The organism is Synechococcus sp. MIT S9504, from assembly GCF_047497135.1.
Classification (GTDB): Bacteria; Cyanobacteriota; Cyanobacteriia; order PCC-6307; family Cyanobiaceae; genus Synechococcus_C.
In genome coordinates, this window is the sequence record NZ_CP138942.1 from 1 (window position 1) to 114,013 (window position 114,013).

The 114,013-nt window shown below is 55.3% G+C and carries 107 protein-coding genes, 3 tRNA genes and 3 rRNA genes (1 of these 113 cut by a window edge); 61 read left to right on the plus strand and 52 right to left on the minus strand.

Translation table 11 applies throughout. The annotated features are described in order from the left end of the window. The first annotated feature begins 607 nt into the window (after positions 1 to 607). The 7 genes from SIB58_RS00005 to SIB58_RS00035 all read left to right on the plus strand — a co-directional run bounded on the left by SIB58_RS00005 (position 608) and on the right by SIB58_RS00035 (position 7,364). Positions 608 to 2,092: ribosomal RNA gene (locus SIB58_RS00005) — 16S ribosomal RNA — on the plus strand. Positions 2,093 to 2,275: 183 nt separating this feature from the next. Beyond that, positions 2,276 to 2,349, plus strand: a tRNA-Ile gene (locus SIB58_RS00010). Positions 2,350 to 2,358: 9 nt separating this feature from the next. After that, a tRNA-Ala gene (locus tag SIB58_RS00015) sits at positions 2,359 to 2,431 on the plus strand. Between the two features lie 394 nt (positions 2,432 to 2,825). Next, positions 2,826 to 5,691, plus strand: a 23S ribosomal RNA gene (locus SIB58_RS00020). 116 nt (positions 5,692 to 5,807) lie between these two features. Beyond that, positions 5,808 to 5,924 (plus strand): 5S ribosomal RNA (gene rrf, locus SIB58_RS00025). The 16S, 23S and 5S rRNA genes sit together here with 2 tRNA genes alongside, the layout of an rRNA operon. A gap of 104 nt (positions 5,925 to 6,028) precedes the next feature. Beyond that, positions 6,029 to 6,964, plus strand: a complete 936-nt coding sequence (locus SIB58_RS00030; protein WP_066911854.1) for a YihY/virulence factor BrkB family protein — start codon at positions 6,029 to 6,031, stop codon at positions 6,962 to 6,964. Positions 6,965 to 7,013: 49 nt separating this feature from the next. Then, complete coding sequence (locus SIB58_RS00035; RefSeq protein ID WP_066911856.1) at positions 7,014 to 7,364, plus strand: hypothetical protein; 351 nt, start codon at positions 7,014 to 7,016, stop codon at positions 7,362 to 7,364. 24 nt (positions 7,365 to 7,388) lie between these two features. Here the strand turns inward: SIB58_RS00035 and SIB58_RS00040 are convergent, their stop codons facing one another. From SIB58_RS00040 to SIB58_RS00075, 8 genes are all read right to left on the minus strand, one after another. After that, positions 7,389 to 7,757 carry a DUF2834 domain-containing protein gene (locus tag SIB58_RS00040; protein WP_066911860.1) on the minus strand — a complete coding sequence of 123 codons (369 nt, stop codon included), beginning with the start codon at positions 7,755 to 7,757 and terminating at the stop codon, positions 7,389 to 7,391. Beyond that, positions 7,750 to 8,046, minus strand: a complete 297-nt coding sequence (gene xseB / locus SIB58_RS00045) for an exodeoxyribonuclease VII small subunit (protein WP_066911862.1) — start codon at positions 8,044 to 8,046, stop codon at positions 7,750 to 7,752. The genes SIB58_RS00040 and xseB overlap by 8 nt, the downstream gene beginning before the upstream one ends. Before the next feature lie 53 nt (positions 8,047 to 8,099). Further along, the gene (xseA, locus tag SIB58_RS00050; protein WP_066911865.1) at positions 8,100 to 9,251 is read right to left on the minus strand and encodes an exodeoxyribonuclease VII large subunit; all 1,152 of its coding nucleotides are present in this window, start codon (positions 9,249 to 9,251) and stop codon (positions 8,100 to 8,102) included. Beyond that, positions 9,241 to 9,423: a hypothetical protein gene (locus SIB58_RS00055; RefSeq protein WP_066911868.1), complete on the minus strand. Its 183-nt coding sequence runs from the start codon at positions 9,421 to 9,423 to the stop codon at positions 9,241 to 9,243. The genes xseA and SIB58_RS00055 overlap by 11 nt, the downstream gene beginning before the upstream one ends. Before the next feature lie 108 nt (positions 9,424 to 9,531). Next, positions 9,532 to 9,675: a chlorophyll a/b-binding protein gene (locus tag SIB58_RS00060; protein WP_066911871.1), complete on the minus strand. Its 144-nt coding sequence runs from the start codon at positions 9,673 to 9,675 to the stop codon at positions 9,532 to 9,534. A 69-nt stretch (positions 9,676 to 9,744) separates the two neighbouring features. After that, entirely contained in the window at positions 9,745 to 12,282 is a 2,538-nt protein-coding gene (gene hrpB, locus SIB58_RS00065; RefSeq protein ID WP_066911877.1) for an ATP-dependent helicase HrpB, read from the minus strand. Positions 12,283 to 12,528: 246 nt separating this feature from the next. Continuing rightward, on the minus strand, positions 12,529 to 12,912 hold the full coding sequence (locus tag SIB58_RS00070; protein ID WP_066911878.1) for a hypothetical protein: 384 nt from the start codon (positions 12,910 to 12,912) through the stop codon (positions 12,529 to 12,531). 56 nt (positions 12,913 to 12,968) lie between these two features. Next, positions 12,969 to 13,232 (minus strand): DUF2973 domain-containing protein, encoded by a 264-nt coding sequence (locus SIB58_RS00075; RefSeq protein WP_066911928.1) that lies wholly within the window; start codon positions 13,230 to 13,232, stop codon positions 12,969 to 12,971. 268 nt (positions 13,233 to 13,500) lie between these two features. On the opposite strand from SIB58_RS00075, the gene SIB58_RS00080 reads away from it, so the two are divergent. Continuing rightward, on the plus strand, positions 13,501 to 14,604 hold the full coding sequence (locus SIB58_RS00080) for a trypsin-like peptidase domain-containing protein (protein ID WP_369813460.1): 1,104 nt from the start codon (positions 13,501 to 13,503) through the stop codon (positions 14,602 to 14,604). Positions 14,605 to 14,610: 6 nt separating this feature from the next. Here the strand turns inward: SIB58_RS00080 and SIB58_RS00085 are convergent, their stop codons facing one another. Both SIB58_RS00085 and SIB58_RS00090 read right to left on the minus strand, forming a co-directional pair. After that, entirely contained in the window at positions 14,611 to 14,802 is a 192-nt protein-coding gene (locus SIB58_RS00085) for a hypothetical protein (protein WP_066911882.1), read from the minus strand. Between the two features lie 115 nt (positions 14,803 to 14,917). Next, positions 14,918 to 16,642 carry an ABC-F family ATP-binding cassette domain-containing protein gene (locus tag SIB58_RS00090; protein WP_066911883.1) on the minus strand — a complete coding sequence of 575 codons (1,725 nt, stop codon included), beginning with the start codon at positions 16,640 to 16,642 and terminating at the stop codon, positions 14,918 to 14,920. A gap of 77 nt (positions 16,643 to 16,719) precedes the next feature. Between SIB58_RS00090 and SIB58_RS00095 the strand changes: the two genes are divergently transcribed. Further along, the gene (locus tag SIB58_RS00095; RefSeq protein WP_186538845.1) at positions 16,720 to 16,890 is read left to right on the plus strand and encodes a hypothetical protein; all 171 of its coding nucleotides are present in this window, start codon (positions 16,720 to 16,722) and stop codon (positions 16,888 to 16,890) included. Here SIB58_RS00095 and SIB58_RS00100 read toward each other — a convergent pair. Then, positions 16,868 to 17,095, minus strand: a complete 228-nt coding sequence (locus SIB58_RS00100) for a hypothetical protein (protein ID WP_066911884.1) — start codon at positions 17,093 to 17,095, stop codon at positions 16,868 to 16,870. The two genes, SIB58_RS00095 and SIB58_RS00100, sit on opposite strands and share 23 nt — an antisense overlap. Before the next feature lie 65 nt (positions 17,096 to 17,160). Beyond that, entirely contained in the window at positions 17,161 to 17,475 is a 315-nt protein-coding gene (locus SIB58_RS00105; RefSeq protein WP_066911933.1) for a hypothetical protein, read from the minus strand. 138 nt (positions 17,476 to 17,613) lie between these two features. On the opposite strand from SIB58_RS00105, the gene SIB58_RS00110 reads away from it, so the two are divergent. Further along, entirely contained in the window at positions 17,614 to 17,907 is a 294-nt protein-coding gene (locus SIB58_RS00110; RefSeq protein ID WP_066911887.1) for a ribbon-helix-helix domain-containing protein, read from the plus strand. 31 nt (positions 17,908 to 17,938) lie between these two features. Here the strand turns inward: SIB58_RS00110 and SIB58_RS00115 are convergent, their stop codons facing one another. Genes SIB58_RS00115 through SIB58_RS00140 form a run of 6 tightly spaced genes read right to left on the minus strand, consistent with a single transcriptional unit; the run spans position 17,939 to position 25,960 of the window. After that, positions 17,939 to 19,093 (minus strand): anhydro-N-acetylmuramic acid kinase, encoded by a 1,155-nt coding sequence (locus SIB58_RS00115; RefSeq protein WP_066911890.1) that lies wholly within the window; start codon positions 19,091 to 19,093, stop codon positions 17,939 to 17,941. An 8-nt stretch (positions 19,094 to 19,101) separates the two neighbouring features. Further along, the gene (locus SIB58_RS00120; RefSeq protein WP_066911893.1) at positions 19,102 to 19,806 is read right to left on the minus strand and encodes a potassium channel family protein; all 705 of its coding nucleotides are present in this window, start codon (positions 19,804 to 19,806) and stop codon (positions 19,102 to 19,104) included. A gap of 24 nt (positions 19,807 to 19,830) precedes the next feature. Next, positions 19,831 to 21,234, minus strand: a complete 1,404-nt coding sequence (locus SIB58_RS00125) for a TrkH family potassium uptake protein (protein WP_066911936.1) — start codon at positions 21,232 to 21,234, stop codon at positions 19,831 to 19,833. A gap of 4 nt (positions 21,235 to 21,238) precedes the next feature. Then, on the minus strand, positions 21,239 to 23,083 hold the full coding sequence (locus SIB58_RS00130; RefSeq protein WP_067327474.1) for an SLC13 family permease: 1,845 nt from the start codon (positions 23,081 to 23,083) through the stop codon (positions 21,239 to 21,241). After that, positions 23,076 to 24,791, minus strand: a complete 1,716-nt coding sequence (gene hflX / locus SIB58_RS00135; RefSeq protein WP_067327477.1) for a GTPase HflX — start codon at positions 24,789 to 24,791, stop codon at positions 23,076 to 23,078. Before hflX ends, SIB58_RS00130 begins: the two co-directional genes overlap by 8 nt. Continuing rightward, positions 24,788 to 25,960, minus strand: coding sequence for an NAD(P)/FAD-dependent oxidoreductase (locus SIB58_RS00140; RefSeq protein ID WP_067327480.1), 1,173 nt, complete (start codon positions 25,958 to 25,960; stop codon positions 24,788 to 24,790). The genes hflX and SIB58_RS00140 overlap by 4 nt, the downstream gene beginning before the upstream one ends. Positions 25,961 to 26,029: 69 nt before the next feature. On the opposite strand from SIB58_RS00140, the gene SIB58_RS00145 reads away from it, so the two are divergent. Further along, positions 26,030 to 26,803, plus strand: a complete 774-nt coding sequence (locus tag SIB58_RS00145) for a phosphoadenylyl-sulfate reductase (protein WP_082823455.1) — start codon at positions 26,030 to 26,032, stop codon at positions 26,801 to 26,803. Between the two features lie 2 nt (positions 26,804 to 26,805). Beyond that, a complete protein-coding gene (locus SIB58_RS00150; protein WP_067327485.1) occupies positions 26,806 to 27,534 on the plus strand; it encodes a type III pantothenate kinase in 729 nt (242 codons plus the stop codon). Here SIB58_RS00150 and bcp read toward each other — a convergent pair. Further along, on the minus strand, positions 27,482 to 27,949 hold the full coding sequence (gene bcp, locus SIB58_RS00155) for a thioredoxin-dependent thiol peroxidase (RefSeq protein ID WP_066911906.1): 468 nt from the start codon (positions 27,947 to 27,949) through the stop codon (positions 27,482 to 27,484). The two genes, SIB58_RS00150 and bcp, sit on opposite strands and share 53 nt — an antisense overlap. On the opposite strand from bcp, the gene SIB58_RS00160 reads away from it, so the two are divergent. Together SIB58_RS00160 and SIB58_RS00165 are read left to right on the plus strand one after the other, a co-directional pair. Then, on the plus strand, positions 27,948 to 28,616 hold the full coding sequence (locus tag SIB58_RS00160) for a 4'-phosphopantetheinyl transferase family protein (protein WP_067327487.1): 669 nt from the start codon (positions 27,948 to 27,950) through the stop codon (positions 28,614 to 28,616). The two genes, bcp and SIB58_RS00160, sit on opposite strands and share 2 nt — an antisense overlap. Before the next feature lie 231 nt (positions 28,617 to 28,847). Then, positions 28,848 to 29,474, plus strand: coding sequence for an alpha/beta hydrolase (locus SIB58_RS00165; RefSeq protein ID WP_066911912.1), 627 nt, complete (start codon positions 28,848 to 28,850; stop codon positions 29,472 to 29,474). Positions 29,475 to 29,574: 100 nt separating this feature from the next. Here SIB58_RS00165 and SIB58_RS00170 read toward each other — a convergent pair whose 3' ends face one another. After that, the gene (locus tag SIB58_RS00170) at positions 29,575 to 31,779 is read right to left on the minus strand and encodes an AAA family ATPase (RefSeq protein WP_067327497.1); all 2,205 of its coding nucleotides are present in this window, start codon (positions 31,777 to 31,779) and stop codon (positions 29,575 to 29,577) included. A gap of 146 nt (positions 31,780 to 31,925) precedes the next feature. Between SIB58_RS00170 and SIB58_RS00175 the strand changes: the two genes are divergently transcribed. The 3 genes from SIB58_RS00175 to SIB58_RS00185 are packed head-to-tail and all read left to right on the plus strand — an operon-like array spanning position 31,926 to position 36,705. Beyond that, a complete protein-coding gene (locus SIB58_RS00175; RefSeq protein WP_082823457.1) occupies positions 31,926 to 32,987 on the plus strand; it encodes an efflux RND transporter periplasmic adaptor subunit in 1,062 nt (353 codons plus the stop codon). An 11-nt stretch (positions 32,988 to 32,998) separates the two neighbouring features. Further along, positions 32,999 to 36,400 carry an efflux RND transporter permease subunit gene (locus tag SIB58_RS00180; protein WP_066911917.1) on the plus strand — a complete coding sequence of 1,134 codons (3,402 nt, stop codon included), beginning with the start codon at positions 32,999 to 33,001 and terminating at the stop codon, positions 36,398 to 36,400. Continuing rightward, the gene (locus tag SIB58_RS00185) at positions 36,397 to 36,705 is read left to right on the plus strand and encodes a hypothetical protein (RefSeq protein ID WP_066911918.1); all 309 of its coding nucleotides are present in this window, start codon (positions 36,397 to 36,399) and stop codon (positions 36,703 to 36,705) included. The genes SIB58_RS00180 and SIB58_RS00185 overlap by 4 nt, the downstream gene beginning before the upstream one ends. Positions 36,706 to 36,760: 55 nt before the next feature. Here SIB58_RS00185 and SIB58_RS00190 read toward each other — a convergent pair whose 3' ends face one another. Beyond that, complete coding sequence (locus SIB58_RS00190; RefSeq protein WP_067327489.1) at positions 36,761 to 38,419, minus strand: alpha-D-glucose phosphate-specific phosphoglucomutase; 1,659 nt, start codon at positions 38,417 to 38,419, stop codon at positions 36,761 to 36,763. Between the two features lie 110 nt (positions 38,420 to 38,529). On the opposite strand from SIB58_RS00190, the gene SIB58_RS00195 reads away from it, so the two are divergent. Continuing rightward, on the plus strand, positions 38,530 to 38,769 hold the full coding sequence (locus tag SIB58_RS00195) for a hypothetical protein (protein ID WP_067327492.1): 240 nt from the start codon (positions 38,530 to 38,532) through the stop codon (positions 38,767 to 38,769). A gap of 14 nt (positions 38,770 to 38,783) precedes the next feature. Here the strand turns inward: SIB58_RS00195 and SIB58_RS00200 are convergent, their stop codons facing one another. From SIB58_RS00200 to sufB (SIB58_RS00215), 4 genes are all read right to left on the minus strand, one after another. Beyond that, the gene (locus SIB58_RS00200; RefSeq protein ID WP_369813459.1) at positions 38,784 to 39,119 is read right to left on the minus strand and encodes a hypothetical protein; all 336 of its coding nucleotides are present in this window, start codon (positions 39,117 to 39,119) and stop codon (positions 38,784 to 38,786) included. Positions 39,120 to 39,577: 458 nt separating this feature from the next. Further along, complete coding sequence (sufD, locus tag SIB58_RS00205; protein ID WP_414494687.1) at positions 39,578 to 40,765, minus strand: Fe-S cluster assembly protein SufD; 1,188 nt, start codon at positions 40,763 to 40,765, stop codon at positions 39,578 to 39,580. 2 nt (positions 40,766 to 40,767) lie between these two features. After that, positions 40,768 to 41,556, minus strand: a complete 789-nt coding sequence (gene sufC, locus SIB58_RS00210) for a Fe-S cluster assembly ATPase SufC (protein WP_067327676.1) — start codon at positions 41,554 to 41,556, stop codon at positions 40,768 to 40,770. 48 nt (positions 41,557 to 41,604) lie between these two features. Next, the gene (sufB, locus tag SIB58_RS00215; RefSeq protein ID WP_066912452.1) at positions 41,605 to 43,056 is read right to left on the minus strand and encodes a Fe-S cluster assembly protein SufB; all 1,452 of its coding nucleotides are present in this window, start codon (positions 43,054 to 43,056) and stop codon (positions 41,605 to 41,607) included. A gap of 511 nt (positions 43,057 to 43,567) precedes the next feature. On the opposite strand from sufB (SIB58_RS00215), the gene SIB58_RS00220 reads away from it, so the two are divergent. Together SIB58_RS00220 and SIB58_RS00225 are read left to right on the plus strand one after the other, a co-directional pair. Next, positions 43,568 to 44,638: an efflux RND transporter periplasmic adaptor subunit gene (locus tag SIB58_RS00220; RefSeq protein ID WP_197461228.1), complete on the plus strand. Its 1,071-nt coding sequence runs from the start codon at positions 43,568 to 43,570 to the stop codon at positions 44,636 to 44,638. A gap of 12 nt (positions 44,639 to 44,650) precedes the next feature. Then, complete coding sequence (locus tag SIB58_RS00225; protein ID WP_067327673.1) at positions 44,651 to 47,911, plus strand: efflux RND transporter permease subunit; 3,261 nt, start codon at positions 44,651 to 44,653, stop codon at positions 47,909 to 47,911. A gap of 152 nt (positions 47,912 to 48,063) precedes the next feature. Here SIB58_RS00225 and SIB58_RS00230 read toward each other — a convergent pair whose 3' ends face one another. From SIB58_RS00230 to sufR, 7 genes are all read right to left on the minus strand, one after another. Beyond that, on the minus strand, positions 48,064 to 49,425 hold the full coding sequence (locus SIB58_RS00230; protein WP_067327672.1) for a phospholipase D-like domain-containing protein: 1,362 nt from the start codon (positions 49,423 to 49,425) through the stop codon (positions 48,064 to 48,066). Between the two features lie 111 nt (positions 49,426 to 49,536). Then, positions 49,537 to 49,725 (minus strand): hypothetical protein, encoded by a 189-nt coding sequence (locus SIB58_RS00235; protein WP_186541432.1) that lies wholly within the window; start codon positions 49,723 to 49,725, stop codon positions 49,537 to 49,539. 4 nt (positions 49,726 to 49,729) lie between these two features. Further along, positions 49,730 to 50,803 (minus strand): DUF4912 domain-containing protein, encoded by a 1,074-nt coding sequence (locus SIB58_RS00240; RefSeq protein ID WP_067327669.1) that lies wholly within the window; start codon positions 50,801 to 50,803, stop codon positions 49,730 to 49,732. 194 nt (positions 50,804 to 50,997) lie between these two features. Beyond that, entirely contained in the window at positions 50,998 to 51,756 is a 759-nt protein-coding gene (locus SIB58_RS00245; protein WP_066912461.1) for a phycobilisome rod-core linker polypeptide, read from the minus strand. A 93-nt stretch (positions 51,757 to 51,849) separates the two neighbouring features. Continuing rightward, positions 51,850 to 52,440 (minus strand): phycobiliprotein lyase, encoded by a 591-nt coding sequence (locus tag SIB58_RS00250; protein ID WP_067327666.1) that lies wholly within the window; start codon positions 52,438 to 52,440, stop codon positions 51,850 to 51,852. Positions 52,441 to 52,518: 78 nt separating this feature from the next. Further along, the gene (locus SIB58_RS00255) at positions 52,519 to 52,902 is read right to left on the minus strand and encodes a hypothetical protein (RefSeq protein ID WP_231857214.1); all 384 of its coding nucleotides are present in this window, start codon (positions 52,900 to 52,902) and stop codon (positions 52,519 to 52,521) included. Next, positions 52,899 to 53,573 (minus strand): iron-sulfur cluster biosynthesis transcriptional regulator SufR, encoded by a 675-nt coding sequence (gene sufR / locus SIB58_RS00260; protein WP_066912467.1) that lies wholly within the window; start codon positions 53,571 to 53,573, stop codon positions 52,899 to 52,901. The genes SIB58_RS00255 and sufR overlap by 4 nt, the downstream gene beginning before the upstream one ends. Before the next feature lie 472 nt (positions 53,574 to 54,045). Between sufR and SIB58_RS00265 the strand changes: the two genes are divergently transcribed. The 8 genes from SIB58_RS00265 (at position 54,046) to SIB58_RS00300 (ending at position 61,387) form a co-directional block, all read left to right on the plus strand. After that, a complete protein-coding gene (locus SIB58_RS00265) occupies positions 54,046 to 54,414 on the plus strand; it encodes a ferredoxin-thioredoxin reductase catalytic domain-containing protein (RefSeq protein WP_066912468.1) in 369 nt (122 codons plus the stop codon). Next, entirely contained in the window at positions 54,411 to 55,850 is a 1,440-nt protein-coding gene (gene sufB, locus SIB58_RS00270; RefSeq protein ID WP_066912470.1) for a Fe-S cluster assembly protein SufB, read from the plus strand. Before SIB58_RS00265 ends, sufB (SIB58_RS00270) begins: the two co-directional genes overlap by 4 nt. Before the next feature lie 53 nt (positions 55,851 to 55,903). Beyond that, the gene (gene sufC / locus SIB58_RS00275) at positions 55,904 to 56,692 is read left to right on the plus strand and encodes a Fe-S cluster assembly ATPase SufC (RefSeq protein ID WP_066912472.1); all 789 of its coding nucleotides are present in this window, start codon (positions 55,904 to 55,906) and stop codon (positions 56,690 to 56,692) included. A gap of 2 nt (positions 56,693 to 56,694) precedes the next feature. Further along, positions 56,695 to 57,891, plus strand: a complete 1,197-nt coding sequence (locus SIB58_RS00280) for a SufD family Fe-S cluster assembly protein (RefSeq protein ID WP_414494688.1) — start codon at positions 56,695 to 56,697, stop codon at positions 57,889 to 57,891. Beyond that, the gene (locus SIB58_RS00285) at positions 57,888 to 59,156 is read left to right on the plus strand and encodes a SufS family cysteine desulfurase (protein WP_066910896.1); all 1,269 of its coding nucleotides are present in this window, start codon (positions 57,888 to 57,890) and stop codon (positions 59,154 to 59,156) included. Before SIB58_RS00280 ends, SIB58_RS00285 begins: the two co-directional genes overlap by 4 nt. A 24-nt stretch (positions 59,157 to 59,180) precedes the next feature. Continuing rightward, positions 59,181 to 59,468 carry a hypothetical protein gene (locus SIB58_RS00290; protein ID WP_067327067.1) on the plus strand — a complete coding sequence of 96 codons (288 nt, stop codon included), beginning with the start codon at positions 59,181 to 59,183 and terminating at the stop codon, positions 59,466 to 59,468. A gap of 139 nt (positions 59,469 to 59,607) precedes the next feature. After that, the gene (gene mtnA / locus SIB58_RS00295) at positions 59,608 to 60,720 is read left to right on the plus strand and encodes an S-methyl-5-thioribose-1-phosphate isomerase (protein WP_066910938.1); all 1,113 of its coding nucleotides are present in this window, start codon (positions 59,608 to 59,610) and stop codon (positions 60,718 to 60,720) included. After that, positions 60,707 to 61,387 (plus strand): class II aldolase/adducin family protein, encoded by a 681-nt coding sequence (locus SIB58_RS00300; protein WP_066910890.1) that lies wholly within the window; start codon positions 60,707 to 60,709, stop codon positions 61,385 to 61,387. The genes mtnA and SIB58_RS00300 overlap by 14 nt, the downstream gene beginning before the upstream one ends. Here the strand turns inward: SIB58_RS00300 and SIB58_RS00305 are convergent. Further along, a complete protein-coding gene (locus SIB58_RS00305) occupies positions 61,372 to 63,285 on the minus strand; it encodes a prolyl oligopeptidase family serine peptidase (RefSeq protein ID WP_066910941.1) in 1,914 nt (637 codons plus the stop codon). The genes SIB58_RS00300 and SIB58_RS00305 overlap by 16 nt on opposite strands. Before the next feature lie 66 nt (positions 63,286 to 63,351). Here SIB58_RS00305 and def point away from each other — a divergent pair, with 66 nt between their 5' ends. The 5 genes from def to SIB58_RS00330 all read left to right on the plus strand — a co-directional run bounded on the left by def (position 63,352) and on the right by SIB58_RS00330 (position 65,346). Continuing rightward, positions 63,352 to 63,957, plus strand: coding sequence for a peptide deformylase (gene def / locus SIB58_RS00310; protein ID WP_066910935.1), 606 nt, complete (start codon positions 63,352 to 63,354; stop codon positions 63,955 to 63,957). A gap of 4 nt (positions 63,958 to 63,961) precedes the next feature. Then, complete coding sequence (locus SIB58_RS00315) at positions 63,962 to 64,159, plus strand: hypothetical protein (protein ID WP_066910887.1); 198 nt, start codon at positions 63,962 to 63,964, stop codon at positions 64,157 to 64,159. A gap of 57 nt (positions 64,160 to 64,216) precedes the next feature. Then, positions 64,217 to 64,834, plus strand: coding sequence for a DUF3747 domain-containing protein (locus SIB58_RS00320; RefSeq protein ID WP_066910884.1), 618 nt, complete (start codon positions 64,217 to 64,219; stop codon positions 64,832 to 64,834). A 44-nt stretch (positions 64,835 to 64,878) separates the two neighbouring features. Then, entirely contained in the window at positions 64,879 to 65,049 is a 171-nt protein-coding gene (gene rpsU / locus SIB58_RS00325) for a 30S ribosomal protein S21 (RefSeq protein ID WP_006043142.1), read from the plus strand. Between the two features lie 153 nt (positions 65,050 to 65,202). Further along, on the plus strand, positions 65,203 to 65,346 hold the full coding sequence (locus SIB58_RS00330; RefSeq protein ID WP_186538798.1) for a hypothetical protein: 144 nt from the start codon (positions 65,203 to 65,205) through the stop codon (positions 65,344 to 65,346). A gap of 31 nt (positions 65,347 to 65,377) precedes the next feature. Here SIB58_RS00330 and SIB58_RS00335 read toward each other — a convergent pair whose 3' ends face one another. After that, positions 65,378 to 66,928, minus strand: coding sequence for a YifB family Mg chelatase-like AAA ATPase (locus SIB58_RS00335; protein WP_066910881.1), 1,551 nt, complete (start codon positions 66,926 to 66,928; stop codon positions 65,378 to 65,380). Between the two features lie 73 nt (positions 66,929 to 67,001). Between SIB58_RS00335 and SIB58_RS00340 the strand changes: the two genes are divergently transcribed. Genes SIB58_RS00340 through SIB58_RS00350 form a run of 3 tightly spaced genes read left to right on the plus strand, consistent with a single transcriptional unit; the run spans position 67,002 to position 69,590 of the window. Continuing rightward, complete coding sequence (locus SIB58_RS00340) at positions 67,002 to 67,343, plus strand: histidine triad nucleotide-binding protein (RefSeq protein WP_066910878.1); 342 nt, start codon at positions 67,002 to 67,004, stop codon at positions 67,341 to 67,343. A 24-nt stretch (positions 67,344 to 67,367) separates the two neighbouring features. Next, entirely contained in the window at positions 67,368 to 69,374 is a 2,007-nt protein-coding gene (locus SIB58_RS00345) for an ABC transporter ATP-binding protein/permease (RefSeq protein WP_066910875.1), read from the plus strand. A gap of 6 nt (positions 69,375 to 69,380) precedes the next feature. Continuing rightward, complete coding sequence (locus tag SIB58_RS00350) at positions 69,381 to 69,590, plus strand: chlorophyll a/b-binding protein (RefSeq protein ID WP_067327065.1); 210 nt, start codon at positions 69,381 to 69,383, stop codon at positions 69,588 to 69,590. Positions 69,591 to 69,604: 14 nt separating this feature from the next. Here the strand turns inward: SIB58_RS00350 and SIB58_RS00355 are convergent, their stop codons facing one another. The 4 genes from SIB58_RS00355 to psbX form a co-directional block, all read right to left on the minus strand. Further along, positions 69,605 to 70,042, minus strand: a complete 438-nt coding sequence (locus tag SIB58_RS00355) for a TolB family protein (protein WP_369813449.1) — start codon at positions 70,040 to 70,042, stop codon at positions 69,605 to 69,607. 47 nt (positions 70,043 to 70,089) lie between these two features. Continuing rightward, positions 70,090 to 70,578, minus strand: a complete 489-nt coding sequence (locus tag SIB58_RS00360; RefSeq protein ID WP_066910866.1) for a TolB family protein — start codon at positions 70,576 to 70,578, stop codon at positions 70,090 to 70,092. Between the two features lie 35 nt (positions 70,579 to 70,613). Then, a complete protein-coding gene (locus SIB58_RS00365) occupies positions 70,614 to 71,561 on the minus strand; it encodes a Ycf66 family protein (RefSeq protein WP_066910863.1) in 948 nt (315 codons plus the stop codon). Between the two features lie 80 nt (positions 71,562 to 71,641). Next, positions 71,642 to 71,764 (minus strand): photosystem II reaction center X protein, encoded by a 123-nt coding sequence (gene psbX, locus SIB58_RS00370; protein ID WP_066910860.1) that lies wholly within the window; start codon positions 71,762 to 71,764, stop codon positions 71,642 to 71,644. Positions 71,765 to 71,853: 89 nt separating this feature from the next. On the opposite strand from psbX, the gene SIB58_RS00375 reads away from it, so the two are divergent. Continuing rightward, positions 71,854 to 72,183, plus strand: a complete 330-nt coding sequence (locus SIB58_RS00375; RefSeq protein ID WP_074159371.1) for a YggT family protein — start codon at positions 71,854 to 71,856, stop codon at positions 72,181 to 72,183. A 22-nt stretch (positions 72,184 to 72,205) separates the two neighbouring features. On the opposite strand, the gene accC is transcribed toward SIB58_RS00375, so the two are convergent. Beyond that, positions 72,206 to 73,552 carry an acetyl-CoA carboxylase biotin carboxylase subunit gene (gene accC / locus SIB58_RS00380; RefSeq protein ID WP_066910857.1) on the minus strand — a complete coding sequence of 449 codons (1,347 nt, stop codon included), beginning with the start codon at positions 73,550 to 73,552 and terminating at the stop codon, positions 72,206 to 72,208. A gap of 148 nt (positions 73,553 to 73,700) precedes the next feature. Here accC and SIB58_RS00385 point away from each other — a divergent pair. The 3 genes from SIB58_RS00385 to msrB all read left to right on the plus strand — a co-directional run bounded on the left by SIB58_RS00385 (position 73,701) and on the right by msrB (position 75,548). Further along, positions 73,701 to 73,782: transfer RNA gene (locus SIB58_RS00385), tRNA-Leu, on the plus strand. A 27-nt stretch (positions 73,783 to 73,809) separates the two neighbouring features. Further along, positions 73,810 to 75,096: a glycosyl transferase gene (locus SIB58_RS00390; RefSeq protein WP_066910929.1), complete on the plus strand. Its 1,287-nt coding sequence runs from the start codon at positions 73,810 to 73,812 to the stop codon at positions 75,094 to 75,096. A gap of 26 nt (positions 75,097 to 75,122) precedes the next feature. After that, positions 75,123 to 75,548: a peptide-methionine (R)-S-oxide reductase MsrB gene (msrB, locus tag SIB58_RS00395; protein ID WP_156486758.1), complete on the plus strand. Its 426-nt coding sequence runs from the start codon at positions 75,123 to 75,125 to the stop codon at positions 75,546 to 75,548. A gap of 42 nt (positions 75,549 to 75,590) precedes the next feature. Here msrB and SIB58_RS00400 read toward each other — a convergent pair whose 3' ends face one another. The 3 genes from SIB58_RS00400 to SIB58_RS00410 form a co-directional block, all read right to left on the minus strand. Continuing rightward, a complete protein-coding gene (locus tag SIB58_RS00400) occupies positions 75,591 to 76,766 on the minus strand; it encodes a PRC-barrel domain-containing protein (protein ID WP_066910854.1) in 1,176 nt (391 codons plus the stop codon). A 60-nt stretch (positions 76,767 to 76,826) separates the two neighbouring features. Further along, positions 76,827 to 80,378: a chromosome segregation protein SMC gene (smc, locus tag SIB58_RS00405; protein WP_231884205.1), complete on the minus strand. Its 3,552-nt coding sequence runs from the start codon at positions 80,376 to 80,378 to the stop codon at positions 76,827 to 76,829. A 104-nt stretch (positions 80,379 to 80,482) separates the two neighbouring features. Beyond that, the gene (locus tag SIB58_RS00410) at positions 80,483 to 80,893 is read right to left on the minus strand and encodes a hypothetical protein (RefSeq protein ID WP_067327084.1); all 411 of its coding nucleotides are present in this window, start codon (positions 80,891 to 80,893) and stop codon (positions 80,483 to 80,485) included. 64 nt (positions 80,894 to 80,957) lie between these two features. Between SIB58_RS00410 and SIB58_RS00415 the strand changes: the two genes are divergently transcribed. Continuing rightward, positions 80,958 to 81,398, plus strand: coding sequence for a glycine zipper domain-containing protein (locus SIB58_RS00415; RefSeq protein ID WP_067327081.1), 441 nt, complete (start codon positions 80,958 to 80,960; stop codon positions 81,396 to 81,398). Next, the gene (locus SIB58_RS00420) at positions 81,395 to 81,793 is read left to right on the plus strand and encodes a phage holin family protein (protein WP_067327058.1); all 399 of its coding nucleotides are present in this window, start codon (positions 81,395 to 81,397) and stop codon (positions 81,791 to 81,793) included. Before SIB58_RS00415 ends, SIB58_RS00420 begins: the two co-directional genes overlap by 4 nt. An 11-nt stretch (positions 81,794 to 81,804) precedes the next feature. On the opposite strand, the gene SIB58_RS00425 is transcribed toward SIB58_RS00420, so the two are convergent. Further along, positions 81,805 to 82,998 carry a THUMP domain-containing class I SAM-dependent RNA methyltransferase gene (locus tag SIB58_RS00425; RefSeq protein WP_067327079.1) on the minus strand — a complete coding sequence of 398 codons (1,194 nt, stop codon included), beginning with the start codon at positions 82,996 to 82,998 and terminating at the stop codon, positions 81,805 to 81,807. A gap of 420 nt (positions 82,999 to 83,418) precedes the next feature. Between SIB58_RS00425 and SIB58_RS00430 the strand changes: the two genes are divergently transcribed. Then, a complete protein-coding gene (locus SIB58_RS00430; protein ID WP_231857163.1) occupies positions 83,419 to 83,643 on the plus strand; it encodes a hypothetical protein in 225 nt (74 codons plus the stop codon). Between the two features lie 331 nt (positions 83,644 to 83,974). On the opposite strand, the gene SIB58_RS00435 is transcribed toward SIB58_RS00430, so the two are convergent. Further along, positions 83,975 to 84,316 carry a hypothetical protein gene (locus SIB58_RS00435; protein ID WP_066910841.1) on the minus strand — a complete coding sequence of 114 codons (342 nt, stop codon included), beginning with the start codon at positions 84,314 to 84,316 and terminating at the stop codon, positions 83,975 to 83,977. 91 nt (positions 84,317 to 84,407) lie between these two features. Between SIB58_RS00435 and SIB58_RS00440 the strand changes: the two genes are divergently transcribed. From SIB58_RS00440 to SIB58_RS00455, 4 genes are all read left to right on the plus strand, one after another. Then, positions 84,408 to 84,608 carry a hypothetical protein gene (locus tag SIB58_RS00440; RefSeq protein ID WP_156486757.1) on the plus strand — a complete coding sequence of 67 codons (201 nt, stop codon included), beginning with the start codon at positions 84,408 to 84,410 and terminating at the stop codon, positions 84,606 to 84,608. A gap of 858 nt (positions 84,609 to 85,466) precedes the next feature. Then, on the plus strand, positions 85,467 to 85,748 hold the full coding sequence (locus tag SIB58_RS00445; RefSeq protein WP_066910838.1) for a DUF3764 family protein: 282 nt from the start codon (positions 85,467 to 85,469) through the stop codon (positions 85,746 to 85,748). A gap of 200 nt (positions 85,749 to 85,948) precedes the next feature. Then, positions 85,949 to 86,650, plus strand: a complete 702-nt coding sequence (locus SIB58_RS00450) for a hypothetical protein (RefSeq protein WP_066910835.1) — start codon at positions 85,949 to 85,951, stop codon at positions 86,648 to 86,650. Between the two features lie 659 nt (positions 86,651 to 87,309). After that, complete coding sequence (locus tag SIB58_RS00455; RefSeq protein ID WP_067327076.1) at positions 87,310 to 88,281, plus strand: hypothetical protein; 972 nt, start codon at positions 87,310 to 87,312, stop codon at positions 88,279 to 88,281. Between the two features lie 463 nt (positions 88,282 to 88,744). Here SIB58_RS00455 and SIB58_RS00460 read toward each other — a convergent pair whose 3' ends face one another. Further along, positions 88,745 to 89,449, minus strand: coding sequence for a response regulator transcription factor (locus SIB58_RS00460; protein ID WP_066910830.1), 705 nt, complete (start codon positions 89,447 to 89,449; stop codon positions 88,745 to 88,747). 378 nt (positions 89,450 to 89,827) lie between these two features. Between SIB58_RS00460 and SIB58_RS00465 the strand changes: the two genes are divergently transcribed. From SIB58_RS00465 to SIB58_RS00500, 8 genes are all read left to right on the plus strand, one after another. Next, complete coding sequence (locus SIB58_RS00465) at positions 89,828 to 90,274, plus strand: MAPEG family protein (protein WP_067327051.1); 447 nt, start codon at positions 89,828 to 89,830, stop codon at positions 90,272 to 90,274. 882 nt (positions 90,275 to 91,156) lie between these two features. Continuing rightward, positions 91,157 to 91,468 carry a hypothetical protein gene (locus SIB58_RS00470; RefSeq protein ID WP_156486756.1) on the plus strand — a complete coding sequence of 104 codons (312 nt, stop codon included), beginning with the start codon at positions 91,157 to 91,159 and terminating at the stop codon, positions 91,466 to 91,468. A gap of 1,101 nt (positions 91,469 to 92,569) precedes the next feature. Then, positions 92,570 to 92,833 carry a Nif11-like leader peptide family natural product precursor gene (locus tag SIB58_RS00475; protein WP_066910821.1) on the plus strand — a complete coding sequence of 88 codons (264 nt, stop codon included), beginning with the start codon at positions 92,570 to 92,572 and terminating at the stop codon, positions 92,831 to 92,833. A 358-nt stretch (positions 92,834 to 93,191) separates the two neighbouring features. After that, positions 93,192 to 93,620 carry a hypothetical protein gene (locus tag SIB58_RS00480; RefSeq protein ID WP_414494689.1) on the plus strand — a complete coding sequence of 143 codons (429 nt, stop codon included), beginning with the start codon at positions 93,192 to 93,194 and terminating at the stop codon, positions 93,618 to 93,620. Between the two features lie 588 nt (positions 93,621 to 94,208). Continuing rightward, positions 94,209 to 94,481: a DUF3303 domain-containing protein gene (locus SIB58_RS00485; RefSeq protein ID WP_066910815.1), complete on the plus strand. Its 273-nt coding sequence runs from the start codon at positions 94,209 to 94,211 to the stop codon at positions 94,479 to 94,481. Between the two features lie 1,682 nt (positions 94,482 to 96,163). Further along, positions 96,164 to 97,198: a chlorophyll a/b binding light-harvesting protein gene (locus tag SIB58_RS00490; RefSeq protein ID WP_066910812.1), complete on the plus strand. Its 1,035-nt coding sequence runs from the start codon at positions 96,164 to 96,166 to the stop codon at positions 97,196 to 97,198. 702 nt (positions 97,199 to 97,900) lie between these two features. Next, the gene (locus SIB58_RS00495; RefSeq protein ID WP_067327075.1) at positions 97,901 to 98,662 is read left to right on the plus strand and encodes an alpha/beta fold hydrolase; all 762 of its coding nucleotides are present in this window, start codon (positions 97,901 to 97,903) and stop codon (positions 98,660 to 98,662) included. A 2-nt stretch (positions 98,663 to 98,664) separates the two neighbouring features. After that, entirely contained in the window at positions 98,665 to 99,624 is a 960-nt protein-coding gene (locus tag SIB58_RS00500; RefSeq protein ID WP_066910809.1) for an NAD(P)/FAD-dependent oxidoreductase, read from the plus strand. An 83-nt stretch (positions 99,625 to 99,707) separates the two neighbouring features. Here the strand turns inward: SIB58_RS00500 and fldA are convergent, their stop codons facing one another. The 4 genes from fldA to SIB58_RS00520 form a co-directional block, all read right to left on the minus strand. After that, positions 99,708 to 100,214 carry a flavodoxin FldA gene (fldA, locus tag SIB58_RS00505; RefSeq protein ID WP_066910806.1) on the minus strand — a complete coding sequence of 169 codons (507 nt, stop codon included), beginning with the start codon at positions 100,212 to 100,214 and terminating at the stop codon, positions 99,708 to 99,710. Between the two features lie 154 nt (positions 100,215 to 100,368). Beyond that, complete coding sequence (locus tag SIB58_RS00510; RefSeq protein WP_156486754.1) at positions 100,369 to 100,536, minus strand: hypothetical protein; 168 nt, start codon at positions 100,534 to 100,536, stop codon at positions 100,369 to 100,371. 444 nt (positions 100,537 to 100,980) lie between these two features. Further along, positions 100,981 to 102,651 (minus strand): SulP family inorganic anion transporter, encoded by a 1,671-nt coding sequence (locus SIB58_RS00515; protein WP_067327040.1) that lies wholly within the window; start codon positions 102,649 to 102,651, stop codon positions 100,981 to 100,983. A 4-nt stretch (positions 102,652 to 102,655) separates the two neighbouring features. Then, entirely contained in the window at positions 102,656 to 103,024 is a 369-nt protein-coding gene (locus tag SIB58_RS00520; RefSeq protein WP_066910798.1) for a hypothetical protein, read from the minus strand. A gap of 117 nt (positions 103,025 to 103,141) precedes the next feature. On the opposite strand from SIB58_RS00520, the gene SIB58_RS00525 reads away from it, so the two are divergent. From SIB58_RS00525 to SIB58_RS00535, 3 genes are read left to right on the plus strand one after another with little or no spacing between them, the layout of a single operon-like run. Then, entirely contained in the window at positions 103,142 to 104,149 is a 1,008-nt protein-coding gene (locus tag SIB58_RS00525) for a DnaJ C-terminal domain-containing protein (RefSeq protein WP_066910795.1), read from the plus strand. Between the two features lie 52 nt (positions 104,150 to 104,201). Next, positions 104,202 to 105,200, plus strand: a complete 999-nt coding sequence (gene hemB / locus SIB58_RS00530; RefSeq protein WP_066910792.1) for a porphobilinogen synthase — start codon at positions 104,202 to 104,204, stop codon at positions 105,198 to 105,200. Between the two features lie 27 nt (positions 105,201 to 105,227). Then, the gene (locus tag SIB58_RS00535; protein ID WP_067327038.1) at positions 105,228 to 106,868 is read left to right on the plus strand and encodes a TolC family protein; all 1,641 of its coding nucleotides are present in this window, start codon (positions 105,228 to 105,230) and stop codon (positions 106,866 to 106,868) included. On the opposite strand, the gene SIB58_RS00540 is transcribed toward SIB58_RS00535, so the two are convergent. Together SIB58_RS00540 and SIB58_RS00545 are read right to left on the minus strand one after the other, a co-directional pair. Continuing rightward, the gene (locus SIB58_RS00540; protein ID WP_231857162.1) at positions 106,865 to 107,884 is read right to left on the minus strand and encodes an HlyD family secretion protein; all 1,020 of its coding nucleotides are present in this window, start codon (positions 107,882 to 107,884) and stop codon (positions 106,865 to 106,867) included. The two genes, SIB58_RS00535 and SIB58_RS00540, sit on opposite strands and share 4 nt — an antisense overlap. Positions 107,885 to 107,940: 56 nt before the next feature. After that, positions 107,941 to 109,506 carry an MFS transporter gene (locus SIB58_RS00545; protein ID WP_082823424.1) on the minus strand — a complete coding sequence of 522 codons (1,566 nt, stop codon included), beginning with the start codon at positions 109,504 to 109,506 and terminating at the stop codon, positions 107,941 to 107,943. Positions 109,507 to 109,671: 165 nt separating this feature from the next. Between SIB58_RS00545 and SIB58_RS00550 the strand changes: the two genes are divergently transcribed. Next, the gene (locus SIB58_RS00550) at positions 109,672 to 110,070 is read left to right on the plus strand and encodes a VOC family protein (RefSeq protein ID WP_066910783.1); all 399 of its coding nucleotides are present in this window, start codon (positions 109,672 to 109,674) and stop codon (positions 110,068 to 110,070) included. Then, entirely contained in the window at positions 110,070 to 112,445 is a 2,376-nt protein-coding gene (locus tag SIB58_RS00555; RefSeq protein ID WP_067327036.1) for an endonuclease MutS2, read from the plus strand. The genes SIB58_RS00550 and SIB58_RS00555 overlap by 1 nt, the downstream gene beginning before the upstream one ends. 13 nt (positions 112,446 to 112,458) lie before the next feature. Here the strand turns inward: SIB58_RS00555 and SIB58_RS00560 are convergent, their stop codons facing one another. Then, entirely contained in the window at positions 112,459 to 113,691 is a 1,233-nt protein-coding gene (locus SIB58_RS00560) for an ABC transporter ATP-binding protein (protein ID WP_067327033.1), read from the minus strand. Positions 113,692 to 113,751: 60 nt separating this feature from the next. On the opposite strand from SIB58_RS00560, the gene obgE reads away from it, so the two are divergent. Next, a protein-coding gene (obgE, locus tag SIB58_RS00565) for a GTPase ObgE (RefSeq protein ID WP_066910774.1) crosses the window boundary here: on the plus strand, positions 113,752 to 114,013 show its start. It continues 728 nt past the right edge of the window; only the first 262 of its 990 coding nucleotides appear in the window; its start codon is at positions 113,752 to 113,754; the stop codon falls past the right edge of the window.

The following is a 114,013-nucleotide window of genomic DNA, read 5'->3' on the forward strand; positions in this document are numbered from 1 at the left end:
TTCCTGACTGGTCAACCAGTTGCGGATGGGGTTGGTTGTGAGCTATGTTTTTGGACTGCGCGTCAGGCGGAAGCCTGCAGCGCAGCCTTTGAGCATGAAGAGCGCGAGCTTGTAATGTTTGGGGGTGCTTACGAGGCCAGGAGGGAGAGATCCCACGGTGTTGTAAGTTTCACAAGCGGTCGCGAGACCGCACGGCCAACCGTTCCTGAGAGGGGACGCGACGGCAGAACCTGGACAATCGAAAAGTTTAGGAACTGACGCTTTCATCGCGTCGAGTTTCGATTGCTGAGCCGCGAGGTTGAGTAATTGAGCTTGATGAAAATGCGATGTAAGTGTGAGGTCCCGTCAACAATTATTCGTTGCAAAGAAGCAACGTGCTTACAAGGTTGAAAGTTTTCACGAGCTTTTGAGTTTGTCGGTGTGCACGTTGTGGAGCAACAACCGGATCTGAGATCCTGGAAAGTCACGAGGGAGAGATTCTAAGTGCACTCTTAAGAACCCTTCTGTCAGAGGAAGGAGGTTTTAACTGCAATCAGTGCGCCAGTGCTGATGAGTGGGTAAAGCAAATCAAGTTGAAGAGGTGAAAGCCTTTAAGAGGACTTGATCTACAACGGAGAGTTTGATCCTGGCTCAGGATGAACGCTGGCGGCGTGCTTAACACATGCAAGTCGAACGAACCTTCGGGTTAGTGGCGGACGGGTGAGTAACGCGTGGGAATCTGCCCTCAGGAGGGGGATAACGGTTGGAAACGACCGCTAATACCCCATATGCCGAGAGGTGAAATGAATTTCGCCTGAGGATGAGCCCGCGTCTGATTAGCTAGTTGGTGAGGTAAGAGCTCACCAAGGCATCGATCAGTAGCTGGTCTGAGAGGATGATCAGCCACACTGGGACTGAGACACGGCCCAGACTCCTACGGGAGGCAGCAGTGGGGAATTTTCCGCAATGGGCGAAAGCCTGACGGAGCAACGCCGCGTGAGGGATGAAGGCCTCTGGGCTGTAAACCTCTTTTCTCAAGGAAGAAGATCTGACGGTACTTGAGGAATAAGCCACGGCTAATTCCGTGCCAGCAGCCGCGGTAATACGGGAGTGGCAAGCGTTATCCGGAATTATTGGGCGTAAAGCGTCCGCAGGCGGCCTTTCAAGTCTGCTGTTAAAGCGTGGAGCTTAACTCCATCATGGCAGTGGAAACTGTTGGGCTTGAGTGTGGTAGGGGCAGAGGGAATTCCCGGTGTAGCGGTGAAATGCGTAGATATCGGGAAGAACACCAGTGGCGAAGGCGCTCTGCTGGGCCATAACTGACGCTCATGGACGAAAGCCAGGGGAGCGAAAGGGATTAGATACCCCTGTAGTCCTGGCCGTAAACGATGAACACTAGGTGTCGGGGGAATCGACCCCCTCGGTGTCGTAGCCAACGCGTTAAGTGTTCCGCCTGGGGAGTACGCACGCAAGTGTGAAACTCAAAGGAATTGACGGGGGCCCGCACAAGCGGTGGAGTATGTGGTTTAATTCGATGCAACGCGAAGAACCTTACCAGGGTTTGACATCCTGCGAATCTCTTGGAAACGAGAGAGTGCCCTCGGGAACGCAGTGACAGGTGGTGCATGGCTGTCGTCAGCTCGTGTCGTGAGATGTTGGGTTAAGTCCCGCAACGAGCGCAACCCACGTCTTTAGTTGCCAGCATTTAGTTGGGCACTCTAGAGAGACCGCCGGTGATAAACCGGAGGAAGGTGTGGATGACGTCAAGTCATCATGCCCCTTACATCCTGGGCTACACACGTACTACAATGCTACGGACAAAGAGCAGCAAGTTCGCGAGGACAAGCAAATCTCATAAACCGTGGCTCAGTTCAGATCGTAGGCTGCAACTCGCCTACGTGAAGGAGGAATCGCTAGTAATCGCAGGTCAGCATACTGCGGTGAATACGTTCCCGGGCCTTGTACACACCGCCCGTCACACCATGGAAGTTGGCCACGCCCGAAGCCGTTACTCCAACCCTTGTGGAGGAGGACGTCGAAGGTGGGGCTGATGACTGGGGTGAAGTCGTAACAAGGTAGCCGTACCGGAAGGTGCGGCTGGATCACCTCCTAACAGGGAGACAAACAACGATTTTGATGTCTGAGTACTTAATTCTTAGGCCGAAATCCTGTCACCTTAGGTCGATCGGTACCTCAATTTTGAAGTCAAGAATGCATAGCAATGTGAATTGCTTGATGGAGATTTTCAGTTCCTAAACTTTGTCTAGGTCACATCCCACAAGGGTTGAGTCTTCCTGGGCCATTAGCTCAGGTGGTTAGAGCGCACCCCTGATAAGGGTGAGGTCCCTGGTTCAAGTCCAGGATGGCCCATTCGGTGTTGGGGGTTTAGCTCAGTTGGTAGAGCGCCTGCTTTGCAAGCAGGATGTCAGGAGTTCGAGTCTCCTAACCTCCACTGATCGAACTCAATCTCCATCTTCTGAATGATGGAAGATGAACTCGAATGTGATGTGATTTAGATGTGTCCGCTGGCATGATCCCAGCTTCCTGTCATTCCGAAATAACGTGAACCATCACGATTGTTTTGGTTGATAAGATGCTGGGCTCGAACTGATTGATCAGTTTGATGTCTAGCAGAACCTTGACAACTGCATAGGAAAAAGTCTGTAAGAATAAAGCATCTCTCATGGATGCATCATTCTTTTATAGAATGATGTCAATTCTTGAGCAAGAGCCGAGACTCCATAACGTTCTTTTAATTGTGTCGAGCAATTGAGAGTTTGATGATTAATTCAAATTTGAATTAGTCAGAATCTGTTTCAACGACAGCAAGCGTTTTGGAGATGAATGGTCAAGCTACAAAGAGCTCACGGCGGATACCTTGGCACACAGAGGCGATGAAGGACGTGGTTACCTGCGATAAGTCTCGGGGAGCTGGAAACACGCTTTGATCCGGGAATTTCCGAATGGGGCAACCCTTAGAACGGCCAGCTGAATCCATAGGCTGGCACGAGCCAACCCAGCGAACTGAAACATCTTAGTAGCTGGAGGAAAGGAAAGTAAAAACGACTCCCTGAGTAGCGGCGAGCGAACGGGGAAGAGCCTAAACCGATGGTTTCGACTATCGGGGTTGTGGGACAGCAATGTGGAAAAGGGATGTTAGTGGAAGTGTTTGAAAGACACGCCAAAGAAGGTGAAAGCCCCGTACACGAAAACTGAACTGACCTAGCTGTATCCCGAGTAGCACGGAGCACGTGAAATTCCGTGTGAATCCGCGAGGACCACCTCGTAAGGCTAAGTACTACTGTGTGACCGATAGCGAAACAGTACCGCGAGGGAAAGGTGAAAAGAACCCCGGGAGGGGAGTGAAATAGAACATGAAACCGTGAGCTTACAAGCAATGGGAGCCCGACTTATCGGGTGACCGTGTGCCTGTTGAAGAATGAGCCGGCGACTTATAGGCACTGGCGGGTTAAACCGGAAATGGTGGAGCCACAGCGAAAGCGAGTCTGAATAGGGCGTTTGTCAGTGTTTATAGACCCGAACCCGGGTGATCTAACCATGGCCAGGATGAAGCTTGGGTGATACCAAGTGGAGGTCCCAACCAACTGACGTTGAAAAGTCACTGGATGAGCTGTGGTTAGCGGTGAAATGCCAATCGAACCCGGAGCTAGCTGGTTCTCCCCGAAATACGTTGAGGCGTAGCGTCTCGTGCTCCAGCAGGGGGGTAAAGCCACCATTTCGGTGCGGGCTGCGAGAGCGGTACCAAATCGAGATGAACTCTGAATACCCTGTGTGTAGCGAGGCAGTCAGACTGTGGGGGATAAGCTCCATGGTCGAGAGGGAAACAGCCCAGACCGCCAGCTAAGGTCCCCAAATCAACGCTAAGTGATAAAGGAGGTGGGATTGCCCAGACAACCAGGAGGTTTGCCTAGAAGCAGCCATCCTCAAAGGAGTGCGTAATAGCTCACTGGTCGAGCGATCCTGCGCCGAAAATGAACGGGGCTAAGCGTTGTACCGAAGCTGCGGATTTATGGTAGGGGAGCGTTCTATGTGGGGCGAAGCGTTAGCGTGAGCGGGCGTGGACTGCATAGAAGTGAGAATGTCGGCTTGAGTAGCGAAAACATGGGTGAGAATCCCATGCACCGAAACCCTAAGGGTTCCTCCGGCAGGCTCGTCCGCGGAGGGTTAGTCTGGTCCTAAGGTCAGGCCGAAAGGCGTAGTCGATGGATAACAGGTCAACATTCCTGTACCGGTTATGTTTTGGGAAGAGGGACGGAGAAGGCTAGCCAAGCCAGATGTTGGTTACTGGTTCAAGCGTTCGAGGCTATGAGGAGCGGCGAAAACGTTCCGAGCTGAGGCGTGAGTACGAGCTGCTACGGCAGCGAAGTTGGTGATGTCATGCTTCCAAGAAAAGCTCTATACCCGTTAAGGCATAACTGCCAGTACCCGAAACCGACACAGGTGGGGTGGTAGAGAATACCGAGGTGCGCGAGGTAACTCTCTCTAAGGAACTCGGCAAATTAGCCCCGTAACTTCGGGAGAAGGGGTGCCACCGCAAGGTGGTCGCAGTGAAAAGGCCCTGGCGACTGTTTACCAAAAACACAGGTCTCCGCTAAGTCGCAAGACGATGTATGGGGGCTGACGCCTGCCCAGTGCCGGAAGGTTAAGGAAGCCGGTCAGCGTAAGCGAAGCTGGCGACTGAAGCCCCGGTGAACGGCGGCCGTAACTATAACGGTCCTAAGGTAGCGAAATTCCTTGTCGGGTAAGTTCCGACCCGCACGAAAGGCGTAACGATCAGGGCGCTGTCTCGGAGAGAGGCTCGGCGAAATAGAATTGTCTGTGAAGATGCGGACTACATACACCCGGACAGAAAGACCCTATGAAGCTTTACTGTAGCTTGGTATTGTGCCCGGGCTCTGAATGCGCAGGATAGGTGGGAGACGTTGATCTCGTGCTTGTGGGTACGAGGGAGTCAATGGTGAGATACCACTCTTTCAGAGCTAGGGTTCTAACGTTCACCCGTTATCCGGGGAGCGGACAGTATCAGGTGGGCAGTTTGACTGGGGCGGTCGCCTCCTAAAAGGTAACGGAGGCGCGCAAAGGTTTCCTCAGGCTGGTTGGAAATCAGCCGCTGAGTGCAAAAGCAGAAGGAAGCTTGACTGTGAGACCTACAAGTCGAACAGGGACGAAAGTCGGCTTTAGTGATCCGACGGTTCTGAGTGGAAGGGCCGTCGCTCAACGGATAAAAGTTACTCTAGGGATAACAGGCTGATCTCCCCCAAGAGTTCACATCGACGGGGAGGTTTGGCACCTCGATGTCGGCTCATCGCAACCTGGGGCTGAAGTCGGTCCCAAGGGTTGGGCTGTTCGCCCATTAAAGCGGTACGCGAGCTGGGTTCAGAACGTCGTGAGACAGTTCGGTCCATATCCGGTGTATGCGTAGGAATATTGAGAGGATTTCTCCCTAGTACGAGAGGACCGGGAGGAACGCACCTCTGGTGTACCAGTTATCGTGCCAACGGTAAACGCTGGGTAGCCATGTGCGGAGTGGATAACCGCTGAAAGCATCTAAGTGGGAAGCCCACCTCAAGATGAGTATTCCCATGGGGTAACCCAGTAAGGTCACGGGAAGAACACCCGTTGATAGGCTCTACGTCGAAGTCCAGTAATGGATGCAGCGGAGGAGTACTAATAGACCGAGGGCTTGACCATGATTTGGTTCTTGCCTGAGGCGAAGTTTTATTCGATTCAGATGAATGATCAATGATGAAAGTTGTTGATCATGTCCTATGCAGTTCTCAGGGTTCACCCTTGGGAATGTTTTCTATCCTGGTGTCCATAGCGCTGTGGAACCACTCCGATCCATCTCGAACTCGGTTGTGAAACGCAGCAGCGGCGACGATATTTGGGGGGTAGCCCCCTGAGAAAATAGCTCGATGCCAGGTAAAACATTCCAATCACATCGTGATACGAAGAAAGCCACCCCGGAGAGGGTGGCTTTTTTTGTGCCTTGACGCGCTAGTTTGGAACGATAACTTTGTCAGAATTCATGGCGAAGATGCTGTCGATTCGTCAGCTTTGCCGCTCTCTGTGGAGAGCTTATCTGCGTTGGGCGTCTTCTGATTGTGTTGATCTCAGTGCAGCTTTCGCTTACTACACTCTTCAGTCAATCTTTCCGATTTTGATAATTTTATTGTCTTTGACGTCCTGGTTGCTTGGGCGGCAGCAGAGCCTGGATGAACAGATTCTGATCTATGCAAGTGGTGTACTGCCACCTCCTGCGATTGAGATTATTCGCCAGACTCTTCAGAAGCTTGTTTCTCAGGGGTTTGGAGCTGGTCTTCTCGGTGCAGCCGTTCTGTTGGTGACGGCTGGGAATGTTTATTTGACCTTGCAGCGTGGAGCGGATCGTTTATGGCGTGATGTTCTGCAGCCATTGCCTGATGCATTGCCGTTCGGGGCACAGGCTTATCGGTTTGTGCGGGTGAGAATAGAAGCTTTTTTCGTTGTGATTCTGATAGGTCTTCTGATCGTTGTCGATCAAATCAGTGCCAATCTGCGAATGGTGCCTGCGGCTTTTGTTGATGAATTAACCCGCTCTTTGCCATGGTTGACTGATATTTTCCCTGATTTGCCGGTGCTTCAGTTCGGCCGTTTGTTGATTCCTTTTATAGGTTTTTCGGGAATGGCTTTGTTGCTGCAATTCCTGCTTCCCAGCCGAAAAGTCCCTTTCTTGCCTCTGATTCCCGGTTCTTTGTTGATCGGGTTTTTGCTGACAATCCTCAATCTTGCTGTCAGCAGAAGTATTTTTTCGCTGGGAGCTCGATATCAGGCTTATGGAGTCATTGGTGGAGTTCTCGTGCTGACGCTATGGATCTGGATGGTTGGCGTTGTGATTTACTTCGGACAGTGTTGGAGTGTGGAGTTGGCCAATATGCGTATTAAGAAGAGCGGTGATCCGTTCTTTCACGCCGTCCATGACTGACGTGGATCAGTGATCATAGAAATCGATCATTCACTGGGTCTCGGTTGATATGGGTCGACTGCCTCCTCTGGTCTGGCTTGTGGCCCTGTTGCTGTTGCTGCCGACGCCTCTTGGCCGGGCATTGATCGACGTGCTCGGCGGAGTTGCTCTGGTTCTGCTTGCGCTTCCTGTGATTCTTGGTGGTCTGGGTTGGATTGGATGGAAGGTCTTGCAAAGCCGAATGCAGGTTTGCCCCAACTGCGGTTCAGCTTCGTTGCAGACAACCCCAGTTTGTGCTGTCTGTGGGTCTGCGTTCTCAACGGCCGATACAGCTCAGGCTTCCAGATCGCAGACTGAAGTTGATTCAACTCCCGCTAGTTCTGTCACGATTGATGTCACTGCCGAAGATGTTGATAGCTGAGGTTCACTTCAATGGTTTGGTCCTTCAATCGTTTTGCTCGGTCACTGGCGTCTCTTTTTCCAGCTCCAGCAGACGACGTTCGCGTAAATACAGAAAAAATGGTCCTCCGCAGGCAAACGACACGGTGACGCAAAGCACTAAAGAGATCCACCAGCTTCTGACCTGTAATCGGCGCCCTTCAATGGTGATCCAGATGGTGAACGCAGTGGCGCCGATGATCAGATCGCGGCTTAGTGATCGTGATGCTGCATTCAGATTGGCATCTCGGATGAAGCCACTTAGATCGAATCCTGTTCCCGCTCCTGCCTGAATGAACTCCAGATTGGCTTGCCAAGGCAGAACTGCACCCAGCAAAGCCAGAAACAGATAGCTCCATATCAGCACGTTACGCATCGTTCCGCTGCTCATAGGTCTCGCTCTCATACCTCTGGGTGGTCAATGTCTGAGGATCAAGTTGAAGAACACTCTGTTCTGTTTCGCTGAGAAGTTGTTCACATCGACTCAGATAAATCTCCGCCCGTTGATGACTGCTCTGAAGTTCGGATAACGGTAGGGATTCGTCCTGAAGCTTGGCCAAGAGAAGGTCGAGTGCCTGGAGGGCCTCCTCGTAGTTCAGTGCTTCAGCATCCTTTCGCCAGGTCACCTGGGGATCATTCTTGACGGTTGGGGATTTCTTCGGCATCGACGGATAGGGGAGTGGAGTTCCAAGCAGAGGTTTTCCTCTGAAATGAGCAGTTAACCCAAGTTTGTCTGAACGGATTGGACCGTGACACCGATCAGTCCGTCTCGAACATGGATCACCAGATCGTCGTTGGGATTGGCTTGATTCACCGACTCAAGCACCGTTCCGTCCAGTTGGATCACCTTCGCGAATCCCCGGGTCAACCAGCGATCTGGTGAGAGAGCCTTGAGCAGTTGTTGCCGTTGAAGCAACTGTTGGCGGCTGCGCTGCAACACAGTGAGCGGTTGCACACTTTGCAGCAGTTGATGCCTTTGCTGAAGCCGCTCTCTTTCTCGCCTGAAACGCCATTGTTGTTGTTGCATCAACTGCAAACGTTGCTGCCGGGCTGTCTGCAAGGCTGAGACTCGACTCGGACAAAGGCTGACGATTGCTGCGGTGGGTGTGGCAGCACGATGATCAGCCACCAGATCGGCAACGGTGAGATCGTCTTCGTGCCCCAGCCCGGTCACGACCGGACAGCAGAACGCTGCAATGGCACGACAGACCTGTTCATCGTCGAAAACCATCAGATCCTCCCTGCTTCCTCCTCCCCTGGCCAGAACCAGAGCATCCAGTTTCAACTGTGGGTCAGCCTGGTTGAGCTGCTCCAGCACTGCGCAGATCTGTGGAGCGACGGCGCCCTGAACAGGGATTGGAACAACCAGCAGTTCGGCCAGAGGCCATCGCTCACTGGCAGTCCTGAGCATGTCCGCCAAGGCCGAACTGGGCACGCTCGTCAACAGAGCAATTCGCCTGGGGATCAACGGCAGGCGTTTTCGTGCTGCTGGATCAATCAACCCTTCTGAAGTCAGCAGCGCTTTAACAGCTTCAAAGCGTCGCTCAACGGTGGAGAGACTCGGGCGGATGTCGATGGCCTGGACCGCGAGACTGGCCCGGGCTGCCCAGAAATTCAGTTTTCCCACCACCGTGACTCCGTCACCGTCTGCAGGCACGAAATCGAGCTGGTTTAACCGCGATGCCCAGCAGACCACAGTGATGGTTGCCTCCCCATCGGTGAGGTTCATCCAGAGGTGCCCTTTTTTGACCTGGGGGCGGGACGCAATGCCCTGGACCAGAAAACGGGGGGCGAAACCACGTTCGAGCAGTGAGCCGACTGCACTGTTGAGCTCCTTGACGGAGTAGCTGGGGATGGCGTTAGCGGTCAAGGCGGCGATAGGCGAAACCCCAGTAGATGCAGACGGCGCCAGCGATCACACTCAGGATTCGTCCCCATTGATGGTCCAGCTGGGTCAGCCCGATCGACAGAAACACCAGTGCACTGCTCAGCAACCTGGCACCATCGCGGCGGTTGCCGGCGAAGAAACGGGGCAAGGGCACGGGTCAACTCCGCATACTCTCTCGCAGTGAGGGCAGACAATGAAAAACCCCATCGGCTTGGCCAATGGGGTTGGTGAGTGCCAATGGCGCTCAGTGCGGTAGACGAGATCAACCGAGGCCGATCTGGGACAGGATGCCTTGGCCGGTGAGCAGCTCTGTACCCAGGCCGATCACGAAGCCCATCATGGCCAGGCGGCCATTCCAGGTTTCAGCGAAGTTGACGAAGCCGAAGCGGGATGCGTTGTCAGACATGGGTTGTGATCCGTGACTTCAACCAATGTAACAAACAATGGAGTTTTGTTGCCTGTCGTGAATGCGACATTAAGACCACTTCTTCGACCTGCTAGTAGGAACCGCTGTCATCGGTGACTCTGGCCATGGGTGTTTCGGGTAGCGGCCGCGCATCTCGCGACGGACTTCCATGTAGCTCCCGGTCCAGAAGCTTGCAAGGTCCTTGGTGCGCTGCAAAGGTCGGCCGGCTGGCGAGAGCAGTTCAAGGGTCACCGGTAGGGCTCCGTTGAGAAGGATCGGTCCTTGGCTGCAGCCGAACATCTCCTGCAGCTTGACCGACAGCACTGCATCGTCATCGCCATAAGTGACTCTGGCTTCTCTGCCGCTGGGAATCCTCAGTCTCTCGGGAAGCAGTGTTTCCAGCTCCCGTCGCTGTGCCCAGGTGAGGTCGCTCCATAATGCTTCAGTCAGGTCGCCGCTGGCCAGCTCCTGCCAGCTGCTGCAGTTCAGGCTGGCCTCTCTGAGCCAGAGCTCAGGAGCGTTCTGCAGTGTCTGGAAAGTGCGATTCGGCCATGGGCTCCCCAAGTGGCTGTGGGCAATCTGAAGGCGCCGACGCAGCTGTTCGCAGGATTCGTCCCAGGGGAGAAGTTCGAGGCCATGGTCGCGAAGTCGCTGCAGCAACGCATGGCTTACCAGATCGGCTGAAGGGCGGGGCAGTTGCTGTCGCTGCAATTCGATCGCACCGAGGCTCAGGACTCGCTCAGCGCGGATTCCCTGTTGTTTGTCGTTCCAGGCGACGTGTTCACTCCATTCCCCATGCTCTGAGGCCATGTCTTCGAGAAAGTGCCGGCTGATGGGCACCGCCAGGCGAATGCGTGCATCACATTCCTTGAGGTCAAGCCTGGCGATGGCCAGGGCCTCGGCGCTGCTCAAGGGGTCTGATATCAGCAGTTCTGCGCCGCGACCCTGGCGCAGTAGGAATGTCCCTGGTCGTCCAGGTCGTGCCAGGGCGAGCCACTCGGGGAATGCAGTGGCGATCAGCCGCGCGAGAGAGAGATCCTCAGGCTCGTTGAGGGGCAACTGCAACGCTGATGGCTCGAGTGAGCGGAGCTGTCTTTGCCATTGCCTGCTCTGCTGGCGCATGCTGCCGAGACCGTCGTGACGATTGGATCGCGCTGTGTCTCGCAAGCACTGAAGGCGATGGCCTACATCACACCCAACATCACGACTGCCGGGTAGATCCCGTTCACTCAGCAGCGCAGCCAGATCGCAGGCCAGTGCCTCCAGTCCCCAGCGCTTCGCCTGGATCAACATCAGCCCCAACCTTGGGTGCATGCCGAACGCTGCCACCTGTTGCCCAACCGCTGTGATCTGCCCCTGATCCGTGAGCAGTTTGAGCTGCTTCAGTTGCTGCTGCCCTTCCTGGAACAGTGGTTTGGGTGGAGGTTCCAGCCAGTCGAGGTCTTCACCCAGGCCAGCACCCCACTGCGCCAGGTCAAGCACGGTGGGTTGTGGATCTGCCCGTTGCAGCTCCGGAGGGTCTTGCGCTGGCCGTCGTTGCTCGTCAGCAGCTGACCAAAGGCGTACGCAGCGGCCTGGTCCCTGGCGCCCCGCTCGTCCCCGCCTCTGATCCGCGCTGGCAATGCTGGCTTGCACGGTCACCAACTTTTCCATGCCCGTGCCTGGATCAAAACGCGTGTGGCGATTCAGTCCTGCATCCACCACGAGGCGGATGCCATCCAGGGTGAGAGAGCTTTCCGCTATGGATGTCGCCAGGACGATGCGTCCATGCCAGCGTCTGTCGCAGGGCCTGAGTGTTTCGGTCTGCAGTTTGAGAGAGAGCTGGCCATGCAGCGTCAGCACCCGCCAGTTACGCAGACGCTGCACTCCCATGAGCCTTTGTCGGCAGCGTTCAATCTCACGCACACCAGGGAGAAAGACGAGGACCCCAGGAGAGATTTCACCGGTGTGGCTGTTGTGTTCGAGCTCGATCAATTCCTCCTCGAGGACGCGCAGCACATGCGTTTCGAGGCACTCCTTGTTGCGGGGTTGGCAGTGGCGGGTCTGCACCGGGAAGGCTTGTCCCTGACTGGTGAGCGTGTCAGCAGCATCGAACTGGGCACTCAGCGCCTCCAGCTGCAGGGTTGCTGACATCAGCAGCAGCTTCAGGTCAGGCCTCAGCAAGCGTCTTGCTTCCCGCAGAAGTGCCAGGGCAACGTCACTGTCGCGGCGGCGCTCATGGAATTCATCGAAGATCACAATCTCCACCCCAGGCAGGTCGGGCTGGGACTGAAGACGCCGCAGGAACAGCCCGTCAGTGATGGCTTCGATGGTCGTGGCGTCTGAGCGTCTCTGTTCGTTGCGGACGGAGTAACCCACACGCTGGCCCACCGGTTCGCCGATGGACTCAGCCAATCGAGTAGCAGCCGCTTTAGCCGCAAGCCTTCGCGGCTCAATCAGCAGGATGCGACCTGAAGCTCGGGGTGCGTGGACCAGCTCCCCCATTAATGCCAGAGGAACCCGGGTGGTCTTGCCTGCACCCGGTGGTGCCTGAAGGATCAGGGTTCCTGAGCTGTGTAGTCGAAAACAGAGGTCAGTGAGAAGACCATCAATGGGAAAGGAACCCAAGGGCGACGATCGACGTCAGAGTATGAAGTTGAGAATCCCCAGCAGCAGAATGCTGGTCAACGCTCCCATTGCCGTGAGCAATTTGATCAGCGGTGCGCTGCGGTGTTTCAGCGTGGCCATGAAGAAATCCTTAAAGGCCTAAAGAAAGTTTTTTAGCTCCTTGTGGGCCGGCTTGGCTGTATCCGTTGGCACGGCGTTACATGCAGCAAGGTGGCGAACAAGGGCAGGCGCTGCCGTCTCAGGGGCTCAACGCACGTGGCGAGCCCCATCAACCGGGTGGTAATCCTCTCCGGTGAGTTCTTCGTAGACAATCGCAGGCAGTCCGGTTTCGAACATCGTCTGCAGGGCTTCTTTCAGGTAAGGGTTCCAGCCACCGGTGCTCACCTGGCCATGCCTGACCGTCCAGTCCCAGGTGCCCTGAAGATCGCGAGGAATACGCCCTTCGCGGTCGCGTCGGGCAACCAAGTCGAGTGATTCAACCAGCCCCACCTGGATTGGATCTTTGCCATAGGCGGGAGTCAGGCTGAGTTCCAGACGAACGGGGTCTTCCTTGAGCAGACGCAGGCGAAAGCGTGGGGGCAGTTTCACGGATTTGATCACCGCGGCAACGATCCGTGTTCTTTGATCCACCAGGAGGTTCCCCCTACGAGTCCGAGTCGAGCTGCCGCGCAGCTTTCCTACCTAACTTATTCATTAGGTCGCACGCCAGGTTCGCCAGTCTCGTCCTCACCACTGAATCGAACGGTGAGCAGGTCCTCTTCAGTCAATCGGCCATCACCATCGAGCAGTTCAGGGTGAATGGTCACCTTGCCGGTTCGGTCAGCAGGAGTGTTAGTCGCCCCTGGAGAACGCACTGTTGCGCTGAACCCGCGTCCCATCACCCGGAAGGCTTGCCACAGCAGGGCCAGGAAGACCAGTCCGTAAATCAGGGGAAAAAGACTGCTGATCATGGGATGACGGCGGTTGTCGAGCTGGGACACACCCTCTCTTGCCTCCATCATCGCTATTCCTCGCCCAGTTGTGCTCGTTCAGGGCGCACTGTTGGTTGCATCTGGTCATGGAATCAACGGTGATTCCCCCTATCCGCGGTGGATTGCCCTGATTAAGGTCGGTTTCTCGCAATTCGTCGTCGCCCTCTCCATGGCTGTGGCACCGTTCATTTCTGTTAAGGAGCCTGCTCCGGTTACACGTGTCAGTCGCCGGGTCCTGCCTCTTATGATGGGGCTGTCGCTCGTGGCGCCAGTGGGTCTGGTCTTGCCACAGAGGAGTGTTGTGGCGGCAGCTCAGGTCTCAGCCTCAGCCGGTCTGTCGGCTCAATCCTTTGTGGCGGCGGCGGTGGCCAAAAGCGGCCCTGCGGTGGTCACGCTGGAAACGCAGCGAACCGTGCGGACAGCTGGTGGATCAGGCTTACCAGATGGACTGCTGATGGATCCGTTCTTTCAGCGCTTCTTCGGTTTGCGGGGCTCCGCTGCTCCGAGGGCTCGCGTGGAACGTGGTCAGGGCAGTGGTGTGATCTTCGATGACCAGGGACTGGTGCTGACCAACGCCCATGTTGTTGAGAACACAGATCGGGTGATGGTGGGATTGCCTGATGGGAGACGAGTTTCCGGCCAGGTTGTCGGCCAGGACTCGGTGACCGATCTGGCGGTCGTGAAGCTCCAGGGAGGAGATCTCTGGCCAACCGCTCCTCTTGGCGATTCGGATCGACTGCGAGTTGGTGACTGGGCCATTGCGGTGGGTAATCCTTTCGGGCTTGAAAACACCGTCACCCTGGGAATCGTGAGCAACCTCAATAGGAACGTCTCCCAGCTCGGAATCCAGGGCAAACGCCTGGATCTGATTCAGACCGATGCGGCAATCAACCCCGGGAACTCCGGTGGCCCTTTGCTGAATTCCGTCGGTGAGGTGGTGGGGATCAACACATTGGTGCGCTCAGGCCCCGGAGCCGGCCTCGGATTTGCCATCCCGATCAACAGGGCTAGAACGATCGCCTCGCAGCTGGTGAACCAGGGACGAGCGAGTCACCCCATGGTCGGGATTGGTCTCTCGACGATTCCTGCATCAAAGCCTGGCGGAACGGTGCCCCCCGGCGCCGTTGTCCGCTCGGTGATGCCCGGTGGTCCGGGCGCTCTGGCCGGCCTTCAGATCAATGATGTCATCGTGTCAGTGGCCGGCCAGCCGGTGCGCAATCCAGCTGAGGTGGTGACAGCCATTGATCGCAGCGGTGTTGGTCAGCCTCTGGTGCTCAGCGTGCAGCGCCAGGGAAGGCAACTGCCAGTGACGGTGAGGCCCGTTGAAATGAGCGCTCTGAAGATGCCCTGATCTGGGTCAGGTGTCATCTGCATCCTTCAGTTGCTCAACGCAGCGTGTGATGCATTCACCATCATCCAGAGAGCATGTGGTAATGCACTCGAAGTAGGTCTCAACGGCATCCCATGTCTGCTCATGGTCGCCTGCTGGATTGGGGCTGCTCAGATTGACGCTATTGATACCGGCGGACTGAGTTTCATGGTTTCTCATCGAGTGCCGGGATCGGTGATGTCAGCCTATGCACACGTTTCGAGCGGGTAAAGGGAAATAAGTCTTCCTGCCTAACTGTTCGTGAAGTTTCGTCTTGCACGCCACCGTATTGGTTTCAAGCCGCACTTCTCCGTTTCGCGTCCCGTTCTTTCTGTTTCTGGCGCTTGGCCTTTCTCTTCGCGTCCTGTTGCGCCTGGCGGAGTGCGGCTTCGGCGGCCTCCTTCTCTTCGGCTTTCTTTTCGACGTAGTAGGAGTAGTCGCCTCGGTAAAGCACCAGTTCTCCATCCCGCAGTTCAACGATGCGATTGGCGACACGGGAGATGAAATACCGGTCGTGAGAAACAAGCAGTGCCGCTCCCTCGTAGGCGCAGAGAGCGTCTTCCAGCATTTGCTTGGCTGGGATATCAAGATGGTTGGTGGGCTCGTCCAACACCAGGAGATTGCACGGTGTGAGCAGCATCAGGGCCAATGCAAGACGTGCCTTCTCGCCGCCGCTCAGCTTGCCGACCTCTTTGAACACGGTGTCGTTGCTGAAGCAGAAGCTGCCCAGCAGTGAGCGCACCTGGGTCTGCGTCCAGTCCGGTACCGCTTCAAACATCGTGTCAATCACGGTTTTGCCCAGGTCCAGAGCCTCTGCCTGGTTTTGTTCGAAATAACGCGCGATCACATTGTGTTCACCCAGCCGAGCCGAGCCCTCGTCTGGTGACTCCATTCCCATGATCAGTCGCAGAAGCGTGGACTTTCCGGCTCCGTTCGGCCCAACAAAGGCAATGCGATCACCGCGCTCAACCTCCAGTTCCGCTCCCAGGAAGAGGATTTGGTCGCCGTAGCTATGGGTGAGATTCTCCATCAAAGCCACCCGGGCACCGGATCGGGGTGCTTCAGGAAACCGGAAACTCGGTCCGGCAACGCTTTCGATCGGAGCGTTAACCAGTTCCACCTTCTCGAGTTGTTTTTCCCTGCTCTTGGCCTGGGTGCTTCGCGTGGCACTTGCTCTGAATCGATCGATGTAGGCCTGCTGGGTGGCGATCTCCTTCTGCTGACGGTCGAAGGCCGCCTGCGTCGCCTCCTGCTCCAGCTGCTTCTGTTCCAGATGCGCGGTGTAATTGCCGAGATAACTTCTGGAAATCCCCCTTTCGGTGGCAACAATCTGGTTGCAGACGCGATCGAGAAAGGTTCGATCGTGACTGATCACCACAAGGGCTGCTGTCTGCTCCTGCAGGTAGCCCTCGAGCCACTGGATGGTTTCCACATCCAGGTGGTTGGTCGGCTCATCAAGCAGCAGCAGATCAGGTTCCTGAAGAAGAATCTTGCCCAGGGCGATGCGCATCTGCCATCCGCCCGAATAGTCTCCGACCATGCATTCGGCACTCTCCGGCGTGAAGCCGATGGTGGGCAGCAGCTTGTCAATGCGGGCATCCAGTTCGTAGCCATGCAGGGCTTCGAATCGGTTCTGCAGCTGTCCCAACTCGTGAATCAGCTCATCGAGATGATCGGGATCTTCAGCTGCTTGGTCAGAGCCCATCGCCTCTTCGACTTCGCGCTGGCGGTTCAGCACAGTGGCGGCTTCTCCAAAGGCTTGGAAGAGCTCCTGCCGCACCGAGCGGTTGAGGTCCACGTCGAATTCCTGTTGCAGGAATGCGATTCGTGGTTCCCCCTGGCGAACGACCGCGCCGCTGGTCGGCTCTTCATGGCCCGCGATCAAGCGCATCTGAGTCGATTTGCCTGCGCCGTTGACACCGACCAGGCCAATGCGATCGCCGGGTTTGATCTCCCAGGTGACGTCCCGGAGCACTTCCCCAGTGGGATAGATCTTGCTGACGTGCTCAAGTCGCAGCACCGGCGAAGACGCGGAGAAACCCCATCATCTCGTGTCGGGGTGTGGGCAGACTGTGCTCAAAGAGAGAAGCTGCGTTGATGCGAAGGCTGGAGCAAGTCGCCGCCCTTGTGGTGGCAGCAGGGCTGGCTCTGGTGAGTTACTGGTTGTTCTTCAGCTGGGCCGGTGGAGGTGGCAGCAGGGAGCGTCTGCCTGTGCCGGTTTCACCCAGCCAATCCAGCCGGTTGATCAAAGACCGCCCCTCGCTTTGACCAGCCACTGCTTGCTGAGCTCGTCATCAAGGCTGTTGATGAAAGCCTTGACCTCGTCATGGGTCACCGGGAGGTTCATCTGCTCCCCCACCTGACAGATGGCCTGAATGGCTCCTCCAGGATTCTGAAGAGCCTGTCTGAACAGGGCGCGTGTTAATTCTCGATCCTGCTCGATCTTGGTGTAGAGCTCTGCTGCATTGCTCATGGCGCACCACCATCTGCGTCAACCCTATCTGTGGCCATCCTGTGCAGCCATGGGCGCGCTCTCTCTTAAGCGGCCTGGTCCAGGTCGGCTTCCTTGAGGCCTGATGCGGAAGCATCTTCCATGCTGCGTGCATCCGCGCAGAGAACCTTGCGCAGTTGGGCGTAGTTAGCGGCCTGGGACATCCTGCCTTCCTGCACAGCTCCGTATTCAGCTCGCTGCAGCACATGGTGCAGGTGCGTGAGCAGGTAGGAACTGATCACTGCCGAGACCAGTACATCGCTGTTATCAGACGCACGGCGAGATCGTCGTGAACCGGCAGCCCTTCGATTGCGCGGGGCTGACTGGCGAGTGCTGGAGGCCTGGCTGGTTGTACGTGGCATGGCAGTCCTGGCGGAATCGTTGATGTGCAGTCCTGAGGTGATGAGCCGCGTGTCAGGGAACGGGGTGACCACATCATAGTGCTGGATACTACCCTTGCGCATCTCTGTACACTTTTAAGTACCTCTGCCTCATGGTTCGTGGCGACCCGCCAAACCTCATCCAGCGGGAAGCCGAAATCGCCGCGGATTCAGGTGGTTTTGCCTGAAGATCTCTGTCATCGGCTGACAGCCCTTGCTGAACAGGAGTGCCGTACCGTCAGCAACATGGCCAAAGTGTTGATCCAGCAGGGGGTTCAGCGTCTGGAACAGGCCGGTTCCTCAGTGGTGTCAGCTCCCACATCCACAGAGCGAATGCGCTCAGCTCTCGAGGCTCAGCAGCCTCGTCGACTCCGCGGAGCTCCTCGACGGTTGCGGCTGCATCGCCCTGGCTGATCTGAGTGACCTGCGGAGTGGCTGACAGGGTTCAGGCCGGTTCGGCGCGCACCCCCAGAACACAGCTGTGTTCTGCCCCAGTGATGGAAGGTGCATTGCCGGGATGATTGCGGTGATGCCACCAGGCCAGCAGCGCGAACACCAGGGCTTCGCGCGCCTCGCAGGGAAGATTCAGTTCGTCGCTGGGACGCACTCTGAGGCCATGGCAACGCGATTGCAATTCCCGCATCAGCGTTGTGTTGCGGCGGCCTCCTCCGGCCACCACCATCTCCGTCGGCAGGGGAAGGCCGAGATGGCGTACCTGCTGCAGATCCTGAGCCACCACTGCAGCTGTGAAGGCTGTGAGTGTGGCCATCTGGTCCTCGGGGCAGGCCTGTTGCAGCTCGCTGAGCCTCCGTTCCAGATCCTTGCGACCAAACAGTTCGCGTCCGGTCGACTTCGGTGCTCTCTTCAGGAAATAGGGCTCACTCAGCCAGCTCCTCAGCTGCTCATCCATCACCTGTCCGCGTGCAGCCATGCCTCCATCCCTGTCACAGCGCTCCTGCCCATCGCTGAAGGCGGCCATCGCCAGGTCGATCAGGCTGTTGGCTGGACCGCAGTCCCAGCCGAGCACGGGTCGTTGCCGGTCTGGACCGTGTGACGGCGGAATCAGGGTGATGTTGGCGATGCCACCGAGATTCAACAGCGCCCGCCAGCCCTTAATTCTGCCCATCAGAGCCGCATCGGCCATGGGTACCAAGGGGGCGCCCTGCCCACCCAGAGCGAGGTCAGCGGCACGGAAATCGTGAATAACAGGTCGCTGCAGCATGTGTGCGAGCAGCGGCCCCTGAAGCATCTGCCAGCTGCTTCCACGTTGGCGCTTGCCTCTCGCGTCGGCTTCAGGTGGGCGGTGCCAGATCGTTTGGCCATGGCAGCCAATGAGGCTGGCTGAACGATCGGGATCGCAGGCTTCAGCAGCCTTTGCCTGGTATTCAGTGATCGCTTCAGCCAGATCCAGAATGGCCGCTGCAGGGGCAGCTTCTCCCTGGGCCATGGCCAGCATTCCCTTGCGCAGATCTGAGGGATAGGGGCAGGAAGCACTGTGAATCAGGGTCCAGCTTGGACTGCTCGATGACCCACTGAACTCAGCAAGAACGGCATCCACTCCATCGGCACTGGTGCCGCTCATCAGCCCGAGAACGCGCATGATTCCGATCAGGTGCGGGGGAGGTTCTGAAGGTCATCTGTCAAACCCATCACCACCAGAACGTGGCCTTCCATCAGAACGTGTGATGCGGGTGGATTGACCATCAGGTCTGCAGCCGGCCCGGCTGCCAGCACATTGACTCGATAGTTCTTACGCAGATTGAGATCGCGCAGAGAGAGCCCAACAAAGCGTTCCGGCACCTTGATCTCCTCGATCGAGTTGAGCTCGTCCAGCTCCAATCGCTCCATCAGATTGGGGCGCACCAGTTCAAGACCCAGACGCTCGCCCTGCATCCGAGAGGGAAACACCACGCGGTCGGCACCAACGCGCTTCAGCATTTTTTCGTGCAGGTCACTGGTGGCACGTGCAATCACCCGGCGCACGCGAGTGCCCTCGCTGTCCTTGGCGATCAGGGTGGCTGTGATGCTCGCTTCGATCGGTTCGCTGATCGCCACGACCACGGTGTCCATGTCGAGGATGCCTGCTTCCCGCAGTGATTCCTCATCAGTGCAGTCCAGGACCCTGGCTTCGATGGAAGGTTCAAGCTGTCTGAGTTCCTCGATCGCCCTCGAGGAACGATCCACGGCGAGCACGTCAGCGCCGCTTTGCATCAACTGGCGGCACACAGCACTGCCGAAGCGTCCGACGCCCACGATTCCGAAGCTGCGGGGGTCGCTCTCTTCAGCAGGCGACCAGTGCCACCAGTCCCTCATGGCGTCAGCCCCAACGAGTTGCGTTCAGACATAGAGATCCTCGCGGGGATAACCGATCCGATTCTGGCGCTGCAGCTGGTTGCGGTCGAAGCTCTCCCAGATAGCACTCAGCAGCAGCAGGATTCCCAGCCGTCCCACAAACATTCCCACCACCAGAATCAGCTGGCCAAAGCGACCCAGTTGTTCAGTGACGCCCAGATCCATCCCCACGGTGGCAAAGGCGGAGATGCAGGTGAACAGCAGTTCCAGGAAGGTGAGTGGCTCTTCTCCGTTCTGGTTGGTGGTGAGGGCGAGCAGCAGCGCCATCACGAGAACGAACATCAGCGAGGCCATCACGATGCTCACGGCCCTGAGCACCACCTTGTCGGGAATCTGACGGTGCCGGATGACGACGTCATCCTGACCGCGAAGTGTGGATCGGGTGGCGGCCATCAGGGCTGCAACGGTGGTCGTCTTGATGCCGCCTCCCGTCCCTCCGGGACTGGCCCCTATGAACATCAGGGCCATCAGCAGCAACAGTCCTGAGTCGGAAACACTGTGCTCTGACAGCGGAACTGTGGTGAATCCCGCCGTGCGGGCGCTCACGGATTCGAACAGGGCGCTCATCAGCCGTTCTGGCCAGCCCATCGTCGTGAGGATATGCCCCTTGGACAGGGATTCGGTCAGCAGCAGTCCGAAGGTGCCGATCAGGATCAGCAGAATCGACGTTCTCAGCACCAGCCGTGTGTGGAGACTGAGATTGCGGCGCTTCAGTCGTTGTCGATTGCTCCAGAGATCACTGGTGACACGCCAGCCCAGTCCTCCCAGAACGATCAGCAGCATGATCACCGCGTTGACCACCCGATTCGTCCGGTAGCCCTCGAGGCTGTCGTTCCAGAGGCCGAATCCCGCATTGTTGTAGGCCGAGATGCTGTGAAACAAAGATGCCCACAGCCTTTCTCCACCCGCAGGAAGATCTGAAAAGCCGTAGCTGTAGAGCACAAAAGCTCCAATCAAGATCAGTACTGCTGCGGTGAGGGCGATGCTTCTGAACGTGCCGCCGACCCCACCCACGCCGAATTGATCAAGGGCCTGGCCACGGTCCAGGCGACGCTTCAGGGAGGCGCCCCGAACCACGAACCCCTGAAGGAAGGTGGTGATCGCCATCAGGCCGAGGCCTCCCACCAGGATCATGAACGCCAGAACGCCCTGACCGACGACCGTGAGATCCTTGCCGACATCGATCACGGTCAGGCCTGTCACGGTGACCGCGGAGGTCGCCGTGAACAGTGCTTCCCAGAGTCCGACACTTGTGTTTGAGCAAAGTGGGCTGGACAGAAGCAGCGTGCCGATGGTGATCACCAGCAATCCCGTCACGACCGTGAACTGGGGCACGGTGAGGCGCCGGTACCACGCCTGAGTGCGATGAATGGCTCTAGGGAGTGCCATGCGCTCAGCGGCCTCCTGCCTGGACAAGGATCAATCCAGGAACCAGCAAGGTCATCAGCAATGTGAGACCGGCCCCATAGCGAGCTACATCGAAAAAGCGGTAACGCCCTGGTCCGAAAACCATCAGGTTGGTTTGGTATCCCATCGGAGTGAGGAACGACTGGCTGGCTCCGAACAGCACAGTGAGCAATAAAGCCTGGGGGGGAAGGTTCAGAGACGGAGCCAGCTGCGTGGCCACAGGCACCAGCAGTGCCACCGACGCGGCATTGCTCATCACGCTGGTGATCAGGTTGGTGGCGAGAAAAATGACCAGTAACGCCCAGTAAGACGGCCAATTCAGCAGCAGTCTCTCCATGTCGGATGCCATGGCGTTGGCCAGGCCACTGGTCTGCAGAGCGACGCTGAAGCTGGAAAGGGACCCGAGCAGAAGAATCACGTCCAGTCTGATCGACCGCTGCACCTCACCTGTTCTCAGGCATCCCATCAGCACCAGCAGCACAACGGCCAAGAGCACTGCGGCAACCAGGGGGACGGCGGTGATGGTGGGCACCAGCAGCATCAGAGCCGTGATGGTGATGGCCTGAGGCTTGCGTCGAATGGTGGGTAGATCGTTTTCAAGCTGGTCGAGCACCAGCAGATCGTTACTGGCCTGAAGCCCCCGGATTGCATCCAGCGGAGCTTGCAGCAGCAGCACATCACCTTCACGCAGAACGGCCTGGCCAAGTCGCTCTTGAACCGTCTGCTGACCTCGGCGGAGTGCCAGCACCGTTGCGTTGTGTCGTTGTCGAAAACGCAGCTCCCGCAGGCTTGCACCGGCCAGTGTGGATCCAGCTGGAAGCAGCACCTCAACGGTCTTCTGACCGTTTGCACCTTCGCTGAACAAGGCCGGCTCGGTACTGACCATGGCGAGCTGATCAGCGGCAGGACGACTGGCAGAGGCGAGCTGAATCGTGTGGTCCTGTTGGAGGCGTAGCAGATCGGCCCGTGTGACTCTCAGCAGCAAGCGGTCCTCGGCCTCGATGCAGCGGTCGGCCAGGGGTGGAAGGATTCGTTCGCCACCTCTCTGCAGCTCGAGAACATCCACATCGAAGCGACGTTGCAGCCGGCTGTGCCGCAGGGTCTGTCCGACAAGCGAGGAAGATCCTGGGATCCTGACTTCCGTGAAGTATCCAGTGAGCGACTGGTTGGTGCTGAGCTGATCATCAGGCTCACTCCTGTCCGGCAGCAGTGCGCGAGGGGCAATCAGCATGTAGCTCGCTCCGGCGAGCCAGACCGGTACTCCGATGGCGCTGAAACTGAACAGATCCAGGGATCCATAGCCCAGTTGCTGGCTGACGTCACTGGCCAGCAGATTCACGGAACTGCCGAGCAGCGTGAGCGTGCCGCCCAGCAGTGTGGCAAAGGAAAGAGGCAGAAGCACCCTGGAAGGCGCGATCCCTCTCTTCTGGCACCAGCTCTCCAGCACCGGAAGCAGGCTCGCCACAATGGGTGTGTTGGGCACCACGCCGGAGATCGGTGCCACCACCAGGGTCAGCAATCCCACCATGCGTCTGGGAGTCCTGATGCGTTCGGATGCAATCAGTTCTCGGAGTCGATCAAGCGCGCCGCTGCGGAACAGGGCTGCTGAAACGGCGAACAGTCCCATCAGCGTGATCAGAGCAGGGCTGCCGAAGCCGCTCAGGGCCTGCAGAGGGGTCAGCACGCCACCGATCATCAGCAGCGAAACACTGAGCAGGCCCACCAGTTCAGGTGCCATGACTCCGCTGATGAACAGGGCCACCGCGACCAGCAGCACAGCGAGAGTGATCAGAGCGTCTCCGTTCTGCAGAGCGACACTGAGCTCAACCATTGAGGGGTGCGCCTGTTGGCTCCGTGACAGGTGGGCTGACTGTTTCTGGTGTGGACTCCCAGAACGTCTGTTCAAGCCATGTTCGCAGACCCTTCAGGCCTGTTCCCATGGTGGCGGAGAGGTAAAGGGCTTCAGGCTCCAGTTCACGGATCCGCTCTAAGGCTCCTGCATGACATCGGTCGATCTGGTTGGCCAGCACCTTTCTGGGCTGCTCACAGCCAAGCCCGTCGAGAATGGAGTGAACGGCTTTGAGTTGTCCGTGCCAGTCGGGATCTCCGAGATCCACCACCAGCAGCAGCTGGTCTGCATTGCGGGTTTCTTCGAGCGTGGCCATGAAGGCTTGCATCAGAGGAGCCGGCAGTTCACGGATGAACCCCACCGTGTCGGTGATCAACAGCTCCCGGGGAGCGGCTCCAGCCCTCGGCAAGCAGAGCCGACGTGTTGTGGGATCGAGGGTCGCGAACAGGATGTTTTCGGCTTGGACCGGTCCTCCCGGCGCGCGGTCACAGAGCGCATTGAGCAGCGATGACTTGCCGGCATTGGTGTACCCAACCAGCGCGACACCGGGAAGTTCGTGGCGTCGCTCTCTCAGCCGGGCTCGGTGTGCTCCCAGCTGGCGCAATTCCCGGCCCAGGTGTTCGATGCGTCGGCTGATCGCACGTCTGTCTTTTTCAAGCTGGGTTTCTCCTGGACCGCGGGTGCCGATGCCACCCCCCTGCCGAGACAGACTCAATCCGCGTCCTGCAAGCCTTGGCAGTCTGTAGCGAAGCTGGGCCAGTTCGACCTGGAGGCGGCCTGCAGCGCTGGAGGCCCGTTGAGCAAAGATATCGAGGATCAGCTCGCTGCGATCCATCACTGGACTGTCGAGCAGCCGCTCCAGGTTTCTTGCTTGAACAGGCGTGAGCTCTCTGTCAGTGATCACAAGCGTGGCGCCGTGCTTGCGGATGTCCAGTGCTGCCTCCTGCAGCTTGCCTTTACCCCAGAGGGTCTGAGGATTGATCTGTCCCTGACGCTGGCGGCAGACGGCAACTGTTGTGGCACCGGCACTGCGCGTCAACCCCTCGAGTTCGGCCAGTTCACGCTCGCTCCGTGCCGGGTCCGTGCCGGTGAGAGTGAGCAGCAGCACCTGCTCCACTGTTGTTGCGATGTGCTCTTGCGCTGCCCGACACGGATCGCCATGCGGCGCGTCATTCCCTGCATAGGCTTCGCTGCTGCAGAGCATCGTCAGATCGCCTGCTTCCCCGCAACTCCAGCCAGCGTCGGCCTTGGGGTCTGGAAGCCAGAGGGCACCGGAACGGATCCCACTGCGAGCGATCACGGCTTGATACCGCAGCCAGGACTGGGGCTGAACATCCAGGGCGATCACCGCATCGCGACCATCAGGGACCAGGTCCGGAGAACGGCGTCCATGCAGCGCGCTGATCAGACGCCATTGCCTCGAGCTGCGCCTGGATCCGCCCTGAAGATGGCGGTCCAGTCGATCGGATTCTCCGAGTGGGCCAACCCAAAGCAGGCGGCAGACGCCACGGTCGTCGATCAGCAGATGCAGCGTGTCCTCAAGCTGCACAGCGAGTTCGGCAAGCCGTTCCAGCGTGAAGAGGTCACCACCGCAATCATCGGGGTGGCGACGATGGCTGAGGCGTTCCAGCTGCTTGAGCTGTGAAGGACGCAGCCCCCTGGTTCTGCCTGCCAGGTGAGCCTGTTTCAAGGACCAACCAGCCAGGCTCCGGCTGCGCGAAGCCCCAGCGAAAGCCCTGGCAATCGCGTCAGGTAGGTCAGTCGGCGCAGCTTGAAGGCCAGAGGCCCCGAGAGGGTCAGGCCGAGGCCGGTGATTGAGGCATCGCCAATGCCGAGGCTGAGCATTTCGCCGAGGTCCTTGAACACAAACGTGTTTGCATCCCTGCCTTGCAGCTTTGCCTTCAGCTCTTTCGCGGCAAACTGACCCTGCTGAATGGCCGCCTGAGCTGAATGAGGCCAGCCGGAAAGCTCATCTGCTTTGGGATTGACGGCGATATCTCCGAGAGCCAGTACATCCGGGTAGGCCTTCAGACGCAATGATTCGCTGACTGGCAGTCGACCTTGATGGAGCTCCAGCTTGGGAGAGATGTCCGGAATTGTGGGGCGACTGCCTGCCGTCCATATCAATCCATCGTGGTTCTGCTGATACGAGCCCTGCGGTCCGCTCAGCGACACGGACGTTGCTGACACCGAGTCGACTCGGGTGTTGAGGTGAATGGTCACACCACGCTTCTTCAGGGAGATCTCGGCCTGCTCCCTGTTGAAGGCTTTCGATCTGGGCAGGATCTGATCACCGAGCTCAACCACTTGCACCGTGGCGGCACCGTTGAGCAGGTCCATGAGCTTGCATGCCAGTTCAACCCCTGTGGCTCCTGCCCCAGCAATCACGAGGTTGCTTGTGCCTGATGGGCGCCGTCGCAGCTCCTGCAATCGCTCCTGCAGAGGTTGCAGATCAGACAGGGTGTGGAAGTTCAGTGCGTTGTCGCGAACTCCTGGAATGCCGAAATCCTCGGGTTGCGCGCCCGTTGCCAACACCAGCTGGCTGTATTGCAGGGCGCGGCCCGAGGCTGTAGTGACGCTGCGGGCATCAAGGTCGATCGAGCTCGCGCGGTCCTGCAGATGACTGATTCCACGCCCCTGCAGCAAGGATGCGTAGTCGGGGGCAACCTCCCATCCCTTCAGTTCCCCGCTCATCAATTCGTAGAGCAGTGGAACGAAGACAAAGCGATCACGAGGTTCAATCAGCACAACCGGTGGTCGTGGATGCAGGCGGCTGAAGGCAAGCGCCGATGACAATCCGGCGAATCCACCACCGATCACCACGATCGGTTGAACTTGCCCGCTGGCAGGGGGAGTCAAGGCATTCTCTGGAGCGTGTTGAAACCATAGGCAGACCTGTGGTCACCTCGGCATTGGAGGATGGGGTGCATGAGCCAGGGCACCAAAGGCATGATCGGCACCGCTGCTGGTGTGGATTCGGGCACGGCCGCTGCCGGTCTTGACATGCTGCGAGCAGAGCTGGACCCGATGTCGCCGCCGCAACGTCTGCAGTGGGCGTTGAATCGTTTCGGTTCCGGCTTCGCGATGACCACCAGTTTTGGCATCCAGTCGTCAGTGTTGCTGCACATGCTCAGTCGCCTCTCCGGAGCGGAGTCTGTGCCTGTGATCTGGGTGGATACGGGTTATCTGCCTGCGGAGACCTATCGCTACGCCAACACACTCAGTGCACGACTGGGCACCAGACTTGTTGTGACCCAGTCCGCCGTGTCTCCCGCGCGTATGGAAGCAGTCCATGGAAGGCTCTGGGAGAGTGATCGGGAGGAGGATATGGATCTGTATCTGCGCCTCCGCAAGGTGGAGCCTCTGGAGGAAGCGCTGAGTGGGCTGAACGTCAGCTGCTGGGCCAGTGGTGTACGCCGCGGTCAGACAGAGCTGCGCAACACCATGACGGTGCTTGATCCGATCCGTGATCGTTTGTCTCTTCGTCCCTTGCTGGGGTGGACCAAGCGCGATGTCTTCTATTACATGCAGGAGCATGATCTGCCTCAGCACCCGCTGTTCGATCAGGGTTATTCCACCGTGGGAGACTGGCATTCCAGTGCTCCTGACGGTGTTGAGTCCGAGGGCCGCAGCACCCGCTTCGGAGGACAGCGTCAGGAGTGTGGCATCCATGTGCCCGGAGTCATGGGTGATGGCATCTGACCATGCGGTCTGAGCAGCGCTGTCTGCTGATCGGTAACAGTCGCTGGCACTGGGCCGAGCGAATTCGGAGCGGTGCCTGGAGCTACAGCCATTCCCAGCCTCAGCTGTCTCTCTTGGCTTGTGATCCGCCGCTTTGTGCTTGGGCGGCAGTTGGACCTGTGCCTGATCATTCCATGCTCATCCCAGATCGCTGTCTCGGCCTTGATGCGATTCCGCTGCGAAATGTGCCGCCATGGCTTGGCATCGACAGGGCGCTGGCGGGATGGGGAGCCTGGATTCAGTCAGACCAGGTTGGCTCCCTGATGGTTGTTGATGCCGGCACCGTGCTCAGCCTGACGCGGGTCAGCGGAGAGGGTGGATTCAACGGTGGCTGGCTTGCAGCTGGATTGAGGCTGCAGTTGCAGGCCATGGCGGCAGGTACTCAGGCGCTGACAGACCCTGGCGACCAGATGCAGGATCCGAGTGCTGGAACCCCGTTCCCGAGGAAGCCGTGCGAGGCGATGCGCCGGGGAGTGATCGAAAGTCTCGTCGGTCTGATCATCCGAGCCCAGGAACTCGACCCCTCTCCGCTCTGGCTCTGCGGCGGTGATGCTCCGCTGCTGGTGCAGCCTTTGCTGAGCCAGGGGCTTGAAGTGAATCATGCCCCTGATCTTGTGATGCAGTCACTGGTGAAACTGGTCAGCCCAGCCCCAGATCGCTCAGCACTTGATCGGCCATTGAATCGGCTTTGACCTTCCTGTAAATCAATTCAAGCTTGCCTTCAGCATCCACCACAAAGGTGTGACGCATCATGCCCATGAACTCGCGGCCCATGAATTTCTTCAGGCCGTAGCTCTCGTAGCTGCTGGCCACGGCGCATGGTTCCTCGTCGGTGAGCAGGGTGAAGGGAAGTTCCTGCTTGGCGATGAAGCGGGTGTGGGATGCGGCGTTGTCCTTGCTGATTCCCAGCACCCTGATGCCATGGGCCTTGAGGTCGCTCCAGCGGTCCCGGAAGTTGCACGCTTCCTTGGTACAGCCGGGGGTTGCGTCCTTCGGATAGAAATAGATCACCACTCGCTGCCCTTTCAGAGATGAAAGCGTGAGAGGCTCACCATTCTCATCTGGAAGTGTGAAGTCAGGGGCGGGATCGCCGATCTGCAGAGTCATGGATAGCCGGACTGTCGGCGGCAGCGTAACTGCGTTGTGGATGCAGCAGATCGGCCCAGAGGCTTCAGCCGGAGAGCTGGTTGTGAGCGAGCAGGAGCGTGCCTGGGCCGCAGGGCTGACGGCGTCCCGCCGCCAGCAGTACCTGGCTTCGCGTGGTTGGATGCGCAGTTGTCTGGCCGCGCTGCATGCGGCTGACCCTCTGCAGGTGCCGCTAGACGCTCCACCGGGTGCTCCGCCACGGCTGTTGGACGCATGGGGTTATGTGAGCCTCAGCCACTGTGCTGACGCCTGTCTGATGGGTTGGTCTCAGCAGCCCATCGGCGTTGATCTGGAGCGTGCCGACCGAAAGCTCCGTGCGGCAGCCGCATTGATGCGTCGCTTCTTCACTGAGACTGAGCAATGTGAGCTGACGGCACTGGAGGGCGATCAGCTGCGACAGCAGGTACTGGATCGGTGGCTGGTCAAAGAAGCTGCGATCAAGTGGCAGCGAGGCTCTCTGGCACAGGACCTCTGCTGCTGGGAGGTGAGCTCCAGCTTTTGTGGCGCCCTGCACCGTGGGTTGAATCTCAAGGTCGCTGCACAGTTGCGGTCTCAAGGGGACTGGCGTTTTGGAGTTGTCGTTGCTGAGCAGACATTTCTGCAGGATTGTCTGCTTTGCTCAGCGTGAACAATCTTGAGCTCAATGGATGTCAATGTTTTGGGGGATGGATTTCACTCAGCAACCGAATCAACGGCAATGCTTCACCACGAGATCCATGCATCCATTGAGAATCACGAGTCTTGTTCGCTTGGTTCTTGTGAGGTGGATTTGTCCTCATTTGCGCTTTTCATGTGCTGATTCTGTTGGCAACTCTTTTTCCTACCGATAGGATTAAAGAGACGTCTTCTCTCGCCGTCCGTGTTCACCCGTTTTGCAGCCGGCGCTCTCGCCGCCGCTTCCATTTCCACTCTGGCTGTCGCCGCTGAAGCTGGCACCAAGCGCCCTGTGCGCTGGGTGTCCGGTGGTGCTGTCTGGACCACCAAAGCATCAGCTTTCGCCAAGTTCTTCAACGATGGCGAAATCACTGACCGTGCCCTTCAAGCAGGTATCAACAACTCCGGTTGGACTGCTGATGAAATCCAAGAGGGCATGACCAAGAGCTACGACGTAGACCTGGTTGGTGTTTCTCGCTTCCTGTATTCCGCCGATGGCGTGAAGTTCCTGGACGACCAGACCCGCAGCTACTTCCCTTACTGGCAGAAGAAAAAGACCGCTGTGGTCGCTCTTCGCTCCGCCATCATCCTTGACGCTGCCGATGGAGAAATCTCCTCTGCAGGCATCATGCGCCAGCTTCCCGTTGACTTCCGTCTCAACGACAACGGCACTTCTGACGGCGCTCAGAACGTCTGTAAGGAAGGTCTCGACGAGCCCCAGTCCACATCCCTTCTCTCCTGGTATGTGTTCCTGCCCGCATGTGTGCAGGCCAACCAGATCCTTCCCGCTGAGCCCGCACCTGCTGCTGCTCCCGTCCGCGGCCTCTGGTGATTGTCGAGAACCCTCACGGGTTCATCAACGTCATCAACCTTGTTCATCAAGCTCCGGCATCGCCGGGGCTTTTTTGATGAAAGTCTTTGATGGAAGCTGATCAGGTCAGTCGACCTTCGATTCGCCAGTGGCGAAGACTCTGGGGAAGATGTTTGCCGCGTTGCTTCATCAGCTCATGACGCAGCTCAGACAGAGCGTTTTCACTCGCTTCTCCGGTTTTTTCAAGAGCCCTGCGGTAGGGGCGGTTTTCTCCTAGCCATCGTTCGATCAGACTCGTCTCAACGGAGAGCCTCAGCGCTTCCTGCCAGCTGCTCTGGGTCGTCACCCAACCGCTGCGCTCAAGCTGACTCAGCAGCATTTGACGCTGTTCCGACTGACTCAGCCAGTTGGATTCCAGTGCGGCCAGGGTTTGCAGCGGTGACCTCGGTTTGGTTTCCGCCTTTTCGCGCTTGAGCAGTTCCAGCAGCCCCCCTGCCGGTCCGAGTTGGGGTTCACTGAGCAACAACCTCAGCTGAGCACCACTTCTTGAGCGGGCGCTCACCAGGGCCCAGAACCTCTCAAGGTCAGGGGCGTTGAGATCGGCCTGATTCAGTCGCCCGCCCACCACTTCGAACTGGTGGTCAGGGCTCAGCAACTCCAGTTCAGCCGCATCGCTCAGGACGGCCGGTTGATTGAGTGGATCAAGCAACTGCAACTGCGCGTCCAGCCGTAGTTGTTCGCTTGAGGATGAACAGAGAATTGTGAGACCACCTTCGGCCACGGCTCCAAGGGGATCGAGCGACCAGAGCAGCGACCGACCGCCCAGGATCAGCACCCGATCCGTGCGCTGCCATGGGAGGTCTGACCAGAGTCTCTGTCGCAGCTCCTGCAGGCGTTCACCATCCACGGACAGTTGCCGTTGCAGCCAGCGCTCCAGCTGAGGTTGTTCCGGTCCGCTGCTCACCAACAGCGGGTGTTCGTCGACCGCCTCCGCTGAGGCTGCCAGCTGAGCGGCACGACGTTCCAGCATCCGTTCGCGACGTTGTCCTTCCCAGCCCTGACGACTCGGTGACCAGAAGGCTTCACCCTGAAGGGCACTGGGTAAGTACTGCTGTGCCACCCAGTGTTCACGAAAAGCATGGGGGTAGCGATAGCCCTTGCCGTCACCGAAGGCATCGCCATCGCGGTTGGCGTCGCGCAGGTGGGCAGGTACCTCCTGGCGCTGTGCTTCACGAACCTGCCGCAGCGCTTCGAACATGCCGCTGGTGCTGTTGCTTTTTTCGGTGCAGGCCAGATAGAGAGCTGCCTGGGCAAGTGGATACAGTCCCTCTGGAAGTCCGATGCGCTCAAAGGCCGCGGCGCAGGCTTCGACCACCACCACAGCCTGAGGGTCCGCAAGTCCCACGTCTTCCCCGGCCGCGATCAGCATGCGCCGGAAAATGAAGCGTGGGTTTTCACCGGCTTCGATCATCCGTGCCAGCCAGAACAGTGCAGCGTCGGCATCCGAGCCCCTCAGGGATTTGATGAATGCGCTGATCGTGTCGAAGTGCGCATCACCCTGCTTGTCGTAGAGCACGGCGCGCTGCTGGATGGATTCCTCAGCGATGCCCAGGTCGATTTCAATCACACCCAGGTGATTTTCAGGGGTGCTCTCCACGGCGAGCTCGAGCGCATTGAGCAGGCTGCGGGCGTCACCTCCTGCCACATTGACGAGATGGGCAGAGGCCTCAGCGCTGATTTCAACATCGCGGTCGCCATAGCCACGTTCCTTGTCTTGCAGCGCTGTCTGCAGCAAACGACTGAGGTCTTCAGGATCCAGGCTCTGCAGACGAAACAACCTGGACCGACTGACCAGTGCCTTGTTGACTTCGAAAAAGGGGTTTTCGGTGGTGGCACCGATCAGGCTGAGTGTGCCGTTCTCCACCCAGGGCAGCAATGCATCCTGCTGGGCACTGTTGAAGCGATGCACCTCATCGATAAACAGGATGGTGCGGAGCCCATGGCGTTCGAGGCGTTGACGGGCATCGTTCACCTCAGAGCGCAAGTCCTTCACACCGGCAAGCACGGCATTGAGAGAACTGAAATGGGCTCTTGTGTGATTGGCGATAATCCTCGCCAAGGTGGTCTTTCCGACCCCGGGTGGGCCATGCAGAATCAGATTTCCGACACGATCCGCTGAGATGGCTCGGCGCAGCAAGCGGCCCTCCGCAAGGATTGCTCCCTGCCCAACGAATTCATCGAGATTGCGGGGCCGCAGACGATCGGCGAGCGGTGCTTGCCGTAGCCGAGCGGCTTCCCCGTGATGGCTGAACAGATCCTGTTTCAGAGGTCCGCCCAAGGCGTCGATTCCCGGTCAGACGATTCTTGCTCAAGTTGAGCCTTTGAGAGCGAGAACACCGTCATAATGCGCCCGACTGCGTCCTGACTGTGCGTCTCAACCAATCCCTCATCCCTGTGGCACTGACGGCCTTCATGCTGAGTGCCTGCGGTAAGGGTGGCAATGCGCAGAGACCCCTTCCAGAAGTGCAGCAGGCTGCTGTCACCGAGGCTGCCTTCACAGATGATGTCGACACGGTGAGCACGCTGGAGGCCGGCGACCTGGTTCAGCTTGCGGCTCAGGCATCAGGCCGGATCATTGAATTGAAAATCACCCAGGGAGATCGGGTGACCCCGGGGCAGTTGCTCATGACCCTTGATCAGGCTCAGGAGCAGGCCAAGCTGGCCGGGTTAAAAGCCCAAGAGCAAAAGGATCTGCTGGAGCTGAAACGTTATGAATTCCTGGTGCCTCTTGGTGCCGCGGAAGCCTCAGATCGTGATCAGCGGCGTGCGATCTACATCGCCTCGCGAGAAGAGGTCAAAGCTCAGGAGGCCACCCTGGCCTACAGCAACCTGCAGTCACCGATCGCTGGAACAGTGGCAGACGTCTCCGTGCAGGTCGGGGATGTGGTCAGAAACGGCGACCCATTCACCAAATTGATTCGCAACAACACCCTTGAGGCCAGGGTGGAGGTGCCTTCAACCTACGCCGATCGCATCAGGATTGGATTGCCGGTGTTGCTCAGTCTTCCTGGCCGGAACGAGGTGATGGCCAGGAGTTCGGTGATGTCCATTGACCCTGGAATCAACGCCGGAACACAGGCCCTTCTGGTGATGGCGCAGTTCCCCAATCCAGATGGAAAGCTGCGCAACGGTCAGAGGTTGCGCACTCGGGTTCAGCTCGACTCCCGCCAGGAGCCGTCCGTTCCATTTGCTGCCGTAACGCAGACGTCCGGCCAGAGCTTTGTGTTCCGTCTTGGAACACTCCAGGAGCTTGAAGCACAGCCTGGTAAGGCTGACCTGGCCAGGATCAAGCGGGGGATTGATCGTGGCGTGATTCCCTCCTCGACCCTTTTTGCGCTGCAAACGCCGGTCAATCTCGGTCCCCTGCAGAACAACCGCTATCCCGTCACCAGGGGGCTCAGGGTCGGACAGAAGGTGATTACCAGCAATCTGCTCAGCCTGCGCCACGGCGTGCCCGTGAAGGTGAAGAACTGAGCGACTGAGTCATGTCCGCCTCCAATAATTTCATTACCAGACCCGTTCTCACGACGGTCTGCAGCATCTTGATCGTGATCGTGGGATTGATTGCGATTCCGCTTCTTCCGATCGAGAATCTTCCGGACATCGCTCCCCCAACCGTCAAAGTCAGGGCCAATTACACCGGTGCCGATGCCGTCTCTGTTGAGGAGGGCGTCACCAGTGTTCTTGAGCAGCAGATCAACGGTGTGGAGAACATGGACTTCATCAAGTCCAACAGTTCCGCCGATGGAGTCAGTGCCATCGATGTGGCCTTCGCCAGCGGCACCGACGGTGACATCAATCAGGTCAATGTGCAGAACCGTGTGGCTCTGGCAGAACCGCAGCTGCCAGAGGAGGTTCGCAAGGCTGGAGTCAGCGTCAATAAGGCGTCCAACTCGATTCTGCTCGTCTACAACTTCGGCAGTGAGGATCCGGACCAGATCACCTACAGCGCTGAGACGATCAGCGGACTGCTGGATCTGAAGCTCACTGATGCCATCAAGCGGGTGAGCGGCGTCGGCGACCTCACTTACTTCGGTAACCGCAAACTGGCGTTTCGGCTGTGGCTTGATCCAGACAAGCTCACCAGTTTCGGCCTCACGTCGACCGATGTGGTCAACCAGCTCTCCAGCCAGAATCGCCTCGTACCCGCTGGTCAGGTGGGCGGTGAGCCTTCTCCGAAGGGGCAGCAGTTCACGTTCACCGTGCAGCTCCAGGGCCGCCTGCGCAGCGTCGAGGAATTTGAGCAGATGGTGGTGCGAACTGCTGAAGGGGGTGGCCTTGTGCGTCTTGGAGATGTGGGCAATGTTCAGCTCGGTGGTGAGTCGTATGCCGTCAGCGCCACCGATCTCCAGGGTGTTCCGTCCGTGGGGCTGGCTGTTTATCAGCTTTCAGGCAGTAATGCGCTGGAGGTGTCGGACGGCGTGAAGCAGGTCTTAGCCGACTTTGAGACGACCATGCCCGTGGGCATGAAGATGGAAAAGATCTACGACAACACCGACTTCATCAGCGCCTCCATCCAGGGCGTGGTGAATTCCCTGCGGGATGCGGTGGTGCTCGTTGTTCTGATTCTTTTCCTGTTTCTTCAGAACTGGAAGGCCACCCTTGTTCCTGGGATTGCAATCCCCGTGGCGCTGATCGGCACTTTCGGGCTGGTGCTTGGCTTCGGGTTTTCCCTGAATCAGCTCACCTTGTTTGGTCTGGTGCTGGCGACGGGTCTCGTGGTTGACGATGCGATCACCGTGATCGAGGACACCTCCACTAAACAGTCGGAGGGGATGTCGGCCCTGGAGGCAGCGAAAGCCACCATGGACGAGCTGTTCTCAGCGATCATCGCCACCTCGCTGGTGAAGTTTGCTGTGTTCCTGCCGGTTCTGTTTTTCCCTGGTGCGACGGGAACGATCTACAAACAGTTCGCGGCCACGGTGATCTTCTCGATCGCCATCTCCACCTTCAATGCGCTCACCTTCTCACCGATGTTGTCCGCACTGTTGCTGGCGCGCGAATCCAAGGATCCAGGACGGCGGAGCTATGCCATTGCCGGCATGGTGATCGGTTTTGTGTATGGATTGCTGGTGGCCGGTGCCGGAGCGCCCCTGGTGCTGATTCCCCTTGCTGTTGGTGCCTTGATCGGTCTGCTGCTGGGGCGCTTGATCGATCGACAGGTCACCCTGCCTTTCACCATCGGTGGAGCCATTACAGGCTTGATTCTTGTCGGAGTCAGCAGAATCATCCCAGTGACGGTCTATCCAGCCCTGGGCCTGGCTCTTGGTTGGTTTACACCGATCATTTTCGTCAAATTCAACAGTGCTTATGCCGTGATGGAGAGCCGCTACGCCTCCGCTTTGGAGTGGGCTCTCGGTCGTCGTCGACTGGTGATGAGCATCCTTGGCATCGGCATCCTGCTCACGGCCGTTGCTTTCCGGGCCATTCCTGGTGGGTTTGTGCCGATCGAAGATCAGGGTTACGCGATTGGCGTGGTGCAGGCACCGGAGGGCGTCTCCACCCAGGTCACTGAGGCGATCAATCAGCAGGTGGCTGCCGTACTGCGCACAGAAAAGGACATCACGGCGGCGTCGGTGTTCAGCGGGGCAAGTCTGGATGGCAACAGTCCCAACAAGGGCTTGTTCTTCTTCGGCACCAGCAACTGGTCTGAGCGAAAGCAACGGGATCAGACCGTGGGGGCGATCGTGGAGCGGCTCAATCAGAAGCTGGCCCGTTCGGTTGACGGTGCCAGGGTGTTTGTCGTTGAACCTCCGGCCATCCCTGGCTATGGCACTGGCGGTGGATTTGAGTTTCAGCTGCTCGATCAAAGTGGTGGGGCCTACAGCCTCGCTGATTTTTATGGCACGGCAGCACGCCTGATCCAGGCCGGTAATGCTGACCCTGATCTCAACCGTGTCTACACGCTGTTCGCACCTGAATCGCCACAGATCGAGATTCAGGTGGATCGCGATCGCATGGCCGCTGTTGATGTTGACTTCGGTGCTGCCATGCAGACCTTCAGTATCAACTTCGGTGGCCTCTATGTGAACGACACCTTCCAGGAGGGCAAGGTGCGTCGGGTCTATGTTCAGGCCGATGCTCAAAGTCGTGCGACCCCTGAGCGTCTTTCAGCCCTCTACGTCAAGAGCACCAACGGTGATCTGATTTCGCTAGGGGAGTTCTTCAGCGTGCGTGAAACCCTGGGGCCCACGGTGGTTCCTCACTTCAATCTCTACAGAGCCATCAAGATCGAAGGCACGCCCGCGGCAGGGAACAGCTCTGGTCAGGCGATCAAAGCAATGAAGGGGATCTTTGAGACCATCAACCCGCAGGGTCTCAGTTTCGACTGGACCGGAATTTCCCGTGAGGAAGTGAAGGCCGGTGCCCTGGCAGTGGTGATCTTTGCCCTCGGCATCCTGGCGGTGTACCTGGTGCTGTCTGCGCAGTACGAAAGCTACGCCGATCCGCTGATCATTCTGATGACAGTGCCGACAGCCATGTTGGGCGCACTCGCCTTTCTGGCCTTGCGGGGTGAAGTGCTCAATGTTTATGCCCAGGTGGGCCTGGTGATGTTGATCGGCCTTGCCGCTGGCAATGGAATCCTGATCGTGGATATGGCCAATCAGCGGATGCAGGCTGGTGCCAATGCCCTGGAGGCCGCCCGTTTTGCGGCCGGTTCCCGTCTGCGGCCGATTTTGATGACGGCGATCTCCTCGCTGTTCGGTTTCATGCCACTGGTTTTCGCCAGCGGTGCAGGTGCCCGTAGCCAGACGTCTCTCGGGGCTGTGGTGTTCGGTGGTCTGCTGATCGCCACCGTCCTATCGCTGTTCGTCGTGCCGGTTTTTTATGTCGCGCTCAAGTCTCTGCTTGGGCAGGCGGATCGTTCGAGCCCGATCAGCTCATGAGTCGCTCAACAAGGTCTCACTCCCGCAACGCGGCTCCTTCTGGATTCAACGGTTTCAAGGTGCTCTGGGCTGCCTTCACCGGTGCCGGCATCGGCGTCATTCTCACGATTTTTCTCGGCACTTTCATCCGCAATACACCGGCACAGATTCCACGCACCAGATTGGTTTATCTCCATGGTGTCGTGATTGCTTCCGCCGTCCTGTTTGGCTCAGCGATCGAGAGCATGCGTCAGCTCCAGGAGAGTGCCAACGAAGAGGAGTATCGCTCGCACAACAAGACCCTGCGGGGACAGCGGCGACGCTGAGAGACCGTTTTCCTCTCTCTGTTTGGTCCGACTCTTTCAGCTGAGCAAGCGGTAATCAGGTGATCACTGTGGGTCGCGCCATACCCGTCCGCTGCTGAATCTCCGCTAGGGAGTTGATGCTGCTGATCATGTCTGACAAGGCGATCTGAGGATCCTGATGGAGATCACCACTGCTCGGCACATAGCTTTCCAGGTAGACCCGGATGGTGGCCCCCTTGGTGCCGGTGCCGGAGAGGCGCACGACAACGCGGCTGCCGTCCTCCAAAAGGATGCGCAGCCCCTGACCCTGAGTCACCGACTGGTCCACAGTGTCCGTATAACTGAAATTGTCGGCACAACTGACGCTGCGACCGGCGAAGCTCTGACCCATAAGCCCAGGAAGAAGATTTTCAAGCCGGTCGTAGAGGCCATGGGCTGCCTCGCTCGGCACCGCTTCGTAATCGTGACGTGAGTAGTAGTGACGCCCGAATTGATTCCAGTGGTGGCTCATGATCTCCGCCACGCTGCAACGACGTACCGCGAGGATCTGCAACCAGAACAGCACGGCCCAGAGACCGTCTTTTTCGCGCACGTGGTTGCTGCCTGTGCCGAAACTTTCCTCGCCGCAGAGAGTGATGCGGCCGGCATCCAGCAGATTCCCGAAAAACTTCCAGCCTGTGGGTGTCTCGAAGCATTCAATGCCCAGCTGCTTCGCCACCACATCAACAGCGGAGCTGGTCGGCATTGAGCGCGCGACGCCTGCCAGTCCAGCGGCGTAGGCCGGTGCCAGCGTGGCGTTGGCGGTCAGCACGGCCAGGCTGTCGCTCGGATTCACGAAACAGTGATGACCAAGGATCATGTTGCGGTCGCCGTCACCGTCGCAGGCTGCACCAAAGCGGTAGTTGTCTCCCTTGAGGAGTAGATCGGCCAGTTCGTGGGCGTAAGTGAGGTTGGGATCAGGATGGCCGCCGCCGAAATCCTCGAGTGGAATGCCATTGCGCACGCTGCCTGCTGGTGCTCCCAGCAGATCCTCGAAGACACGTTTCGCATAGGGACCTGTGACGGCATGCATGGCGTCAAAGGCCAGTGGGAAATCGCTGCGCAGCAGAGCGTTGATCTGATCGAAATCGAACAGTTGCTGCATCAAGGCCACAAAGTCATCGACCCCATCAATGATTTCGACCTCCATGGCAGCGATGCTGTGCGTTCCTGGAGTGTCGAGATTGAGATCGGCAGCCTCAACCGTGGCGTACTGCTCCAGCGATTTGGTGCACTCGAACACTGCATCGGTGAAGGATCCCGGTGTGGGGCCGCCGTTGGCTCCATTCACCTTCACTCCAAAGTCACCATTGGGGCCGCCTGGATTGTGACTGGCCGAAAGGATGATCCCACCGATGGCCTCTCGCTTGCGGATCAGGTTGGATGCTGCCGGCGTGGAGAGAATGCCATCGGTGGTGATGATCACCTTGCTCAGGCCATGGGCTGCGGCCATGCGCAGGATCACATTGATGGCGCGCAGATTGCCGTAACGGCCGTCGCCTCCGAGCACCAAGGTGCCTCCTCGCACGCCAGGCAGAGTGCGAAACACAGCCTCAACAAAGCTTTCGAGATAGTGCGGTTGCTCAAACTGCGCACTGCTCTTGCGCAATCCAGAGGTGCCCGGCTTCTGGTCGGTGAAAGGGGCGTCGAGCCGCACGAAGGTTGGAGCGGGTTCAGCCAAGGCGGAGGCGGTCATCCCTGACGGGAGCGAATACCGAGAACCTTTACACGCCAGATGCTGATCAGGGTTGTCGGCGCGACCACTTGTCGCAGCTACCTTTTGGATCTAACGGCTTCTGAAGCGTTATGGATATCAATCACCCCAACGCCAGCCCGCTGTCTGAGCAGGAACAGATGGTGTTTGAGCACTTTCAGAAACGTCTGGAATCGATGGTGTCCAGCCATGGACTCACGGAAGGTGATGTGAAAGAGCTGGTCCGTGAACTGCGTTCACATCCGCTGATCTCAAGCCAGCTGTGGCAGGTTGCAGGCACTGAGCTGACGCGGCTGCTGCCTGATCAACGCTTTGACTTCGAATGGGATTGAGTCCTCGCAGAGACTCAAGTCTGGGTTGGGGCAGCAGGTTCTTGCGGCTTGTCCGGTCTGGCACAGACCAGCGTCAGCCGTCGTGCAGGACGGTCGATGCTGTCACGGCGCTGGAAGCTGTTGGTCGTGACCGCTTGTGAGGCCTGAACCAGTTCCCATACGGTGTCTTTGCAGGCAGCCGAAAGTCTGGGGTGGTCCATGAGTGGATCAGCGAGGTTGCGGGTCTTGCTGCAGCTGTCTTGATCATTCGCGCGCGAGCAGCCATAGGCCATCAGTTGGAGTGATCGCAGTTCCTCCCTGGTCGGGAAGGGAACCTTTTTGGGCTTGGCCTGAACTGTTGAAGGCAGCATCAAGGCAAACCCCAAAAGCATCAGTGGCAGTCTCACAGGGATGGCCCTACACGTTGCGGCATTCTGACCTGAGATCACGCATGGCGACGATTTCAGAAACGCAGCGCAAGTGCTCACCCACCGGCAGCAGGCCTGCTTTCATCTGTGGAGGCCCTTGATTGATGTTCGAGTTGGAACGCAAGGTCCTGCCTGTCATGATTCGGTCCGGTCCATGCCTGAGTGGAGTCAGACTCGAACAAACCTCTGAAGCTTGAACTGGATCAGCTGCCCTGTTGATCGGTAAATGACATTAATCGTCGCCAAGTCTTTCCCGAAATCAGAATTGAAATTGTCCCGATTGGTTTTGATGACAGCGATAAGATCAAAGTTTGGTTTTTTACAGCATTTGAAATGGATGCTTGACTTGTTTTTTATGAAAGTAGTGGGTTGATCTGTTTTCAGGATGGAAGGCTGAATGGCTAAGTCGTTGCCATCAGTGCATCGTGCATTCTTTTTGAAAGTTGCCATCGTTCAGCATTTGCCGGTAACTGATCAATCACTTCCTGGCAATATCCATTCAGAAGTAATGCTGTTGCTTCCACTTCAGTGATTCCGCGACTACGCAGATAAAACAGTTCATCCTCCTGCAGCTGGCTGACAGTGGCGCCGTGAGCACACTTCACGTCGTCAGCGATGATTTCAAGCTCTGGCTTGGTATCAACGCGTGCACGGCTCGATAACATTAAATTGCGACTGAGTTGTGCCGCATTGGTTCGTTGTGCTTCTTTGGGCACCTGAATCGAGCCATTGAAAATCGTGTGCGATTTTCCTGAGACAAGACTTTTTTGCAGTTGATCCAGTTCACCCTCGGGGCCGTCAAAACGCATTGCGGAGTGCACGCCGACTTGCTGCTCATCGGCAGCGACAGCCAATCCCTTCAGAGAGGTAAAGGCTTGCCCACTCAGTTGCACGATTCTTGGCTCGATTCGAGCGAACAACGACCCCTGAACGAAGGAGGACAATGCGTAGTGGCTGCGAGGCTCTTGTTGGATGGCCAGCGTTGTCAGCAGTGAACTGCTGCCATCGCCCATGGAGACCAAGCCATGCTGAAGCTGTGACTCTTCCCCGAGCAGGATTTCGCACAGATGGCTATGCGCAACGCCGTCTTTTGACTGGAAGACCTGGAGCAGCTCGAGTTCGGCGTTCGGCTCAAGCACCAGTAGAACACGTGTTGCCAGCATGCCTGAACCACTGGCAGCAATCACGAGTTCCACTGCTGGAGCCTTGCCGCTGATCTGTAAAGCGAGGACCTGACGGCTGCAGGACTTGTTCAGTTCCACTGGCCAGTCCTGCGAGCAGCCACAGTGATCTGTCGCGCGACCGAGAAGGACCTCGATCTCATCACTGTTCAAGGCTTTGATGCCCGTTGGGAGCTCCACTCCTTCCAATGGATGTTGGTCAGACCCAAGCAGCAAGCGGACTCCGCTTTGCGGTGGTTGTGGCCAATCATTCTCGAGATCGGCGTCAATGGGAGGCAGGCCATGAACGGCCTCAAGGCGTTTGAGGTCGGTGAGTCGCCAGGCTTCCTGTTTACGGGTGGGCAATCCCAGACGCTGGAGGGCTTCACGTCCTCGCTGCTGCACCGGTGCCAGCACACTGCTCAGCATGATCAGGCCACTCCCTCTGCGGCGAGCTGCTTATCAACCCAGTCGTAGCCGGTTTTCTCCAGTTCAACAGCCAGATCACGGCCGCCGGTGCGCAGGATGCGGCCGGCGGCCATCACATGCACGTAGTCGGGAGTGATTTCATCGAGCAATCGCTGGTAATGGGTGATCAGGATCGTGGCGTTCTGCGGACCGGAGAGCTGATTCACACCGCCGGCCACAATGCGCAGGGCGTCGATATCGAGGCCGGAATCGGTTTCATCAAGGATCGCCACCACCGGTTCCAGCAATGCCATCTGCAGGATTTCATTGCGCTTCTTCTCGCCACCGGAGAAGCCCTGATTGACGCTGCGCTCCAGGAAGGCCGGATCCATCTGCACAACCTTGAGCTTCTCGCGCACGTGGTCTTCAAAGTCAAAGGTGTCGAGTTCTTCCTGGCCCCGCTTCTCGCGCCGAGCATTGGTGGACACGCGCAGAAATTCCAGATTGCTGACACCGGGAATCTCAACCGGATACTGGAAGCTGAGGAACACACCAAGGCGTGCACGCTCTTCTGCCTCAAGTTCAAACAGGTCTTCACCGCGGTAACGGACACTGCCGCCGGTGACCTGATAGGCGGGATGGCCGGCCAGGACCTTGGAGAGTGTGCTTTTGCCGCTGCCGTTACGGCCCATGATCGCGTGAATTTCACCGGCTCTGATCTGGAGATTCACGCCTTTGAGGATGGGCTGATCCTCAACGGATGCATGCAGATCATTGATGTCGAGGAGAAGCTCTGAATCCGGATTAATCATGGAGAAAATTAAAGAAATACTGCGTTGTTGGGGTGTGGATCAGGGGCTTTACCCCACAGCTCCCTCCAGGCGAAGTGAGAGAAGTTTGTCGGCTTCTGCTGCAAATTCCATCGGTAACTGGTTATAAACGTCCTGACAAAAACCACTCACCATCATCGAAACCGCTTCCTCGAAACCGATACCGCGACTCTGCAGATAGAAGAGCTGGTCTTCTGAAATCCGGCAGGTGCTGGCCTCATGTTCAATTGCAGAATTCATCTGTTGGCAATGGATATAAGGATAGGTATTGGCGCTGGCATTGTCTCCTATGAGCATGGAATCGCACTGGCTGTAGTTTCGAGCTCCTTTGGCGGAAGGGTTGACATGAACAAGTCCTCGATAACTGTTGCTCGATCTGCCTGCACTGATCCCCTTGCTGACAATGGTTGAGCGTGTATGGGGACCGATATGAATCATTTTTGTGCCGGTATCTGCCTGTTGAAGATGATGTGTTAAGGCGACGGAGTAAAATTCACCAACGGAATCTTCGCCGATCAAAACGCAACTGGGATATTTCCAGGTGATCGCTGAACCGGTCTCCACCTGGGTCCAGCTGATGCAGCTTCTGGCACCACGGCACTGTCCACGTTTGGTTACGAAGTTGTAAATGCCGCCAACACCGTTCTCGTCACCTGGATACCAGTTCTGAACAGTGGAGTATTTGATGGAGGCATCGTCAAGTGCAATCAGTTCAACCACGGCGGCATGAAGCTGATTGGTGTCGAACATCGGTGCTGTGCAGCCCTCGAGGTAACTGACGGAAGCGCCTTCCTCCGCCACAATCAGGGTTCGCTCGAACTGTCCGGCATCTCCGGAGTTAATCCGAAAATAGGAGGAAAGCTCCATCGGGCATTCCACGCCCTTGGGGATATAGACGAAAGTGCCGTCGCTAAACACCGATGCATTTAAGGCAGCAAAGAAGTTATCGTTACTGGGAATGACAGTGCCAAGATATTTTTTGACAAGTTCAGGATGCTCTTTTACTGCTTCTGCAAAGCCACAAAATATTACACCATGCTCCGCAAGTTTTTCTTTGAATGTTGTTGCAATCGAAACGCTGTCGAATACAGCATCTACTGCAACATTTCCCAGCCTTTTTTGTTCACTCAGCGGGATTCCTAGTCTGCTGAATGTATCTAGGAGTTCAGGGTCGACTTCTTCGAGGCTCCGCTTTTTCTCTTTTGTTTTAGGTGCCGCATAATAAATAATGTCTTGATAATCGATCTGTGGATATCCTAGCTTTGCCCAGTCAGGTTCATCCTGAGATAGCCAGTGCTGATAGGCTTTGAGGCGGAATTCAAGCATAAAATCCGGCTCATTTTTTTTGGCCGAGATCAAGCGAATCACATCTTCATCAATCCCTTTTGGGATTTTTTCTTCTTCAATCTCTGTGACGAATCCATACTTGTAAGGTTGCTCGACAAGCTCTTCAGCAGAGGATTCACTGGGTGTGTCTTTCATAAATCAATGCCTTGTCCAGGTATTTTTGAATGAGAGTTGAATGAGATTAAGATGAGAGGGTTTGTTCTTTTAATTAAAAAAGCTAACAGCCTTGTGACCGAAAGCAGCATGCAAATTGTGATTCCCTTTTAAACTAATCAGTGACGAGTCAACAGTCAGCCTGCAACTGATACGCGCTTGCGCATCATTCGGGCACTTGCGGTTTGGTTGAGTGGATTCTGCAGAATGAGCTTTTAGCATTGATCATGCAATTCATGAAATTCTCCAGTGTCAGGAGCAGCTACTTAAAAATTATCTAGCCGATGTTTAAATCGAAGAGCTGGTTGATAATAATATTGTTGCTTTTTGTTGGCAAGTCCTAAAGCCGTGAAATACTTGTTGACGAATTACATGAGAGCAGATTTAAGAGCTAGGCTTAGGCAAGTTTAGTGACCCAATTTTGCCTTCGCACGTCCGCTCCAAAATGCGATTAGCAGTTAAGGTTGGCTTTATATGCGGGCTTAGCTGCATAATGGCAGGTTGCCATAATAAAAGTTCAGCTCCTCAAGCTTTTCCGGTCGATGTGACGAGGATTCAAGTCCGTGATTTTGCTGAGGTGATTGAAGCTGAGGGAACTTTGATCAATCCTGGATATATTAAGCTCACGCCACAAGTCAGTGGCCTAATTACAAAAGTACTTGTTAAGGAAGGTGATTCTGTAACGAGTGGCCAGGTTCTGGTTGTGCTGGATAATGCACAAGAAATTGCCGAATTCAAAACTGCGCAGGCCCAATTTAAAGAAGCTGATTTGCATGCAAAGCGTATACAGTGGTTGTTTAAAAAAGGTGCAGAATCAAAGGAATCGGCAGAGGAAGCCAGAGTTGCTGCCATTGGCAAAAAAAGTAATTTAGTTGCAAAACAAGAAGCTCTTGATAAGAGATCAATTCGATCACCGATTAATGGCATTGTCGGAGATTTATCTGGTGTTAACCCTGGTCAATACTTCGAGCAAGGCAAGAGTAACTTTTTTGTAGTTAATAATGAAAATCTCTCCATTGACCTTTCTGTTCCTGCATTGCAAGCAAGCAAAATCAAGTTAGGTCAACAAGTGAAAATGCTTGATGAGTCAAAAAACGATGTTATTGGTGAGGGTGAAATTGCTTTCATCCCTCCCTATTTTGAGTCTGATTCTAGTAACTATCAGCCCTTGAATACTCTTAGGGTTAGAGCAGTGTTTGTTAACGAAAAAGCAGGTCTTCGTCCTATGCAATTAATTCGCTCCAAAATTGTTATTGGGAATCAGCGTCATCCTGGCGTGCCTGCTACAGCAGTGTTGTTTAAAGCTCAACAACCTTATACCTATAAACTCATTCCAATTCAATCTTTTTTGAAGAATTCAGATGTTACTCCTCAACAAAAAAAATCAATGTCTACGCTGCCTTCAACTACCCTAATTGCTGTTAATACACCACTCAAATTAGGTAACTTGCAGGATGATTATTTTCCTGTAGTGTCAGGCTTAACAGTCGGTGATTTGATCCCAATCAGTGGATCAGCGGTGCTTGCTAATGGCACACCTGTATCAATTAGGTCTTCTAAGTAATTTTGATTTATAATGTCTCTATCTGATCGTTTCATTTCAAGACCAGTTCTTACCAGTGTCTGCAGTCTGGTGATCTTTATTCTTGGGTTGATATCACTTGGTAGGTTGCCAATTGATTTTTTGCCCAATATTGCACAGCCTCAAATTGTTGTGACTGCACCCTATCCAGGCGGTAATGCATCATTTGTTGAACTATCTATTACACAGCAGCTTGAGGATATTTTATCGGACACACCCGGCGTAGATTACATCACTTCAACTTCCAATGCTAATTCAACTTCTATCACGCTGCATTTAGATCCTGATACTTCTGCCGATACAGCATCTTTAGATGTTCAGAACCGTGTTCAACAGGCCAAGTCGAATTTACCGAAGGCAACTACAGATCTTGGGGTTACAATTTCGCAGACAACAGATACATCCATTAGTTCTTACTTGATCACATCAACAAAAGGTCAATACAATGCTGCTTACCTTAATTCGATGGCTAAGGATCAATTGAAGAGACAACTTCAATTGATTGATGGAGTTGGTAAGCTAACTTTATATCCAACAAAACCTATCTTTCAAATTTCAATCAATCCAGACTTAGTCCGTTCTTATGGATTAAGCATTGAGGAAGTGGATAGTCAGATTTTCTCTCAGAATTTTCCTGCTTCTGGTGGAACTGTTGGAGCCAGTCGTGTTGGAGATCCCTCCTCATATAGTTATTCAGTCATGATTGAGGATAGTGGCTTCATTCAATCAATAGGAGAATTTGAAGATATTGTGCTTAAGCGATTGAGCACTGGAGCAGTTCTGCGGGTTAAAGATATTGGTGATGTTCAATATATTGCCAGTCCTGAAAATTCTATCCTGTCAAGCAGTGGCTATCCCGGGGTTTTTATTCAAATTAATCTTCAGTCTGGAAGTAATGCTGTTGAGGTCGGCGAGAAGATTGAAAAGCTCATTCAAAAATTTAAATCCACCGCTCCTCCTGGTATTAAAGTCGTGCAATTCCAGGATCGAAAATCTTTTATTTTAGATTCGATTTCAAATGTATTTGATGCGTTGGGATTGGCAATCATCTTAGTTGTTTTAATCCTGTTGTTGTTTTTGCAAAATTGGCGCACCATCCTCATCCCCGGGTTGGCAATACCGATATCGATCGTGGGAACATTTGCCTTTTTACAACTCTTTGGCTTCACGCTGAATTTTCTGACTATGACCGCTTTGGTTTTGGCAACTGGGCTGGTTGTCGATGATGCGATACTTGTTGTTCAGTCGGTAACGGCAAATATTCAAAAGGGAATGTCTTCCCTAGAAGCATCTTTCGCATCCATGAATGAATTGTTTGGCGCGGTTATATCCACGTCATTAGTACTGATTTCTTTGTTCCTCCCCGTAACGTTGGTCAGCGGCCCCATTGGCAATATTTATATCGAGTTCGCAGTTGCGATCATCTGCTCGATTGCTATATCAACGTTTAATGCTCTGACATTTTCGCCGATGATGTCTGCACTATTGCTTCGTCCAGGTCGAATGGAGTCAATGCCATCGTGGACTACAGCAATCTTTGGTGCTGGAGTTGGACTCTTGATGGGTTACTTCACGAAGGCGAGTTTTGGAAACCTTGCTTTGCCGATCAGTGCAGCTCTTTTTGCTTTCATTGGTCTCAAGTTAGAGTCTGTTTTTAATGGTTTTAATCAATATTATTCAAAACTTGAATCCGCTTATGAGAAATTATTGGGTTGGTTTTTGAGAAAAAGAAAACTCGTGGGTGTTTCTCTCGTGCCTTTTGCTTTAGTAACGCTTTATTTATTCAATATCATTCCTGTTGGTTTTATTCCACAAGAAGATATGAGTCTTTTGACGGGTTATTATCAACTTAGCCCAGGAGCATCGATTACAGCCTATGGACCTGTAAGCAGCCAAGCTAGAGACTTCCTAAATAAAGAAAAAGCTAAAAAGTCATCGGGTATTGACGATTTTGTTGCCATCGACACCAGTGATGGCTATGCAATTATATTTCTACAATTGTTGCCTTTGGATCAGCGTCGTCAGTTAAGCCAAAAAATCGAGAAAATATCTTCAAATCTCTCTGTAATCCTTTCAGCATTACCTACAAGATTCCCAATCCAATTGGTTCAGCAACCAATGATTGCTGGATTTGGAGAGGATGCTTCTTTGACTGTTGCTTTGACTGATGAAAGCAACGGTCGTTATTCGATTGATGAGTTTTATGCGTTGACGCAGCAGTTTTTGGCTAAGGCTTCACAGGAGCCTTCAATACAAAGCATTCAAACTCGGTTTTCTCCAGATAATCCATCCTATCAAATCAACATTGATCGGTCGTTACTTGGATCTCTTAACCTTAGTTATAAAGATGTTGTTGATACAATCGGTACTTATGCTGGCAGTAAACGGATTGTGCAAACCTCCCTGGATGGGGGGCCGAAGGATGTTTTTGTTATCAGTCAACCCCAGGAGAGAAGCACGATTGATGACTTGATGAATTATGGCGTTAAAAATTCCAACGGGGATTATGTTAGTGTCAAAGAGATTGCTAGCTATGAACTAGTCACTAGCCCTCAGACGATTGATCACTTTAATTTCAATCGCTCTATTACGTGCCAGGCTGTTCCCAGTCCGGGATACTCAACAGGGCAGGCGATTAAGGCTGTCAAAGATGTCATGGGATCTCTTGGCTATAAAGATATTGGTTACGAATTTACTGGTGTATCAAGGGTTCAGGAAACATCAGGTGGTCAAATCCTTTTCCTGTTTGTGATGGCTGCATTGACTGTTTTCCTGGTGCTGTCCGCTCAATATGAAAGTTATATCATTTCAACTGTGATTATGATTACTGTTCCGATTGCCATTTTAGGTAGTCTTGTGTTCCTCGAATTGCGTTCGATGAATGTCAATATTTTTGTTCAGATAGGCTTCTTGATGCTGATTGGTCTTGCTGCTAAAAACTCTATTCTTGTTGTCGAAGCTGCAGAGCAACGCGTGTCGGCTGGTGCAGAGATTGTTTTCGCCGCTGTAGAGGCAGGAAAAGCAAGGCTTCAGCCCATCTTGATGACTTCAGTCGCCTCTCTCGCTGGCTTTTTCCCCCTTGTCATTGCACAAAATGCCGGAGCCAGTGCTCAGCAAGCCATCGGCACGGTCGTTTTTGGCGGCCTTCTAATGGGCATGACGTTGTCATTGCTGGTTGTACCACCGGTCTATGTGTTGATTAAAAACCTGGAAACTAGGCTCTTTTCGCGAAATGGCAATACCAGTGTTTCTTGACTGCTGAACTTCTACACTCTTCATTGGTTGTACTGAATCATTTTTTTTGCTTTATTGCTTTTGTTGACTCACTACTAAAGACTTGTTGATGGTGTCTTTATCCAATTAATTTTGAATCGTTGCTGGGAAGGTGCCAATCACGCTTCGCCAAATCAACGCCTTTGCAGCCCTCGGCCGCACTTGGCACGTTGTCGTTCCAGTTTGCGCTGGATGTGCGGTGTGATCCCCAGTTCAGCACTGCGCCACATGCGGTTCATTTCACGTGTGAAATGAGCAGCAAGCTTGGCTGAGTGAATCACAAGCAGCGTTTCGTCATTGGTGTGAGCAGCAGCGGGCGACCAATTGAAGGATCCTGTGATCACAGTTTTGTTGTCGATCACGGCGAACTTGTGGTGGAGCTTGTCGCCGCGGGCGAGGCGTGGAGAACCAACGGTTTGTAATGCCGTTTTGAGGGGTTGATTGCCCGCTTCAAGTTTGCAAAAGCGGTCTGGCAGTTCCAATCCGAGCAGATCCAGCACTTCAGAAAAGGAGCGGCTTGCGAAGCCTGGATCCGCCAGCAGTCGGATATCGACACCAGCAGTCATGCGCTTCGCCAGAACGTTGGTCAGTGTTTGGGCTGAAAAAACAAACAGCGCCATATCGATACTTTGCTTTGCTGCAGCCAGCTGTTCTGCGATCAGGTCCAATCCATGAGCCGGGAATTGTTTTGAGTGAGGAGCGAACAGCACGTCGATTTGTATGCCATTGACTTGAACGGCTTGGATTCCTGGGCTGATTTTCCCGCGTCCGAATCGACTGTCGCGTTCGCCTCCCGGACCATCCCCCCACATCCTTGCAAATTCTTCTCGGAACAATCCGGCCAATTCGGGGCTCCTGATGCTGAGCAGATGATTCACATTGCCCCGGCTTCGCGCTGCTCCTGCATCACCATGCATTCCTGAGCTGGTGAAGTTGGCGCTGCCGGTGATCACCAGAGACTGATCCACCACAAGGAACTTGTGATGCATTAGGCCACTGCCTCGGCTCCCGTCTTCTGTGTCATCGATGATTGTGATCCCTGCTTGTTTCAGCAGCGCAACGGCATCGCCAGCCAACCGTTCTTCAGCGGTAAGCCTGCCGTCGCGATTGCTGTCCGCCAGCAGTTGCAGTTGCTGATGGCGCCGCCGGCTGTGAGCTGACAGATCGCTGGGATGCTGTTCCGACCAGGGCCTGCTGTAGTTGTTTTCCAGCACCACCTGAACACGCACTCCCCGCTTCTTGGCGCGAATCAGTGCTTTGGCGATCTGCGGAAGGGTGAGTTCCTGAATGGCCATCAGCACTTCCTGCTTGGCCGCATTGATCTCCCCGGTCAACTGCTCTTCAAGGTTGTCGCCGTTTCGCCACTGGCCTGTCCGGGGACTTTGGTAGCGGCCGGAGTCCCGATGATTGAAGTGGAGTTGGAAGTTCTGCGGCAAGGGCAGCTCAGCATCGGCTGCACCCACGATTTGTCCTGCCTGGCTGCAGCTCAGCAGCATTGGCGTCAGTAGTGGCAGGACGGCAAGTTTTTGAATCTTTTCTCGCAGCCTGTCCAGCACCCACTGCTATTCGGTTGCTGCAAGTGTTCCACCGCCTTGCCGGGCAATCGGTCAGTGAGGCATCTCAGAGGTTTTCAGCATTCCCACAAACCAGAGACTGCTGAGAACGAGTGCCAGGCCAACACCCGCGCCGATCCCGACTTTTGCCATCGTGAGAGGCACAAGCACCGGGAATGCCACTGCCCCTGCAACAGGCGTGATGGCCACAATCCAGCGCAGGGCTTTTCGGTTGACTCCCACAGGATCAGAACCACTCAGCTTTGGCTTCGCTGGCAGGGTTGCTGTTGTCTTCTGGGGTAACGCGCTCGAAGTTGAGCGTGATGTTGCGCTTCTGCTCACCATCCGCCGCGGTCGCTTCAACGGCATACATCTGCTCACCGTCACGGAAGGGAACCTGAATGCGGAAGGTTCCATCGCTGGAGAGAGGTACTTCTTCGCCGCCGATGGTGAGGCGTGCGGAAGGATCAGTGGCTCCATAAACAATCAACTCTGCATCAGCCACCAGCCAGAAGGTGCGTTGGCGAGGGGTCACTCCTCCGAGACCGGACTCGTTGAGGCCGCTGGCCCACAAGCCAACACCGGAATCACTGAGACCACGCTGATCTCCTGAAAATGAGTCCTGTTCATGCAGAACCTCAGATCCCACTCTGCGGCTGCGGAAGTGGGTAGTAGCGCTCTGGTACAGGCGCTCATGCAAGCCGCTGTCGCTGGGCTCAAAGCTGGATGTGCTGACCGGAGCTGGTGAAGGAGTAGCGGTTTCGAGGCTGAAGGGCACGAACTGATCGAGGATCTGGTCGCTGGGGTGCAGGGCAGGAACCCTGGCGACAGACGAGAACGCCAGGGAGATCCACTGGCTGCCGGAGCGGAAGCCAAGTTCAACGCGATAGTCGCGATCGCAGAGGGGCACTGGCAGGTACCACTCGGTGCTGTGACTGTCGACTGGAACTTCCTGGAGAGTGTGCGGATGGGCCGAGCCGTCCTGGAGACCCGTCACATCAGCCAAACGAAGATTCAGGTGGGCAGCGCCTTCACCTTGAGCGCGGCGACGATCGTTGTCTGAAATTTCCCAGAACACATAAGCCCACTGGGGGTCTCTTGGCAGGAACACCACGCGGGTCTCCGACTGGGGGCGCGAGGGAGGATTGAGTTCCGCTTCGATGGCCTTGAGATCACCGCCACGACGCTCCTGTTTTTCGGCAATCGCGGAAACCAGGTCTTCCTTGCTCTTGCGGCTGTAGAGAGTAACGCCGAGATCACTGGCCATCTGACGCAGCTGACGCAGGGTCATGCGGGCGAGGGATGTGATGGCTTGCGTCACGGTCGGGCTACCGGGTTTCTTTGGGATCAGTTTGCTGGAAAGGTCCGGTTTTCAGGGAGCTTGATCGCCCGTGGTCAGCATCTTCTGACTGCATGAGCTGCCCAGACCGTATCCGTTTCAGTTCTGATGCATCACACAAAAAAGCGGAGCCCCACTGGGGACTCCGCTCAAACATCTCGGACTGGGGAAGCGATTCAGCGGCCGATGCTGCGGTAAGGAACTTTCGAGAGATAGTCCATGTCGAGATTGCCCTCGGGAGAGGCTGAGCCTGCGGCAGCGATACCTCTGACCCACGGCAGATAATCCTCGCTGAAACCACCTCGGGAACGGCTGGCACGTGCCGGCAGGCTCTTGGCTTTGCCGGTGTAGATGATCTTGGGGAAACCGAGAATCCCCCGGTAGTACTCGTCGTAGCGCGGGGTGGTGATGTTGAAAGGGGTCTCACCGAGCTCCCTGCCTGGAAGCACGCGATTGCGTTGAAAAGGAACACAGTCGTAGCCGAAGGCTTCGAGATATTCCTCGCTGTCAAGCAGGGCATCCACAATGCCTTCGACACCCTTGGTGGCGATCACGATCGACCAGGAGATTTCTTCAGAACGTCCGTGGGTCTTGCGTCCCAGAATTTTCTGGACGAGGTGACGAACCACCTTGTAGTTCGAATTGAAGCCGTAGAACGTCCTTTTAAAAGTGTCTGATAGACACAACCCTCGGATGAAGTCACGGACAGTGATCTGGCCATCACGCAGTTGTGACTCGAGGAAGCTGTCGCGGTCACTCTTGAACGCGTGAAAGAAGATCTGGCGGTAAGCCGATTCGATCACCGTGTTGATGTTGTCAGCGTCCATCGAGATGTCCATCTGAAGGGAACGCTGGGTCTCTTCAGAAGCAACGCTGAGAGCTGCGACGCGATTGTTCTGTGTCGTCGGTGCGTACTGAAGAAGAGGAATCGCCACTCGAGTCGGAACACACTGGCTGGATCGTATAAGTGGGAGTCAACACACTTCCAAACTGGTTCCGGCCTACTCACAGTCCGTAACAGAGGACACTCACCAGCCGAAGGGTGATACAAGAGCTGTCATCCCTTGGGAGCCGGTGGATGAGCTGTCGTTTTTGAGTCTGGTCTCCACGCAGAAGGACGCGTTGTTGGACAGTCCTTCAACGGTGCTGGAACGAATGCGCACATCCGGGCCGGCAAAACTGAAGCGTTCCCAGACGGTCATCATTTCGTAGCTCGTGCAGAGGATCAGCCCATCCCTGTCGTCCATGGCGAATGTCGAGGTTGCAGGCGCTTTTTCCGCGTAGCCCTGATCCCGGAGCATCGTGCCGGAGCGGGCGGTCTCACTGTCTCCGATCAAAGCGAAGCAGGTTTCACCATCATGGGCATCGCCATCGCGGTCCCAGGCCATCGAGGCGCTCCAGCGCACGTAGCTGCCGCCAATGATCAGGCCAGGATCCTTGTCGTGCTGCTTGGCCATGGCCAGCAAGCGTTCATCGTTGAGTTCGAGGTCCTCCACCACGATCAGCGATCCCCCCGCTTCGCTGCGGCGATGCAGGAGGTGATGCACGCTCCGCTGCGACCGCCAGCTTCCGCAGCTCAGTCGGAAGAATGTCGGCGCGTCGGGGATGTCCAGGGTCATCGGCTTTGGACGGTCTGTTTTGGATGATCGCAGCAGAGCGATCGGTTCGCGATCTTCAACGTGTGTGCAGCGATCTGTTCATTCCGTGTTCGACAAGCGTTCACGGCTGTTGGCTTCGGCGTGTTGGATCAAATCGTTGAGCTTCAGCTCGAGTGGGCTCAGCTTTAGCTGCCTGGCGAGCTCCTCAAGCTGGCTTGCAATCACGGTGAACTGCATCATCAGCTGTTCCCGGAATTCCGCGTCATTGGCCAGCTGAGGCTGGTGATCACACCAGTCCTGCCAGTGATCCCGAGTTGGTAAAGGTCCTTGCTGAAGCGGCATGGCGATTTGCTGAAATGTCGCCAGGCAGTGGGCTTGCAGCCGCAGAAGGTGGCGGTCGACGGCGGGCAGAAGCGTGGCGTCGATGCGTTCGATCTGCTGCCTGTCCAACGGGCCTGAAGCCGGCGATGGATCCACGCTCACGGGCTAAATCCTGGTTTGGATTCTTTGGACGTTGTACTAGTCGGACTGATCTGAAAACCGCAGGAATGTCCTGATTCCAGCCGCCAGTGCACCCTTTCCACCTGACAGTCAGGGAATGTCATTCGGATCAGCTGAAGTTCCTGGTCGCAGACAGCTGGGAATTCCTCCGCGATCCTCTGCACAGAGCAATGAAATTCATTGATGTACCAACCGAGACCATTCTCAGCTGGAACCATTTCGCTGACGTATCCCTCGTGGCTGCGTAGACGCACCAACCTGCGGATGCGCTGTTCGAGCGGTCCATCGCCGAGCTGGTGCCTGTAGTGGTGTGCTTTCTCATGGGCCTGTCGGTCAAGCAGCGTTGCCAGGGTCTCCGGTGGCAGGCTTTTGGCCATCGACTCGAGCAGATTCAGCGCAAAAGTGTCACTGCCATCAGGGAAGTGTTGATGACCTTGCTGAGTGAGTCTCCATTGGTTGGAGGGCCGGCCAGGCCCAGCTGTGATCGGACTCGCTTCCACCAGTCCTTCGTCTTCCAATGTGCGCAGATGACGGCGCATCGCCTGAACTGAGATTCCCAGTTCGCTCGCTAGATCAGCAGCACTGATTTCACCCTGCCGCAGGAGCAGGGTGAGCGTCGCTTCACGAGTGGGAGCCTGAGCTGACGCGCCCATGAGATCGGGTTGATGATTTCACCATGCCACGGGAATGCATCAACTGCCTTGAGCGATGCCCAGTGAGATGTCTAGAACGAACTCGGAACCAGACCTCGTCAGTGCATTGTCCAGCTGAGATGGTTCCTTGTCATCAGTCAGCAGTGAATCCGGTTGGCGAGCTCCTGTGGGGGGCACCACGGCGTGCATGAATTGATGCCAACTCAGGCTCTGGCTGGAAAGTTGCGTGTATCAACTGCCCTTGCAACCAGCCCTGACTGATGAGGTGATTTCAGTTCAATCCGGACGGTCTTGGCGCCTGTCGGGCCAGTGTTGTCGGACGGCGCCGCAACGGCAGGCTTTCCCCGCTAGAACCGACGTTCGTCACAATGGTCACATGGTCGGGTGATGGATCCGTGCTTTAGGCTCCAAATACGAAACCATTTTGTTTCGTATCTCCCTGGCTTCGACACTCTTGCCAACGTTCGCCGCCATGACTGATGCCCTTGCCGGCAATCGAGAGCCGACCTCGGAGAGCCTGGAAGCCATCCGCAAATTTGCCGAAATCTACGCAAAGCGCACCGATACCTACTTCTGCAGTGATCGTGGTGTCACAGCTGTTGTTCTCAAGGGGCTCGCCCGTCACAAGGATGAGCTGGGCGGTGCACTCTGCCCGTGCCGTCACTACGAGGACAAGAAAGCTGAGGCCTCCCAAGCCTTCTGGAATTGCCCATGTGTGCCCATGCGCGAGCGCAAAGAATGCCATTGCATGCTGTTCCTGACTGAAGACAGCCCTTTCCGTGGGGAGCACCAGAGCATCACCACGGAAACCATTCACGCCTTGGCAGGTCGGGCCATATGACATCCGCCTCCACTCAGGATCTCGTCAGCCAGCCGTACAAATACGGCTTCGTCACGGACATTGAGACCGAAAAGATTTCCAAGGGCCTCAGTGAGGAGATCGTTCGACTGATTTCCAGTAAAAAAGAAGAGCCTGAGTTCCTTCTCAAATTTCGACTCAAGGCTTACAGGCACTGGCTCACTCTCGAGGAGCCCGACTGGGCTGAACTGGGCTATGACCCGATCGATTATCAGGACATCGTTTATTACGCAGCTCCTAAGCAGCAGGTCAAAAAAAGCTCGCTCGATGAAGTGGATCCCAAACTTCTCGAAACTTTTGACAAGCTGGGAATTCCACTAAGTGAACAGAAACGCCTGAGCAACGTTGCTGTTGATGCTGTATTCGACAGCGTTTCGATCGCCACCACCTACAAGGAAAAACTCGCCGAGCACGGTGTCGTGTTCTGCTCCTTCAGTGAGGCTGTCAAAGAACATCCTGAACTGATTGAGCGCTACCTCGGTTCTGTCATTCCCAGCAATGACAATTACTTCGCTGCCCTTAACTCGGCGGTTTTCAGTGACGGTTCCTTTGTGTTCATTCCCAAGGGAGTCGAGTGCCCGATGGAACTCTCCACCTATTTCCGGATTAACTCCGGAGACACAGGGCAGTTTGAACGCACCCTGATCGTGGCGGAAGAAGGCGCTTCCGTCAGTTACCTCGAGGGCTGCACTGCCCCGATGTTCGACACCAACCAGCTGCATGCCGCCGTGGTTGAACTGGTGACGCTTGATGACGCCTCCATCAAGTACTCCACTGTTCAGAACTGGTATGCCGGTGATGAGAATGGCGTAGGCGGCATCTACAACTTCGTCACCAAGCGTGGACATTGTCGCGGCGCCCGCAGCCGCATCAGCTGGACCCAGGTGGAGACCGGCTCAGCGCTCACCTGGAAATACCCTAGTTGTCTGCTGCAGGGAGCTGATTCCGTCGGTGAGTTTTATTCCGTGGCTCTCACCAACAACAAACAGCAGGCCGACACCGGCACAAAGATGGTTCACATTGGTGCCCGAACCCGCTCCACGATCGTGAGCAAGGGGATCAGTGCAGGGAATTCCAGCAACAGTTACCGCGGGCTGGTGCAGATCGGACCATCGGCCAAAGGAGCTCGCAATTACAGCCAGTGCGATTCCATGCTGATTGGTGATCAGGCCGCCGCCAATACCTATCCTTATATTCGCTCCCAGCAGCCGGAATCAGCGATCGAGCATGAGGCCAGCACCTGCCGGATTTCAGAAGACCAGCTCTTCTATCTGCAGAGTCGCGGTATCGGTTTTGAGGAAGCGGTTTCGATGATGGTGAGTGGTTTTTGCCGTGATGTGTTCAACCAATTGCCGATGGAGTTCGCCGCAGAGGCAGACAAGCTTCTTGCTCTCAAGCTTGAGGGGTCCGTTGGCTGAACCCACCTCCCAGGCTCAATGTCTGACCATCACTTAACCCTTCCTTCTCGACTGTGATTCGCCCCGACGCAGAGCTTCTCCTCGACATCAATGATCTGCATGCATCCGTTGAGGATCAGCCCATCCTCAAAGGCGTGAATCTCCAGATCAGAGCCGGTGAAATTCACGCGATCATGGGCCGTAACGGCAGCGGCAAAAGCACACTCTCCAAGGTCCTGGCCGGCCATCCCGCCTATCAGGTCACCGGCGGCAGTGTCCGTTACCGCGGTGAAGACCTGTTTGAACTTGAGGCAGAAGAGCGTGCACGCCTTGGTGTGTTCCTCAGCTTCCAGTATCCGGTTGAGATTCCCGGTGTCAGCAATCTGGAATTTCTGCGCGTGTCCACCAATGCTCGGCGCGAGAAGCGCGGCCAGGAAGAACTCGACACCTTTGACTTTGAAGACCACGTGCGCGAGAAGCTCAAGGTTGTGCAGATGGATCCGGCCTTCCTGGAGCGCAGCGTCAATCAGGGCTTCTCCGGTGGCGAGAAGAAGCGCAATGAAATCCTGCAGATGGCATTGCTGGAACCGGTGGTGGCGATCCTTGATGAAACCGATTCCGGCCTCGATATCGACGCCCTGCGCATTGTGGCCGGCGGTGTGAATCAGCTCTCCGGTCCGCAGAACGCCACGATCCTGATCACCCATTACCAGCGATTGCTCGATGAAATCACTCCCGACTACGTGCATGTGATGGCCGCCGGCCGCATCCTGCGCACCGGCGGCCGTGATCTGGCTGTTGAACTGGAGAAAACCGGCTACGACTGGGTTGATAAGCAGCTCGCCGCAGAGGGAGTGGCCTGATCATGCTGAGCAGTGTGCTGGCACCGGTGCAGCAGCGAGGACGTGAAGCCCTCCAGCGTCTGGGATTGCCCACCCGTAGACAGGAAGCCTGGCGACTCACCGACCTCAAACGCCTTGAGGCCGTGGCCACGCTTCCTGAGGTCAGCGAGACCCCGGACCTCAGGATGCCTGCGGCCGTTGATGGGGTGACGCGGCTCGTGTTGGGAGGCCAGACGGATCCACTGAACGGGGTCACTCTTCCGGAAGGGGTGACCTCACTCACCGATGCCGAGCTCACTCATCACCTTGGCCATAGCCTGGACCAATGCGGCTGTGCGGAAGCCTGGCCTGTTCAGTTCAATCACGCTCACAGCCGGCACGTCCTCGCTCTGCGGGTTTGTGGCAAGGTCCCTCCTCTGGAACTTGTGCTCGCCACCGGATTTGGACTGACTGCCACCAGGGTGTTGTTGCTGCTGGAGTCGAGTGCGGAGCTGGAGCTGTTGCAGGTCTTCCCTGCAGAGAGCTCTCCGTCTGATGTTCAGCGAGCTCACAGCCACGTACTGGAAGTGCAGCTCGGACAAGACGCCCGCTTGCGTCACGGTGTTCTCGCCAGTGGTTCCGGCAACGCATCGTTGATGGTGCATCTGGCCATCGAGCAGGAGCCAAGCAGTCACTACGGGCTGACAAGCGTTTGCAGAGGCTGGCGTTTCGGAAGGCTTGAACCGCGTGTGCTGCAACTGGAGGGTCAGGCCACCACAGGAATCCATGGCCTGTCGATGACAACGGCCGATGAACAATTCGCGACGCACAGCAGTATGCGTTTCGGTGGTCCTGAGGGTGAGCTTGATCAGCTGCAGAAAGCCGTTGCGGCTGATCGTTCCCACAGCATTTTCAACGGCGCCATTCAGGTGCCCAGGCCGGCGCAGCGTACGGATGCAGCACAGCTCAGCCGCAGTCTTTTGCTTTCGCGGCGCGCGCGCGTGGACGCCAAGCCTGAGCTGGAAATCATTGCTGATGATGTGAAGTGCGCACACGGCGCCACTGTCAGCCAACTGCAGCAGGAAGAACTTTTTTACCTTCGTAGTCGCGGAGTTGACGGCGACGATGCAGCTGCATTGCTACTGAGGGGTTTCTGCTGCGAAGTGGTGGATCGTCTACCAGCAGCGGCCAAGGCCTGGATGGCCTCCGGAGCGATCGCTGACCCCTCTCGACCCCTATGACCACCCTCTCTCGTGATACCGACGTCTCTCTAGCGGAACGGACCCGTTCAGATTTCCCGATTCTGGATCAGCGATCGTCGCAGGGCGGTCCTCTGCTCTATCTCGACCATGCCGCCACCAGCCAGAAACCTCAGGTGGTGCTTGACGCCTTGCAGGCTTATTACGCCTGTGACAATGCCAACGTTCATCGAGGCGCACATCAGCTCAGCGCCAGGGCGACCGAGGCCTTTGAGGCGGCCCGCTCCATCACCGCCTCCTACGTGGGTGCGGCTGGTCCGCAGGAGATCGTGTTCACCCGCAACGCCACCGAGGGCATCAATCTGGTGGCCCGCAGCTGGGGCAACGCCAATCTGCGTGAAGGTGATGAGATCCTGCTCACGTTGATGGAGCACCACAGCAACCTGGTGCCCTGGCAACTGCTGTCGCAGAGAACAGGTTGTGTGTTGCGTCATGTGGGAATCACCGAAACAGGTGAGCTCGATCTGGATGACTTCCATTCCAAGCTGAGTGATCGCACAAAGCTGGTCAGCCTTGTGCACATCAGCAACACGCTGGGTTGCCGCAATCCTCTTGATCTGGTCATCCCAGCTGCTCATGCTGCCGGTGCCCTGGTGTTGGTGGATGCCTGTCAGAGCCTTGCTCATCACCCCATGTCGGTCAAGACTCTGGATGCTGATTTTCTTGTGGGCTCATCGCACAAGCTCTGCGGTCCCACAGGCATGGGATTCCTGTGGGCCAGGGAAGCCCTGCTGGACTCGATGCCGCCCTTCCTCGGCGGTGGAGAAATGATTCAGGACGTCTATCTGGATCACAGCACCTGGGCCAACCTTCCGTACAAGTTCGAGGCCGGAACGCCCGCCATCGGTGAGGCCGTTGGGATGGGTGCGGCACTCACCTATCTCGAACAGATCGGCCTTGAGAACATTGCCGCCTGGGAGGCGGAACTCACGCTGCATCTGTTCAAGCGCCTGCAGGCGATTGACGGTCTGCGCATTCTCGGACCCACACCTCAGCAACAGCCTGGTCGTGGTGCCCTCGCCACCTTCCTCGTGGATGGAGTCCATGCCAACGACATCGCGGCCATGATTGATCTTGCCGGGATCTGCATTCGTAGTGGACATCACTGTTGCCAACCACTGCACCGCCACTATCAAGTCACCGGTTCCGCCCGCGCCAGCCTCAGCTTCATCACAACGCTGGCGGAGATTGATCGTTTCGCCGATGAGCTTCAGAGTGTGATCGCTTTTTTCCGGGAGAACAGTTAGAGCCCTTTCATCGCCACCTGATCTTTGCTCTCCGCCGACAGCCAGCGGCCTGTCGCTGAGACAGCCATCTCGCTGGGGAGGGGCAATCGCTCTTGGGAGTCATCAGCGCCTGCGCGTTTGACGGCCGAGGTGCAGGCCGAGCAGCAGGGTTGCCAGGGTGAGCAACAGGGCTACAGCGTTGAATCGGGGCAGTCCTCCGCCGAGGAGTGGTTCGAACAGCAGCTGCTTGAAGGAGAACGCCTCCAAGGCACGACTCACGACTGCTTCCGAAGGGATCCGCCATGCGCAACAGCAGCAGTCCTGTTGCTGTGACACCGGTGCCCTGGCCTAAGTCGGAGATGCCTCGTTATGACTGCTTGCCAATTAATGGAACGATGCCATCTCGGTCACGGCTTTGCTCGCGATGTCGATCGGACAGGCAGATTGGCCCAGGTCTATCCAAGCGATCGGGATGAACATTGATGGTCAGGCCTGGCGCACCATCGGACTGGAGCCGGACGGTCTCTCGGTCTGGGTGATTGATCAGACCCAGTTGCCCCATCGCTTTGAGACCCGCACCCTCAGCAGCTGTGGGCAGGCGGCTGCAGCCATCCGCACCATGGTGGTCCGCGGCGCTCCGCTGCTTGGGGTGACCGGCGCCTATGGCTTGATGTTGGCTTTGCAGAATGACTCCAGTGATGCAGCTCTGGCAGCGGCGTTTGAGGAGCTCAATGCCACGCGCCCCACTGCGGTGAATCTGCGCTGGGCCCTGGAGCGTGTGCGTGATCGAGTGCTGCCGCTGCCTCCGGCGGAACGGGCAGCTGCCGCTCGTGAGGAGGCCGGTTTGATCGCTGATGAAGATGTGGCCATGTGCTCCGCCATCGGCGACCACGGGCTGGAGATCTTCAAGAAGCTGGCGGCAGCCAGGCCAGAAGCCCGTCAGAGCAGGCCCTTTCAGGTGTTGACTCACTGCAATGCCGGCTGGCTGGCCACGGTTGACTGGGGGACCGCATTGGCGCCGATCTACAAGGCCCGACGCGCTGGTCTTGATCTGCATGTGTGGGTGGATGAGACCCGACCCCGTAACCAGGGTGCATCGCTCACGGCCTACGAGCTCGGCAGAGAAGGCGTTCCCCACACCGTGATCGTGGACAACGCTGGAGGTCACCTGATGCAGAACGGTGAGGTGGATGCGGTGATTGTGGGAACGGATCGCACCACACGCCGTGGAGATGTCTGCAACAAGATCGGTACTTATCTGAAGGCCCTGGCGGCCCATGACAATGCTGTGCCGTTCTATGTGGCACTCCCCGCATCAACCATCGACTGGAGCCTGGATGACGGGGTGGCGGAGATCCCGATTGAAGCTCGCTCTTCCCAGGAGGTCACGGCGATTCAGGGCCGCCTGCTCGATGGACCAGCCGCAGGGATGCTTGCTCAGGTGCAGCTCACACCCAAGGGCAGTGATGGCTTCAACCCTGCCTTTGATGTGACCCCAGCCCGACTGGTCACTGCGCTGATCACTGATCGAGGTGTTGCTGATGCCAGTGAGGAGGGGCTGAAGAGTCTGTATGGCTGTGGCTGATCGCTTGTTTGATCAGGAGCTGCGCCATCAGCTGGTGACCGTGGCACGCCGCATGAATGGCACAGGCCTCAATCAGGGCACGTCGGGCAACCTCTCGGTACGGATTGAGGAAGGACTTCTGGTGACTCCCAGTTCACTTCCCTATGAACAGATGGAGGTTGATGATCTGGTGGCTCTGGATCTGAGTGGACACCCCCTTAAGGAGAAGCAGCGGCGACCGTCGTCGGAATGGCGCCTGCACGCGGATGTGCTCAGCTGCCGCCCCGAAGCGATGGCTGTGCTGCATTGTCACCCCATTCATGCCACAGCACTGGCCTGCCATGACCGCGGCATCCCAGCCTTTCACTACATGGTTGCGGTGGCCGGCGGTGATGAGATTCAGTGTGCTCCCTACGCCACCTTCGGGACCAAGGAACTTTCCGACAACGTGGTGAATGCCTTAGCCCAACGCAGTGCCTGTCTGCTGGCCAGGCACGGAATGGTCACGCTGGGGAACGATCTGGAGTCCGCATTGCGGGTGGCGGTTGAGGTGGAGACCCTGGCGCGCATGTATTTGCAGGCTCTCCAGCTGGGGGAGCCTCCTGTTCTCTCCGATGAGCAGATGCAAGCGGTGCATGCCCAGTTCAGAGGTCTTCATTACGGACAGGTGGATCAGAGTCCGAGGTGACGACGGAAGAAAGCTTCCGTTGCCTCAAGCACCTGTACCTTCACCGCACTGTCGCGGAAGCCATGACCTTCCTCCGCAAAGGTCTGTACCTCGACAGGAATGCCGTTGTGGCTCAGAGCAGCGGCCATGCGTTCCGTTTGCTCCGGCACCACCACCTTGTCCTGCAGACCCTGGAAAAAGATCACCGGGCAGCCAATGGATTGCGCATGCTGGAGCGGTGAGCGCTGCTCATAGCGTGCTCGCGCCTCAGGCCAGGCCCCCACAAGCGAGTCGAGATATCGGGCCTCAAAGCGGTGCGTCTCCGAAGCCAGAGATGTGAGGTCGCTGACGGCGTAGCGGCATGCTCCTGCCCGGAACACATCGGTGAAGCAGAGGCAGGCCAGGGTGGTGAATCCACCGGCGCTGCCCCCTTCGATGGCGATTCTTTGCGGATCGGCATGGCCGGCCTCGACAAGAGCCATTGCGGCGGCGGCGCAGTCTTTCACGTCCACAACCCCCCAGCTGCCGTCCAGCCTGTCCCGATAAGCCCGCCCGAATCCGGTGGATCCTCCATAGTTCACATCCACCACCCCCCAGCCTCGGGTTGTCCAGAACTGGATGCCAAGGCTGAGGCCGCGGCCAGCCATGGCGGTTGGTCCGCTGTGGCTTTTCACGAGCAAGGGTGTATCGCTGCTGGCTCCACCCAGGGGCGGGTAGTACCAGGCGTGAGTGCGCAGTTTGCCGGCGCCTTCAAACCACAACGGTTCGGCGCTGCTGATGGCTTCGATTGGTAGGGCAGCCTCACCGGCTGGAGTGTGCTGCCAATCACCGGAGCTCAACTCCAGCTCCAGCAGGCCCTGGCCGCTATGGGAGCTGCTGGCGATGACCACGGCCCGTCCTGCATCGGCATGCAGATCGGCCAGATCATCGAAGGGCTGATCGATGCTGCGGATTGTGCCGTCGTCTCTCAGCTGCTTCAGCTCCCAGCGACCTTCGGAGCAAATCGCTGCCAGCAGCTGCTCGCCGTCCCAGGCACTGGTGCTCATGCCAAACACCCACTGGGGCATGGCGGTTTCCGCCTGCATGGGCCATGGACGCTCCCAGTTGTGCTTTCCGCCGGCGGGATCGCCGAGACGCATGAGGTTCCACCAACCACTGCTGTCTTCGGCAACGACCAGGCTGCCGTCGGGTTGCCACAGGGGCTGAAACACGGAGATGGCCTGCTCGGCATCCGGTCGGCTCCCGGCCAGCGTTTGCACCTGCAGCAGCTCCCCTTCCGATGTGAGGGAGGCGCAACGCAGCTCGCTGGCATCCCAGGGCATGGCGGGCTGTCGCCATTCCACCCAGGCCAGCTGTTTCCCATCGGCGCTGAGCGCTGGATAGCCGACGAAATCATCAGCTGCGTGAAGGACCAGAGGTTGTTGTTCGCCCTGATTCAGCCCAACGCTCACCAGGTGGTCACGGCCTTCGCACTCCATCACTCCCAGCCAGCGCTGTCGGTCCTGATCAATCAGGCCTCCCCCCAGGGCCCACGCGCCTGGCGCGCTGATGCGGATCGGCGGCGTCTCCGCTGTGAGGGCTGCACAATGCTCACCACGCAATCCACACCAGGTCTGCTGCCAGAGGCAGCGGTCACAGTCATCGATCCAGGTCATCAGCAGCTTGTCTGCCATCAGGGCCACGGCCATGGCCCCACCGCCGTATTCGTGAATGCGGCAGCGCAGGTTGGCGGGGGCTGCCGTTAGTTCCTTCGCTGGTTGATCGCTCTGAAGCCAGGGGCGGATCATGGCGGTGGTCCGTCCTTTCTCCTGAGGTCGCTGCTCCAGCCAGAGCACCCAGTTGCCCAGAACCCGCGGTGTTTTCAGCACCGGCTGGCGACCGAGGGCGGTCCTCGCGGACAGGGGCTGGGAGCTGCTCATCGCTGCAATCCGATGCAATTGGAAGGACTGCCTAAGATCAGCACAGATTTGATTCAGGTTGAGACCTTGGCCAGGAGCTTCGCCCAGTTGGCACGATCCGCCGAGAAGACCGGTTCTTCAGTGGCTGTGCCGAAGAAGCCTCTGGATTCCCCTCCGCTTCACATCCACAAACTTGGTGACGACGTTCTCAGGGTTGAAGGCCGCCGTGTCGGCAAGGTTGATGAGTTGGTGAGGGATCTGGCCAGGGACATGCTGCGCAGCATGTACACGGCCCGCGGCATCGGTCTGGCAGCTCCCCAGGTGGGGGTGGACAAGCAGTTGCTGGTAATTGATCTCGATCCGGAAACACCGAGCACGCCCCCCCTTGTGTTGATCAATCCTGAGATCGTTTCCGCCAGCGCAGGGCTGGACACCTACGAAGAAGGCTGTCTGAGCATTCCAGGGGTTTACCTGGATGTGGTGAGGCCTACAGCCGTGCAGGTGAGTTTCCGGGATGAGATGGGTCGACCGCGCACGATGAAGGCCGATGGTCTGATGGCTCGCTGTATTCAGCACGAGATAGATCATCTCAATGGTGTGCTGTTCGTCGATCGGGTCACGGACAAAGGCGGACTGCTCAAAGAGCTCAAAGATCACGGTTTCCAGTCCACCGACGTGCGCCCCATCCCCTGATCCCATGCCGATGAAACCCCTCGCAGGGCTGTTCCTTGCCCTTGCCTGTGTGCTCGGGATCGCGGCGACAGGAAGTGTGTTCGAGCTTGCTTACGGAGATCCAGATCTCGGTGTCACACTCACCCGTTGGATCCTCGGGTTGACGCTTCCCGCCACCGTCGGGTCACTTCTGGTTGCGATTCGGCTCAACAAACCGGCCTGATCAGGGCAGCCGAAGCGCCTCGGCACTTTTACGATCCAGACACATTCTTCTGCTTCGATGGCCCGTTTCCGGATCACCGCTGCCGCTCTCTCGGTTTTCGGTGCCACTGTCGCCACAGGACTGATGTCCTCGGTGCGCGCCCAGGGCTCCTTGTTCACCACCACTGAGGTGGATGAAACCAAGTTTGTTCTGGTTGCGGCTCCTATCGGCTCTGGCGAACGATCCCAGCTGAATATCTATGAGCAACGCACGAGTGCTCGTCCCTGCTATGCGGTCAGCGGCAGTGCCCCAGCTGTGGTTGATCCCTTGTTGGCAACCTTTGATTTCACGGGCATCTGTAACCGCTACATCGACGGCAATGGTTATTCGCTGCGGATCGGTGGCGACGACCTGGGTACGCGTTATCGCCTGTCGGTGATCAAGTCAGCGAACGATGTTCAGTTGATGGCGGTTCCAACGCGTAATCCATCGGAGCCCACCCTGCTGGTGGCTCGTGCAGGGGGCTTTGGCAACAATTTCGTCCAGCTGAAGCTCGAGCCGGGCTGGCGGTTGATGCGGCGTCAATATGGAAAGCGCACCCTCGGGCATCTCTATGTGTACCGCGATGGTGTGCAGTCCGATTCAGGGAGCGCGTCTGAGACGGCTGTCCCAAGCGAAACGGAACAGACCCCCTGAGGTCAGTTGCTAGGTTAGTGCGCTGGAAATCTCTTGCTTGTTGAATGACTCAGGTCACGGTCGGCGAAAACGAAGGCATCGAATCGGCGTTGCGTCGTTTCAAGCGTCAGGTCTCCAAAGCTGGAATCTTCGCTGACCTCAAGCGTCTGCGTCATCACGAAACACCGATCGAGAAATACAAGCGCAAGGCACAGCAGCGTCGCCGCCGTCGCTGAATCAGCACCAACCGATGAGTTGTTCAATGGCTCATCGGTTGGATGTGGGTAAAGTTTGAGTTCTTGTTCCACAGCTGAAAAACCCGTATTTCGGCCTGTTGGCTTCCTCCGCAGTCCTGTAGAGACTGAAGGCAGAGATGAGGAATCACCAAGATGGGTCGCTCAATCAACGCATTCCGCTCCTGGATGGCGGAAACACTCACCCATGCCATGGGAAATCCCAGAGAAGAGAAGATGACCGTTCCTCCGGCCATCGGACCACAGCCCTACAGCGATGACCCAAGGTCAGGTCGATGAAGGACTCACCCTGATGTTGCATGGGCCCCGGTCAGCTCCATGGCTCGGCAATGTCAAAAGCTCTGAAGCAAAGAGCAGAGGCCAGATTCTCAATGGTCACCTGCTCATTGGCATGGAGGTCGGCCACAGTCCTGGTTACTCGCAGCAGACGGAGTCCGCTGCGCATGCTCAACCGTCGTGCGCGGATCACGTCCTCCCAGTGGCTGATGGTTTCTGCCCTAAACCGTCCGTGACGCTGCAGGCCTTCGGCGCTGAGTTCCCGATTGGTCACACCCTGGGGATTGCGCTGACGCATCCGCTCCCTGGCATGGCGGATTGAAGCAGCGCTGAACGTCGGATCCTGTTGATGAGAGTTCTCAGCCATGCTTTGGCGCAAACTGTCGGGCTGCGCTGGTTCGAGTTTCAACTGAAGATCCAGCCGGTCAAGCAGCGGTCCTGACAGCCGCCCCCAGTAACGCCGACGTTTCAGCTCACTGCAGATGCAGCGGCGATCTCCTGACCAGCCACATGGACAGGGATTGGCAGCAGCGACCAGGGTCACTCTGCTGGGGAAACGACAGCTCAGCCTTGCTCGACTCAGCCAGATCACGCCCTCCTCGAGGGGTTGGCGCAGCTGGTCGAGCACCGATCTGGGGAATTCGGTCAGTTCATCCAGGAACAGCACTCCACCGTGGGCAAGGCTGAGTTCTCCTGGTCGCGGAATGGCACCTCCTCCAAGCAATGCGGCAACTGTTGCGCTGTGGTGTGGGCTTCGAAAGGGTCGTTGCTGGATCAGTTGGCCTTTCCCACGGATGAGTCCTGCAATCGAATGCAGGCGGGTGATTTCCAGGGCTTCCTGCCTGTCCAGGGGAGGGAGCAGTGACGGCAACTGATGGGCCAGAACGGTTTTGCCACATCCAGGTGGACCTACCAGCAGCAGGTGGTGGCCGCCAGCAGCAGCGATGGCAAGTCCCTGATGGGCGAGATCTTGTCGAGGAAGGCGCAGAAGTTTGTGGGTTGATTCAGGCGCTGGAGCGGTTTGCTGAATGGCGTTCTCTACTGACTGTCTGCAGCGTTGAGGCGCTTCATTTCGGCCACTACGAAGACGTTCCACGAGCTCTCGAAGCGTTGTGGCGCTGCGGATCACCAGGCCCTTCACCAGCGAGGCCTCTGCTGCATCATCTGCCGCCACGGCAAGGGCGCGGGCCTGTTGCTCAGCCGCCTGGCAGGCAATGGCCAGGATTCCGCGGCAGGGCCTGATGCTGCCATCCAGTCCCAGTTCCCCTGCACACCAGAGTCCGTTGAGAACAGGTGCATCGAGCTGTCCACTCGCCACAAGCAAGGCCAGTGCGATGGGGAGGTCGAAGGCGGGACCTTCCTTGCGCAGGTCCGCAGGTGCCAGGTTCACCACCACCCGCACGAGAGGGCCGCGAAATCCACTGTTGCGCAGCGCTGCCCTGACGCGCTCTCGCGACTCCTGGATGGCGGTATCCGGCAAGCCCACCAGCTGCAGGCCTGGCAAGCCTGGAGCTAGATCCACCTCAACGGTCACGGGAATGGCGTCGAATCCGAGCAGGGATGCACTGAGGCAGCGTGCCAGCATTGGAGTGATGAGCGGTGCATGGATCTGATGCCCTGCCTGTCCCATCCACTGCCCCCCCACGAGCCCTAGTGCCATGGCCGAGGACACAATCTTTTCTCGCATCCTGCGGGGTGATATTCCCTGCGACGAGGTCTACAGCGATGAGCATTGCCTCGCCTTTCGCGACATCGCTCCCCAGGCACCAGTTCACGTGCTGGTGATCCCGCGTGAACCGATCCCGAGCCTTCATGACGTCGGCGAGGAGCATGCCGCTCTGCTGGGACATCTGCTGCTGATCGCAGCCAGAGTGGCTAAGCAAGAGGGACTGAAGGACTGGCGAACGGTGATCAACAGTGGTGCCGCTGCAGGCCAGGCAGTGTTTCACCTGCATGTGCATGTGATCGGAGGTCGTGCTCTGGATTGGCCCCCCGGTTGATGCAGATTCAGTGAGAATGACTCCATGACAACCACCCCTCGGCGTCCTGCCCAGGGACTGGGCGCGCAGCTGGGCAAGCTGCAGCGTCTGGCCCAGCCCTATTTCCTCCCTGTGGAGGAAACCCGCACCTGGCAGTTCCTGTTGTTGGTTCTCTCACTGCTGCTTGTAGTGATCGGGGTCACGCTGGCGCTGCTCACAGCTGTTGTGGCCCTGAGCAACCAGCTGATTCCGACACTGCAGGAACGCTTTCTTCCCGGTGTCGAAGAGATTGTCCATTCCATCTGGTCGGGCTGGATCGGCCCTGTGGTGTCGGCGTGCGCTCTGGCCGGTGCGGCCTTCTTCATCGCCTTCCGCAGCAAGCTGCGTCAGGGGCGCTGGCTTCCGTGGCTGCTGCTCGGAGTGATTGCTCTGCTGATCCTGGTGATCAACGGCATCAACGTGGGCATCAGTTTTATCGCCCGCAACATCGAGAACGCACTGGTTGCCTACGACGAGTCCAGTTTCTGGAACATCGTTGCCATCTATGCGTTCTGTCTGGTGCTGGCGCTGCCGATCCGAGCGGTACAGAGTTATCTGATCCCCAAGGTGGGTCTGATGTGGAGGCGCTGGCTCAGCTCACGTCTGCTGGGTCGCTATCTCTCCAATCGGGCCTATTACGTTCTCAATCCCAATGATGAGAACGCTTCCGATATCGACAATCCGGACCAGCGGATTGCTGACGATACCCGCAGTTTCACGATCACCAGCTTGAGTGTGGTGGTGGAGGTGATCACGGCTCTGCTCACCTTCTTCAGTTTCATTCTTGTGTTGTGGGGCATCAATGGCCGTCTTGCCCAGATGCTGATCGTGTACTCCGTGGTTGGAACCACCCTGATCGTCTACGCCAGCCGCAAGCTTGTGGCCTTGAATTATCAGCAGCTCAAGCTGGAAGCCGACTTCCGTTACGGCCTAGTCCATATTCGGGACAACGCCGAGTCGATTGCCTTCTATGGCGGCGAAAAGCAAGAGGGGAAGGAGGCGAATCGTCGACTGGACGGCGCCATCACGAACTACAACCGACTGATCATCTGGGAGGCGCTGATCAGTGTGATCCAGCGTTCCTACGACTACTTCTCCCGTTTTCTCCCCTGGCTGGTGATCGCACCCATCTACTTCGCCAAGGAGGTTGATTTCGGTGTTTTTGGACAGGCCAGCATCGCCTTCTCCCAGGTGCTTTTTTCGGTCAGCTACATCGTCAATAACATTGACCGTCTTGCAGCCTTTTCAGCCAGCATCTCCCGTCTGGAGGGCTTCCAGGGCAGAGTTGATGAGATCACCCACAGCAGTGAAGATGATCAACTCAGCAGCCTGCCCAACGTCCAGCAGGTCGAGGCAAATCGGCTGCTGATCAGTCATGTTGATCTGGTGCCACCTCAGAGCGACCGCGTTCTGATCAAGGACCTCAGCATCAGCCTGGAGGCTGGCCAACGGCTGCTGGTGGTAGGTCCTTCCGGCTGCGGCAAGACCTCATTCCTGCGGCTGGCGAGCGGACTCTGGCCGGTCAGTGGTGACGGTCACCTGGAGCGTCCTCCCGCTGGCGACATGCTCTTCATCCCCCAGAAGCCCTACATGCTGCTGGGTTCGCTCCGTGAGCAGCTGGCCTATCCGCTCCAGCCTGATCGCTTTGATGATGATCAGTTCCGTTCCGTCCTCCAAGAAGTGCGGCTGCCTGATCTGGTCAACCGCTATCCCGATCTGGATGTGAAGCAGGACTGGCCGCGACTGTTGTCCCTTGGCGAGCAGCAGCGTCTTGCCTTTGCCCGCTTGCTGCTCAATGCTCCCCACATGCTGGTTCTTGATGAGGCAACCAGCGCTCTCGACGTCTCCACGGAGCGTCACCTGTATGAACTGCTCTGTCGACGCGAAATCTCATTCATCAGCGTCGGTCACAGACCCACCCTGCGTGAATTCCACGACACGGTTCTCGAACTTGACGGCAAGGGAGGATGGCGTTTGCTCCCCGCGGCAGGCTATGAATTCGGCCGCGTCTGATCCACGATGACTTCCGAGACCGACCCAGCGAAGCAGCCTGAGGCTCATTCCGACCAGACACCCTCCGCGACAACGCGTGATGTCCCTGCGTTCGGTTGGAGCGGCTATGCGGAGCGTGTCAATGGTCGTTTCGCCATGATCGGCTTTCTTGCGGTGCTGCTTGTGGAAGCGCTCAGCCGCGACACCTTCCTGCACTGGGCTGGTCTGATTCCTTGAGCGGGACCAGCTGCTCAAGGCAGACGGATCAGATCCACGTCCCATCGCCCCTGACGGCTCACCTGCACCGCCAGCAGGCGCCCTGATCCATCCAGGCTGACCTCCCTGGGGACTCCGGCAGGTTCCAGGGGTAAGCGTTGAAGCATTCCCACACCACGGCGGTAGAGCATCAGCTCCGTGCGTCCATCACGGCTGCGGACCAGGGCAATGCGAGTGCCATCTGCGCTGACGCTGACACTGATCGGCTGCGCATCCGCCTGATTGATGCCAGGCAGCGGCACAGGCTGACCATTGCGCAAATTCACAAGCTCCACCCGTTCCCGCCCGTTGCGACTGGTGACCGATGCCAACCAGCGGTTGCCCATGGAAGGCCATCGTCTGCTTTCAGCGCTGCGCTGCAGTGCGCTGTTGATGCCCTGCTCAGGACGCATGCCTGATGGACCACAGCTCATCAGGCAGAGTCCAAACAGCAGTGCCGTGATTCGTGGCCAGTGAACTGTCATGGCTGAGGCTCTGCTGGAGTTGACCTGCGCAGTCCGCCGGGGCGATCCGGTTCCAGCAGGCCGCTGAGATCAAGCAGTTCCACCTGCCAACGACCTCGATCGGCGGTCTGGACTGCCAGCTGACGGCCATCCGGTGCGAGGCTCACTCGGATGGGAGAACGACCTGAGGGAAGGCGAAGCGGATGGGCTCGACCGCTGAGTCGGTCTTCAATCAGAACAAGCCTTCGGTTGCCACGCTGAACAATCACGGCCAGATAGCGACCGTTCCAGCTCAGAGAGGGGGAGCTGTGGGGCTGTTGTCGGTTCAGATGGCGCAGGGGCAGACGACCGCCGCCACGCAGGTCCTTCAACTGCACGGTGGGTCTGCCGCGCTGGTCAACAATCACGGCCAGCTTGCTGCCGTCTCCACTGATAGAGGGCTCCTGCTGCTGGTCAGCCAGAAGGGATCCCGGAGCTCGCTGAGTTCTGCCGCTACACCCGACCATCAACAGGCCAACCAGCAGCAGCGCAGGGAAGCGGATCAGTCGTCGAAGCGGGAACTGTTATCCCGTGGACGCGAACTGCGGGGAGGGGTGCGTCCTGAATCCTGTGGACGCGAGTTGGGCGGGGAATCCTGGCCAGGTTGACGTCGGCTCGGGCTGTAGGCCGCATCTTCAGCAGCCTGGCGGAACGGTGTTCCCTGAGGAATTCCAGGCGGAGTTGCCGCTGCGGATCGGTTGATATAAGGAGAGCGGGACACTCCCCCCTGTGGTTCTTCGCTTGGACGCGAGGAGGTGGTTGAAGGGGACCCCGTGCGTGCAGTAGCAGCGCTGGGTCTGCTGCCGCGTCGCTGATCCTCACGTTGATTGCGGCGATCACCGAAGCTGGGACCAGAGGCTGGGCGTTCGTCGTCCCGACTGCCGAAGCGGGCCATGCGGCGGTCCTGCTCACTGTCCTGCCTCCAGCTGGAGGGTTCTTCAGGGCGGCCGCGTCGTCGACTGGCGGCTTGTTCAGGAATGGCTGCTCTGGAATTTCGGCGAGGGCGATAGAAGTCGTCGTCCTGACCTTCACTGCGGTCGAATTCCTGTCCTGCAAAGCGGCGTCTCAGCGGCTGAGGTTCGTCGAAGCTGTCGTAGGAGTCGTCATATCCGCCACGCATCCCTGGAACTTGTCCCCTGGCAGGAGGCTCGTCATCGAAGTAGGCCGAGCGGCGAGCCTGCTCTGCTGAGATTCCTCGCAGGCGGACGCTTTCGTAGGCGAAAAACACCGTTGTGCCGGCCAGCAGAAATTGTCCGAACTGCAGAATCGGATCGAGTCTCCAGCCCTGGAAGAAGAGGATTCCGCCGCACAGCAGGCCGATGGCCGCAAAGAAAACGTCGTAATCGCGGGCGAGCGCAGGCTTGAAACTGCGCATGAAATAGAGCATCGCGCCGCCAACGGCCAGCACGATGCCAACGATGCTGGCCCAATTAAGACTGGCGTTAACCACGATCAGGACCTCGAAGTGCGTTCACCGGTTTTCTGTGTCCGGGAACAGTTGATTCAAGTTTACGAAGTGCGCCAGGTCCTTCAGAGCTTTCGGTCCACCTGGTCGGTCTGGCTGAAGAGGAATAGAGCAATGGAAGCTGGTACAACCACGATCACGGCACCCGCGACCAGGCTGAGAAGGAAATTGGTGAGGGAGGGAGTCATAGCGATCGGGCCGGAACCAAACCCTGGATGCAAGGCAAGAGCGATCTTAGGGATCGTTGGTGACTTTCTACGATGCTGATCCCGTTGCTTTGAGCTTTGTGACGCCGACCCTGCTTCAGGTTCTGCCGACAGTGCATCTGATCCTGGGTCTGCTGCTGGCCGCATGGAGCCTGATGTTTCTGATGCGGATCGTGCTCACTTGGTACCCGAAGGTTGACTCCAAATCAGGGGTCTGGGCTGTGGTGATCTGGCTGACGGAGCCTGTTCTGGCTCTCACTCGCCGTGTTGTGGCACCGATCGGCGGTGTGGATGTCACACCGGTCATCTGGCTTGGCCTGGTCAGCCTCGTGCGTGAGCTGCTGGTAGGCCAGCAGGGTGTGCTCTCACAGATCCTGATGCGTTCCCAAGCCATCGCTTGAATGGCGAGAGTCCGCGCTCGGTTCAGGGGAGCATTTCCTGCTCGACGAATTTTGTGTGGACGTCGCCGTTGATGAATTCCGGCCGCTCGATCATCTCCAGATGGAAGTCGACCGTTGTGGGGATTCCAGTGACGGCGCACTCATTGAGGGCACGCTTCATGCGTGACAACGCATGGGTGCGATCGGTTCCCCAAACGATCAGCTTGCCGATCAGCGAGTCGTAAAAGGGTGGGATGTCATAACCGGTGTACACGTGACTGTCGACGCGCACTCCAGGACCTCCTGGGGGTAGCCAGCCGGTGATCCGTCCCGGTGCGGGACGGAAGTTGTGGCGGGCATCCTCTGCATTGATGCGGCATTCGATCGCATGCCCACGCAACTGGATGTCTTTCTGAACAACGCTGATCGGCTCGCCTCCGGCGATGCGCAGTTGCTCAGTGATCAGGTCAACGCCTGTGACCATTTCGGTGACAGGGTGTTCCACCTGAATGCGGGTGTTCATCTCCATGAAATAAAACCCGCCGCTGCGGTCCAGCAGGAACTCGACCGTGCCGGCACCCTCATAATCGATACTGCGCGCAGCCGCCACTGCCGCTTCGCCCATGCGTCGACGCAGCTCAGGGTCAAGCGCCGGGCTTGGGGCCTCTTCCAGAAGTTTCTGGTGGCGGCGTTGAATTGAGCAGTCGCGTTCGCCGAGGTGAACGACGTTGCCATGGCGATCGGCCAACACCTGCACTTCAACGTGACGCGGGCGATCGATGAATTTCTCCATGTACAAGCCAGGATTGCCGAATGCCGCTTCGGCCTCTCCCTGTGCCGCCTTGAAGAGAGTATCGAGCTGATCATGGCTCTGGACGAGGCGCATGCCTCGGCCACCCCCACCGGCTGTGGCCTTGATCATGACGGGGTAGCCCATGCTGGCTGCCAGTTCTGCCGCTTCCTTGGTTCCTGAAAGCAGCCCTTCGCTGCCGGGAACGGTGGGAACCCCCACCGATTGCATGGTGGTCTTGGCGGTGGACTTATCACCCATCGAGCGGATCGCGTGCGGCGATGGTCCGACAAAGGTGAGGCCGTGGTCGCGGCACATTTCCGCGAACTTGTCGTTTTCAGCAAGAAATCCGTATCCGGGATGGATGGCGTCAACCCCTCTGGAAGTGGCTGCCGCAAGAATGTTGGGAACGTTCAGATAGCTGCGGTTGCTGGGGCCTTCGCCGACGCAAACCGCTTCATCTGCAAGTTGTACGTGCAGGGCGTTGCGATCAACGGTGCTGTAAACCGCCACCGTGGCGATGCCCATCTCCCGGCAGCTTCTCAGGATTCTGAGAGCAATTTCGCCGCGGTTGGCGATCAGCACCTTGCCGATGGGCATCCCGCAGATTCCAGGCCAGGGCGGATCGTATCAGTGTCTGTGCATGGGAGTTGATCCGTTTCCTGCAGGGTCTGCGGGCAGGGCATTAACGGGCACCCCAGCCGGTATGATCGGTCCCCGATGAAGCCCGAGGGGCTGAATCGACCACGCGGATGTGGTGGAATTGGTAGACACGCACGTTTGAGGGGCGTGTGGCTTCGGCCTTGCGAGTTCAAGTCTCGCCATCCGCATTTTTTCCCAAATCCGATCCGTTTCGCTTGACGCTCCGATCCACGGATCCAACACTCTCGGTGGTGTTCGTTTCCAACGGACCCGGCGAGCTGAGTACCTGGGTTCGTCCGCTGGCGGAACAGCTCCACCGGCAATTGCTGCTCAGACCCAGAGCCATGCATTCGCCTCTCAGCCTGAGGCTGGTGCTGGTCCCATGCCCTAATGCCACAGGCATGGAGGCCGAGGCTGCCGGTCGCTGGCAGCAGTTCGATCGCATCATTCCTGCGGCTCAGTTCTGGTCTTTGTTGCTTCATCCGGATCGGTTCTGCCACTGGCCAAACCGAGGAGTGGTGGTCTTTCTCGGTGGCGATCAGTTCTGGAGTGTGTTGCTCTCAGCAAGGCTTGGCTATCGGCACATCACCTATGCCGAATGGGTGGCCCGCTGGCCGCGTTGGAATGACCGCATTGCAGCCATGGCACCAGAGGTTCAGCTGCAGTTGCCGAAGCGCTTTCGTTCGCGTTGCCGTGTTGTTGGCGATCTGATGGCCGACCTGTCCAGCCATGCCAGAGCAAGCGATCCTCTGCCTGAAGGGGAATGGGTGGCGCTGCTGCCGGGATCCAAGTCAGCCAAACTCAGCGTGGGTGTTCCTTTTCTGTTTGAAACCGCTGATCGCTTGAGGGCTCAACGCCCGGGCTGTCGATTCCTTTTGCCCGTTGCGCCCACCACCAATGCTGAGGACCTTCTTCGTTACCTGGGCCCTGCCAATCGCATCGCGGAGGGTTATGCGGCCGGTGTCAGCGAGGTGCTCCCTCCCGGGGATGGCTGGCCCTGGAGGCGACTGCTGACTGAGGCCGGCACACTGATCCATCTTCAGGAGGACCCGCCTGCTCATGGAGTGCTGAGTCAATGTTCCCTGGCACTCACCACAGTGGGTGCCAACACGGCTGAACTGGGAGCTATGGGAGTGCCCATGATCGTGCTGGTGCCCACCCAGCATCTGGGTGTGATGCAGGCCTGGGACGGCTGGATCGGACTGTTGGCCCGCTTGCCTGGACTGCGGCGACTGATCGGTCTTCTGCTCAGCGCCTGGAGGATGAGAAACCATGGTCTGCTGGCCTGGCCGAATATTTCCGCAGGTCGGGTGGTGGTTCCTGAGCGGGTAGGCGCCATCACACCCGAGCAGATCGCAGCCGAAGCATCGGGCTGGTTGCAGCAGCCCGAGCGGCTGCAGGGTCAGCGCGAGGATCTCAGGGCGCTGCGCGGACAGCCGGGAGCGGTCGCGGCTCTGGCTGAAGAAGTGAGGTGCCTGCTGCCAAAGGCTCTTTCCGACTAGCTTTTGATACGCATTCCCATCAGTGCATGACCATTCCATCAACCTCCGGCAGCGATCGTGTTGAACGCTCCCCTGAGGAGTGGAAGCGGCAACTGACTCCTGAGCAGTTCCAGGTGACTCGCCGAGGAGGCACTGAACGAGCCTTCACCGGTGCTTACTGGGACCACAAGGGCGACGGCACCTACCACTGCATTTGCTGCGATACCCCATTGTTCAGCTCCAGCACCAAATTTGAGTCGGGTACCGGTTGGCCCAGTTTCTGGCAGGGAGTCAGTACCGGAGCCATCGTCACCAAGGAAGATTTCAGCCATGGAATGGTGCGCAGAGAAATCCTCTGTGCACGCTGCGATTCACATCTGGGACACGTCTTCAGCGATGGACCAGCCCCCACCGGACAGCGCTATTGCGTCAACAGCGCGTCATTGCAGTTCAAGGATGGTGCTCATTCCTGATTGGATTGTTTCTGATCGGAATCTTGCGCTGCCCTGATTGATTCACCAGGGATCTTCAACGGGCTCGCCGGAAGCCCCTTGCGGTCGGTCGTTGTTCCACGTGTCGAGTGGCTTCGGCTCCAGGTCCAGGGGCTGGCGCTCGATTGGCTCAACATCCATCGGTTCCACATCCAGTGGAGCCCCAGGGCGCTCCACAGGCCGCCTTGAAGCCGGGCGGGGACGATCGTCGTAGCGAGGACGTTCCTCATAGCTGGATGAGTCGCGTTCGCTGATGGGGTTTGCATAGCGGGAGGGCTCGGGCTCCCGGTAAGCCCGTTCGTCCTGTCCATGAGTCCGGTAACGACGATCGTCAAGCTCCGGCTCGCGTCTGGAATAGCGCTCTGGCTCCCTGTAGGGCTCGGGTTCATCGATGGGCAGTTCATCGAGGTAGCGGCGCCGGCGCATGTCCTGTTCCCGTGGCTGTTCCAGCTCCACATATTCCAGTTCCGGTTGTTCGGCCTCAAACCGTTCGCTCTGAGAGGCCTCCAGCTGTCGTGGTGCCGTCTCAGCTGGCTGACCAGAGCTGAGCTGGTTTTCGACAGGCACCACGTTCAGGCGGTATCGCTCCCTCTCCTGCTCTTCCCAACTGGCTCCTCCCACTCCAAGCTTTTCCAGGAATCCACTGTTGAGTTGTTTGAGTTTGTCTTCAGCGCCCTCGTAAACGATGATCCGGTCAGCACCGCTGCTGACAATCTCGTCGACGGGAATCTCCCAGGTGCTCAGCACCCCTTCCCCCAGCAGTGGCACACCCAACGCCCCCATCACCAGAGTGGTCAGTTCACCGGTTTCAATGTCGAACGAGAAGCCCAGGACTCGGCCGAGTTGCTGGCCTGATTCCGTGATGACCTGGCAATTGATGATTCGGCTGTAACGATCAGCGGCAAAGCCTTCGCTCAGGGAGTCGGCTGAGTCGACAAGGATCACGTCCCCCACCTGGCGGATGCGGTCGAGGGGCATCCAGCGCGGCAGGCCTGGCAGGAATCTGGTGAGCGGGTTGTCGCGTAATCCCAGGGCCACCACTTCACGGCGGTCAATGTCCACGACCACTTCACCCACAACGCCCAGGCGTCGTCCGCTATCGCGGGTGATGACCTGCGTACCCATCAGTTCCGACCTCAACCAGAGGCGGTCACTTGGCACGTTCGCCAGGGGGTCATTCGGAGTTGACGACAAGCTCAACCGCGGGCCTCAGCCGGAGGGATTCGTGACATTTTGGCGCAAGGACCCTGCGCTGGCTGTTCAGGCTGCATCAGGAAGGCCCACCACCTGAGTGTGGGCACCGCGCGCCTGGGTGACGCCAATGGTCCGTGTGGAGGCTCCGATCATGGGGCGGCGGTGGCTTACCACCAGGAACTGAGCCTGTTCGGCCTGGCGGGCAATCAGGGCCGCCAGGCGTTCCACATTGACCCCGTCCAGGAAGCTGTCGACCTCATCGAGGGCATAGAACGGTGATGGACGGAAGCGCTGCAGAGCGAACAGAAAGCTGAGAGCGGTGAGCGACTTCTCTCCTCCCGACATCGCCGCCAGACGTCTGACGGCCTTGCCCTTGGGATGGGCCACGAGTGTGAGGCCACCCTCGAGAGGGTTATCCGGATTGTCGAGCTGAAGCTTGCCATCGCCATCAGAAAGGCTGGCGAAGATTTCGCGGAAATGGCTGTCGACTGCTTCAAAGGCTTCCATGAAGGCTTCCTGGCGCAGCGTGGCCACGGTTTCAATCCTCAGCAGCAGTTCTTCCCGCTCCTGGCTGAGCACATCCAACCGTTCCCCGAGGTCGCCGAGGCGTTGTTCGAGTTCTTCCAGCTCCTCCAGGGCCAGCATGTTGACCGGTTCCAGGGCTTCCATACGCAACTGCAATTGCTGCAGGCGTTCCTGAAGGCTCTCCAGGCCACTTTCGCGCAGCTCGTCGGCAATCTCCGGCAGTGGATCAGGCAGCGTCGTCCGCAGCTCCTCCAATCGGAGTCCGCCGTTGCGCAGTTGCTCTTCGAGTGAGGTTCGCTCCTCGCGAAGGCGCTCCAGTTCCCAACGGGCCTGCTGCAGTGCCTGCCTCTGCTCAGCGACGGCAGCCTCTGCTTCATCTCTGGCGCGTCGTTCTTCCCCGAAGCGCGTTTGCAGTTCCTGCTGCTGAGTTTCCAGTGCATTCCTGCGGGTCTTCAACGCCTGTTGCTGTTCACGCCAGCGGCCATGTGCTTCTGAGAGAGCCTGAACCGCCTGCTGAAGCGACGTTTCCTCTCGCTCAATGGCCTGCTGCTGATCTCCGAGTCTCTGTTGGGACAGCTGTCGGTCGCGTTCCTGCTGCAGCAGTTCATCGCGTTGCTGCCGTGCGGCCTCAAGGCCAGAATCCACCCGCTCCAGGTCCTGCTGCAGCGCTTGCCAGCCCTCGGCATCACCATTGGCTTCGAGGCTGGATTCCTGGGAATTGAGCTGATTGAGTTCCGTTTGCAGCGGGCTCAGGCTCGTCTCCAGCTGATCAAGCCTGAGACGGTGTTTCTGCTGGGCCTGCTGCAGCTCGCTGAGTTTGCGCTGACGCTGCTGCACGCGTTCGAGCAGTGGGCTATGGGAGCGCTTGGCGGCCTGGCGTTCTGCTTCCAGAGCTGCCTGGCGCTGCTCCAGTTGGCGCAGTACTGGCCGCTGCTGATCCACGGCATCCACCAGCCTCTGTTCTTCCCGCCGACAGGCGGCCAGGCTCTCTCCCAGTTCCAGCAGTCGCTGACGCAGTGGGGCCGCTTCATCGCCATCACTGCTGGCACCAAAGCTCAGCCCGCCTCCTCGCTGCGAGAAGCTACCGCCTGTCATGGCTCCACTTTTTTCAAGCAGCTCACCCTCGAGGGTGACGGCCCGCGAGCGACCGAGGAATTGTCTGGCACTGCCCAGATCGCTGAACACCTGCGTGTCACCGAAGACATAGGCGAACACGTCTGCATAGATCGCTTCGTAGCGGATCAGGTCGACAGCGCGTCCGACCAGGCCGCCCCCCTCGCCCGCCTGGGGTCGGCGCCCACGAGCTATTGCAGCCACAGCCCCCCCGCCAGGAGCTCGGATCTTGTTGAGCGGCAGGAAGGTGAGTCGACCGGCGCGGCGACTTTTCAGAAGATCAATCGCACGAGCCGCGATGCGGTCATCGTCCACCACCACCTGAGCCATTCTTGCGCCGGCAGCCACTTCCAGAGCCAGGCGATGGCGTTCATCAACCTCACCAAGCTGCGCAACATGGCCATGGATCCCTTCCAGGCCCGATTCGAGCAGCAGCCTCAGTGCACCTGTGCCCCTGCTTTCCTGAAGAGCTTCCCGGCGGCTGTCGTGGCGGGCAATGTCGCGCTCGAGCCGCGTCTGTTCCTGTTCGAGCCTGGAACGGGTTCGCTGCTGAATGGCAACCGACTCCAGCAGTTGCTGAAGTTGCTCTCTGCCACAGCGGATCGACTCCAGCAGCGTCTGCCACTCGCTCTCGAGTTGCTCTAGCAGGGTCTGGACCCGCTGATCTTCCGCTCCGTCCTGGTCCCGTTCCTGCTCCAGATCCAGCTGTCGTTCCTCGTCCTGCCGGAGCCGTTCCAGCAGCTGTTGACGTTCCTCCTGAAGCGGTGTGACGCGAGCTTGAAGGTTCTGACGTTGGCCGGAGCGCTGCTTCTGCTCTTCGAACCAGGTGCCTGAGCGTCCTGCCACTTCTCCCAGCCGCCGCCGGGAGAGCTCCACTGCGGCTTCGGCATCTCTGCAGTCCTGCTCGGCTTTCTCCAGCAATCCGTTGTTGGTGTTCAGGCGCAAATCTTCCGTTTCAGCCAGAAGCTGGCCGCGACGGGCTTGCAGCTGATGGCGCAGTCCCTGCAGACGTTCAGCCTCCTGTTGATGCTGGCCTGCCTGCCGCTCCAGTTCGCGGCTCTGTGGATCCAGCCCGGCCAGTTCTGCCTGCACACTCAGCAGCTGGTCCTCACCGAGGGCCTTGACACTCTCCTGAAGGGTCTGTAGTCGCCCCGCCGCTTCCTGCAGGCTGACATCGCGATGCTCGATCGACCGAGCATCGCTCTCCTCCTTGGTGATCAGCTGTTCCTGGCGCTGCTGAAGGCGTCGACGTTCGGCTTGAGCCGCTTCGAAGGCCAACACCAGCTCCTGTCGCCGGCCGAGCTGCAGCTGCTCTTTGAGTTCCTGATAGGCCCTGGCTTTGGCACAGTCTTTTTCAAGTCGCTGCCGAGCCGTCAGCAGTTCCTGCTCAACGATGCGGCAGCGCTCCTGGCGCTCCTGAACTTCATCGAGTTTGCGCCGGGTCTGTTCAATGCGGGTGTCGAAAAGTGCCACACCGGCCAGCTCATCGATCAGGCCGCGACGATCGCGGTTGCTCATCGAAACGATGCGGGTCACGTCCCCCTGCATCACCACATTGCTGCCCTCAGGGTCGATGCGAAGTCGGCGCAGCTGGGTTTGCAATTGCTGGAGATTGCATGGGACCCCGTCGGCGCTGTAGCTGCTGCTGTAGGAGCCTCCTGGCATCACCCGCAACTTGCGTGTGACGGTCCATTCCGTTTGATCAGAGCGGATCCATGGCCCCTCCTCTGGGGGCTCCAGTCCTTCCTCAGCGGCGTCAGGTTGCCATTCGGACAGGTCGAAACGAACACTCACCGTGGTTTCGGCTGACTTGCCTGCCTTGAGCACATTGCTGTTGACCAGATCGGGCAGGCGATCAGCACGCATGCCTTTGCTGTTGGCTAAGCCGAGACAGAACAACACTCCATCGAGAATGTTGCTCTTGCCGGATCCGTTCGGCCCGGTCACCACAGTGAAACCGGGTTCCAGGGGGATGCTCATCGCCCCCCCGAAGGACTTGAACTGTGTCAGCCCGACCTGATTGATGTGTACCAACAGGGGCCACGGCTGTCAGCCGTCTGAAATTAGCGGAGCCTTGAAAAAGCTCAAGTGCTGTTTGCAGTGCTCTGGTCAAAGGGAGTGCGCATGCGGCACTGATCTGCTGTGATTTCCAGAACAACCGGCTCGCTTAGGCCGATGACGGCCATCCCTTCCAGCTCCACCTGGATGGGCTGATTGGCATCGGCGGGCAGACCGCTTCGCATTTTGCCCGCCACGACCCGTCGCGCCCAACCCCTGTTGCCGGACACGGAGGCTGCCTTCCGGTCCAGCCATACCAGTCGGTGGGGAGGCAATGGCGTGGCCCTCACCGCGGGACCGTTCAAACGCGGAATTGCTTGCAGACGCCAGCTGCGGCAGCTGTCTCCGTCCTCAAGCAACAGGTCGAGGTGGCAACCGCCCGGGTCATCCGGGGCCCCTAAATGCTCCAACAAGGCGTAGCGCAACTGATGCCCCACCAATGCCAATGGGTTTCATCTCAGAGTTACCACCCTTACCCTGCGGTTGGCCGTCGGGATCGCCATGGAATCAGCTCATTCATCAGCCGATGCGCCTGCGGATTCACAGGATCTGGCCTACCGCTTTCGGGATCGCTTTGAGAGTCTCTTGCCAGAGATCCAAAAGCGCTGGCCTGAAGTCACCCATCAAGCCCTTGAAGCCACCCGTGGCAGTTTCGATGAGGTGGTTCACCTGATTTCTGCCCAGAGCGACCGGGCTGCGAGCCTCGTCACTGTCCAGCTAGAGGAGTTGCTGCATCAGGCCGGAGATCGCACTCGCAACCTGGCAGACAACCTTGATCCGCTGGAGGAGCAGCTCGAGCATCTACTCGATGAGCTCAACCGCACTCTCAGGCCGAAGCTTGAGAAACCGGTGCGCGACAGACCCCTGATGTCACTGGCGGTTGCTGCTGGTGTAGGGATTCTGGTGGGTGCTCTACTGACCGGTGGACGGAGATCCTCATGAGTGAACTGCCCCGTTCCGAGCAATCGCGCTCCAGAGGACTTGGCGCTGCCGCCCGGGTCACGGCACTTGCGGGCTCGGTGATGGACCTGCATGTCCGGATTGCTTTGCAGGAGGTGGATCGCGAAAAACGGCGCCTGATCAGTGGTGGTGTGTTTCTGGCCATGGGTGGCACCTTGATGCTGATGGCTCTCGTGGCAGGAGAAGCCGCCTTGCTGGTGTGGATGCTGGAGTCCTGGGGGTGGTCGTTGATTCAATCGCTGCTGGCGATGGCGATTCTCAATCTTGTGGTGGCCGGATTCAGCCTGCGGATTGGCGGTCAGCTCGCCAAAGGGCCGTATCTGCCTCAGACACTCGATGGTCTGCTGCGCACCACGCGGGCTGTCCTGGGCAAATGAATCGCCTGCGTTCAGTTCTCCTGGGGGATGGGATCCGCTGAGGGCCTGTTCAACTCGTAATGCAGCCAACGGCAATCCAATCCACCGTTGCTCACAGGGATTCTGCGCTTTGCCTTGAGACGCAGAGCTGCGGTTAATTCTCGGTTGCCACTGAGCAGCCACAGATCCCAGCCTCCATAGTCTTTTTTCAGGACTGCTCCCAGCTCTCGATAGAGCTCTTGAAGTTCAGAGCTGTCGCCCAGTCGCACGCCATAGGGCGGATTGCACACCACGACACCGTGGTCCTCCTCCGGAGCCGGAGCATCTCTGAAATCGGCTTGAACGATTTCGATCACCTCCTCCAGGCCTGCTGCGCTGATGTTGTCGCGTGCCTGCTGGGCAATCTTTGCGTCCTGCTCATAGCCCAGGATTCGTGGAGCTTTGTTCGTGGGCTGCTGCCGTTTATGGGCTCTTCGCTGTTCTGCATCCCACAGATCCGCTTCGAAATCCGCCCATGACTCGAGCAGGAAGCGGCGATGCAGAGCGGGGAATCGCTGCAGTGCTATCGCTGTGGCCTCAATCAGCAGCGTTCCCGAGCCGCAGCAGGGATCGGTCAGTGGGGTGCTGCCGTCCCAGCCGGTCAATCTGATCAGTCCTGCGGCCAGGTTCTCCTTGAGCGGAGCCACACCCACGGCGGCTCGGTATCCTCTGCGGTGCAGGCTGCCACCGCTGCCGTCCAGGCTCAGGATCGCCTCACCTCGATGCAGATGAACATGCAGGCAGAGATCGGGTTCGTTCAGATCGATGGATGACCGTTGTCCCCAGAGATCACGTTGACGATCAATCAACGCATTTTTTACCTGAAGCGCGGTGAAATGGCTGTGATTGAGTCCGGGGGCTGTGCCGGTCACATCCACGCGGAAGCTCATCGATGGATGAAGCCAGCGTTCCCAGTCGAGGGCCTGTTGAACGCCGTCGTACAGAGAATCGCGACCATCGCAGTGGAAGCGTGCCATCTCCCGCAGCAACCTGAAGGGCAGCCGGCACTGCAGGTGAAGCCTGTAGAAACAGGCCATGTCGGATGCGAACGATGCAGCACGTCGTCGTGGTGTGATCTGTTTGGCTCCGAGTGCCTGCAATTCCTGGCTGCCGATGTCCTCGAGACCCTGGGGCAACACGGCGACGCCCTGGATCGGCAGCGACGCTTGTCGGGACTTACTCCCCAAGATTCTCTGCTCCACTTCACCACTGCTGTCAGAATGACAACGTCCGGTCTCGACCGGACTAGGTGATCCACACCAGTGTTTCGGACAGCGGTTCGATTCCGCTCAGCTCCATTCCCCCTTTTCGGGGCTGCAATGGTTTCGACGGGGCATAAGGAGGGTGACTGAAGCCTGCTCGGTAAGAGCAAACCCGTAACTGCGAACAACATCGTTCGTTTCTCCCGTCAAGCAGCCCCTGTTGCTGCCTGACCCTTTAAGGGAGATGGGGTGAAGTCAGCCTTATCACCCAAATGACTCATGGGGCCTGGAAGGGCCCCACCACCCGTTCAGAACACAGTGCCTCAGCCCCGGGCGCGCCCCTTTGAGCTGTGTTCGATTGTCATTTGATGGCGCTCAGGCACCGCCAACATGCAGAGTATGGTTATGAATCAGCCAAGTATTCAAAAACTGCGATCACTCCGACTCGATGCATTAGCCCGTGACGACAGGGCTGTGGCTGATCTCAACGCTCGAATCTCCAACTCTCCTGACTATCTAGTGGAGGAGTTGATGAACAACCATGGCTGGCCTGCCCATGAGGCTCTTTGCGCTGTCAAGCAACTTCAAGAGAAGGTCCTTCGCAACACGACGGAGCAGGCTGCCGCCTGAGCAGTGATTGATCAGCACCCTGTGCTGGTAACGGGCTGATGAGCGGAGGACTCATGGATGAGGACAGCAGCAAAACCACAAAAACTGTCTGGCTCTGGGTAATCGGACTGAACGTCATCGCTTGGGGCGGCTATCTCGTTTTCACAAGAGTCATGGGAATCACGTTTGATTCGGCTCACTAGGCCCTGATCTCACGAATCGCTTTCATCGCTCAGAGACCGAAGCGATGAGGAGGCGGCATGTCCTGTCGACCAGGTCGCCTTGAGATGGCCAAAGCCGAATTTTGGATGAATTGACCCGGGGTTGATCCAGGTCAATGTGCCAGTGGTGTTCAGAATTTCCGCGGGTAAGGGGGATTCCCAGCCAGCTCAACGTTGATCTCTTTGCAGATATTCATCCAGGCACCAAGTCCAAAGTTCACACCGTTTGGACCATCGATGAAATCCTGGAACTGCTGAGCAGTGATGCCTTCACGCACTTCCCAGATGCAGAACGCTGGGCCTTCAGGACCAACAGGGCAGAAGCAGTGGTTATAGAAACCAGCCTTCAAGTTGTTGGCGACTGCATCATCCCAGCCTCCGCCCGGTGCCATTGCTTTTTGAGCAGTCTCCCACCATTGCTGGGATTTCCCAGCCCGAAACTCATGGTGAACGTGGAAGAACTTAGAAGCCATCAATCGAAGCTGAGTGCTCCTTGATCATCGCGTCTCCCACACTCTGTTCTCGTCTTTGAAGCTTCTCAATACATTTTTTACCTCTGGATAGTTGAGCTGGCAGTTCGCAATGAATCCAAAAGCATCGAGAGCAGCCCTTTCCTTTGCTTTTCAACCAACCAACGCCAGCTGGCTCGATAAGGAGGATTGCATGGTGCTGCACTTAACAGAAAGACTTCGGCGGTTTTTGCCAAAATTTAACGATCCAGGTATTGCTGGCTTCATCATTCCCAATCCTTTCTTTTTATCTTGAAATTAGTTTTGATTGGTGAATAAAAATGAATGCACTCAGGCGTATCAAAAGCAAGATCAAGTCTGAAATGCTCTCAATTTTTGTGGTCTCACTTGAAATTTGCTACAGCGCCTATGTAGGCATCTGAATTGAGACCAGTGCACAAGTTGAATTGTGTTGTCGAATGGCGGGTCTCTCTTGCGCCACTGCGAAATATCAGTTTTGACTGATTGCTCGAGAATCACTTGCCAGTGACGTCTGTCTCTCGGCCTTAGCTCTCTTGGGCCGGTGCTTTAGGTCCTGCAAGTTTGCAGCTTGGGCCAATTGGGCAAGCCAAAGCACGAAATGGCTTGTGATGTCCCTCACGAATGAACTCACCAATTGGTTCGGCGTGGGCCGTGTGGATTTCCATGCGAATCGTGCCTCTTTCAGAGTTCTAGAAATACCTCGGGAACAGTCAAGGTGCGATAACAATTATTCCTCATGCTGCAGCAAGTGGGAAGCTCAAAATTTCAACCACGGATGGCTCAGCTTTTGTCAAACGCTGTCCCACCGCGATAGGCATGCTGGGACTGTGCCCAGAGCTGCTTCCACTTGGTTGAGTTGCCGGTTGGAGTCGGCTTGATGTCCTGAGCTGTGAATGCCACTGAGGGCTCACATGGCCAAGCTTTTCGATCTGTTTGCAAGCCTCTCTCCATCGTTGTCTCTGCCACATGCCTACTCTTCAAGGGTTAGCTGTCGTCCAGAAAAACAGCAGAGTGTGTGGGCCAATGCACACCTGTTCGAGCGAGGTGCGACGATTGCGCCCTTGAATCGACTTTCGCCATCATTGCTCTAAGTGAATATCCTTTGTGAAATCATTCTTTTCTCTAGTTGGCGATGATTGAAACCACTGTTCTTGATTTCAAGCTCAGCAATACCTTCGAAGAGTACAGAGACCATATGGAAGCACCTGACCAACAGGCGATGTTCTCAGAAATGGGTGTCAAGATCTTCTATCTTGGTGTTTCTAAAGAGGACCCGAAGAGGGCAACTGTGATGTTTCAAGGTCAGGAAAATGTTCTGTATGACATTTTCACGAACCCACAGACCAAACCCATTGTTGAGGCCTCTGGCCATGTTTACGACGGAACGGTGATCACGCGTTGGCTTGCTAACTAGATGATTGCGAAATAGTTGTACTGCTCCTGTCTTTCAGGAGAGCTTTGAATGGTTTTTTGGCTATTCAGGGCTCAAATTTGTTGGCTGATTCTGAGCATTGGTCGGCCAGCTTCCACACTCAGGTGATTCGTGCGCTGCTACCAATGGAGTCCAGACAGGATTGATCGGTGACATGTGCAAAAAGACCTAAATGGCTAGGCATGCTGACCGCGGCAGCTTTCCTCTGCACTGTCATCATTCTGCATGGACCATCTGTACGGGCCGTGCCTCGTCGGATTATTCTTCTGCGTCATGGCGAAAAGGCAAATTCTCATGCGCTTTGTGGGATTGGGTTGAGACGGGCTATTGCGTTACGCCAACATTATCTTGGCCAGAACGCGACGGATCAGTCACTGCTTGAAGGGCAGGCACCTGCTGCAATTTTTGCGATCACTCTGCACACGCTTGAAACGGCAGGTCACACTGCTGTTAGCTGGACGCTGCCAATCAAGACTTATGCAGCAATGCCTGGTGAAAATGGCATGACAAAAATTTCAGAAAAAAACAGCGCTACACAGGCAGCTGCAGCAGATGTACTCGGAAATCCCAGATGGCACGACCGTATTGTTTTGATGTTCTGGGAACACCACCACATCGCTAGTCCAAGATTGGAGCGGCTATATTCAGATCAGAAAGTCACTCTTCGTCAGCTGTTGAATATTGACCAATTAGAGGGAGTTCCAGAGAAATGGAATGACAACTATGATTATTTTTGGATCATTGATTACGATCCGAATGATTCGGAAGCTCCCACTCGTTTTCAAATGGTTAAGCAGGTATACCCTTCACCATTTAATAAACTTCCTCATAACGAATGGGGGGAAGACTTACCGAAGGACTACCCCTCGACTTGTATGCGCTGATTGGATTCTTGATGGTCCTTGGCATGTGCAAGATCTTACATTGGAGGTTCACAGCAATGCCAAATTACCTTGAACCTGTTTGTGCTAGTAGTGCAATTAAGGCAGGCCACGAGCCGTTGAGCAGCGAATTGCTTATTGGCTTTTGTAGAGCCAGGGCGTGAAGCAGGCTGCTTGAAAGTTAACCCTCAGAACAAGCAGGTCCATTATTCCGAACAAGATGATTTTGCCGTTGAAAGTTTGAACCTCTTGCTGCGAAATGTAAAGGCGCTCCATGTTGTCGCCTACTGTTGCTCCTGATGCGCAAGCACCGGAATTGATCCATAGTTGCTTCATTGACCTGCTGAAGTGCCCCACGACTGCTTGGATGCTGCTTCGTTCCAAACGATGTCGATGGCAACAGCGATTTATGGTGTGGCCGGGGAAGCTCATAGACCTTTCTTGAGCTGGCACCAATCATCGATAGCGAACAACGACTGACTCAGGTCAAAAACTTTGCCGCAAGCTGTGTTGTTCAGCCATCAAAGCGCTGTTTCGCAGCCTCTGACGAATGTCCTCCTGATGGTTTTGTGTTTTTGCCCCTGCCTGTAGTGTTTGCGGGCGATGCGATGATTGAACGATGTCAGTAAGCAGTCCTGTTGGTGATTGATGTCAATGTCTGGATGATCATCGGGTTTCTGCTTGCAGCCTTCTCGGTTGTTTCCAATGACTCTCTGCAAACTCTCGGCACGTATATCGCTTCGAATCGGCAGCGAACGCCCAGGAGTGTTCAGATGGTTTTTGTTTGTGGTATCACGATTGCCGTACTTTTTCTGGGTTGGTCGGTGAATCAAGGTGAACCTGCTTGGGGTCGTCTTGAGTCATTTCCAGTGCCCGAACCCTTCACCTGGGCCTACATTATTCCTCCGATTGCAGTGTTGGCTCTGACAGCTTGGGGTGCACCCGTGAGTACTTCATTTCTGGTGCTTTCCTCTTTCGTCCCTGAAAACATTGGAAGACTTTTAGGGAGTTCCATTTCCGGGTATGTCATGGCACTTTTTCTCGGTCTTTCTGCCTGGGGCTTGGGAGTATGGCTTTTAGAACGATGGATTTTTCGACGAAATCAGGATTCAAAAGAGATCAACAAAATTTGGTATGCAATCCAGTGGTTTTCGACTGGTTTTTTATGGAGTATGTGGTTGGTTCAGGACATGGCGAATATCTTTGTTTATCTACCACGTCATCTCAATTTCATTTCAATGTGTGTATGTACTCTAATTCTTTGTATAGGTCTTTGCATGCTCATCGTGATTGGAGGGGGACCGATTCAGGGTGTATTGCGTTCAAAAACAAATACGTCGGATTTGCGATCAGCCAGTGTTATCGACTTCACGTTTGGAATTTGTTTACTGTATGAAGCGTTTGTTAGTAGTTTCCCTCTAAGCACAACCTGGGTGTTTCTAGGATTACTCGCAGGCCGGGAATTAGCCCTGCGCATTAGAGAGATTCAACAAACTACTGTTTTCACTAACAAGACACATGGAAGCCTTGTGAGGGTGATTGGCGGTGATGTCGGAAAAGCCTCTGTAGGATTAATTGTTAGTCTTTTGATCGCACTTGGAATACAACCCTTGATCAATTGGAGCGTGATGTGAGTGTGACTCTTGCCAAGAATCATCTTCTGGCTAGAATTCCGTCGGCAAAATCGTCAGCGGCGACTCATTGAGCTGTCTGGTTGATTTTGTAAATGCTCAGCACGAGGCAGGCAGTTGAAAAACTGACAAAAAGAACAAGCAGACTGGAACTGGTCATGGGGTTCAATTAAGCATAAATACTCTAAGGGTTCAATGCTTTTGCCGCGAGTCAGTCCGGACCGGGTGTGCTGGATGTTTCAGCATGACTGCTTTTCTTATGACCAGAAGAGCAATTGTCTCAGAATTGTTCAAAAAGCTTTTAAAAATTCTGACCTAATTCTTCGCCCTACAGGATCGGGAAGATTCTTTTCTACGTATAAACACTATAATAACGCCAGAGAATTCAATTCAGAGTATCATGATCTTAGATGGTTTGTTGTGGTGATTTGTCTGTAGTTGTCACATGTCTATCACAAGTTGAAATCTAAAGATCGGCGTCGACCAAACCATGAGTGAGAGCAAACACAGCAGCTTGAGTTCTGTCTCTAACCCCTAGTTTTTGGATTGTTGTGCTGACGTGGCTTTTGATCGTTTCTGAAGAAAGGAATAATGATTCTGCAATTTCTGCATTTTTCATGCCCTGAATAATGCAGCGAAGAACCTCACGCTCCCGTTCAGATAGTGGATCAATGAGCTCAGGCGGTTGTTTGACCTTGGCCGTAGCTGCAGCACGAACTGATTTTGGGTAGTACACACCACCATTGTTAGTTGTAATGAGTGCCTTAATGAAGTCTCCGTTTCCCGATCCTACCGATGAGACGAACATGACCCCATCTGCTCCAGCATCCATGGCTTCATGAACAACGTCGGTTGTTTCTCGCCCTAGAAAAATAAGTGTTGTGATCTTTGGATTGTGTTGTTTAACCCTTTCCACAAGACGAATTCCATAGCCTTTTTCAAGATCTTCGCTTGTGATCAAGATGTCTGGATCAAATTTAAGCTGTAAATCTAAGCCTTCATCTTCAGTCGTTGCCCCTCCAATCAGTGATTGGAGAATTGGTGTGCAAAGACATAATGCAGCTAAGGTTAATCGGTTTTTGCTACAGACCAATACTCTTTTGTTGCTCAGCAGCGCTTGGCATTGATTTGCGGCTTGCTTGAGAGGAAGTTCGTTTGGGTTGATGAGCACGCGCCGGACATCATCTCAATTCACTTTAGTGAGTACGCAGCTTGAATGCAATTCTTCTTAGCTCGAATTGATTTGACTTGTTAGATCACTTCTGCCATGGGAATACGATTCCTTTGATTTTTGTTCAAAAAAAGATCCAGATTTCATGCTTCGCTTGTGCTTTTGGCACTTGCCTGCGTGATTTTTAGGTGTTGATCCTCTTCAGTGGGCAGGCCGAATTTGTTGGTAGAGGGCCTGCTTGTCCCATCCCCCATTTGAGGGATATTTCTCTGCGATAGCACATTCTGTTCTTTCATTGAGTGAATAGATTAATTTGTTCAAGTGGAGATGACTCTTTAAAATCGTGATGTTGATGAGATCAATCCACTCCTTAGACCAATGTTTTTTGAACAGTTGTCAACCCACGCCGATGTCACTCCATACATCTGGTCGCTTGTGCTGTCGTTTGTAATGGTGATTTTGAGTATTGCACCTCTCTATGTTACCCGATTTCAATCTCAGTTCGAGATGAGTGATCTGTCATCTCTACGTTCAATGTTTGATCGTTATCCAGCCTGGGGGAAACGGGCCAGCTGGGCTCAGCAAAACAGTTTTGAATCATTCACGCTTCATGCTCCGGCGGCTCTTCTTGCCATTCTTACTGTTATGAATGGTATTACTCTTTCTTCTCTTGCGATTTTTGTCGCCATTGCTCATCCAATTCTTCGTGCTATTTACATTATTGCTTACATTGGAAATATTTCGGCTCTAAGATCGATATGCTGGGCTCTAGGTTTGCTTTGCAGTGGTATTCTTTATGGGTTGTGTTTCTCCGCGATGAATTAAATGTGAATTGACGCTTTATTGTTTGCGTTCGTATATTGAAATCGATTTGTGTTTTTGGCTCTTCTTTAATCTGAATCAAACCTATCCTTCGATGAATTGTATTGAATCATTGTTCGTTGACTAGCTGCACTCAGCTTCAAGATAGTTGGCGAATTTGCGGATTAGATTGACGCAGAATTGGCGGTCTACTCCATGCACTGTTTTCCAGCTTTCGTACATCACATCCAGGTCTTCCCAGGCATTTTCATAGACCGTTTTCGGGTAGTCTCGTTGTTCTAAATCATTCATAGGTCAATCCTTCAATCCTTTGATTTTGCAAGTGTGATCACCAAATACAGTCCTGCAATAATTGTAGACCTCATATTGATTGCCCGGCGTGAATGATTTGATATTGTATATATCTTCTGTCTGTATGAGTTCTTAAGCACAGTCTTGGATTGAATCTGGTACTTATCAATCCACAATACCTTTAGACGCCACTCAATATGTTCAACTCGATACATGCTTGTACCTACGTTGCAATGATATCGTATTATTTAGTTAAAATTTTTTCGATGAAACGATAATTTAATCTCCTATTCATTTGTCGCTATGACTCCAATGTGCTCTTTTTTAGGATGCTTTTTTGCTGTAGCCATGGTCTGTATTGATTGCCAGTAGAACAAGTCATATTGCTGCATAAATCATTTAGAAGGTGTCGTAGGCAAGCCCTGTCGAGACGAATAGAAAACCTGCAATGAAAATACCTGCATAGATCAACATGATTCGCTTGTTCACAGGATGAGATCAAACTACATTCCTCATTAGCAACGGATAATTTGATGCCTATGTATTCTGCGGCACAAGTGACACTGAAGAACAGGTCTTATGATCAGATATCTTTTGGATAAGATGCAAAATTTACTTGCTTTGATCAGCAGCCTCCTGCAAGCTCTCGTCAATGTCCTTAAGGGAGATGACCGCTGGTTTTTGGTGATTGATGAGGAAATTATCGATCAGGAAAACCTGGCGAATCTGCACAAGCAACTTAAGCAGAGCCAAGATCAGGCTCTGCGGCGAGATGATTTTAATCGGCGTTATGAATCGCAGTGCTTTGTATCTTCCGATCGATTGACAATATCAGAGATTTGGATGACTTTAAATCCGATTTCTCTATTCAATTTCCTGAGATATGCTTTGAGCGATGTTGTCTAAGAAGGAGTATTAACCTGAAAACATTGGATTAAGTGTCTTCTTGGTTAGGCTCGGGTAATTGACTATTTTTTGAGATATTTTCCTATTCATATTTGATTCGTGCCTTGATCTACTTATCACATCTTGCTAGACAGTGCAATCCATAAGTCTGCTGCTGAGACTGGCTTCGCTGGCAAAAGGTTTGTTTATATAGGCCGATGTGTGCAAAATCATTCTTCGTATGAATTCATGAAGTTCTATAATAGTTGCAATTGAGTTTTTGATCATTAGCGACCTTCCTCCTAAGCGCATCCCTGCGCGTACTCTCCGCCGCGGTTACATCAGTGAGTTCTTGAGTATGGCGAAAACCGTTCAGCCACTAGGCTTTGCGCCGCAAGAAATTAATGATTTTGATGGTTTTGACTATATGGAAGTTGCATCACGAATCAAAAAGTAAAAACGAACTCCTTGATCTTTGGGCTGCAATCAGTTTTTAGTATTTATGAGTCCTCTTGATTATTTCTTGAGCCTTTTCACAAACGAACTGTTGACTCGTGCATAATTGACGCCCTAGCTGAAAATCTGAACGTTGCTATATTCGTAACCCTGCTTAAGGTTAATTAAATAGGGTCTCAGTATCCATGCACTTTATTGCGGCTTCTGATGAAAATATTGACTTCGTTTGGGGGAAGATTGTTGAAGAGATGAGCAGAGATTTTTCTAAACTTATTTGTCCCAATGCTTCCAGTTTCATTACAACCAAAGACGGACTTGAGTGCAATGTGCGTAGTGCTAACGGAGAATTGTTGGCAAATTGTTATTCAGAGGACGATCGAATGGGAGGTAGGAGATGGACAATCAACCTTGTGAAATGAATCAATATGCAGATTTCTTCAAGTTAGAGTAGTTAATATTAAATCTTTCAGCCTCTACTCAGTATTGATTTACACAAAATAATCGACTTTCGTTTCCCTAGCGACTTTAGACACATCTTATCAGGGTTTAAATCCAAATTATTCAATAAACCTCAACAGTTTCAGTGTTTATCTTCATTTAAGATATTTATTTTTTTCTAACCAAGGCATTAATTGCTTGTAGCTTGAGCTGGCTTCCTTCCTTTTTATGAATCATCACGATCCTGTTCCCTTTTATATGGGCAGATTGAAAAAGTGTCAGCAGTCAGAACAAGATCTCTGCGCTTTCCTTTCTCGCCTCAAGCAGGATGACGCTCTTCAACATCAAATCAGCAAGGCAAATAACGAAGATCATGTTGTTCAAATTGCCTTGAGCGAGGGGTTTGTTCTAGACAAAGAAAAGTTTTGGCTATACGAATCAAAAGATTTCAAGAGATGTGTTGAGCGTCGTGGCTTTTATTCAAAACAATAATGATGAACTATCGTCAGTTCAATACCTAAATCACTGACACTCAATAGAATCTGAATCGGCACAATATTGTTCCTCAGTTTTGCGCCACTGTTGCACTATAAACATCGTTTAGTGGCAAAGCTTGTTGTTCATTTCTTGTTGGCCACCTTTAAGGTCTTAATATGATTGCTTTCATTTAAGTATGCACTGTTTTGTATGCTGAATTTCCTCGCTGTGTGATCCAAGTGCGTCAATCGATACATGTCCTTGCTAATTTGCAGTTGCCGATTCTCTTGTTATGCACCAATGTTGATTTGAAAGTGTATCCGTCATGGGTTTCTTGAAAAGTCAATTTTTTTCAATTTTTTTGATTTTTTTCTTGATTTTCTCAGTCTCTGTTACTGCTGTTCAAGCACTTGATTTTGAGCTTAGTCAACTAGATCTCATGAAATGCGATACTGCTGATCCTGCTTCTAAACAGCCGAAAGGCTATCGTTCTGGATGTTATATCTTGAAAGGACAGATTAAGAGTACCGCTAAAAGTTTGATTAAGGACGTTGATGTTTTTGCATTCATTTATGATGCTTCTGGTGAGGAAGTATTGCCAAACCGACCTAGGATTGGTTCTATCAATAACGTGCCCGTAGGCATTAGTCAATTCTCTGTACGTGTACCAATTCCATCCTTTGCAGTTCCTCCCTTTACGATTAAAAAAGCAAAAGCTAAGGTCGCAATACCGGTTCCAACAATTTCCAAAGATTCTTCTGATGATGACATACTTCCATTGGAGCGTGGTATTGAAGGATAATAGAGATTGTCGTTGCGAATGAGAAATTGCGCCCCTTTTAGTTAGCTAATTATTACCAATTTACTGCATTTTTTATTTACATTGCCCTTTTGCCAGGTTTTTTGCAGCTCGCATGATGTTAACCAAGCTATTAGTCAATTAATTGTTGATCTCCAGTCTTTGCTCCTATGGTCAACTCATCGGTATCAAGTCTTGACTTTGACCTTGAGTTTATTGATTCTGTCTGCTTCATGTGAATATGTTTTATCGTTAATGTCTTCGTTGAGCCGTAGCTTTTTCCGGCTTTTGGCATCAGTTTCTTTGTTTTTACATCATTGGGCTGATCCCGATCTGCCCCTTCAGATTACACATAGTGAGATCGATTTATCGATTAATGAGTATGAGATGTGAATGTACTTTGATCGGCTTATCGACTAAATTTTTGGTTAATCAACTTTAGCTGAGTTATTGACCGGTTTCTTTCAGAACCACGTTGATTGATTTATTTGAATTACATCAATCAATAAATCGTTTGTACCTTTTCACGACTTTTGATCACTTCCTTTTTCTTTGATTTTGTGCGATTCTACTCGAGTCAACGATTTTCTTATGACTTTTTTGATGCATTGGTCTTTTAAGACCGGATATCACGAGATCGCAGCCAAGAAATTTTTGTCAACTGGAGCACCTTTTCCAGCTTGCAAGTCCTGGAAGCGTTTTCATGGTCCAGGTTCTGTCGAGGGTTGGATCCTTGTCGAAGCCGAGAGCGCTGACGCCTGTTATGAACATGCTGCTGAATGGGCAGAATGCCTTGATTGGGAAGTGACACCAGTTCTTACTGATGAACAGGCCGGTCCACTGATTGCTAAGGCATACAGTTGATCATTAATCATTAAGATTCATACAATGCTTCACTGAATGGGGTGGGGCATTATGTAGTAAGCAACCACTGGTTGATATGATCACCCTAAGAGACGTATTCAACCCAGGTTCGGACGTCAACGTGCCAATCGTTTTTTTGAGGCGTAAGATACTCGGCTAGCCTTGATTTGATCATGTTGTTCTCGGTGCTGTTCGTTCAACAAACGCGCCCAACGGTCGTTTCCCTAACCTTTTTTGAATGATGCGAGCTAATCAATGGTGATTCTAGAAATGAAGCAATTTTTATAAATATCAACTACTCTGCCCATCTGAATCACTCATTCATTTGGTTTTGTTTTTGCTTTGACCTCCAGTCATTTTTTGAGAGCTCTTCATATGGCGTCTATTAGCTTTTTTCTAATCAGGCTCTTCTGGCTTGTAGCATCTTGCGCCCTTGGCTCGATATGATGATTCTCCGCTTCGTTAAAAATGTTGTGATCCTCGCTGGTTTCTCGACCACAATTAAAGGGCGACTTGGATAATCGCTGCTCTTTCAGTTAACAGCTGACTTGAGTATGATGCAGGTGGGCACCGGCATCGGGATTAAGGAGTTGTCGGGCTGACAACTCCTCGATCCATTTCCAAACAGTTTTAGTTGTTGAATTATTAAATAGAGCTTTTTAATCAAAGTACTATTTTATTAGTTTTATTATTTTTAGGGCCGTGGTAAGTTTCTGGGATTGATTACAAAGCATTTGATATCTCGCATAATTGATTTTTGTGAGACAAATAAATACTCAGAAATTGTTTTGTAAGTCCAACCTTGCTGCCTGAGGGCCATGGCTATTCTCACGCGCTTGCTTCTCCAACCCTCGCTTGGCCCTAATCGTCTTGATATCTGATTTGGCGAGCTCACTGATATGCGCGGATTATCGATTGCTTGATTATCGGCTTCCGAGTGACGGTTCCATGTCAATAATGATTGAATCCTCTGTAGATTATGAATTTTGCAATTGAGCTGGTGCTTTAGATCTGCGGCCCATCTTTTGTTCTCTATGTTCGATAAGAGTCCTGTAGAGCTGATTTTTACGGCATCGTATGCTCTGGCTCGGGGTGATTGAAGTGACGCGAGCTTGGCTTTCGGGTGGTCTAATTTAATTAAATCATACTCTTTTGTTGCTATCAATGCCGTTGATTTGATTATAATATTATTAATTTGTCTTCATCTTAGTCTCTCGAGCTTGCGAGCATGAGGTTGAAATTTATTCGATGTAGGCAGCTAGTTTTATGTAATAATTCTCGATTTTGCATGCATTAGTTAGTCTTTTGTTCTTTTGATTTGACTTTTTTGCGGATATGCCCACCTGCTTCAATTTTAATCTGGTTTGTGTGATGATCTGAATTGATTTGAATATCTTAAATTTGCTCTGCAACTTAGACTCAGACTGCTTTTAAGGGCTTTTGGCGCCTTCCTTTTTCGTTCTTTACAGCACGTATTGCATTCCGCCAAGCAACATTTACCTTTCACAAGGTTTTGCCCGACCTCAATGCCGCTTCGGCCAAGGCGTTGTCATACGCTACTTTCGGTGGTTGCAAAAGAAATTTGCACATGTCTCATAAATTTTTAGGTTGAAAACTATTGTTAACGGATGATTAGACCAAATTGATTGGTTATTAGGTTGTGAATGCCTTTCATTTTCCCAATGCAATCGTATGGAAATTCATCAGTCACTTATGACTGGTGGGCGGGAAATTCTGGAGTAGCGAAGCGCTCCGGCTCTTTCATCGCTGCGCATGCTGCCCATGCCGGTCTCATCATGTTCTGGGCCGGAGCATTCACTCTCTTTGAACTCGCTCGATACGACGGCTCCCTACCTATGGGTGAACAGGGCCTGATCCTCATCCCTCACCTCGCCGGTTTAGGTATGGGCGTTGGTGATGGTGGGGTCATTGTTGACCAGCAGCCACTGATCGTTGTTGCTGCGACTCACCTTGTTTCATCAGCGGTGTTAGGCGCCGCCGGTATCTGGCATACGCTTCGTTGCCCCAAGGACCTTTCAGAGACCACAGGCCGTGCCAAAAAGTTTGATTTCAGCTGGGACGACCCTAAAAAGCTGACCTTCATTCTTGGTCACCACCTGATTTTCCTTGGTCTTGGAGTCATCGCATTCGTCGAATGGGCTCGTGTTCACGGAATTTATGATGCTTCTCTTGGAGCTGTCCGCACTGTTGAACCAAACATCGATCTCGGAATGGTCTGGGGTTATCAAACCAACTTCCTGACCATCAGCAGTCTTGAAGATGTGATGGGTGGCCATGCTGTTCTGGCATTCATTCTCACTTTCGGTGGCGTTTGGCATATCATCAGTTCCCCCTTTGGTCCTTTCAAGAAAGTCCTGATTTACAACGGTGAGTCGATCCTTTCCTACTCCCTTGCAGGCATCGCATTGATGGGTTTTGTAACTGCCATTTGGTGTGCACAAAACACGACGATCTATCCGGTGGAATTGTATGGAGCTCCTTTGAAGCTCAATTTTGCATTTTCCCCGTATTTCACTGATACTTCCACACTCCCCGGAGATGCCCACACTGCTCGTGCATGGCTGGCAAATACTCATTTCTATCTTGCCTTCTTCTTCCTTCAGGGACATCTCTGGCATGCTCTGAGAGGCATGGGTTTCAACTTCAAGAGTGTTGTTAATGCTTTTGAATCCATGGACAAAGCTAAAATCAACTGATTTTTAATCAATCGTTCTGCTCTAAAGCTCCTCTACTGAGGGGCTTTTTTTGTCTATTTGTTTTGAGACTTGCATCTCCGAACTGTTTTGAGCCATCCATTTTTGACTTGGCCATGCGCTTTTGTTTGAGACCAATGACACTTGGACTTGCCATTCTTTCAGTCAGTTTTGTTACGAGCTTGAGTCATTGTCACGATCTCTCTGCTCTTTCTGAGTAAGCCGTCCTGGGCTATGAATTGACCGAGCTAGTTATGCTCTGAAGATCTGATGTGATCGTCTTTTTTGGACGATCCAAGGCAACATAAGACTCGTGTCTGTATTTCATTTGATGCGACCTGGACGGCCTTCGTGCATTTATTTTTGCTTAAGGATTGTTGCTTGCTCTTTTGTTCAACGGTCAATCTGAATTGCTCTCCTCGTGTTCCAAGGTTGTTGATTTATACCTTGAAACAACTTGTTCTGGCTCCATTTCGGACAGTGCTTATGAGTCTCTAATCTGTCTTGAGGCATCTGCTGACAAGATCGATCAAAAGCTCATTCAGCATTTAAAACGCCGCATCTTGCAGGGCTCAATCGCTGTGATTAATTCCGCGGCGTAGTTATATCACCTACTTTCTGTGACTCCATTTTATACAACAGCTTGTTAGTTGTGCAGTCTTGGCAGTGCTGTGCTCTTTCAAAATAATTGAAATGGTGCAACATATGCCTCAAGACAAGGTCCTTTGGATTGATCTGCAGCCGACCTTGCATTGCCTCAATAAACGTGTTGCCCAATTATTAAGTAGGTCGTTCGCTGTTCAGCGTTGGTCCTTCCAGCATGATCTGGATGAGTCATGTTCTGTAACCACTGTTCTGAACTTGCTTCGACAGACTCTTGTTGCGTCTTCTGAGCCAATGCATCTGGTTGGCCACGGCATCAGTGGCACGGTTGCCTGCCTTTTTGCAGAAAAGTACCCTGGCCTGGTAAAATCTCTTACATTGCTCTCTGTCGATACTCTTTCAGTCAATCACTGGTCCTCTCATTACCTGGACCTGCGGAGTCAATTGCCAATTTCGAGGCAAGCCATTTTGAGTCATCTGTCGTCCTTGCTCTTCTTCAGTAACAATGCGCGTACTGGTGAGATACTTCCTTGCCTTCTTGCTAAGTGTTTAGATACTGAATTCATTCAAGGTTCTATTGTTAATCAACAAACTACCAAGAATTTGCACGCTCCCGAAGTCCCAACTTTTGTCTTAAATGGCGAATTTGATTTTGTTGTTGACAGTAATGCGCACGACCGCTGGTCTGAAACGCTAAAATCTGGAGATCGTTATGTTTGTATGAAAAAAGGGCGTCATTTCTTTCAGTTTGATCAGGCTCAACAAGTGGCAGATTTGATTATTGCTTTCATTCAAATGGTTCCTGGTGAATGGATTAACCGCGAGCTTAATGCAAATGATTTTACTTCTCTCGCTTGGAGCTGATTATGTCAGATATCTTTGAAGCCGATGTCATTATCGTTGGTGGTGGACCAGCCGGATGCGCATGTGCTCTTTACACCGCTCGTTCTTCGTTAAAAACCTATATTTTAGATAAAAATCCAGCAGTGGGAGCTCTTGCAATTACTCATAAGATCGCAAATTATCCTGGTGTGCCAGCAGATACTTCTGGCGCGGACCTGCTCAAAACGATGAGAGATCAAGCGGTTAGTTATGGGGCTAATTATCAGCAAGTGCAAGTTTATGGAATTGATTTATCTGGACCTGAAAAAACTGTTTATACACCAGAGGGCACCTTTAAAGGAAAAACTCTTGTTCTTGCCACTGGGGCAATGGGGCGTACATCAACACTTCCCGGAGAAGATCAGTACCTTGGGCGAGGAGTTAGTTATTGCGCTACTTGTGATGGTGCATTTTATAAGAATCAGCAAGTAGCAGTTTATGGCTCTAATCAAGAAGCTATTGATGAGGCTCTTGTTTTAACTAAATTTGCTTCAACTGTTCATTGGATTACAAATAGTAAGCCAAATGCAAACAGTACGGGTCTATCTCAGCTTCAAGCTTCTCCTAATGTTCAGCATTGGAAACGTACACGCTTGACTTCTGTTGATGGTGATGATTCGGGCGTCACAGCTGTTAAGCTCCAAGAATCAGGCAGCCAAGAAGACACTCATTTAGATGTTAATGGTGTTTTTGTTTACTCGTCTGGTAGTTTGCCAATTACCGATTATTTACATGGACAGATTCCTTTGAATGAAGAGGGTGGTGTTGTGGTCAACGACGACATGATGACTAGCCTCGATGGAGTTTGGGCTATTGGTGATATTCGTAATACGCCCTTCAAGCAGGCCGTTGTTGCTTGTTCCGACGGCTGTATCGCAGCCATGTCGATTGATAAGTTTTTGAATCAGCGCAAGGAAATTCGGGTCGATTGGGTTCATCGCTAAAGGAGTCCCAACCTTTCGGCTTTCATCGAAACATAAAAAAGCGCCCGAGGGCGCTTTTGATTAACTATAAGTGCTGAAAAAAATCAGGCTTCAGAATTGATCTGCTGCACCCAGGCAGAGAGGCGCTGATCGGTCAATTCAGACTCATTATCTTCGTCGATAGGAAGTCCACAGAACTTACCGTCGATTACGCTCTTTGATTCATCGAAGGTATAACCTTCAGGTGAAACCTGGCCGATCATTTTCGCGCCAGATTTTTGGAATGCGCTGTACAGCTCTTCCATGGCGTCGCAAAAATAGTCTCCGTAACCGGAAGAGTCGCCCAGCCCAAGGATGGCAACGGGCTTACCGCCAAAATCTTGACCGGGAATTTCAGTAATCAGATCGTCCCAGGCTGTGCCTGAACGTGCTTCATCAGCACCTGTATTCCACGTTGGAATGCAGCAAACGAGGGCTTCTGCAGAAGCCAATTCGTCTACACCGCTGATGCTGTCAACATCTTTGGCATCAGTCCCCAGGAGTTCCTTCAGGCGGTCGGCTATATCTTCCGTTTTGCCCGTTGATGTTGCAAAGAAAATCGTGAAAGCCATAGGAATTGGATAACTGAATCATCATCCTTGCTTCAGGGCGGGACTGTTCCCGCTTTTGACGCGCTGCTTGGTTGTATGCGACACACTGGCTTGTGATTTTGCTACAACCTTGTGACATTTTGTGTTGAGCCTGCTGTTTTTTGCGCAGTTACAGTCAAATCCGTAACGGCATCTGTTTTCTCGTTGTCATTTCGCGATATTCCGACAGTGCCTGGTCGAAACCAGCCTCTCTGACCCTCGTTAACCAGTGCTTGCGTTTCAGGGAATCAGATTCGATGTAGTCAATAAATGCTTCCAGAGTCTGCTTGCCTGCCAGAGCCATGCCCACCTGCTTTTCTCGATAAACCATATCCTTCGGTGCTCTTATTTTCGGCTTGACTTTTACGCGGCTATGTATCGATTGTCGAGGTACTGTTTTGAGGTTTAGAACATCAAGAACTTTTATTGCGCTGCGAGCTTAGGAAATTTTCATCGCTGCTTCTTGCTTTCGCTTCAGTCCCCTCGTATCGATGGCCGATTTTCGGTCGATTGGTGGACTTCGGGCCGATTTTGTCGTGAGAGTGTTATGGAGACCTCGCTGATTGGTCATTTTGTTTTCTGTTGGCAGCGCTTGCGCTTCGACTAAATGGTTTTTCCTCACTGTTTATTCTAATTTGATTCTGACTTGAGGTTGAGTGAGGTTTTTCGAGTTTTAGACTCAGTGTGGGTTGTTTTTGATTGCATTTTTATTTCCTTAATTTTGTTTTTTATTCAGTGAATTCTAGTTTCAATCTTTTTCATAAGTGATTTGTTCATTCTTCTTGTTGATTCGATTTGCGGCCTGTTCCAATGCTTGATCTCTGTTGTCGACGAGATGCTCGATTCCAAACTGGGCTAGTCGTTGTTTCACTTTGCCGCTTGCACCTGCCACAAGAACTGTTCTCTGTTGTCGCTCGGCTTCTTTGACCATTCGCTCGATGGCCAGGCTTGCCGTGACTCCTAGATGTGGCACATCGGTGATATCAAGAAGTAAGACTTTATATTTCCTCACCAACATCATTCTTTCACTGATTCCCTTCGCTGCGCCAAAACTCAAGGGGCCCTGCATGCGGAACAGAATGAGATCGTCACCGCAACGTTTCAGCAAATCTTGCTCTCGCGTCGTGAGATGTCCTGTTTCTGTGTCCATGTTGCCGAGCTGATGTTGGGTTAGCGATTCAATGGTGAGCAGATTGGCCACGAACATTCCGATAAGCACCGCGCCAATCAGGTCCCAGAACACTGTCATCAACAGAACTCCCCACATCACCAGGGCGGTCTTGAATGACAGTCTGTGGGCCCGCAGCAGGAAGCCCCAGTCGATGATGTCGAGTCCAACCTTGATCAGGATTCCCGCCAGCAGTGCTGTGGGGATCCCTTCGGCCAGTGGACCGGCGCCTAAGAGCAAAACAAGCAGGACCAATGAATGGGTCATGCCGGAGAGCGGAGTCTTTCCTCCTGACCGGATGTTGATCACAGTTCGCATCGTTGCGCCTGCGCCCGGGAGCCCGCTGAATAGTCCCGAGATGCTGTTGGCAATGCCTTGACCCACCAGTTCCCGGTCTGAGCGATGGCGGCTCTGACTGATGTTGTCAGCGACCAGTGATGTCAGCAATGAATCAATGGCTCCGAGCACTGCGAGCACGATTCCCGCTTTCAGCAACAGCGGTAGGTGGTTGCTCCAGTCCGGAGCGTTGAAGCTGAGTCCACCCTCAGGGATTGACCCAATTCGTGGAATGTTTTCTGGAAACAGCCAAAGAGCTATAGGTGTAATCAGTAGAAGGCCCAACAAAGGTGAAGGAATCACCTTGGTAATCCGTCTTGGCGTAGCGAAAACCACCACAAGTGTTGCGATGCCCACTGCTACTGCTGCAGGGTTTGGCGTGAAATTGGAGCTCACCATCTGCAGTGATGGCACAACTCCTCCCTGGCTGCTGATCCCCAGGAGAGGGCCAATCTGAAGGCAAAAAATAATCACGCCGATCCCCGACATGAATCCGGAAACCACTGAGTAGGGCACCAGGGTGATGTAACGCCCCAAGCGAAGCACCCCCATCAGGATCTGCAGCAACCCTCCAAGAACCACAGCCGCCATCACCATGGAGAGCATGTCTCCCTGACTGAGTTCACGGCTTGTTCCCACAGCAGCAAGACTGCTAACGACGCCGGCGACTGTGACACTCATCGGGCCTGTTGGGCCGCTGACCTGGGCTGGTGTACCCCCAAACAGTGCGGCAAGAAATCCCGTGATGATTGCTCCGTAGAGACCGTAAATCGCACCTCCTGGCCCCAGTGCCGCATTGCCGAATGCGAGGGCGAGCGGCAGGGCCACCACAGCAGCAGTGACACCACCTGTGAGATCTCCTCGCCAGTGTCGCCGATGAAACCCGTTGATCAGGGGATGCCTGCTCGCGGACATGGTTTCAGGGGTTCTGGGGCATTCCCGACCAGATCTGCAGATCCTCCAGGGATTGAACGCCTACCCGTCGCTCACCGTTCGGCAGGATCCAGGTGGGATAGGCCTGGATTTTCTCTTGCTTGCAGGCAGCCGCTTGGATCGGCAGTTCCTTAGGTTTGGCGCATTCCACATAGGGGAGACGTATTGCTGCGTCGCCGAACAGACGTCCCTGGTGCTGACAGGCTGGACAACGCCATGATCCGTAATAGGTGACCTTGGTTCGGCTCAGGTGATCAGCAAGAGCTCCAGGGTCGGGGGCTGCTTTGGCAGAGCCACTTCCCACCAATGCGATGTTGGCACTACTGAGTGCGGCAAGCAGAAGAACTTTGAGCATTCGCGAAATGTACGTGTGTTCCGACGTACGGGCATCCGGCCTCCTCAATCGGTGCCGAACCCCGGACGGAACTGGGACACTGAGACCAACCGGAGCTCCTGAAGCTCAGCGATCACAATGGCCGGCAGTGGATACCGCGACTACTTCAAGGTGCTCGGGGTAGAGCGCAATGCTGATGCCGATGCGATCAAGCGGGCTTTTCGCAAGTTGGCGCGTCAATACCACCCTGACGTGAATCCTGGAGACGCCAATGCTGAGGCCAAATTCAAGGAGGTGAGCGAGGCCTATGAGGTGCTTTCCGATCCGGACAAGCGCCGTCGATATGAACAGTTTGGTCAGTACTGGAATCAGGCTGGGGCTGCTGGTTCAGGGGCTGGAGCCGGAGGGTTTGATGTTGATTTTGGCCGATACGGCAACTTCGACGATTTCATCAATGACCTGCTCGGTCGTTTCGGCAGCCCCGGTAATGCAGGCTTTGGCGGTGGCCCAGGCGGATTCGCCGGCGGTGGTTTTCCTGGTGGGGGCTTCCCGGGCGGAGGGTTCGCCGGCGGTGGTGGTTTCCCCCGAGGGGCCTCGAGGACTCCCTTGAATCTCGATGCTGAAGCCAGCGTGAAAGTGAGCTTTGCGGAGGCTTTCAGAGGTGCTGAGAGGACGTTGTCTGTCAACGATGAGCGAGTCCAAGTCAGAATCCCACCTGGGGTCAAAACAGGGTCCAGACTGCGGCTCAAAGGCAAGGGAAATCTTCAGCCGGGAACCGGACGCCGCGGCGATCTTTATCTCAATCTCGAGGTGCAGCCGCACCCGGTCTGGCGTCTCGATGGTGATCAGCTGCGAGCGGAGCTTCCCGTCTCCATCGATGAGCTTGCTCTCGGAGGCAACGTGAAAGTCATGACACCTGACGGTGAGGCGGAGGTATCGATTCCCCCCGGCACGTCTCCAGGCAGGAGTCTTCGTCTCAAAGGGAAAGGCTGGCCTTTAAAAGCAGGTCGTGGTGATTTGCTGCTCAATCTCAGCGTGCAGTGGCCCAACCAATGGTCGGATGAGCAGCGCAATCTGCTGGAAAAGCTCAGGGAAGCCCGAACGGACGATCCCCGTAGCGACTGGCTACAGAGCGCTCGCCTCTGAAGAGCGTCCGGAGGTTGACGCTTACGATCTCCAGCACTGATCAAGGTTGCTCATGGACCTCACTTACCGCCCGCGTCGCCTGCGTCGCTCGCCGGCGTTGCGTGCCATGGTTCGTGAAACCAGTCTTTCTCCAGCAGACTTCATCTACCCGTTGTTTGTGCATGAAGGTGCCGGAGTTGAGCCGATTGGCGCCATGCCGGGAGCCTGTCGATGGAGCCTCGATCAACTCACAGGAGAGGTGAAGCGTGCCTGGGATCTGGGCATCCGTTGCGTGGTGCTTTTCCCCAAGGTGGCTGAAGGACTCAAAACCGAGGATGGGGCCGAGTGCTTTAACGAAAGTGGTTTGATCCCTCGTGCTATCCGCCAGCTGAAGCAGGAGATCCCTGAGATGGCGATTATGACCGACGTCGCACTTGATCCTTATTCCTGCGATGGCCATGACGGCATCGTGAGTGAGCAGGGTGTTGTGCTCAACGATGAAACCATTGAGCAGCTCTGCAAGCAGGCTGTGATGCAGGCCCATGCCGGTGCCGATCTCATCGGTCCAAGCGACATGATGGATGGCCGTGTCGGCGCCATCCGCGAAGCCCTTGATGACGAAGGCTTCGAGCACGTGGGTGTGATCAGCTACACGGCGAAATATTCCTCTGCGTATTACGGGCCCTTTCGTGAAGCACTTGATTCAGCGCCCCGTGCGACGGGCAGCAAGCCGATTCCTAAAAACAAGGACACCTATCAGATGGATCCTGCCAATGCCAGGGAGGCCATCACCGAGGCACAGCTCGATGAGCAGGAAGGAGCTGACATCATGATGGTGAAGCCAGGTCTTGCGTACCTCGACATTATTCACCGTCTGCGTACGGAGTCTGAGCTTCCCATCGCCGCCTACAACGTCAGTGGTGAATATTCGATGGTGAAAGCAGCGGCGGAGAAAGGATGGATTGATGAGCGTTCGGTGGTTCTTGAGACGCTGCTCAGCTTCAAAAGAGCTGGAGCGGATCTGATCCTCACTTATCACGCCTGCGATGCTGCTGAATGGCTGAAGCAGTGATGATGGCTCCAACCCAGTGAGGTTTTGATGCTGCAGCCGATCGTGCCATTAGGCATTACGACCCTGTTCCTTGTCCTGACAGGGTCGATGGCAAGAGCTGCAGGTGAGCCACCAGCTCTCGTTCCTTTGATGAGGAGTTTTGAGGCTTACGCCCGGGATCTTGAGCGACTTGATCAGATCTGGGGAAAGGGTTCTTCTGATCAAGGACAAAGTGTGCTGCCGGCACTTCCCGCCCCTGCTGCAGCTGAACTGCCGATCATGCCGGTCGATGTGAAGATCGATCAGCGCATTCGTGTGGATCTTCCCCAAGCCATCGATCTGGCTGTTCGTAATGATCCATCGCTTCAGAAAAGCATTGGTGGTGTGCGTGAGCAACAAGGGTTGTTGCGTTCAATTCAAGGACGTCTTTATCCGACGGTGAGTTTCAATCTTGGAGCTGGTTATTTTCAGGAGGTTCAAAAGAATTTTGCTCTTCAGGGTAACAGTTCTCTCCTTGATATTGGTACGGACTCTCCTTTGTATGTTGCCTCTGGAGGCCAAAATCTTATCCAAACAAACATCGCAACAGGCTTTGCAGGACTGAGAGTTGATTACGAGCTGCTCAGTTTTGAGCGCAATGCTGCATTGGCTGAGTTGGGAGCTGATCTCGAGAATGCGCGTGAACTTTATGGCAACCGATTGCGCGAGTTGCAGTTGAATGTCAGTGAAGCTTATTATCAACTGCAATTAGCCAGCCAATTACGACTGATTCGGCAGGTTGTTGTCTCGAATGACGAGGTCATTCTTGATCAGGTTATTGCGATGAAAGTAGCGGGTCTAGTTCCGCGTGTAGATGTGTTACGTGCGGAAGCAAGCTTGCAGCAACAGCGCTTTTTGCTGGAACAGGCGGAGGCACAGTTGCTGAGTAGTCAAAGGCGTCTCAGCAATCTTGTGAATGTTCCTTTCAAGGTCACACTTGAAGCTCGTGAGCAGGTGAGTTTGCAGCAGCCCTGGCCTTTGGACTTGGACGAAACGATCGTAAGAGGTCTCAAGGACAACCCGCAATTGCAGGCTTTGCAGGCTGCTCGATCGGCTCTTTTACGCCAAGCCGATCGGCAAGCTGCGGAACTGTTGCCACGGATTGGGTTGTTTGCAGAAGCTGGCTATTTTGCAGGCCAATCACGATCACCTGAGATTGATCTTGATGGCTGCTGTGCATCTGTGACGATCCCCATTTTGAATTCTCAGAGCAATGATTGGGCGGCAGGTTTGCGTTTGAACTGGCGTCTTTTTGATGGTGGAATCACTGCAGGTGCAGTTGAAGCGAGCAAAGCGGCAGCTGATCAGGTTCTTCAGACTGAAGCTGCAGAAAGGAATGCTATCCGTCAGAAGCTTGAAAGTGCTTATTATGAGCATCGTGCAGCTTTGAGTCAGATTATTGCTGCCAATGCTTCTTACAAGGCTGCAAGAGATGCCTATCGTGATACGAGAGCTCGTTTTGAATTTGGCTTGGCTGACTATACAGACCTTGCCGATACGATCAGTTCATTGACACGAGCAATGGAGCAAAAGGCTGAAGCGATGACTTTTGCTAATTTGAGTTACGCTCAATTACTCAGAGAGTTGGTTGATGTGCCTCGAAATCCAGAAGATGCTGTGGATTTGCCGATTACTTTGCCGCAAACTTAGGGTTGAACTGTGTTAACCCTGGCGTGAGCAGTTGCGCCTGCGCGCAATGGATGTTGATCATTCTGTTTGAGCAAGATCCGTACTGGAAATCGTTGGGGTACCTTGACCCAGTTTCCAGTTGCATTTTCTGGGGGAAGCAATGACTCATAGGCCCCGCTGCCTCGGCTGATATTGATCACATTTCCTTTGAAAGTCTTGTTGGGATACATGTCCAGAGAGATGTTCGCGGGCATGCCCATGCGAATACGGTGAATTTGAGATTCTCGAAAATTGGCATCGACCCACCATTTACTGTTGTCAATTAGTTTGAATAGTGCTTGACCTGGCTTGACGTATTGACCTGTTCGGATGCTGAAGTTATTGCTGACATATGCATCCATTGGTGCGTAATAGCGGGTGTACCCGAGATTCACTTTTGCCTGCCCAATTTCGGCTCGGAGTGCATCGATTATTGCTTGTTGTTGGAGAACATCTTTCTCTAGTTGTGAAATGTCGATTGTTGCTGCTTTTGTTTTGGCGAGGGCTTCTAGTTTGGATGCCTGGAATTCTTGGGCTTTGGCGAGTGCAACAACCTGCTCTTGCTGTAAGTAAGCATAACGCTTTTCGTTGAGGTCAATAATCCATTGGCTGGCTTGCTGATCCTTGAGTCTTTGTTTTGATTGTAGGAGTGCTTCCTTTAATGATGATTTTTTGGCAATCGCGGCTTTTAGTCGATGCTCTTGCTGTTCTACTTTCAGCTCAAAGGGTAGTGGGGTGATTTCATAGATGAGTTGCCCTTTTTTGACGAATTCATTGGGTGAAGCATGAACTGTCTTGATGTATCCTTCCACATACGGAGATATGGTGATCGTATATGCATGAACATAGGCATCATTGGTGCCTGGATAATAATGATTGCGCACAAAATAACCCGTCAGGCCAGCCCCCAGTGCTGCGACTGCTCCTCCGATCATGATCCTTGTCCGCCAGGGCCGATGAGGCTTCTCGGCTGTCTGCTTGGAGGCGCTTTCAGTCACTACTTGAATTTTTCTGATCTCATGATTTTAACTTGATTTCATCGAGTGTCTTCATCTCATGTTTTCCGGGCCTCTGCCGGGCGGTGAAAGAAGGGCAATAAGCACAGTAAAAGTAAAACGAATCCAACCATGGTTGCGATGTTGATGTAGCTCACGACCTCGGCCTGCCGTGCGATTTCTTTGTTGATCAGTTCCAGGGATGCCTGAGACCACATTGCTCCTGTAATGCCCTGGCCATGTCCATGGAGTTGTTGGAGAAAAGGTTCCAGGGCGGTATTGCTTGGATGGATTTGCTCTCGGAATCGCGCCCAGCTGCCCTGGCTGGTGACTGTGAAAATTGCACTGGTGATCCCCCCTGAGAGGGCTTTCGCAATATTTGTTCCAAAGAAGAGTATGGAGCTGGCGCTAACCAGTAACTCAGGCGACATTGTGGTTAATGCCATCTGAATTTCCATGCAGCAGATTAAGGCAAAGCATGTGGCAATGATCACTAATTGAATTCCAATATTGATATTGTCTTGGTGAGAGCTGGTGTTCGCCATCCAAAGAGAATTCAGGGCAAATGCGAAAATTGCTGCTGAGCAAATCTTTTTCTTTTGGGCAATTGTTTTAGCCAGAACAAGTGGGCTGATCCCTGGAGATGCAAAGGCTCCGGTGATTATGGCTGCAAAGCTAAAGGGTATGAATGTTAAGGCGTAGTTCTCAATCGTATTGTTCGTTGCAATGACTAAAAAGCGGGGGACCAGAGCGAACACCATGAATAAAAAGAAGGCCACTGAGGTCAGTGTTATGACCCCAACGCAGTAATTGATGTCTTTGAAAATTCGCAGGTCGATGAGTTTTGGTTTGGTTGCCATGCGCCAGGCAAAAAGTCCAAGCAGAAGTATTGATGTCCAGAGCATTACTATATAAATCGGATCTGCAAACCACTCACGTTGATTGCCAACGATCAGAGAGAGGCTCAGAAGTCCAAAGCCTCCACTCATAAAGCTATAGCCCAACCAGTCGATTTCGTATTGTGAATCACCACCGGTTTGTGGCATTAATTTGAAGATGATTGAGACTGCAATGAGTGCAAGGATTCCGATTAAGACGTACAGAAAACGCCAGCTCAGATGCCAAGTGATCATTGCTGAAATCGGGATGCCGATACATGCTCCGGAGACGACAGCAAGTGCCACCATTCCCTTGCCCATGGTGTTGTATTCCGTTCCCAGTTCGGCACCCAAATAGCCCCCGGCCAATGCCGGAATAAAGCCCCCGCCGATTCCCTGCAAGATTCTCATCGCGATAAACAGTTGCGGATCTTGAGCGGTTGAGCTGACTAAGCAAGCAATACCAAACAGGCCTGGACCAAAAATGGTCAGTGTTTTTGCACCAAAGCGGGCTTTGAGGCTGCCGACCACAGGCATCACCAATGCTGCCGGAATGAGGAACGAAACCATGAACCACACAGACAGGTATGGCGTACCCCCCACATCACCGCTCACGTAGGTATGGGCAGGGACTCCTACGGAATCGGTCGCGAAAAAAAGCAGCTCTAGGAGGACAAAGCAAAGTGCCAGAACACCTCGGTTCGTTTGCCAGAAGCTTCTTGATTGATTGGCTGGGGTCGCAGTCACCGCGCAGGAGTGATGGCCTTGGCATTCTCCGTTGTTTCTGCGCTGAGCTCCACACTTCTCTGAATCTGAGCTGCTTCATCGCCCTTGTAATGGCTCATCCTTGCTGAATCGCTCACGTTCTGGCTGCAGATGCCCTACAGAATGTGAGGGCTTGATGAGGTCTTCATGTCTGCGGTTCAGCGCCTTGGTCATGTCGCCATCCGCGTGACCGACATGGAACGGGCAGTGAGTTTTTACACCGGGCTCGGCATGCGCATGGTTTGGGAGGCTGACGACTGGTGTTACCTCGAAGCAGGTGATTCCCGAGACGGCCTGGCGCTGCTGGGTCCCAAATACAAGGCTGCAGGTCCCCATTTCGCCTTTCACTTTCGCGATCGCGCAGAAGTTGATGTGGTGCATGACCGATTGAAGGCTTCGGGTGTCGCGGTCGGTGGGGTCCATGACCACCGCGACGGCACGGCATCGTTTTACCTGCGCGATCCCGAAGGAAACTGGCTGGAGATGCTCTATGAGCCTCCGGGGGGAATCCCCACGAATCAACCTGGAGTCACTCAGCCTGATTGATGTCCGCTCTTGAGGAAACACTGGAGCTGCTCGAGTGGCCGCGTCTCTGCCAGCATCTCTCCAGCTTCACCAGCACACACCAGGGGCGACGACACTGCTGCCGAGGCTCACTGCCGGAATCTCTCTCTGAAAGCCTCACCCTTCAGGCGAGAACGCAGGAGATGGCGAGTCTGGACGGTCTCTTGGATGGGGGTCTGAGCTTCCAGGGGGTGGGTGATCTTGACGTGATTCTGTTGCGTTGCAGCAAGGGAGGTGTTGCCTCCGGTGAAGAGCTGCTCGCAGTGGCCGACACCCTGGGCGCAGCTCGTCGTCTGCGCCGGCAGATTGATGAACCTGAGCTGAGGCCGGCTTGCACGGCTCTGCTCTCTGATGTGGCCACCCTGCCGGCGCTGGAACAACGCCTCAAGTTCGCCATTGAGGAAGGCGGTCGTGTGGCCGATCGCGCCAGTGCCGCGCTGGAGGGACTGCGTCGGCATTGGCAGGAGCTGCGTTCTCGCAGACGCGACAAGCTGCAGGATGTGATCCGGCGCTGGTCGGCACACCTTCAGGACACGGTGATCGCTGAGCGGAATGGACGACCTGTGCTGGCGGTGAAGGCGGGGGCCGGCGGCCAATGTCCGGGAATGGTTCATGACAGTTCCGCCTCGGGCAGCACAGTGTTTGTGGAGCCCAAGTCGGTGGTCGATCTGGGCAATCGATTGGCGGATCTCGACGGCAGGATCCGTGAGGAGGAGCAGCGCGTTCTCGCCGAACTCAGTACTGCTGTGGCGGAGCAGGTCGATGGTTTGCTCGCACTGATGGCGGTGCTGTTGCATCTGGATTTGGCGCTGGCCCGAGGTCGTTACGGGCAATGGCTCGGTGCTGTCCCCCCGCGGCTCGAGGCCGCCAGCGATGCTCCGTTCACGCTTCAGAATCTCCGCCATCCTCTGCTGGTGTGGCAGGAGCGCAAGGAACAGGGTCCAGCAGTGGTCCCTGTCAGCATTGAGGTCTCACCTTCTCTGAGGGTGGTTGCGATTACGGGTCCGAACACCGGAGGCAAGACCGTCACGCTCAAGAGTCTTGGACTCGCTGCACTGATGGCGCGTGCAGGCCTCTGGCTCCCCTGCAGTGGCAGTCCAATCCTGCCGTGGTGCGCCCAGGTTCTTGCTGACATTGGTGATGAACAATCACTGCAGCAGAGCTTGTCCACCTTCAGTGGCCATGTGAGGCGCATCGGGCGCATCCTGGCGGCCATCGATTCGGGCCCAGCTCCTGCTCTGGTGCTGCTTGATGAAGTTGGAGCAGGGACTGATCCAAGCGAGGGCAGTGCTTTGGCCACGGCTCTGCTGCGGGCGCTGGCCGATCGGGCCCGGCTCACCGTGGCGACAACCCACTTCGGTGAGCTCAAGGCTCTCAAGTACAGCGATTCCCGTTTCGAAAATGCATCGGTCGCTTTCGACAGTGAAACTCTCTCGCCGACGTATCACCTGCTCTGGGGAATTCCGGGTCGCAGCAATGCTCTTGCCATCGCGACGCGGCTCGGCCTCGATGAAGGAGTGATCGCCCAGGCGCGCAGTCTTCTTTCCCCGCGAGGAGACGGTGAGGCCAACAGCGTGATCCGTGGTCTCGAGGAACAGCGTCAGCGTCAGCAGGCGGCTGCCGAGGATGCGGCTGCCCTTTTGGCGCGCACTGAATTGCTGCATGAAGAGCTGCTGGCGCGGTGGGAGACACAGAAGCAACACTCCGCTGAACGGCAGGAACGGGGCAGGCAGCGCCTCGAGACCTCCATTCGCTCCGGACAGAAGGAAGTGCGTCAGCTGATCCGCCGTCTCCGTGATGATCAGGCCGATGGTGAAACGGCACGGAAGGCCGGTCAGCGCCTGCGCAAGCTGGAAGATCGTTATCGACCTGAGCAAGAGCGACGACAGCATCTGGGTTGGCGCCCTGAGGTGGGTGATCGCATCCGTGTGCTGGCACTCGGCAAAGCTGCCGAAGTGCTTGCTGTTTCCGACGATGGCTTGCAGCTAAAGGTGCGCTGTGGCGTGATGCGCAGCACCGTTGAGCTCTCGGCAGTGGAGAGTCTTGATGGACGCAAATCTGAGCCCCCGGCACCGGTGGTTCAGATCAAGGCGCGCCGAGGCAGCGGCTCTGCTGAGGTGCGGACCTCCCGCAACACGATCGATGTGCGTGGCATGCGCGTGCACGAGGCGGAGGCTGCTGTTGACGATGTTTTGCGTGGGGCCAATGGCCCTGTTTGGGTGATCCATGGCATCGGCACCGGTCGCCTGAAACGTGGCTTGCGCGACTGGTTGGCTTCACTGGCTTATGTCGAGCGTGTGGTGGATGCGGAGCAGGGTGATGGCGGCGCCGGATGCAGTGTCATCTGGGTGCGCTGAAGCGGGTTTTCCTTCAGTTCAGATCGGGAAGCACTGGTGTCTCGTCTCGCTCTGATGGGGGTATCGGCACGGGAATCGCGTTCCCCTGGTCGTCAAACAGGCGCCATCCACGCGGATCAGCATCCAGATGAATGCGACTGCCTGGTATTGCTCTGAGGCCCGGATCGGCTCTGACCTGAACCAAATGCTCCCCATCGAGCAGCCTGCAGGTGAGCAGCTGCTCATTGCCCAGCACTTCGCTGTGACTGATATCTGCCTGAAGGTTTCGGTTGGTGGCAGGTGCCACCCGGAGATCTTCCGGACGGATGCCGCCATTGAGCCGTCTCCCCTCGAGGCCTTCGAGTGCAGCGGCGAGTGGGCCCTCCACGCTCATACGTCGTTCACCCAGGTGGAGTGTCTGGCTGCGCCCCACCTGGACTGGCAGAACATTCATGGGTGGGCTGCCGATGAACTGCGCCACAAACAGGTTTGATGGCCAGCGGTAGAGCTCCATCGGTGTGCCCAGCTGCTGCAATCGCCCCTGATTGAGTACGGCGATTCGGTGACCCATGGTCATGGCCTCCACCTGATCGTGGGTCACGTACAGGGTGGTGGTACCCAGCTTTCGCTGGAGGTCCACGATGCGAGTGCGGGTGCTGCCGCGCAGCTTTGCATCGAGATTGCTCAGCGGTTCATCCATGAGAAAGACATCCGGCTGACGCGCCATGGCCCGCCCGAGGGCCACGCGTTGTTTCTGACCTCCGGAAAGCTCTTTGGGGCGTCGATCCAGCAGCTGATCCAACTCCAGGGCGTGGGCCACCTCCATCACCCGATGTTCAACCTTGGATTCCCTTTCAGATCGAACCTGAAGCAGGCGAGGCAGCTCGCGCGTGCTTCGATGCAACTGGTCATGGAGCTGCTCCATGGCACTTCGCCGGTGGCTGCGACGCAGTCCGAACGCCAGGTTGTCGCGAACGCTGAGATGCGGGTAGAGCGCATAGCTCTGGAACACCATCGCCACATTGCGCTTGGCTGGTCTCAGCTTGGTTACGGCCTGCTTCCCCACCAGGATTTCACCAGCGCTGGGTGTCTCAAGGCCTGCCATCAACCTGAGCAATGTGCTCTTGCCGCAGCCGGAAGGACCGACCAGCACCAGAAACTCACCATCTTCAATCGATAGTGAGAGGTCCCGAATCACCTCAACGGGGTTCTCACCACCACGACCTGGATAGTTCTTGCTGAGCGCCTCAAAGCGAACGCCGGCCAAGCTCAATCTCCCGTGCTCCGCGATCCTAGGGTTGGTAACTGGTCCCGATCGAAGCTTTTCGTGCAGTTCATCGACCAGGCGCGCATCACTGTCCGTGGCGGCCGTGGCGGTGATGGCATCGTGGCCTTCCGTCGTGAAAAGTATGTCCCAGCCGGTGGTCCCTCAGGAGGTGATGGGGGGCATGGATCCCACGTGATTCTGGAGGCTGACTCGAATCTCCAGACGTTGCTGGATTTCAAGTACAAGCGATTGTTTGCTGGAACTGACGGTCGCCGTGGCGGTCCCAATCGCTGTACCGGTGCATCAGGCCAGCCTCTGGTCA

Excerpts from the sequence above, each read along its gene's own strand:
- SIB58_RS00030 (WP_066911854.1), top strand. The coding sequence starts at position 6,029 with ATGGCGAAGATGCTGTCGATTCGTCAGCTTTGCCGCTCTCTGTGGAGA.
- SIB58_RS00035 (WP_066911856.1), top strand. The coding sequence starts at position 7,014 with ATGGGTCGACTGCCTCCTCTGGTCTGGCTTGTGGCCCTGTTGCTGTTG.
- SIB58_RS00040 (WP_066911860.1), bottom strand. The coding sequence starts at position 7,757 with ATGCGTAACGTGCTGATATGGAGCTATCTGTTTCTGGCTTTGCTGGGT.
- xseB (WP_066911862.1), bottom strand. The coding sequence starts at position 8,046 with ATGCCGAAGAAATCCCCAACCGTCAAGAATGATCCCCAGGTGACCTGG.
- SIB58_RS00060 (WP_066911871.1), bottom strand. The coding sequence starts at position 9,675 with ATGTCTGACAACGCATCCCGCTTCGGCTTCGTCAACTTCGCTGAAACC.
- SIB58_RS00075 (WP_066911928.1), bottom strand. The coding sequence starts at position 13,232 with ATGATCAGCAGTCTTTTTCCCCTGATTTACGGACTGGTCTTCCTGGCC.
- SIB58_RS00080 (WP_369813460.1), top strand. The coding sequence starts at position 13,501 with ATGGGGCTGTCGCTCGTGGCGCCAGTGGGTCTGGTCTTGCCACAGAGG.
- SIB58_RS00085 (WP_066911882.1), bottom strand. The coding sequence starts at position 14,802 with ATGAGAAACCATGAAACTCAGTCCGCCGGTATCAATAGCGTCAATCTG.
- SIB58_RS00095 (WP_186538845.1), top strand. The coding sequence starts at position 16,720 with ATGCGAAGGCTGGAGCAAGTCGCCGCCCTTGTGGTGGCAGCAGGGCTG.
- SIB58_RS00100 (WP_066911884.1), bottom strand. The coding sequence starts at position 17,095 with ATGAGCAATGCAGCAGAGCTCTACACCAAGATCGAGCAGGATCGAGAA.
- SIB58_RS00105 (WP_066911933.1), bottom strand. The coding sequence starts at position 17,475 with ATGCCACGTACAACCAGCCAGGCCTCCAGCACTCGCCAGTCAGCCCCG.
- SIB58_RS00115 (WP_066911890.1), bottom strand. The coding sequence starts at position 19,093 with ATGCGCGTTCTCGGGCTGATGAGCGGCACCAGTGCCGATGGAGTGGAT.
- SIB58_RS00120 (WP_066911893.1), bottom strand. The coding sequence starts at position 19,806 with ATGAGGGACTGGTGGCACTGGTCGCCTGCTGAAGAGAGCGACCCCCGC.
- SIB58_RS00125 (WP_066911936.1), bottom strand. The coding sequence starts at position 21,234 with ATGGCACTCCCTAGAGCCATTCATCGCACTCAGGCGTGGTACCGGCGC.
- SIB58_RS00130 (WP_067327474.1), bottom strand. The coding sequence starts at position 23,083 with ATGGTTGAGCTCAGTGTCGCTCTGCAGAACGGAGACGCTCTGATCACT.
- SIB58_RS00145 (WP_082823455.1), top strand. The coding sequence starts at position 26,030 with ATGAGCCAGGGCACCAAAGGCATGATCGGCACCGCTGCTGGTGTGGAT.
- SIB58_RS00150 (WP_067327485.1), top strand. The coding sequence starts at position 26,806 with ATGCGGTCTGAGCAGCGCTGTCTGCTGATCGGTAACAGTCGCTGGCAC.
- SIB58_RS00160 (WP_067327487.1), top strand. The coding sequence starts at position 27,948 with ATGGATAGCCGGACTGTCGGCGGCAGCGTAACTGCGTTGTGGATGCAG.
- bcp (WP_066911906.1), bottom strand. The coding sequence starts at position 27,949 with ATGACTCTGCAGATCGGCGATCCCGCCCCTGACTTCACACTTCCAGAT.
- SIB58_RS00175 (WP_082823457.1), top strand. The coding sequence starts at position 31,926 with ATGCTGAGTGCCTGCGGTAAGGGTGGCAATGCGCAGAGACCCCTTCCA.
- SIB58_RS00180 (WP_066911917.1), top strand. The coding sequence starts at position 32,999 with ATGTCCGCCTCCAATAATTTCATTACCAGACCCGTTCTCACGACGGTC.
- SIB58_RS00185 (WP_066911918.1), top strand. The coding sequence starts at position 36,397 with ATGAGTCGCTCAACAAGGTCTCACTCCCGCAACGCGGCTCCTTCTGGA.
- SIB58_RS00190 (WP_067327489.1), bottom strand. The coding sequence starts at position 38,419 with ATGACCGCCTCCGCCTTGGCTGAACCCGCTCCAACCTTCGTGCGGCTC.
- SIB58_RS00195 (WP_067327492.1), top strand. The coding sequence starts at position 38,530 with ATGGATATCAATCACCCCAACGCCAGCCCGCTGTCTGAGCAGGAACAG.
- SIB58_RS00200 (WP_369813459.1), bottom strand. The coding sequence starts at position 39,119 with ATGCTGCCTTCAACAGTTCAGGCCAAGCCCAAAAAGGTTCCCTTCCCG.
- sufD (WP_414494687.1), bottom strand. The coding sequence starts at position 40,765 with ATGCTGAGCAGTGTGCTGGCACCGGTGCAGCAGCGAGGACGTGAAGCC.
- sufC (WP_067327676.1), bottom strand. The coding sequence starts at position 41,556 with ATGATTAATCCGGATTCAGAGCTTCTCCTCGACATCAATGATCTGCAT.
- sufB (WP_066912452.1), bottom strand. The coding sequence starts at position 43,056 with ATGAAAGACACACCCAGTGAATCCTCTGCTGAAGAGCTTGTCGAGCAA.
- SIB58_RS00220 (WP_197461228.1), top strand. The coding sequence starts at position 43,568 with ATGGCAGGTTGCCATAATAAAAGTTCAGCTCCTCAAGCTTTTCCGGTC.
- SIB58_RS00225 (WP_067327673.1), top strand. The coding sequence starts at position 44,651 with ATGTCTCTATCTGATCGTTTCATTTCAAGACCAGTTCTTACCAGTGTC.
- SIB58_RS00230 (WP_067327672.1), bottom strand. The coding sequence starts at position 49,425 with ATGCTGCTGAGCTGCAGCCAGGCAGGACAAATCGTGGGTGCAGCCGAT.
- SIB58_RS00250 (WP_067327666.1), bottom strand. The coding sequence starts at position 52,440 with ATGACCCTGGACATCCCCGACGCGCCGACATTCTTCCGACTGAGCTGC.
- sufR (WP_066912467.1), bottom strand. The coding sequence starts at position 53,573 with ATGGGCGCGTCAGCTCAGGCTCCCACTCGTGAAGCGACGCTCACCCTG.
- SIB58_RS00265 (WP_066912468.1), top strand. The coding sequence starts at position 54,046 with ATGACTGATGCCCTTGCCGGCAATCGAGAGCCGACCTCGGAGAGCCTG.
- sufB (WP_066912470.1), top strand. The coding sequence starts at position 54,411 with ATGACATCCGCCTCCACTCAGGATCTCGTCAGCCAGCCGTACAAATAC.
- SIB58_RS00280 (WP_414494688.1), top strand. The coding sequence starts at position 56,695 with ATGCTGAGCAGTGTGCTGGCACCGGTGCAGCAGCGAGGACGTGAAGCC.
- SIB58_RS00285 (WP_066910896.1), top strand. The coding sequence starts at position 57,888 with ATGACCACCCTCTCTCGTGATACCGACGTCTCTCTAGCGGAACGGACC.
- mtnA (WP_066910938.1), top strand. The coding sequence starts at position 59,608 with ATGAACATTGATGGTCAGGCCTGGCGCACCATCGGACTGGAGCCGGAC.
- SIB58_RS00300 (WP_066910890.1), top strand. The coding sequence starts at position 60,707 with ATGGCTGTGGCTGATCGCTTGTTTGATCAGGAGCTGCGCCATCAGCTG.
- SIB58_RS00305 (WP_066910941.1), bottom strand. The coding sequence starts at position 63,285 with ATGAGCAGCTCCCAGCCCCTGTCCGCGAGGACCGCCCTCGGTCGCCAG.
- SIB58_RS00315 (WP_066910887.1), top strand. The coding sequence starts at position 63,962 with ATGCCGATGAAACCCCTCGCAGGGCTGTTCCTTGCCCTTGCCTGTGTG.
- SIB58_RS00320 (WP_066910884.1), top strand. The coding sequence starts at position 64,217 with ATGGCCCGTTTCCGGATCACCGCTGCCGCTCTCTCGGTTTTCGGTGCC.
- rpsU (WP_006043142.1), top strand. The coding sequence starts at position 64,879 with ATGACTCAGGTCACGGTCGGCGAAAACGAAGGCATCGAATCGGCGTTG.
- SIB58_RS00330 (WP_186538798.1), top strand. The coding sequence starts at position 65,203 with ATGGGTCGCTCAATCAACGCATTCCGCTCCTGGATGGCGGAAACACTC.
- SIB58_RS00335 (WP_066910881.1), bottom strand. The coding sequence starts at position 66,928 with ATGCTGGCACGCTGCCTCAGTGCATCCCTGCTCGGATTCGACGCCATT.
- SIB58_RS00340 (WP_066910878.1), top strand. The coding sequence starts at position 67,002 with ATGGCCGAGGACACAATCTTTTCTCGCATCCTGCGGGGTGATATTCCC.
- SIB58_RS00345 (WP_066910875.1), top strand. The coding sequence starts at position 67,368 with ATGACAACCACCCCTCGGCGTCCTGCCCAGGGACTGGGCGCGCAGCTG.
- SIB58_RS00350 (WP_067327065.1), top strand. The coding sequence starts at position 69,381 with ATGACTTCCGAGACCGACCCAGCGAAGCAGCCTGAGGCTCATTCCGAC.
- SIB58_RS00355 (WP_369813449.1), bottom strand. The coding sequence starts at position 70,042 with ATGAGCTGTGGTCCATCAGGCATGCGTCCTGAGCAGGGCATCAACAGC.
- SIB58_RS00360 (WP_066910866.1), bottom strand. The coding sequence starts at position 70,578 with ATGGTCGGGTGTAGCGGCAGAACTCAGCGAGCTCCGGGATCCCTTCTG.
- psbX (WP_066910860.1), bottom strand. The coding sequence starts at position 71,764 with ATGACTCCCTCCCTCACCAATTTCCTTCTCAGCCTGGTCGCGGGTGCC.
- accC (WP_066910857.1), bottom strand. The coding sequence starts at position 73,552 with ATGCCCATCGGCAAGGTGCTGATCGCCAACCGCGGCGAAATTGCTCTC.
- msrB (WP_156486758.1), top strand. The coding sequence starts at position 75,123 with ATGACCATTCCATCAACCTCCGGCAGCGATCGTGTTGAACGCTCCCCT.
- smc (WP_231884205.1), bottom strand. The coding sequence starts at position 80,378 with ATGAGCATCCCCCTGGAACCCGGTTTCACTGTGGTGACCGGGCCGAAC.
- SIB58_RS00415 (WP_067327081.1), top strand. The coding sequence starts at position 80,958 with ATGGAATCAGCTCATTCATCAGCCGATGCGCCTGCGGATTCACAGGAT.
- SIB58_RS00420 (WP_067327058.1), top strand. The coding sequence starts at position 81,395 with ATGAGTGAACTGCCCCGTTCCGAGCAATCGCGCTCCAGAGGACTTGGC.
- SIB58_RS00430 (WP_231857163.1), top strand. The coding sequence starts at position 83,419 with ATGAATCAGCCAAGTATTCAAAAACTGCGATCACTCCGACTCGATGCA.
- SIB58_RS00435 (WP_066910841.1), bottom strand. The coding sequence starts at position 84,316 with ATGGCTTCTAAGTTCTTCCACGTTCACCATGAGTTTCGGGCTGGGAAA.
- SIB58_RS00445 (WP_066910838.1), top strand. The coding sequence starts at position 85,467 with ATGATTGAAACCACTGTTCTTGATTTCAAGCTCAGCAATACCTTCGAA.
- SIB58_RS00450 (WP_066910835.1), top strand. The coding sequence starts at position 85,949 with ATGCTGACCGCGGCAGCTTTCCTCTGCACTGTCATCATTCTGCATGGA.
- SIB58_RS00455 (WP_067327076.1), top strand. The coding sequence starts at position 87,310 with ATGATCATCGGGTTTCTGCTTGCAGCCTTCTCGGTTGTTTCCAATGAC.
- SIB58_RS00465 (WP_067327051.1), top strand. The coding sequence starts at position 89,828 with ATGTTTTTTGAACAGTTGTCAACCCACGCCGATGTCACTCCATACATC.
- SIB58_RS00475 (WP_066910821.1), top strand. The coding sequence starts at position 92,570 with ATGAATCATCACGATCCTGTTCCCTTTTATATGGGCAGATTGAAAAAG.
- SIB58_RS00485 (WP_066910815.1), top strand. The coding sequence starts at position 94,209 with ATGACTTTTTTGATGCATTGGTCTTTTAAGACCGGATATCACGAGATC.
- SIB58_RS00490 (WP_066910812.1), top strand. The coding sequence starts at position 96,164 with ATGCAATCGTATGGAAATTCATCAGTCACTTATGACTGGTGGGCGGGA.
- SIB58_RS00495 (WP_067327075.1), top strand. The coding sequence starts at position 97,901 with ATGCCTCAAGACAAGGTCCTTTGGATTGATCTGCAGCCGACCTTGCAT.
- SIB58_RS00500 (WP_066910809.1), top strand. The coding sequence starts at position 98,665 with ATGTCAGATATCTTTGAAGCCGATGTCATTATCGTTGGTGGTGGACCA.
- fldA (WP_066910806.1), bottom strand. The coding sequence starts at position 100,214 with ATGGCTTTCACGATTTTCTTTGCAACATCAACGGGCAAAACGGAAGAT.
- SIB58_RS00510 (WP_156486754.1), bottom strand. The coding sequence starts at position 100,536 with ATGGCTCTGGCAGGCAAGCAGACTCTGGAAGCATTTATTGACTACATC.
- SIB58_RS00515 (WP_067327040.1), bottom strand. The coding sequence starts at position 102,651 with ATGTCCGCGAGCAGGCATCCCCTGATCAACGGGTTTCATCGGCGACAC.
- SIB58_RS00520 (WP_066910798.1), bottom strand. The coding sequence starts at position 103,024 with ATGCTCAAAGTTCTTCTGCTTGCCGCACTCAGTAGTGCCAACATCGCA.
- SIB58_RS00525 (WP_066910795.1), top strand. The coding sequence starts at position 103,142 with ATGGCCGGCAGTGGATACCGCGACTACTTCAAGGTGCTCGGGGTAGAG.
- hemB (WP_066910792.1), top strand. The coding sequence starts at position 104,202 with ATGGACCTCACTTACCGCCCGCGTCGCCTGCGTCGCTCGCCGGCGTTG.
- SIB58_RS00535 (WP_067327038.1), top strand. The coding sequence starts at position 105,228 with ATGCTGCAGCCGATCGTGCCATTAGGCATTACGACCCTGTTCCTTGTC.
- SIB58_RS00550 (WP_066910783.1), top strand. The coding sequence starts at position 109,672 with ATGTCTGCGGTTCAGCGCCTTGGTCATGTCGCCATCCGCGTGACCGAC.
- SIB58_RS00555 (WP_067327036.1), top strand. The coding sequence starts at position 110,070 with ATGTCCGCTCTTGAGGAAACACTGGAGCTGCTCGAGTGGCCGCGTCTC.